General features: G+C 68.1%; 113 protein-coding genes (1 of these 113 only partly in view). 20 read left to right on the forward strand and 93 right to left on the reverse strand.

Features of this window, described 5'->3' with window-relative positions; all coding sequences use genetic code 11:
• Positions 1-394: 394 nt before the first annotated feature.
• From groL to ACIHAO_RS10930, 3 genes are all read right to left on the reverse strand, one after another.
• On the reverse strand, positions 395-2,008 hold the full coding sequence (gene groL / locus ACIHAO_RS10920; protein WP_396556742.1) for a chaperonin GroEL: 1,614 nt from the start codon (positions 2,006-2,008) through the stop codon (positions 395-397).
• Between the two features lie 100 nt (positions 2,009-2,108).
• Positions 2,109-2,402, reverse strand: a complete 294-nt coding sequence (gene groES / locus ACIHAO_RS10925; RefSeq protein WP_007031106.1) for a co-chaperone GroES — start codon at positions 2,400-2,402, stop codon at positions 2,109-2,111.
• Between the two features lie 206 nt (positions 2,403-2,608).
• The gene (locus ACIHAO_RS10930; protein ID WP_396556744.1) at positions 2,609-3,271 is read right to left on the reverse strand and encodes an HAD family hydrolase; all 663 of its coding nucleotides are present in this window, start codon (positions 3,269-3,271) and stop codon (positions 2,609-2,611) included.
• A 140-nt stretch (positions 3,272-3,411) separates the two neighbouring features.
• On the opposite strand from ACIHAO_RS10930, the gene ACIHAO_RS10935 reads away from it, so the two are divergent.
• Complete coding sequence (locus ACIHAO_RS10935; protein WP_396556746.1) at positions 3,412-5,307, forward strand: N-acetylmuramoyl-L-alanine amidase; 1,896 nt, start codon at positions 3,412-3,414, stop codon at positions 5,305-5,307.
• A 51-nt stretch (positions 5,308-5,358) separates the two neighbouring features.
• Here ACIHAO_RS10935 and ACIHAO_RS10940 read toward each other — a convergent pair whose 3' ends face one another.
• Together ACIHAO_RS10940 and xrtP are read right to left on the reverse strand one after the other, a co-directional pair.
• Positions 5,359-6,747 (reverse strand): glycosyltransferase, encoded by a 1,389-nt coding sequence (locus ACIHAO_RS10940; protein ID WP_396556748.1) that lies wholly within the window; start codon positions 6,745-6,747, stop codon positions 5,359-5,361.
• Positions 6,747-7,250: an exosortase P gene (gene xrtP, locus ACIHAO_RS10945; protein WP_396557170.1), complete on the reverse strand. Its 504-nt coding sequence runs from the start codon at positions 7,248-7,250 to the stop codon at positions 6,747-6,749. Before xrtP ends, ACIHAO_RS10940 begins: the two co-directional genes overlap by 1 nt.
• A 427-nt stretch (positions 7,251-7,677) precedes the next feature.
• Between xrtP and ACIHAO_RS10950 the strand changes: the two genes are divergently transcribed.
• The 3 genes from ACIHAO_RS10950 (at position 7,678) to wecB (ending at position 9,912) form a co-directional block, all read left to right on the forward strand.
• A complete protein-coding gene (locus tag ACIHAO_RS10950) occupies positions 7,678-8,454 on the forward strand; it encodes a choice-of-anchor P family protein (protein ID WP_396556750.1) in 777 nt (258 codons plus the stop codon).
• Positions 8,455-8,475: 21 nt separating this feature from the next.
• Complete coding sequence (locus ACIHAO_RS10955) at positions 8,476-8,655, forward strand: LPXTG cell wall anchor domain-containing protein (RefSeq protein ID WP_396556752.1); 180 nt, start codon at positions 8,476-8,478, stop codon at positions 8,653-8,655.
• A gap of 105 nt (positions 8,656-8,760) precedes the next feature.
• Positions 8,761-9,912: a non-hydrolyzing UDP-N-acetylglucosamine 2-epimerase gene (wecB, locus tag ACIHAO_RS10960; protein WP_396557172.1), complete on the forward strand. Its 1,152-nt coding sequence runs from the start codon at positions 8,761-8,763 to the stop codon at positions 9,910-9,912.
• On the opposite strand, the gene tsaD is transcribed toward wecB, so the two are convergent.
• Genes tsaD through tsaB form a run of 3 tightly spaced genes read right to left on the reverse strand, consistent with a single transcriptional unit; the run spans position 9,909 to position 12,084 of the window.
• Positions 9,909-10,955: a tRNA (adenosine(37)-N6)-threonylcarbamoyltransferase complex transferase subunit TsaD gene (tsaD, locus tag ACIHAO_RS10965; RefSeq protein ID WP_396556754.1), complete on the reverse strand. Its 1,047-nt coding sequence runs from the start codon at positions 10,953-10,955 to the stop codon at positions 9,909-9,911. The genes wecB and tsaD overlap by 4 nt on opposite strands.
• Complete coding sequence (gene rimI / locus ACIHAO_RS10970; RefSeq protein ID WP_396556756.1) at positions 10,955-11,434, reverse strand: ribosomal protein S18-alanine N-acetyltransferase; 480 nt, start codon at positions 11,432-11,434, stop codon at positions 10,955-10,957. Before rimI ends, tsaD begins: the two co-directional genes overlap by 1 nt.
• A complete protein-coding gene (tsaB, locus tag ACIHAO_RS10975) occupies positions 11,431-12,084 on the reverse strand; it encodes a tRNA (adenosine(37)-N6)-threonylcarbamoyltransferase complex dimerization subunit type 1 TsaB (RefSeq protein ID WP_396556758.1) in 654 nt (217 codons plus the stop codon). Before tsaB ends, rimI begins: the two co-directional genes overlap by 4 nt.
• A gap of 308 nt (positions 12,085-12,392) precedes the next feature.
• Here tsaB and ACIHAO_RS10980 point away from each other — a divergent pair, with 308 nt between their 5' ends.
• Both ACIHAO_RS10980 and ACIHAO_RS10985 read left to right on the forward strand, forming a co-directional pair.
• The gene (locus ACIHAO_RS10980) at positions 12,393-13,814 is read left to right on the forward strand and encodes an acyl-CoA synthetase (RefSeq protein ID WP_396556760.1); all 1,422 of its coding nucleotides are present in this window, start codon (positions 12,393-12,395) and stop codon (positions 13,812-13,814) included.
• Positions 13,811-15,142, forward strand: a complete 1,332-nt coding sequence (locus ACIHAO_RS10985) for a carboxyl transferase domain-containing protein (protein WP_396556762.1) — start codon at positions 13,811-13,813, stop codon at positions 15,140-15,142. The genes ACIHAO_RS10980 and ACIHAO_RS10985 overlap by 4 nt, the downstream gene beginning before the upstream one ends.
• A gap of 86 nt (positions 15,143-15,228) precedes the next feature.
• On the opposite strand, the gene tsaE is transcribed toward ACIHAO_RS10985, so the two are convergent.
• From tsaE to glmS, 8 genes are all read right to left on the reverse strand, one after another.
• Positions 15,229-15,693 carry a tRNA (adenosine(37)-N6)-threonylcarbamoyltransferase complex ATPase subunit type 1 TsaE gene (gene tsaE / locus ACIHAO_RS10990; RefSeq protein ID WP_396556764.1) on the reverse strand — a complete coding sequence of 155 codons (465 nt, stop codon included), beginning with the start codon at positions 15,691-15,693 and terminating at the stop codon, positions 15,229-15,231.
• Positions 15,693-16,790, reverse strand: coding sequence for an alpha/beta fold hydrolase (locus ACIHAO_RS10995; RefSeq protein ID WP_396556766.1), 1,098 nt, complete (start codon positions 16,788-16,790; stop codon positions 15,693-15,695). The genes tsaE and ACIHAO_RS10995 overlap by 1 nt, the downstream gene beginning before the upstream one ends.
• Positions 16,787-17,926: an alanine racemase gene (gene alr, locus ACIHAO_RS11000; protein ID WP_396556768.1), complete on the reverse strand. Its 1,140-nt coding sequence runs from the start codon at positions 17,924-17,926 to the stop codon at positions 16,787-16,789. Before alr ends, ACIHAO_RS10995 begins: the two co-directional genes overlap by 4 nt.
• 28 nt (positions 17,927-17,954) lie before the next feature.
• A complete protein-coding gene (locus ACIHAO_RS11005; RefSeq protein ID WP_125788856.1) occupies positions 17,955-19,046 on the reverse strand; it encodes an ABC transporter ATP-binding protein in 1,092 nt (363 codons plus the stop codon).
• 4 nt (positions 19,047-19,050) lie between these two features.
• Positions 19,051-20,478: a xylulokinase gene (xylB, locus tag ACIHAO_RS11010; protein WP_396556770.1), complete on the reverse strand. Its 1,428-nt coding sequence runs from the start codon at positions 20,476-20,478 to the stop codon at positions 19,051-19,053.
• A complete protein-coding gene (locus tag ACIHAO_RS11015; RefSeq protein WP_396556772.1) occupies positions 20,468-21,283 on the reverse strand; it encodes a DeoR/GlpR family DNA-binding transcription regulator in 816 nt (271 codons plus the stop codon). The genes xylB and ACIHAO_RS11015 overlap by 11 nt, the downstream gene beginning before the upstream one ends.
• A gap of 234 nt (positions 21,284-21,517) precedes the next feature.
• The gene (locus tag ACIHAO_RS11020) at positions 21,518-22,948 is read right to left on the reverse strand and encodes an NAD(P)H-hydrate dehydratase (RefSeq protein WP_396556774.1); all 1,431 of its coding nucleotides are present in this window, start codon (positions 22,946-22,948) and stop codon (positions 21,518-21,520) included.
• Positions 22,949-22,962: 14 nt separating this feature from the next.
• Positions 22,963-24,825, reverse strand: coding sequence for a glutamine--fructose-6-phosphate transaminase (isomerizing) (gene glmS / locus ACIHAO_RS11025; RefSeq protein WP_396556776.1), 1,863 nt, complete (start codon positions 24,823-24,825; stop codon positions 22,963-22,965).
• A gap of 129 nt (positions 24,826-24,954) precedes the next feature.
• Between glmS and ACIHAO_RS11030 the strand changes: the two genes are divergently transcribed.
• Positions 24,955-25,779, forward strand: coding sequence for a dienelactone hydrolase family protein (locus ACIHAO_RS11030; protein ID WP_396556778.1), 825 nt, complete (start codon positions 24,955-24,957; stop codon positions 25,777-25,779).
• A 226-nt stretch (positions 25,780-26,005) separates the two neighbouring features.
• On the opposite strand, the gene ACIHAO_RS11035 is transcribed toward ACIHAO_RS11030, so the two are convergent.
• From ACIHAO_RS11035 to ACIHAO_RS11055, 5 genes are all read right to left on the reverse strand, one after another.
• The gene (locus tag ACIHAO_RS11035; RefSeq protein WP_396556780.1) at positions 26,006-26,551 is read right to left on the reverse strand and encodes a hypothetical protein; all 546 of its coding nucleotides are present in this window, start codon (positions 26,549-26,551) and stop codon (positions 26,006-26,008) included.
• Positions 26,552-26,578: 27 nt separating this feature from the next.
• Positions 26,579-28,978 carry a hypothetical protein gene (locus tag ACIHAO_RS11040; protein ID WP_396556782.1) on the reverse strand — a complete coding sequence of 800 codons (2,400 nt, stop codon included), beginning with the start codon at positions 28,976-28,978 and terminating at the stop codon, positions 26,579-26,581.
• On the reverse strand, positions 28,978-29,292 hold the full coding sequence (locus ACIHAO_RS11045) for a hypothetical protein (protein ID WP_007031081.1): 315 nt from the start codon (positions 29,290-29,292) through the stop codon (positions 28,978-28,980). Before ACIHAO_RS11045 ends, ACIHAO_RS11040 begins: the two co-directional genes overlap by 1 nt.
• A 138-nt stretch (positions 29,293-29,430) precedes the next feature.
• On the reverse strand, positions 29,431-29,736 hold the full coding sequence (locus tag ACIHAO_RS11050; protein ID WP_396556784.1) for an acyl carrier protein: 306 nt from the start codon (positions 29,734-29,736) through the stop codon (positions 29,431-29,433).
• Positions 29,726-31,444, reverse strand: coding sequence for a fatty acyl-AMP ligase (locus ACIHAO_RS11055; protein ID WP_396557174.1), 1,719 nt, complete (start codon positions 31,442-31,444; stop codon positions 29,726-29,728). Before ACIHAO_RS11055 ends, ACIHAO_RS11050 begins: the two co-directional genes overlap by 11 nt.
• Positions 31,445-31,459: 15 nt before the next feature.
• Between ACIHAO_RS11055 and ACIHAO_RS11060 the strand changes: the two genes are divergently transcribed.
• Positions 31,460-32,392, forward strand: coding sequence for a cytochrome P450 (locus ACIHAO_RS11060; protein ID WP_396556786.1), 933 nt, complete (start codon positions 31,460-31,462; stop codon positions 32,390-32,392).
• 4 nt (positions 32,393-32,396) lie between these two features.
• On the opposite strand, the gene ACIHAO_RS11065 is transcribed toward ACIHAO_RS11060, so the two are convergent.
• From ACIHAO_RS11065 to rplM, 6 genes are all read right to left on the reverse strand, one after another.
• On the reverse strand, positions 32,397-32,876 hold the full coding sequence (locus ACIHAO_RS11065) for a hypothetical protein (RefSeq protein ID WP_396556788.1): 480 nt from the start codon (positions 32,874-32,876) through the stop codon (positions 32,397-32,399).
• Between the two features lie 18 nt (positions 32,877-32,894).
• Positions 32,895-35,285: a hypothetical protein gene (locus ACIHAO_RS11070; RefSeq protein WP_396556790.1), complete on the reverse strand. Its 2,391-nt coding sequence runs from the start codon at positions 35,283-35,285 to the stop codon at positions 32,895-32,897.
• On the reverse strand, positions 35,285-35,599 hold the full coding sequence (locus ACIHAO_RS11075; protein ID WP_233620412.1) for a type VII secretion target: 315 nt from the start codon (positions 35,597-35,599) through the stop codon (positions 35,285-35,287). Before ACIHAO_RS11075 ends, ACIHAO_RS11070 begins: the two co-directional genes overlap by 1 nt.
• A 78-nt stretch (positions 35,600-35,677) precedes the next feature.
• Positions 35,678-37,012 carry a phosphoglucosamine mutase gene (gene glmM, locus ACIHAO_RS11080; RefSeq protein WP_396556792.1) on the reverse strand — a complete coding sequence of 445 codons (1,335 nt, stop codon included), beginning with the start codon at positions 37,010-37,012 and terminating at the stop codon, positions 35,678-35,680.
• A gap of 231 nt (positions 37,013-37,243) precedes the next feature.
• Positions 37,244-37,747 (reverse strand): 30S ribosomal protein S9, encoded by a 504-nt coding sequence (gene rpsI, locus ACIHAO_RS11085; RefSeq protein ID WP_125788842.1) that lies wholly within the window; start codon positions 37,745-37,747, stop codon positions 37,244-37,246.
• Positions 37,748-37,761: 14 nt separating this feature from the next.
• Entirely contained in the window at positions 37,762-38,214 is a 453-nt protein-coding gene (gene rplM, locus ACIHAO_RS11090; protein ID WP_005166833.1) for a 50S ribosomal protein L13, read from the reverse strand.
• A 277-nt stretch (positions 38,215-38,491) separates the two neighbouring features.
• Between rplM and ACIHAO_RS11095 the strand changes: the two genes are divergently transcribed.
• Together ACIHAO_RS11095 and ACIHAO_RS11100 are read left to right on the forward strand one after the other, a co-directional pair.
• Complete coding sequence (locus ACIHAO_RS11095; protein WP_396556795.1) at positions 38,492-39,382, forward strand: hypothetical protein; 891 nt, start codon at positions 38,492-38,494, stop codon at positions 39,380-39,382.
• 3 nt (positions 39,383-39,385) lie between these two features.
• Positions 39,386-40,114, forward strand: coding sequence for a DUF4333 domain-containing protein (locus tag ACIHAO_RS11100; protein ID WP_396556797.1), 729 nt, complete (start codon positions 39,386-39,388; stop codon positions 40,112-40,114).
• Between the two features lie 122 nt (positions 40,115-40,236).
• On the opposite strand, the gene ACIHAO_RS11105 is transcribed toward ACIHAO_RS11100, so the two are convergent.
• The 5 genes from ACIHAO_RS11105 to eccCa all read right to left on the reverse strand — a co-directional run bounded on the left by ACIHAO_RS11105 (position 40,237) and on the right by eccCa (position 47,540).
• Entirely contained in the window at positions 40,237-40,521 is a 285-nt protein-coding gene (locus tag ACIHAO_RS11105) for a WXG100 family type VII secretion target (RefSeq protein WP_396556799.1), read from the reverse strand.
• A gap of 55 nt (positions 40,522-40,576) precedes the next feature.
• On the reverse strand, positions 40,577-40,897 hold the full coding sequence (locus ACIHAO_RS11110) for a WXG100 family type VII secretion target (protein ID WP_125790059.1): 321 nt from the start codon (positions 40,895-40,897) through the stop codon (positions 40,577-40,579).
• A gap of 233 nt (positions 40,898-41,130) precedes the next feature.
• Complete coding sequence (locus ACIHAO_RS11115; protein WP_396556801.1) at positions 41,131-41,493, reverse strand: hypothetical protein; 363 nt, start codon at positions 41,491-41,493, stop codon at positions 41,131-41,133.
• Between the two features lie 12 nt (positions 41,494-41,505).
• Positions 41,506-43,464: a type VII secretion-associated protein gene (locus tag ACIHAO_RS11120; protein WP_396556803.1), complete on the reverse strand. Its 1,959-nt coding sequence runs from the start codon at positions 43,462-43,464 to the stop codon at positions 41,506-41,508.
• 68 nt (positions 43,465-43,532) lie between these two features.
• Positions 43,533-47,540: a type VII secretion protein EccCa gene (gene eccCa / locus ACIHAO_RS11125; protein WP_396556805.1), complete on the reverse strand. Its 4,008-nt coding sequence runs from the start codon at positions 47,538-47,540 to the stop codon at positions 43,533-43,535.
• A gap of 469 nt (positions 47,541-48,009) precedes the next feature.
• Between eccCa and eccD the strand changes: the two genes are divergently transcribed.
• Positions 48,010-49,374, forward strand: a complete 1,365-nt coding sequence (eccD, locus tag ACIHAO_RS11130) for a type VII secretion integral membrane protein EccD (RefSeq protein WP_396556807.1) — start codon at positions 48,010-48,012, stop codon at positions 49,372-49,374.
• Between the two features lie 23 nt (positions 49,375-49,397).
• Positions 49,398-51,029 (forward strand): type VII secretion-associated serine protease mycosin, encoded by a 1,632-nt coding sequence (gene mycP / locus ACIHAO_RS11135; protein WP_396556809.1) that lies wholly within the window; start codon positions 49,398-49,400, stop codon positions 51,027-51,029.
• Positions 51,030-51,127: 98 nt separating this feature from the next.
• Here mycP and ACIHAO_RS11140 read toward each other — a convergent pair whose 3' ends face one another.
• The 3 genes from ACIHAO_RS11140 to eccB all read right to left on the reverse strand — a co-directional run bounded on the left by ACIHAO_RS11140 (position 51,128) and on the right by eccB (position 54,284).
• A complete protein-coding gene (locus ACIHAO_RS11140) occupies positions 51,128-52,282 on the reverse strand; it encodes a WXG100 family type VII secretion target (protein ID WP_396556811.1) in 1,155 nt (384 codons plus the stop codon).
• A gap of 5 nt (positions 52,283-52,287) precedes the next feature.
• Positions 52,288-52,602, reverse strand: a complete 315-nt coding sequence (locus tag ACIHAO_RS11145; RefSeq protein ID WP_125790065.1) for a hypothetical protein — start codon at positions 52,600-52,602, stop codon at positions 52,288-52,290.
• Positions 52,603-52,670: 68 nt separating this feature from the next.
• Positions 52,671-54,284: a type VII secretion protein EccB gene (eccB, locus tag ACIHAO_RS11150; RefSeq protein WP_396556813.1), complete on the reverse strand. Its 1,614-nt coding sequence runs from the start codon at positions 54,282-54,284 to the stop codon at positions 52,671-52,673.
• Positions 54,285-54,833: 549 nt separating this feature from the next.
• Between eccB and eccE the strand changes: the two genes are divergently transcribed.
• The 3 genes from eccE to ACIHAO_RS11165 all read left to right on the forward strand — a co-directional run bounded on the left by eccE (position 54,834) and on the right by ACIHAO_RS11165 (position 57,936).
• Positions 54,834-56,015, forward strand: coding sequence for a type VII secretion protein EccE (eccE, locus tag ACIHAO_RS11155; RefSeq protein WP_396556815.1), 1,182 nt, complete (start codon positions 54,834-54,836; stop codon positions 56,013-56,015).
• On the forward strand, positions 56,012-56,734 hold the full coding sequence (locus tag ACIHAO_RS11160) for a hypothetical protein (protein WP_125788830.1): 723 nt from the start codon (positions 56,012-56,014) through the stop codon (positions 56,732-56,734). The genes eccE and ACIHAO_RS11160 overlap by 4 nt, the downstream gene beginning before the upstream one ends.
• Positions 56,735-56,976: 242 nt before the next feature.
• Positions 56,977-57,936 carry an endonuclease domain-containing protein gene (locus ACIHAO_RS11165; protein WP_396556817.1) on the forward strand — a complete coding sequence of 320 codons (960 nt, stop codon included), beginning with the start codon at positions 56,977-56,979 and terminating at the stop codon, positions 57,934-57,936.
• On the opposite strand, the gene truA is transcribed toward ACIHAO_RS11165, so the two are convergent.
• The 40 genes from truA to ACIHAO_RS11365 all read right to left on the reverse strand — a co-directional run bounded on the left by truA (position 57,906) and on the right by ACIHAO_RS11365 (position 83,060).
• Positions 57,906-58,739 (reverse strand): tRNA pseudouridine(38-40) synthase TruA, encoded by an 834-nt coding sequence (gene truA / locus ACIHAO_RS11170; RefSeq protein WP_396557176.1) that lies wholly within the window; start codon positions 58,737-58,739, stop codon positions 57,906-57,908. The two genes, ACIHAO_RS11165 and truA, sit on opposite strands and share 31 nt — an antisense overlap.
• A gap of 73 nt (positions 58,740-58,812) precedes the next feature.
• Positions 58,813-59,376 carry a 50S ribosomal protein L17 gene (gene rplQ, locus ACIHAO_RS11175; RefSeq protein WP_020633327.1) on the reverse strand — a complete coding sequence of 188 codons (564 nt, stop codon included), beginning with the start codon at positions 59,374-59,376 and terminating at the stop codon, positions 58,813-58,815.
• A gap of 75 nt (positions 59,377-59,451) precedes the next feature.
• The gene (locus ACIHAO_RS11180; RefSeq protein ID WP_005166811.1) at positions 59,452-60,525 is read right to left on the reverse strand and encodes a DNA-directed RNA polymerase subunit alpha; all 1,074 of its coding nucleotides are present in this window, start codon (positions 60,523-60,525) and stop codon (positions 59,452-59,454) included.
• A 127-nt stretch (positions 60,526-60,652) separates the two neighbouring features.
• Positions 60,653-61,258: a 30S ribosomal protein S4 gene (rpsD, locus tag ACIHAO_RS11185; protein ID WP_037314696.1), complete on the reverse strand. Its 606-nt coding sequence runs from the start codon at positions 61,256-61,258 to the stop codon at positions 60,653-60,655.
• Positions 61,259-61,281: 23 nt separating this feature from the next.
• Positions 61,282-61,689 carry a 30S ribosomal protein S11 gene (gene rpsK, locus ACIHAO_RS11190; protein WP_020643222.1) on the reverse strand — a complete coding sequence of 136 codons (408 nt, stop codon included), beginning with the start codon at positions 61,687-61,689 and terminating at the stop codon, positions 61,282-61,284.
• An 18-nt stretch (positions 61,690-61,707) separates the two neighbouring features.
• A complete protein-coding gene (locus ACIHAO_RS11195) occupies positions 61,708-61,893 on the reverse strand; it encodes a hypothetical protein (RefSeq protein WP_034304268.1) in 186 nt (61 codons plus the stop codon).
• On the reverse strand, positions 61,890-62,270 hold the full coding sequence (gene rpsM / locus ACIHAO_RS11200) for a 30S ribosomal protein S13 (protein WP_005166805.1): 381 nt from the start codon (positions 62,268-62,270) through the stop codon (positions 61,890-61,892). The genes ACIHAO_RS11195 and rpsM overlap by 4 nt, the downstream gene beginning before the upstream one ends.
• 205 nt (positions 62,271-62,475) lie before the next feature.
• Positions 62,476-62,589: a 50S ribosomal protein L36 gene (rpmJ, locus tag ACIHAO_RS11205; protein WP_004558882.1), complete on the reverse strand. Its 114-nt coding sequence runs from the start codon at positions 62,587-62,589 to the stop codon at positions 62,476-62,478.
• Positions 62,590-62,625: 36 nt separating this feature from the next.
• Positions 62,626-62,847: a translation initiation factor IF-1 gene (infA, locus tag ACIHAO_RS11210; RefSeq protein ID WP_005166804.1), complete on the reverse strand. Its 222-nt coding sequence runs from the start codon at positions 62,845-62,847 to the stop codon at positions 62,626-62,628.
• A gap of 542 nt (positions 62,848-63,389) precedes the next feature.
• Positions 63,390-64,166: a type I methionyl aminopeptidase gene (gene map / locus ACIHAO_RS11215; protein ID WP_396556822.1), complete on the reverse strand. Its 777-nt coding sequence runs from the start codon at positions 64,164-64,166 to the stop codon at positions 63,390-63,392.
• 44 nt (positions 64,167-64,210) lie between these two features.
• A complete protein-coding gene (locus ACIHAO_RS11220) occupies positions 64,211-64,765 on the reverse strand; it encodes an adenylate kinase (protein WP_396556824.1) in 555 nt (184 codons plus the stop codon).
• The gene (gene secY / locus ACIHAO_RS11225) at positions 64,762-66,069 is read right to left on the reverse strand and encodes a preprotein translocase subunit SecY (protein WP_396556826.1); all 1,308 of its coding nucleotides are present in this window, start codon (positions 66,067-66,069) and stop codon (positions 64,762-64,764) included. Before secY ends, ACIHAO_RS11220 begins: the two co-directional genes overlap by 4 nt.
• A gap of 322 nt (positions 66,070-66,391) precedes the next feature.
• Positions 66,392-67,024: a LysE family translocator gene (locus ACIHAO_RS11230; protein WP_396556828.1), complete on the reverse strand. Its 633-nt coding sequence runs from the start codon at positions 67,022-67,024 to the stop codon at positions 66,392-66,394.
• A 50-nt stretch (positions 67,025-67,074) separates the two neighbouring features.
• Positions 67,075-67,842, reverse strand: a complete 768-nt coding sequence (locus ACIHAO_RS11235; RefSeq protein ID WP_396556830.1) for a hypothetical protein — start codon at positions 67,840-67,842, stop codon at positions 67,075-67,077.
• 321 nt (positions 67,843-68,163) lie between these two features.
• A complete protein-coding gene (gene rplO / locus ACIHAO_RS11240; protein ID WP_125790071.1) occupies positions 68,164-68,610 on the reverse strand; it encodes a 50S ribosomal protein L15 in 447 nt (148 codons plus the stop codon).
• Complete coding sequence (rpmD, locus tag ACIHAO_RS11245; RefSeq protein ID WP_076163011.1) at positions 68,607-68,792, reverse strand: 50S ribosomal protein L30; 186 nt, start codon at positions 68,790-68,792, stop codon at positions 68,607-68,609. The genes rplO and rpmD overlap by 4 nt, the downstream gene beginning before the upstream one ends.
• A gap of 1 nt (position 68,793) precedes the next feature.
• On the reverse strand, positions 68,794-69,441 hold the full coding sequence (gene rpsE / locus ACIHAO_RS11250) for a 30S ribosomal protein S5 (protein WP_076163010.1): 648 nt from the start codon (positions 69,439-69,441) through the stop codon (positions 68,794-68,796).
• 31 nt (positions 69,442-69,472) lie between these two features.
• Positions 69,473-69,871, reverse strand: coding sequence for a 50S ribosomal protein L18 (gene rplR, locus ACIHAO_RS11255; RefSeq protein WP_037314970.1), 399 nt, complete (start codon positions 69,869-69,871; stop codon positions 69,473-69,475).
• A gap of 2 nt (positions 69,872-69,873) precedes the next feature.
• Complete coding sequence (rplF, locus tag ACIHAO_RS11260) at positions 69,874-70,413, reverse strand: 50S ribosomal protein L6 (protein ID WP_125788824.1); 540 nt, start codon at positions 70,411-70,413, stop codon at positions 69,874-69,876.
• Between the two features lie 16 nt (positions 70,414-70,429).
• Complete coding sequence (gene rpsH / locus ACIHAO_RS11265) at positions 70,430-70,828, reverse strand: 30S ribosomal protein S8 (protein WP_005166791.1); 399 nt, start codon at positions 70,826-70,828, stop codon at positions 70,430-70,432.
• Between the two features lie 80 nt (positions 70,829-70,908).
• Positions 70,909-71,094 (reverse strand): type Z 30S ribosomal protein S14, encoded by a 186-nt coding sequence (locus tag ACIHAO_RS11270; protein ID WP_005166789.1) that lies wholly within the window; start codon positions 71,092-71,094, stop codon positions 70,909-70,911.
• Between the two features lie 4 nt (positions 71,095-71,098).
• The gene (gene rplE / locus ACIHAO_RS11275) at positions 71,099-71,662 is read right to left on the reverse strand and encodes a 50S ribosomal protein L5 (RefSeq protein WP_061979954.1); all 564 of its coding nucleotides are present in this window, start codon (positions 71,660-71,662) and stop codon (positions 71,099-71,101) included.
• Positions 71,663-71,664: 2 nt separating this feature from the next.
• A complete protein-coding gene (gene rplX / locus ACIHAO_RS11280; protein ID WP_125788822.1) occupies positions 71,665-71,979 on the reverse strand; it encodes a 50S ribosomal protein L24 in 315 nt (104 codons plus the stop codon).
• A 3-nt stretch (positions 71,980-71,982) separates the two neighbouring features.
• Positions 71,983-72,351, reverse strand: a complete 369-nt coding sequence (gene rplN, locus ACIHAO_RS11285; RefSeq protein WP_125788821.1) for a 50S ribosomal protein L14 — start codon at positions 72,349-72,351, stop codon at positions 71,983-71,985.
• Positions 72,352-72,430: 79 nt separating this feature from the next.
• Entirely contained in the window at positions 72,431-72,712 is a 282-nt protein-coding gene (gene rpsQ / locus ACIHAO_RS11290) for a 30S ribosomal protein S17 (RefSeq protein WP_007031041.1), read from the reverse strand.
• The gene (gene rpmC / locus ACIHAO_RS11295; protein WP_007031040.1) at positions 72,709-72,957 is read right to left on the reverse strand and encodes a 50S ribosomal protein L29; all 249 of its coding nucleotides are present in this window, start codon (positions 72,955-72,957) and stop codon (positions 72,709-72,711) included. The genes rpsQ and rpmC overlap by 4 nt, the downstream gene beginning before the upstream one ends.
• Entirely contained in the window at positions 72,957-73,376 is a 420-nt protein-coding gene (rplP, locus tag ACIHAO_RS11300; RefSeq protein WP_061979956.1) for a 50S ribosomal protein L16, read from the reverse strand. Before rplP ends, rpmC begins: the two co-directional genes overlap by 1 nt.
• A gap of 3 nt (positions 73,377-73,379) precedes the next feature.
• Entirely contained in the window at positions 73,380-74,231 is an 852-nt protein-coding gene (gene rpsC, locus ACIHAO_RS11305) for a 30S ribosomal protein S3 (RefSeq protein WP_125788820.1), read from the reverse strand.
• On the reverse strand, positions 74,231-74,647 hold the full coding sequence (gene rplV / locus ACIHAO_RS11310) for a 50S ribosomal protein L22 (protein ID WP_125788819.1): 417 nt from the start codon (positions 74,645-74,647) through the stop codon (positions 74,231-74,233). The genes rpsC and rplV overlap by 1 nt, the downstream gene beginning before the upstream one ends.
• A gap of 29 nt (positions 74,648-74,676) precedes the next feature.
• Positions 74,677-74,958, reverse strand: coding sequence for a 30S ribosomal protein S19 (gene rpsS, locus ACIHAO_RS11315; RefSeq protein ID WP_026468892.1), 282 nt, complete (start codon positions 74,956-74,958; stop codon positions 74,677-74,679).
• A gap of 18 nt (positions 74,959-74,976) precedes the next feature.
• Positions 74,977-75,813 (reverse strand): 50S ribosomal protein L2, encoded by an 837-nt coding sequence (gene rplB / locus ACIHAO_RS11320; RefSeq protein ID WP_125788818.1) that lies wholly within the window; start codon positions 75,811-75,813, stop codon positions 74,977-74,979.
• A gap of 16 nt (positions 75,814-75,829) precedes the next feature.
• Entirely contained in the window at positions 75,830-76,141 is a 312-nt protein-coding gene (rplW, locus tag ACIHAO_RS11325) for a 50S ribosomal protein L23 (RefSeq protein WP_101612167.1), read from the reverse strand.
• Positions 76,138-76,824 carry a 50S ribosomal protein L4 gene (gene rplD, locus ACIHAO_RS11330; RefSeq protein WP_396556839.1) on the reverse strand — a complete coding sequence of 229 codons (687 nt, stop codon included), beginning with the start codon at positions 76,822-76,824 and terminating at the stop codon, positions 76,138-76,140. Before rplD ends, rplW begins: the two co-directional genes overlap by 4 nt.
• A 2-nt stretch (positions 76,825-76,826) precedes the next feature.
• On the reverse strand, positions 76,827-77,477 hold the full coding sequence (rplC, locus tag ACIHAO_RS11335) for a 50S ribosomal protein L3 (RefSeq protein ID WP_125788816.1): 651 nt from the start codon (positions 77,475-77,477) through the stop codon (positions 76,827-76,829).
• A 31-nt stretch (positions 77,478-77,508) separates the two neighbouring features.
• On the reverse strand, positions 77,509-77,814 hold the full coding sequence (gene rpsJ / locus ACIHAO_RS11340; protein WP_003102098.1) for a 30S ribosomal protein S10: 306 nt from the start codon (positions 77,812-77,814) through the stop codon (positions 77,509-77,511).
• A 396-nt stretch (positions 77,815-78,210) separates the two neighbouring features.
• A complete protein-coding gene (gene tuf, locus ACIHAO_RS11345; protein WP_005166772.1) occupies positions 78,211-79,404 on the reverse strand; it encodes an elongation factor Tu in 1,194 nt (397 codons plus the stop codon).
• 124 nt (positions 79,405-79,528) lie between these two features.
• A complete protein-coding gene (gene fusA / locus ACIHAO_RS11350) occupies positions 79,529-81,628 on the reverse strand; it encodes an elongation factor G (protein ID WP_125790077.1) in 2,100 nt (699 codons plus the stop codon).
• 63 nt (positions 81,629-81,691) lie between these two features.
• On the reverse strand, positions 81,692-82,162 hold the full coding sequence (gene rpsG, locus ACIHAO_RS11355; protein WP_005166770.1) for a 30S ribosomal protein S7: 471 nt from the start codon (positions 82,160-82,162) through the stop codon (positions 81,692-81,694).
• Positions 82,162-82,536 carry a 30S ribosomal protein S12 gene (gene rpsL / locus ACIHAO_RS11360; RefSeq protein WP_003102113.1) on the reverse strand — a complete coding sequence of 125 codons (375 nt, stop codon included), beginning with the start codon at positions 82,534-82,536 and terminating at the stop codon, positions 82,162-82,164. The genes rpsG and rpsL overlap by 1 nt, the downstream gene beginning before the upstream one ends.
• Before the next feature lie 377 nt (positions 82,537-82,913).
• A complete protein-coding gene (locus ACIHAO_RS11365) occupies positions 82,914-83,060 on the reverse strand; it encodes a hypothetical protein (RefSeq protein WP_199746243.1) in 147 nt (48 codons plus the stop codon).
• A 198-nt stretch (positions 83,061-83,258) separates the two neighbouring features.
• Here ACIHAO_RS11365 and ACIHAO_RS11370 point away from each other — a divergent pair, with 198 nt between their 5' ends.
• Genes ACIHAO_RS11370 through ACIHAO_RS11385 form a run of 4 tightly spaced genes read left to right on the forward strand, consistent with a single transcriptional unit; the run spans position 83,259 to position 86,789 of the window.
• Positions 83,259-83,837, forward strand: a complete 579-nt coding sequence (locus ACIHAO_RS11370) for a YbaB/EbfC family nucleoid-associated protein (protein WP_396556844.1) — start codon at positions 83,259-83,261, stop codon at positions 83,835-83,837.
• The gene (locus ACIHAO_RS11375) at positions 83,834-84,166 is read left to right on the forward strand and encodes a hypothetical protein (RefSeq protein ID WP_396556846.1); all 333 of its coding nucleotides are present in this window, start codon (positions 83,834-83,836) and stop codon (positions 84,164-84,166) included. Before ACIHAO_RS11370 ends, ACIHAO_RS11375 begins: the two co-directional genes overlap by 4 nt.
• A gap of 13 nt (positions 84,167-84,179) precedes the next feature.
• On the forward strand, positions 84,180-85,343 hold the full coding sequence (locus ACIHAO_RS11380; RefSeq protein WP_396556848.1) for a hypothetical protein: 1,164 nt from the start codon (positions 84,180-84,182) through the stop codon (positions 85,341-85,343).
• A 9-nt stretch (positions 85,344-85,352) separates the two neighbouring features.
• On the forward strand, positions 85,353-86,789 hold the full coding sequence (locus ACIHAO_RS11385; RefSeq protein ID WP_396556850.1) for a hypothetical protein: 1,437 nt from the start codon (positions 85,353-85,355) through the stop codon (positions 86,787-86,789).
• 4 nt (positions 86,790-86,793) lie between these two features.
• Here the strand turns inward: ACIHAO_RS11385 and ACIHAO_RS11390 are convergent, their stop codons facing one another.
• The 6 genes from ACIHAO_RS11390 to ACIHAO_RS11415 form a co-directional block, all read right to left on the reverse strand.
• On the reverse strand, positions 86,794-87,294 hold the full coding sequence (locus tag ACIHAO_RS11390; RefSeq protein ID WP_396556852.1) for a GNAT family N-acetyltransferase: 501 nt from the start codon (positions 87,292-87,294) through the stop codon (positions 86,794-86,796).
• A gap of 135 nt (positions 87,295-87,429) precedes the next feature.
• Complete coding sequence (locus tag ACIHAO_RS11395) at positions 87,430-87,921, reverse strand: MmpS family transport accessory protein (RefSeq protein ID WP_396556854.1); 492 nt, start codon at positions 87,919-87,921, stop codon at positions 87,430-87,432.
• A gap of 55 nt (positions 87,922-87,976) precedes the next feature.
• A complete protein-coding gene (locus ACIHAO_RS11400) occupies positions 87,977-88,210 on the reverse strand; it encodes a hypothetical protein (RefSeq protein ID WP_396556856.1) in 234 nt (77 codons plus the stop codon).
• A gap of 26 nt (positions 88,211-88,236) precedes the next feature.
• Complete coding sequence (locus ACIHAO_RS11405; protein ID WP_396556858.1) at positions 88,237-88,470, reverse strand: hypothetical protein; 234 nt, start codon at positions 88,468-88,470, stop codon at positions 88,237-88,239.
• A gap of 46 nt (positions 88,471-88,516) precedes the next feature.
• On the reverse strand, positions 88,517-90,277 hold the full coding sequence (locus tag ACIHAO_RS11410; protein WP_396556860.1) for a hypothetical protein: 1,761 nt from the start codon (positions 90,275-90,277) through the stop codon (positions 88,517-88,519).
• 81 nt (positions 90,278-90,358) lie between these two features.
• Positions 90,359-92,158: a hypothetical protein gene (locus ACIHAO_RS11415; RefSeq protein WP_125789065.1), complete on the reverse strand. Its 1,800-nt coding sequence runs from the start codon at positions 92,156-92,158 to the stop codon at positions 90,359-90,361.
• Between the two features lie 562 nt (positions 92,159-92,720).
• Between ACIHAO_RS11415 and ACIHAO_RS11420 the strand changes: the two genes are divergently transcribed.
• Positions 92,721-93,263: a M15 family metallopeptidase gene (locus ACIHAO_RS11420; RefSeq protein WP_396556862.1), complete on the forward strand. Its 543-nt coding sequence runs from the start codon at positions 92,721-92,723 to the stop codon at positions 93,261-93,263.
• Between the two features lie 98 nt (positions 93,264-93,361).
• Here ACIHAO_RS11420 and ACIHAO_RS11425 read toward each other — a convergent pair whose 3' ends face one another.
• The 12 genes from ACIHAO_RS11425 to ACIHAO_RS11480 all read right to left on the reverse strand — a co-directional run.
• The gene (locus ACIHAO_RS11425; protein ID WP_396556864.1) at positions 93,362-94,978 is read right to left on the reverse strand and encodes a hypothetical protein; all 1,617 of its coding nucleotides are present in this window, start codon (positions 94,976-94,978) and stop codon (positions 93,362-93,364) included.
• 311 nt (positions 94,979-95,289) lie between these two features.
• On the reverse strand, positions 95,290-99,201 hold the full coding sequence (locus ACIHAO_RS11430; RefSeq protein ID WP_396556866.1) for a DNA-directed RNA polymerase subunit beta': 3,912 nt from the start codon (positions 99,199-99,201) through the stop codon (positions 95,290-95,292).
• 89 nt (positions 99,202-99,290) lie between these two features.
• Positions 99,291-102,791 carry a DNA-directed RNA polymerase subunit beta gene (locus ACIHAO_RS11435; protein WP_125788804.1) on the reverse strand — a complete coding sequence of 1,167 codons (3,501 nt, stop codon included), beginning with the start codon at positions 102,789-102,791 and terminating at the stop codon, positions 99,291-99,293.
• A gap of 992 nt (positions 102,792-103,783) precedes the next feature.
• Positions 103,784-104,782, reverse strand: coding sequence for a hypothetical protein (locus tag ACIHAO_RS11440; RefSeq protein WP_396557178.1), 999 nt, complete (start codon positions 104,780-104,782; stop codon positions 103,784-103,786).
• A gap of 84 nt (positions 104,783-104,866) precedes the next feature.
• Complete coding sequence (locus tag ACIHAO_RS11445; RefSeq protein WP_396556868.1) at positions 104,867-105,388, reverse strand: hypothetical protein; 522 nt, start codon at positions 105,386-105,388, stop codon at positions 104,867-104,869.
• Between the two features lie 31 nt (positions 105,389-105,419).
• Positions 105,420-106,685 carry an MCE family protein gene (locus tag ACIHAO_RS11450; RefSeq protein ID WP_396556870.1) on the reverse strand — a complete coding sequence of 422 codons (1,266 nt, stop codon included), beginning with the start codon at positions 106,683-106,685 and terminating at the stop codon, positions 105,420-105,422.
• Entirely contained in the window at positions 106,685-107,884 is a 1,200-nt protein-coding gene (locus ACIHAO_RS11455) for an MCE family protein (RefSeq protein ID WP_396556872.1), read from the reverse strand. The genes ACIHAO_RS11450 and ACIHAO_RS11455 overlap by 1 nt, the downstream gene beginning before the upstream one ends.
• Complete coding sequence (locus tag ACIHAO_RS11460; protein ID WP_125790089.1) at positions 107,884-109,062, reverse strand: MCE family protein; 1,179 nt, start codon at positions 109,060-109,062, stop codon at positions 107,884-107,886. The genes ACIHAO_RS11455 and ACIHAO_RS11460 overlap by 1 nt, the downstream gene beginning before the upstream one ends.
• Positions 109,059-110,045, reverse strand: coding sequence for an MCE family protein (locus ACIHAO_RS11465; RefSeq protein ID WP_396556874.1), 987 nt, complete (start codon positions 110,043-110,045; stop codon positions 109,059-109,061). Before ACIHAO_RS11465 ends, ACIHAO_RS11460 begins: the two co-directional genes overlap by 4 nt.
• Positions 110,042-111,073 (reverse strand): MCE family protein, encoded by a 1,032-nt coding sequence (locus ACIHAO_RS11470; RefSeq protein WP_125788798.1) that lies wholly within the window; start codon positions 111,071-111,073, stop codon positions 110,042-110,044. Before ACIHAO_RS11470 ends, ACIHAO_RS11465 begins: the two co-directional genes overlap by 4 nt.
• Positions 111,070-112,413: an MCE family protein gene (locus tag ACIHAO_RS11475; RefSeq protein WP_396556876.1), complete on the reverse strand. Its 1,344-nt coding sequence runs from the start codon at positions 112,411-112,413 to the stop codon at positions 111,070-111,072. Before ACIHAO_RS11475 ends, ACIHAO_RS11470 begins: the two co-directional genes overlap by 4 nt.
• Positions 112,410-112,458, reverse strand: partial view of an ABC transporter permease gene (locus ACIHAO_RS11480; RefSeq protein WP_125790092.1) — the 3' portion only. It continues 788 nt past the right edge of the window; only the last 49 of its 837 coding nucleotides appear in the window; its start codon lies off the right edge, out of view — the gene reads right to left on this strand; the stop codon is at positions 112,410-112,412. Before ACIHAO_RS11480 ends, ACIHAO_RS11475 begins: the two co-directional genes overlap by 4 nt.

Raw genomic sequence — 112,458 nt, forward strand, 5'->3', positions numbered from 1 at the left:
CACCCCACCACAAACACCCCCATCACACCCCAAATTTCTTTTTCCCCAGGTGCTCCGCGGGCGGCGGGGCCGGGCGGCCGGGCGGGGGGGGGGGGGGGGCCCCCCCCCCCCGCGTCTCCGGGCACCGGAGCGCGTTTAGCCCGCGAAAGTCGCTCCGGCCGGGCCTGGGTGCCCACGTCGCCGGATCGCGTTTAGGGGGCTAAACGCGCTCTGCACGGCCGCCGCGTCTCCGGCCGGCGGATCGCGGTTAGCCCGCGAAAGTCGCTCCGGCCGGGCTCACGCTCCCGCGCCCTCGGATCGCGATTAGCCCCCTAAAGTCGCTCCGGCAAGGGGGCGGGGCAGCAAAACGGGGCGGCACTCCGGATGGAGTACCGCCCCGCTTCGAGGGGTGGAACTAGTGCGCGTGGCCGTGACCGGCCGCGGCGGGCTCCTCCTCGACCGGCTTCTCGACGATGGAGCTCTCCGTCGTGAGCACGAGCCGGGCGATGGAAGCGGCGTTCGCCACCGCGGACCGGGTCACCTTGACCGGGTCGACGATGCCGGCGGCCAGCAGGTCGGTGAGCTCACCGGTGGCGGCGTTGAAGCCGTGCCCCCAGCTCTGCTCCTGGACCTTGTTCACGATGACCGCACCCTCGTGGCCCGCGTTGGTCGCGATCCAGAACAGCGGGGCGGACAGCGCGTCGCGGACGATGCGCACACCGGTCGCTTCGTCGCCTTCGAGGCCGAGGCCGCCCTCGAGCTCCTTGACCGCGTGCACGAGCGCCGAGCCACCGCCGGGCAGGATGCCCTCTTCGACGGCCGCCTTGGTCGAAGCCACGGCGTCCTCGATGCGGTGCTTCCGCTCGTTCAGCTCGGTCTCGGTGGCCGCGCCGACCTTGATCACCGCGACACCGCCGCCGAGCTTCGCCAGCCGCTCCTGCAGCTTTTCGCGGTCCCAGTCGGAGTCGGTGTTCTCGATCTCCTTGCGGATCTGCGAAACGCGCCCGGCGATGTCGTCCTTGGTGCCGGCACCGTCGACGAGCGTGGTGTCGTCCTTGGTGACGACGATCCGGCGGGCGTTGCCCAGCTGGGCGAGCGTGGTCTCGGACAGCTTGTGCCCGATCTCGGCCGAGATGACCTCGCCACCGGTGACGACCGCGAGGTCGTCCAGGAACGCCTTGCGGCGGTCACCGAAGAACGGCGCCTTGACCGCGACGGCGGTGATCGTCTTGCGCAGCGAGTTCACCACGAGGGTCGACAGCGCTTCGCCGTCGACGTCCTCGGCGATGATCAGCAGCGGCTTCTTGGCCTCGACGACCTTCTCCAGCACCGGGAGCAGGTCGGCCAGCGCCGAGATCTTCTCGCGGACGATCAGGATGTAGGCGTCCTCGAGGATCGCCTTCTGCTCCTCCGGGTTGGTCGCGAAGTGCGCCGACAGGAAACCCTTGTCGAACTGCACACCCTCGGTGATCACGAGCTCGGTCGCCAGCGTGGACGACTCCTCGATCGTGATGACACCGTCTTCGCCGACCCGCTCGACGGCCTCGCCGAGCAGGGCGCCGATGGCCGCGTCACGCGAGGTGACGGTGCCGACCTGGGCGATGTTGTCGCGGCCCTTGACCGGGGTCGCCTTCTCCTTGAGCACCGCGATGACCTTCTCCGCGGCGGCCTCGATGCCGCGGCCGACCGCGGTCGGGTTGGCACCGGCGGCGACGTTGCGCAGGCCGACCTTCACCAGCGACTGCGCGAGCACGGTCGCGGTCGTGGTGCCGTCACCGGCGACGTCGTTGGTCTTGGTGGCGACGCTCTTGGCGAGCTGGGCGCCGAGGTTCTCGAACGGGTCGTCGAGCTCGATCTCGCGAGCGACGGTGACGCCGTCGAGGGTGATGGTCGGGCCACCGAACTTCTTGTCGAGTACGACGTGGCGACCGCGCGGGCCGAGGGTGACCTTGACCGCGTCGGCGAGCTTGTTCACCCCGCGCTCGAGCGCGCGACGAGCGTCCTCGTCGAAACTGATCTGCTTGGGCATGGCGTGTTCCGCTTACCTTCCAGTTCTAAAGCTCGGAAAACACGAACGCCCCGTTCCCCGGCAATGCGGGGCCCGGGGCGTCATGCGCTGAGAGCGGACGTCAGTTGATGACGGCCAGCACGTCGCGGGCGGAGAGGATCAAGTAGTCCTCGCCGTTGTACTTCACTTCGGTGCCGCCGTACTTGGAGTAGATGACGACGTCGCCGACGGAAACGTCGAGCGGGACACGGTTGCCCTTGTCGTCGATGCGGCCCGGGCCCACGGCCAGAACCTTGCCCTCCTGGGGCTTCTCCTTGGCGGTGTCGGGGATGACGAGGCCGGAAGCGGTCGTCTCCTCGGCCTCACTCGTCTGGACAACGATCTTGTCCTCGAGCGGCTTGATGTTCACGCTCACCGGGTTGACCTCCACGGTCGTCGAAAGCGTTGGCAGGATGAGTTACGGCTCCTACCACCCCCGCCGTCGCGGGTGCCGGGGCGTGTTCGGGCCGTGCAATTAGCACTCTAGCCATGTGAGTGCCAGCTTCGCAAGGAGGGTCCGCTCACCTTGTCCGCGAGCCCCTGACCGGCCCTTTTGTTCCGCCCGGTACCACCGGATCGCGATTAGGGGGCTAAACGCAAGTCGACCAGGTCCGTCACCAGGGCATCGGGGTCGAGAGCCGCGAGGGCCCTGCGCTTCGCCGGCGTCTTCGCGAGAGCGATCGAAGCGACTCCGGCGGCGCGAGCGGCCAGGATGTCCGCGGCCGAGTCACCGACCATGACGCACTGCCGAGGCGAAGTGCCGAGAGCCTTCACCGCGGCGTCGAGGAGCGTCGGCCGCGGCTTCAACTGCGCGGGGTCGCTCGTCGTCCGCGCGCTGATCCGGCGAACCTGCTCGGCGAGTTCGTGCAGCGAGAGGAAGGACCGGATCGCGTCGACGGAGTTGTTGCTGACGATCGTCACCGTGAACCCCTGCGCGACCCACTCGCGAAGGACCTCCGGGACGCCGGGCGCCGGCGAGATCAGCGCGACGGCCTCCCCTTCCAAGCGGTTGAGCTGCCGCTCGACGACGTGCGCGGTGTTCGGACCGCACGAGGCCGCGTATCGGAGCACGTCGAACGGATCGGCGGAGGCGTTCACGGCCGCGGGCAGATCGGGTCCGACGAGACGCTTGAGCCTGTCCGCCACCTCGCTCGACGGCAGCCTGGCGAACACGTCGCACACCGGACCGTCGAAATCGAGGAAGACGTGGTCCTTCTCCTGCAGAAGCTCCTTCACCCCAGCCATGCCCCCACCTTGCCACCGGAGCGCGTTTAGCCCCCTAATCGCGATCCGGAGGGACCTTACGGAGCAGGCCGCTTTCTGGTTAGGTTCCGACATTGGGGTCGGTCCTGTTCAGCAGACCTAGTCACTGGGGGTTTACGCCCATGCCGCGTCCCTTCCGTCCTGTCGCTCTCGAACCGCTCCGGCGCCGGTCCAAACGGACCGCCGGACTCGCGGTCCTCGCCCTCGCCGCCGGCCTTCTCGCCGCCGTCCCCGCCGAAGCCACCCCTGCGGACCAGCAGCGTCAGCGGGACTTCGCGGCCGCCGCGCAGGAGTTCGGCGTTCCCGAGAACGTCCTTCTCGGCGTCTCGTTCCTGGAGTCGCGCTGGGATTTCAACGCCGGCACTCCGAGCACGTCCGCCGGTTACGGCCCGATGCACCTGACCGACCTGCGTGAGGCGGGCACGGGCACGCATCACGACGAAGGCGAGGAGGATCCGCGCGGAGACGACGCCCGCCGCGCGAAGCTCCCGGTGACGCCTGCGCCGAAGCCTCCCCCACCCGGCCTCCAGACCATCGACGAAGCGGCCGCGCTGATCCGACAAGACGTCGCGACGCTGCGCACGAACACCACCCAGAACATCCGCGGTGGCGCCGCGCTGCTGGCGAAGTACCAGCGCGAGACCGGCGACTGGAAGGCCGCCGTCGCGCGCTACAGCGGCGCGAAGGACGCGGCGGGAGCGCAATCCTTCGCCGACGAAGTCTTCGACACCATCTCCAAGGGCGTCAGCCGGACGACCGACGACGGTCAGAACGTCACCCTCGCCGCGACACCTACGAGCCCCGTGCGCACCCAGGCCGACAACCCGAAGACGGAGTGCCCGAAGACGGTCTCCTGCCTTTCGGTGCCGGCGCCGTACCAGGAGTTGCCGGACAACGACTACGGCAACCACGACAAGGCGGACCGGCCGAAGAGCCAGAAGGTCGAATACATCATCATCCACGACACCGAGGGCTATTGGGACACGGCGATGGACCTTGTCACCGACCCGACGTATGTGAGCTGGCACTACACGATCCGCTCGTCCGACGGCCAGATCGCGCAGCACGTGCCGACCAAGGACGTCGGCTGGCACGCCGGCAACTGGTACGTGAACGCGAAGTCCGTCGGCATCGAGCACGAGGGCTTCGCCGCGAAGGGCACTTGGTACACGGAGGCGATGTACCGCACCTCCGCGAAGCTCGTCGGCTACCTCGCGCGGAAGTACGACATCCCGCTCGACCGCGCGCACATCCTCGGCCACGACAACGTCCCGGGCACGATCCCCTCGACCATCAAAGGCATGCACTGGGATCCGGGCCCGTACTGGGACTGGGCGCACTACTTCGACCTGATGGGCGCGCCGCTGTCCGGCTTCGGCCGTCCCGGTTCGCCGCTGGTGACCATCACGCCGGACTTCGCCACGAACAAGCCCGCGTTCACCGGCTGCGAGACCGCCGGGAAGCCTTGCCCGGCAAGGGGTTCCGGTTCGGTCGTGCTGCGCAGCGAGCCGACCGACTCGGCGCCGCTGCTCAAGGACATCGGCCTGCGCCCGGACGGTTCGGCGAGCACGATGGCCGTGTCCGACATCGGCAGCCGGGCGGAGACCGGCCAGCGGTACGTGGTTGCGGAGCGGCGTGACGGCTGGACGGCGATCTGGTACCTCGGCCAGAAGGGCTGGTTCCGCGACCAGCGCACGACGAGCCCGGCGTTCGGCCTGGTCGTCACGCCGAAGCCCGGACTGGCGACCGTGCCGGTCTTCGGCCGCGCGTATCCCGAAGCCGAGGCTTATCCGGCGAACGTGCCGGTACAGCAGGTCGTCCCGCTGCCGTACACGTTCTCGGCCGGGCAGCGGTACTCGCTCGGGAACATGCTCGGCTCCGAGTACTACTCGGCGACGACGTTCGACCCGGCGAACCACGTGGTCGTCAAGGGTAAGACCAGGTACATCCAGATCCAGTTCGGGCACCGGATCGCCTTCGTGAAGGCGGACGACGTCCGGATCGTCCCCGCCGCCTGACCCTCGCGCGGATCGCGTTCAGCCCCCTAAACGCGATCCGCGCGGAGCGGGTCAGGAGTCCAGCGCGACCTTCACCCCGGGGGCGTGCTCGGTGTTCCGCCGCGTCTTCGACCAGCCATTGCGGCCGCGCACCAGCCGGAACAGCGCCCGCCACGACGTGATGTAGAACGTGTAGATGTACAGCGCGTAGGCGAAGCCCAGCCCGAGCCCGCGCAGGAGATTGCGGCTCTTCAGGCATTTGAACTGATAGATCGGGCCCCACACGATGAACGGCAGCAGCCCGAACGAGCCGTAGATGGCGAACAGGATCCACGCGCCGTCGTCGGCGAACCAGGTCCACATCTGCGCCGGATCCCCCGCCGTGGTGAACAGCAGCAGGATGAACGGGATCGGGTACAGCAGCGAGCCGAGCAGCTGCATCCACGGCTGCGCGAGGTAGTACATCATCTCCGCCGCGCCCAGTGTGCTCACATGCGGCGAATCCCAGATCCGCCGGAGATACCGCGAGCACTGCATCGTGCCCTGGCCCCAGCGGGTGCGCTGCACCAGGAATCGCCGCAGGCTGTACAAGCCTTCCTGCTTCACATGGGAGTCCGGCGTGTACCCGGTCCGCCAGCCCGCGGTCAGCAGGTGCACGCCGAGTTCGAAGTCCTCCAGCAGCGAACCGCGCCACGGCTGCCCGTCCTCGCCCGCGATCGAGTCCAATGCGGACAGTCGCGTGAACTGGCCGTTGCCGCCCATGGAGATCGTGCCGGTGAACCCGCGCGAGGTCTGGATCGCCGCGATGGCCGTACGGAACTCGAGATCCTGCATCTGGGCGAGCTTCAGCCCGAAGGCGCGCGAGAACCAGTTCCTCCCCGGCGGGCGGGTGCCGGCGTTGCCCATCCAGACGTCGAGTTGCACCGCGCCGATCGTCTCGTCGCCGAAGAGATGGTCCGCTGCGCACACTTCGAGGCAGTTCTCCGCCGGACGGCCGTCGGCGTCGACGACCACGACGACCACGTCGTCACGGCTCGCGTCCGGGCCCATCCAGTCGTTGAGCGCCTGGTAGGCGGCGTTGAGCGCGTCACCCTTGCCCGTCCTCGCCTCCGGGCGGCGCCGGGGAACGAGGTGCAGGTACGGGTCGTAGCCGCCGTTGCGCCGCCAGATCGACTTGACCACGCGGGCCGTGCGGTCCTCGGAGTCGTCGTCGACGACCCAGACGTGCGCGTGCCGGAACGTCGAACGCAGGTACCGCACCGTTTCGCGGATGACGGTCTGTTCGTCCCGGCACGGGACGAAGAAGTGCCAGGTGAAGTCGGCGGCGTCACCGACGGGCGCGGGTTTGCGCCGCAGGTACGGCACGACGATCACGACCACGTACACGATGAACGCGACGCTCATGGTGAGCGCGAAAGCCTGCGTGATCGCGAGCAGGATCTTGATCGAGCCGCCGCCCATCAGACGGCCCCGCGCTCGGCCCGCGGCTTGCGCGTGCTCAGCCAGACGAACAGCACGAGGGCGACCGCGCCGCCGATGACGCTGACCATCGAGCCGAGCAGAGTATGACCCCAGTAATAGCCTTCGTCGATTCCCATCATGTTCACGAGTCCCACGATGGCCAAAACCCTCATCTGATTGACAAGAATGACGACGATCGCGGAAATCGCCAACGAGGAGAACAGTCTCTTCGCATTTTTCGGACGGAAATACAACATGACGGCGGTCACCAGCAGCAGAGGTAGCAACATGAATGCCGAAGAGCATTCCGGCGTCATTCTTAACCCGAGTGGAGTATCGCCGGACAACCCAAAGTAGACAGTCTCGCGTTCACCGGCGACGAAGACACCCGATGTGGTGATAACCCTCAGTATCAGCCCGGAAAGCTGCACTTCGAACACCCGGTACAGGCGTTCGGCCAGCACCAGGCCGACCGCGACGGCGATCACCGCCAGCACCGCCATACGCAGCGGAAACCGGCTGGAACTCGGCAAAGGAGCGCTCGCAACGGCCACGGTGACCCTCTCAGGAAAGGCGCAGCAGACGACGGATTCGGCGAAGCGGACAGGGACCTCGCCGACGAGAGTAAGTCAGCGAGAACCGGCCCTTTCGACCGGGGTTCACGTTTCGAACGTGATCATGAGCCCTTTCGGCACGATCGTGGAGAAACTGGCTAGGCCGAAAGAGTGACACCTTCGGCGACCTGCGGAAAATTGTTCACAAGATCACCCGATCCGGTGATCCTCGCAGTTTTTCGTTCAATTTGAGAAACACTCGGCGATAGACGATCCGCGAGCCGAGTCAGGCCAGTTGAGGATTCGTCCGCGACGGTTGTGCCCGAGTGCCGACCGCAGATGAGAGAAACCCCCACGAATCAATTCGGAGGACCAGTTGAAGAACACGCACCTCTTGCGACGAGGCGGATTGCTCGCCGCTGTGGTGGCGAGCGTGGCTCTCGCCGGTGCGGCGCCCGCCTCGGCGGCCCCCGGTGACGGCTCCGCGTATGGCGTCAAGGTCGATGTGAAGCTCCTCGGCCTCGACGCGGTGAAGGCCGGGCCGCTCGCCGAGGCGAAGACCTCCGGACCGACCGCCAACAGCCTCGCGAAGGCCAACCTCACCGGTGTGCTCACCGCGGGGGCCATCAACACCGAAGCCAAACGCGACGACAACTCCGGTGCGGTGACGGCGAAGGCCAGCACCGCCGATGTCGGCCTGCCGCTGCTCAAGGGCGCTCTCGGCGACGTCGGCATCAAGGTCGTCGAAGCCACCTGCACCGCGACCCAGAAGGGTGTGCAGGGCGCGACGAACCTCGTCGGGGCGAACCTCGGCAGCGCGGGGGCGGTCGACTCGACGCCCGCGCCGAACACGCAGATCAAGGTCGGTCTCGGCACCGTCAACGTCGCGACGATCATCCTGAACGAGCAGATCAAGAACAGCGACGGCAGCCTCACGGTCAACGCCATCCACGTGAAGCTGCTCGGCGACGCCCTCACGCCGCTCGGTTCCGGCGACGTGATCGTCTCGTCGGCCACCTGCGGTCCGGCCGGCCTGCCCGTGCCGCTCGCTTCGGGCGCGGGGCTGTGGATCGGTCTCGGCCTGCTCGGTGCCGTCGCCGTCCCGGTCGGTATCCGCGTCGTTCGCAACCGGCGTCCGGCGACCACCGCCTGACCAGGGTGAAGTGAGGTCGAAATGTACAAGTTGCCTGGCGCCGGAGTCGGCGTCGCCGGTGGCGGGGTGGGTGCCCTCGCCGCCACCGGGGCCGATGTCGGCTGGTGGCTGGCCGTCGGGGTGATCCTGCTGGTTCTCGGAACCATCGCGGTCATCGCCGGCTACCGCCGCACGAAACGGCTCGGCGAAACGGGGAGCTGACGCTTCCCCGGACGGACCGGCCGCCGGCGTGTGCCCCTCGTGCGCCGGCGGCCGCCACCCGCGTTCTGCGGGACAATCGAAATCGTGGATGAGGAGCGCGAACGCGTGGATGTGATGTTGCTGGCCGGGACGCGCCCGGAGGCGGTCAAGCTCGCGCCGCTGGCACTGGCTCTGGCGGAGCACCCGCGGCTACGGCCCTTCGTCGTCCACAGTGGACAGCATCAGGGCATGGTCGAACAGGCGCTGATCCCGTTCGGCCTGCCGGTCGACGCCTGGCTCGACATCCCGCCGCGAACCACCGGAACCCAGGCGGAACTCGTCTCCGGGGTGCTTCCCGCGCTCGACGAGCTGCTGCGCCGGGTCGCGCCCGCGGCGGTGGTCGTCCAGGGTGACACGACGACGGGACTGGCGGGCGCGCTCGCCGCGTTCTGGCTGGGAATCCCGGTCGTGCACCTCGAAGCGGGGCTGCGCACGCACGACCTCGCCGCGCCGTTCCCCGAAGAGGGGACGCGGCAGATGATCTCGCGCATCGCCGCCCTGCACCTCGCGCCGACGCCCGGCGCCGCGGCCGCGCTGCGCACGGAAGGTGTTCCGCGCCAACGGATCGCCGTCACCGGCAACACCGTCGTCGACGCCGTGATCGCGATCGCCGAACGTGATCTCCCGGCGAGGGACACCGCGCTCGCGTTGCTGGAGATGGAGATCGCCGAGGCGAACGAACGGCTCGTCCTCGTGACGTCACACCGGCGCGAGTCCTGGGGCGAACCGTTGAGCCGCACGCTCGCGGCCATCGAACTGATCGTCGCGGAGCACAGCGACGTCCAGGTGTTGTTCCCCGTGCACCCCAATCCGGACGTGCGGGAGCAGGTCGTGACCGCGCTCGGCGGGACACCGCGGGTGACGATCACCGAGCCGCTCGAATATCCCGATCTCGTGCGCGCGCTGCGGCTCGCCGAGCTCGTCCTGACCGATTCCGGTGGTATCCAAGAGGAAGCGCCGACCTTCGGCACGCCCGTCCTCGTGCTCCGAGATGTCACCGAAAGACGCGAAGCCATCGAGGCGGGCTGCGCCTGGCTGGTCGGGACGGACACCGGCCTCATCGCCGACACCGCGGCGAAGATCCTGCACGGCGATCTCCACCCGACGCATGCCGGAAACCCTTACGGGGACGGCAATGCCGCCGCGTTGTCGGTGGCAGCGCTGGAGGAGCTGCTCAACCTCGCCCCGGCGCCGCGCACCGCCGCCGAATCGCGCTAAATCGAAACGATCTGCACCGGCAGCGCCGGATTGGCGGAGAAATCGAGCGACGCCCGCGGACGTCCGGCCGCGACCACGTGCGCACCGAGCGCGGCGATCATCGCGCCGTTGTCCGTGCACAGCCGCGGCTGCGGAACGCGCAGGGTGATCCCGGCCTCGGCGCAGCGCTCGGCGGCGAGTTCGGACAGCCGTGAATTCGCCGCCACACCACCGGAAATCACCAGCGTGTCCACTCCGTGTTCCTTGGCCGCGCGGATCGCCTTCATGGTCAGAACGTCGGCGACGGCTTCCTGGAACGACGCGGCGACGTCGTCGACGGGAATCTCCTCGCCTCGGCGCTCGGCGCCTTCGACCCAGCGCGCGACCGCGGTTTTCAAGCCTGAGAAGGAGAAATCGAACTTGGCGTCACGCGGACCCGTCATCCCGCGGGGGAACGCGATGGCCGCGCCGTCGCCGTTCTTGGCGGCCTTGTCGATGGGCGGGCCGCCGGGATACGGCAGGCCGAGGACGCGGGCGACCTTGTCGTAGGCCTCGCCGGCGGCGTCGTCCACAGTGGACCCAAGTTCGGTGATCTCGGACGCGATGTCGTCCACCAGAAGCAATTGCGTATGACCGCCCGAAACGAGCAGGGCGAGACAGCGGTCGGGCAGCGGCCCGTGCTGGAGCGTGTCGACGGCGATGTGCCCCGCCAGATGGTTGACGCCGTAGAGCGGGATGTCGAGCGCGGCGGCATACGCCTTGGCCGCGGCGACGCCGACCAGGAGCGCACCGGCGAGACCGGGTCCGGCGGTGACCGCGATGGCGTCCACATCGGACAGTTTCAGCCCTGCCTTGTCGAACGCGCGCTCCACCGTCGGGACCATCGCCTCCAGGTGCGCGCGGCTGGCGACCTCGGGCACGACGCCACCGAAACGGGCGTGCTGCTCGACACTGGAGGCGACCTCGTCGGCGAGGAGTTCGACCGTGTCGTCGTCGTGCAGGCGGACGAGGCCGACGCCGGTCTCGTCGCACGAACTCTCGATGCCCATGATGATGCGCGGCATCAGCCCGCCACCTCGTCTCGGACCTGGGCCCGCGGGCGGGCCATCGTGTAGGCGTCGGCGCCGGAAGGCTGGTAGTAGCGCTTCCGTAGGCCGATACGTTCGAAACCGTGCCGCTCGTAGAGCGTGATCGCCGCTTCGTTGTCGGTGCGGACCTCGAGGAACACCGGCGCGGCGAGCTCGTCCGCGCGGTCGAGGAGCGCCTTCAGCAGCGTGGTGCCGATACCTTTGCGCTGGTGACCGGGGTCGACGCCGATCGTGTGAATACTCGTCTCGTAGTCGCCACGGCGGCCGACGACGGCGAGCCCGGCGTAACCGATGACCTCGTCACTTTCATCCGGACGGGCGACGAGATAGTGGCCGCCCGCGTCCAGTTCGGCGTGGAAAGCGTAGGCGGTCCACGGCGAATCGCCGGGGAAGAGGATCTTCTCTATCTCGACACAGCGGGAGATATCCTTGCGACGTAAGGGTTCCAGCCTCACGGCGTGGTCACCTTCTTGCGCGCGGCCGGTTCGACGGCGTCCGGGCGGCGGAGGTAGAGCGGGGTCAGCGGGGCAGGCTCGTGGGTGAAGTCGGCCGCCTTGACCAGTCCGATGGGTGACGGGAAGCGCGGCTCGATCGGCTGGACGCCGAGAGCTTCCGCGTACAGGAGGGCCCCGTCGCCCGCCGCGACCTTGATGGTGGTGTCGAGTTCGGCCGGGCGCTGAACGTGTGGCCCGTCGATGCGGGAACCGTCAGCCGCGTACGCGGCCCAGTAGACCTCGCGGCGCCTCGCGTCGGTCAGGACGAGGAAGGGCGCTTCGCCAGGAGCGACGTCGGCGGCGATCGCGTCGAGACTGCAAACCGGGTGGGCGGGAATGCCGAGGGCGTGGGCGAGCGACGCGGTGGTGGCCATTCCGGCGCGAAGGCCGGTGAAGGGGCCGGGGCCGACGCCGCAGACGATGGCGTCGAGGTCGCGAAGCGTGACGCCCGCGGCCTTGACGGCTTCGAGGGCGTGAGGCGTGATCAGCTCGCCGTGCGCGCGCGGGTCGACCGTGACGCGGTCGCCGCGTGACTCTAGGGCGTCGCCGTCCAGGGCGACGAGGCCCGCGGTGACCGCCGGGGTCGAGGTGTCGATGGCCAGTACCAGCACGGTTACCCAGCCTACGACCAGCGCCCCGGAGCGCGTTTAGCGGGCTAAAGGCGATCTGGCGCCGGGGCCGCTCCCCAGCCGCCGGATCGCGATTAGGGGGCTAAAGTCGCTCCGGCCATCGGCCCGGCGGATCGCGTTTAGCCCGCGAAAGTCGCTCCCGTGCTCCGACCGCCGGAGCGCGGTTAGCCCGCGAAAGTCGACCCGGCGGCACGGTGTGAAGCAGGTCGCAGGGGTGCGGGTGGGCAGCGCGGTACGGTCCTGCGAGGGCCGCGTGCCCCGGCCGGCGAAGTCGAGCAGGAGGTCACACGGTGCCCGATCGGTTGTTCCCCACGCTGGCGAGCGGCTCCGGCAAGGAGGCGCTCCGCTTCGGCGACACCTCGCTGACGTACGCCGATCTCGCGGCCGTCGCCGGCACGCTCGCACGCGAACTGCCGAGCGGCCGCGTCGCCGTCTGGGCGACACCGACGGTGCACACCAGCATCGCCGTGGTCGCCGCACTGCTCGCCGGCGTCCCCGCCATCCCGCTCAACCCGAAGATCGGCGAGCGCGAACTCGCGCACATCCTCGCCGACAGCGAGCCCGTCCTCGTACTCGCCGAACCGGGCGCCGACCTGCCCGCCGGCCTCGACGGTCTGCCGCGCCGCGACATCCCCCTCGAAGGCGCACCTGTCGATCTCCCCGCGGAACCGGCCGAAGAAGCCCCGGCGCTCATCGTCTACACCTCGGGCACCACCGGCCCGCCCAAGGGCGTCGTCCTCCCCCGCCGCGCGATTTCGACGACCCTCGACGCGCTCGAGGAGGCCTGGGCGTGGACCGCCGAAGACGTCCTGGTCCACGGTCTCCCGTTGTTCCACGTGCACGGCCTGATCCTCGGCATCCTCGGACCGCTGCGGCGCGGTGGCTCGGTCCGGCATCTCGGCCGGTTCTCCACCGAAGGCGTCGCACGCGAACTCGCCGCCGGGGCGACCATGATGTTCGGTGTCCCGACCATGTACCACCGCATCGCGGGCGAAGTCGGCGAAGACCCGTCGCTCGCCGAGGCGCTGAGCGGCGCCCGGCTGCTCGTCTCCGGATCGGCCGCGCTGCCCGTCCACGACCACCAGCGCATCACCGCGGCGACCGGACAGCGTGTGATCGAGCGCTACGGGATGACCGAGACCCTCATGAACACCAGCATCCGCGCCGACGGCGAGCACGTCCCCGGCACAGTCGGCGTCCCGCTGCGCGGCGTCGAGCTGCGGCTCGTCGACGAAGCGGGAACGCCAGTCGAGGAGATCGAGACCGTCGGCGAGATCCAGGTCCGCGGGCCGAACCTGTTCACCGAATACCTCAACCGCCCCGACGCGACCGAAGCCGCCTTCGACGACGGCTGGTTCCGCACCGGCGACGTGGCGACCCGTGACGCGGCCGGATACGTGAAGATCGTCGGCAGGAAGGCGACGGATCTGATCAAGAGCGGCGGCTACAAGATCGGCGCGGGCGAGATCGAGAACGCGCTCATGGAGCATCCCGGTGTCGCGGAGGTCGCGGTGACCGGCGAGCCCGACGACGACCTCGGCGAGCGCATCGTGGCCTGGGTGGTGCCGGACGGTGAGCGCCCGACCGAGTCGGAACTCGCCGACCACGTCTCGCGCCTGTTGTCGCCGCACAAACGACCTCGGGTCGTCCGCTATCTGGAAGCGTTACCGCGCAACGACATGGGCAAGGTCATGAAGCGGGCGCTCGGATGAGCAGGCCGTCGGCGCGGTCCGTCGTCAAGGACATCGCGACCGGTTTCGAGGATCTGGACGTTCCTCGGTCCGATGAGCCGGACGACGGGCCGATCGGCTGGCCGGGGTACCGCTCGGCACGCGAGGCCGCCGAGGAGCGGACCGGCGAGGACGAGTCCGTGCTCTGCGGGACCGCCGAGATCGGTGACGTCAAGGCGGTCGTGATCGCCTTCGAGTTCGGCTTCCTGGGTGGGTCGATCGGTCAGCGGACCGGTGATCGCGTCGAGGCGGCGTTCGCGCGGGCCGTGGAGTCGCGGTTGCCGGTGGTGTCGCTGATCGCGACCGGCGGAAGCCGCATGCAGCAAGGCATGCGCGCGCTCACGCAGTTGCAGCGCATCGCGCGGGCGGCGGCGGGCGCCCGCGCGGTACCGCAGATCTCGGTGCTGCGTGATCCGACCACCGGCGGTGGCTGGGCGACACTCGGCGCGAGCGCCGACGTCGTTCTCGCGCTGCCTGAGGCCCAGGTCGGTTTCGCGGGCTCTCGAGTGCGGCCTGCCGGCGCCTCCGCTGAGGCGTACACGGCCGAAGCGAAGCTCGCGTGGGGCCAGGTCGACCGGATCGTGGCCCCCGCAGACCTTCCAGCGGTGCTTGAACGGTGGCTGCGCTTGCTGACATCGCCGACGACGGAAGCCGTCGAGCCTCCCCGCGCACTCGGGACGACGGACTTGCCCGACAGCGGCTGGTCCGCGGTCCAGGCGGCGCGCTCCGCTGACCGACCGAGGGCCGCGGAGTACCTCGACGCGTACTTCGACTGGCGTGAGGACGTCTCGGGCGACAGGTGCGGCGGAGCCGACTCCGGCGTCCTGTGCGGCTTCGGCTGGCGAGACGGCCGCGCGATCGCGTACGCGGCGCAGTGCGGGACGCCGACGCTGCCCGCGGGCTTCCGGACTGCGGCGCGTCTGGTGCGGCTCGCGTCGCGACTCGGGATCCCGGTCCTCACGCTCGTCGACACCCCGGGCGCGGCGAACGACGAGGCTGCCGAACAGGCCGGGGCAGGCGCGGCGATCGCGGAGTTGTTCGAGGCGGTCGCGAGCGCGGCCGTGCCGATCACGACGCTGGTCATCGGGGAAGGCGGCTCCGGTGGCGCACTCGCGTTCGCGGCGCCGGGGTCAACCTGGGTGACGCCCGACGCGTACTTCTCGGTCACCTCGCCGGAGGCGGCCGCGGCGATCCTCAAGCTGCCCGCCGACGAAGTCCCCGCTCTCGCGGACCGCCTGCGATTACGCCCCCAGGACCTGGTCGACCTGGGAATCGCGCGCTCCATAGTGAGCCCGGCGGATCGCGTTTAGGGGGCTAAACGCAAGTCGCCCGCCACGGCCCAGATCGCGGTTAGCCCGCGAAAGTCGCTCCGGCGGTCCCGGAGCTCAGATCGCGGTTAGCCCGCTAAACGCAGGTCGGGCGTGCGGGACGTCCAGGTGCCGTGCGGCTCCAGGGTGACCATGCGGACGTCGTCCTCCCGGCGCTCCAGCCGCACGACGAGGTAGTCGTCCGAGAGGCGCTCGGCGGCCCCCTCGCCCCATTCGACGACCAGGGCGGACCGCTCCAGTTCGATATCGAGGTCCAGATCGTCCAGCTGCGAGAGATCCCCGCCGAGCCGGTACGCGTCGACGTGCACCAGCGCGACCCCCGCCTCGCCCGCCGGATGCACCCTGGCGAGCACGAACGTCGGAGAACTGACCCGCCCGCCGACGCCGAGACCGTCCGCGATCCCGCGGGTCAGCGTCGTCTTGCCCGCCCCGAGCGGCCCGGCGAGCAGCACCAGATCGCCCGCGCGCAGCGAACGTCCGAGCTCACGCCCGAAATCCATCGTCGACTCGGGAGTCGGGAAAGCGAAATTCATCAGCGTTGCCACCACCAGGTCCGCCGTTCGGAAGTCTCACCATCGGTGCCCGTGCACCGTTGCATCAGGTCGATCAGATGGCTGTTCACCAGTTCGGGTTGTTCCAGCTGCACCATGTGTCCCGCGCCGCGCACGCGCACCAGCTCCGCGTCCGGCAGTTCCGCCGCGATCCGCTCGGCGTGCGCGATGGGCGTGAACCGGTCGGAATCCCCGCCGACGACCAGCACGTGCGCGTGCTTCAACCCGGCGAGCGCGGCGTACCGGTTGTGGCTGCCGAGCGTGTCGACGAAGTTCACGAGTCCGCGCACCGGCGTCACTTCGAGCATTTCCAGCATGAAGTCGACAAGTCGCGGAGAAACGTCACGGCTGCCGAAAGCCAGCCTCCGCACGGCTTGCCGGGTCAGCTGCCCGCCTGCCGCGCGCACGAACTCGACGAGTCCCGGCTGCCAGCCGGCCAGCCCGCCGACGCCGCGCGTCAGCGGGTTGTACTTCGAGAGCAGTGATCTCGGCAGGCCCCGAGCGCCGACTTCGCCCGCCGCGGTCGCGATGAACGCGACACCGCAGACGCGGTCGTCGAACAGCTCTGGATGCTCCGCGGCGAGCTCCATGATCACCATGCCGCCCATCGAGTGCCCCATGAGCACGATGGGTCCCTCCGGCACCACCGAACGCAGGACCATGTCGAGGTCGCGCGCCAATTGTTCGATGGTGCTGGTTTCGGCGGTCGCGGCGCCGGATTGCCCGTGCCCGCGATGGTCGAAGTAGACCTGCCGCACCCGCGGCAGCTTCAGCGACGCGAGGTCTCGCCGCTGGAAGTGCCAGCAGCGCTTCGACAACGCGAAACCGTGCACGCCGACGACGGTCAGCTCCGGTTCTCCCCCATCGGCCTGATCGATCTCCTCGACCGCGAGCGGCGTGCCGTCCTCCGCCGCCACTGTCGAGGTCCGATCCGGTGCGAGGTCCCCCAACGGCTCGTCCACGAACGGATCCTCACTCTGCCGCCGCTGCTGTGCGGCGACGGCGATCGCCGCGGCGGTGCCGGTGGCCACCGCCCCGACTCCGCCGACTATGGCCAGCAGTCTTCGTGAAGGTGTCACGAGCCTGCCTCCAGATACGTCCGGTGGATGCGCGGGCGGTACATCGAAGTCACGATCTCGTAGTCGATCGTCCCCAGCTTGTCGGCCCATTCCCGGGCCGTCGGCTCGCCGGAAGCGCCTGCGCCGAAGAGGATCACTTCGCTGCCGACGGCCGGTTCGTCGTCTCCGCAATCGACGATCAGCTGGTCCATGCAGACGCGGCCGACGACCGGCCGTCGCTTCCCGGCGAGCAGGACGTCCATCCGTCCGGACAGTGACCGCGGTACGCCGTCGGCGTATCCGACGGGGACCAGCGCGAGGGTGGTGTCGCGTTCGGCCGTCCAGCTGTGGCCGTACGAGACCGATTCGCCGGCCGGGATCCTCTTCGTGAGCACGACGGACGATTTGAAGGTCATCGCCGGGCGCAGACCGTCGGCGGTGGGCACCGGGTTCAGCCCGTAGATCGCGATCCCGGGGCGCACGAGGTCAAAGTGCAGGTCGGGCCTGGTCAGCACGGCGGCGGAGTTCGCGATGTGCCTCATGGGGTCCAGGCCAGCGGCACGGGCGATGTCGTAGGCCTCGTCGAACCGCTTCGCCTGCGCGTCGATGGAGGGGTGGCCGGGCTCGTCGGCGCACGCGAGGTGCGACCAGATGGCGACGACCTCGATGAGCGGCTTCGCGGCCGCTGCGGCCTGGACCAACGCCGGCCATTCCGCAGGTGGGCAGCCGTTTCGGGACAACCCGGTGTCGATCTTGAGGTGCACCCGGCAGATCGCGGTTAGCCCGCTAAAGTCGCTCGCCCGGCGCGCGCCGTCGGCCACGCGGGCGAGCTCGTCGAGGGAGCTCACGGCGACGTCGATGTCTTCGGCGACCGCGGGTGCGAAGTCGGCTTCGGGGGTGTCGAGCCAGCTGAAGAGCCGGGCCCCGATCCCCGCCCGGCGCAGCGCGAGCGCCTCGCCGAGGGAGCAGGTGCCCAGCCAGGTGGCCCCGCCCTCGATGGCGGCACGGGCGACCTCGAGGGCTCCGTGCCCGTAGCCGTCGGCCTTGACGATGGCCATCGTCTGGGCGCCGGCGGCGCGGGATGCGAGCAGGGCGACGTTGTGCCGGATGGCGGACAGGTCGATGACGACCTCGGCACGCGGGAAACTGGCGGTCATAACGACCACCAGTTTCCCACGAACCGGCTCAGGACAGGCGCGCCCCGTCGGTGGCGGAGAACACGTGCAGCTCGTCCGGACGGATCCGCAGGTGCAGGGTGTCGCCCATGACCGGCGGCTTGCGCGGGTCGACGCGGGTGACGACGTTCGACTTCGAGCCCTCGGCGTCGGTCTCGGCGAGCTTGCCGTAGACATACGCGTCCGAGCCGAGTTCCTCGACGAGGTCGACCTTGATCGGCAGCGTGCCGTCTTCGCTGGTGGTCACCTCGAGCGATTCCGGGCGGAAGCCGAGGGTGACCGTGTCGCCGTCGGCCTTGGCCAGGATCTCGCGGGGCAGCGGCACCCGCGCGCCACCCAGCTCGGCACCGTCTTCGGTGAGCTTCGCGGTGACGAGGTTCATCGCGGGCGAGCCGATGAATCCGGCGACGAAAGCGTTCGCGGGCCGGTCGTACAGGGCGCGCGGGGTGTCGCACTGCTGCAGGAGACCGTCCGAGAGGACCGCGACCCGGTCGCCCATCGTCATGGCTTCGACCTGGTCGTGCGTGACGTAAACGGTGGTGACGCCGAGGCGGCGCTGCAGCGCGGCGATCTGCGTACGGGTGGAGACACGCAGCTTCGCGTCGAGGTTCGACAGCGGCTCGTCCATCAGGAAGACCTGCGGCTCACGGACGATGGCGCGGCCCATCGCGACACGCTGGCGCTGACCGCCGGAGAGCGCCTTCGGCTTACGGTCGAGGTAGTCCTCGATGTCGAGCAGCTTGGCCGCGTCGAGCACCTTCTGCTTGATCTCCGAAGCCGGGCGGCCCGCGATCTTCAGCGCGAAGCCCATGTTCTGGCCCACGGTCATGTGCGGGTACAGCGCGTAGTTCTGGAACACCATCGCGATGTCGCGGGCACGCGGCGGCAGCTGCGTGACGTCGCGGTCGCCGATCCACACGGCGCCTTCGTCGATGTCCTCGAGGCCGGCGAGCATCCGCAGGCTGGTGGACTTGCCACAGCCGGAGGGCCCGACCAGCACGAGGAACTCGCCGTCGGCGATCTCGAGGTCGAGTGCGTCCACGGCGGGCCGCTCGGAGCCCGCGTAGCGCCGGGTCGCCTTGTCGTAGGTGATCGTGGCCATCGGTTCAGTCCTCTTTCGGTTTCGCGGAAATGCCGTGCCCGAGTTCGCGGGCTTCGAGATGCCGTCGCCGGATCCGGCGCCCCTCGGCGCTGTCCGCCTCGGTCGGCTCGAGTGGGGTGTAGCCGTGCTGTTCCTGCCAGCGGGGAGGTTCCGTGCTGGAAGCGAGGGCCCAGGCCGCCTGCCGCGCGGCACCGACCGCGACGTACTCGGCGACTTCGGGGATGACGACGGGCACGCCGAACACGATCGGCGCGACCGCGCGGACGGCGGCCGACTGCGCGCCGCCACCGATCAGGAGGACGCGGCGGACTTCGAGCCCCTGCTCGCGCAGGGCGTCGAGACCGGCGGCCAGGCCGCACAGCATGCCTTCGACGGCGGCGCGGGCGAGGTTCTCGGGCGTCATGTTCGCGCGGGTCAGGCCGAAGAGCGTGCCGTTGGCGTCCGGGAGGTTCGGCGTCCGCTCGCCATCGAGGTACGGCAGGAAGGTGAGGCCGCCGGCACCGGGTGCGGCCGCGAGCGCCAGTTTGTCGAACTCGGCGAGTTCGACGCCGAGCATCGCGGAAGTGGCGGTCAGTACGCGGGCGGCGTTGAGAGTGCAGGCCAGCGGAAGGAAGCGGCCGGTGGCGTCGGCGAATCCCGCGACGATGCCGGAGGGGTCGGCGCTCGCGGTTTCGGAGACGCCGAAGACGGTGCCGCTGGTGCCCAGCGAGACCACGACGTCGCCGGGGGCAAGTTCGAGACCGAGCGCGGCGGCCATGTTGTCGCCGGTGCCCGCCGAGACCAGGATCCCGTCCGGGGTGTGGCCAGCGGCTTCCGCGGGGCCGATGACCTTGGGCAGTTCGGGCGTGCGGCCACCGAAGGCGTGCGCGAGGAGATCCTTGCGGTATTCGCCGGTGGCGGGCGAGAAGTAGCCGGTGCCGGAGGCGTCACCGCGGTCGGTGACCGGCTCGGCGCCGTCGCCCAGGAGCCGCCAGGTCAGCCAGTCGTGCGGGAGCAGGACGCGGGCGACGCGATCCGCCAGTTCGGGCTCGTTCTCCGCCATCCAACGCAGCTTCGTGACGGTGAAACTGGCGACCGGCAGCGAGCCGACGGACTTCGCCCAGTTCTCGGGACCGAGTTCGACTCCGAGGTCCTCGGCCGCCTTTGCGGACCGGGTGTCGTTCCACAGCAACGCGGGCCGCACGACCTCACCGGCCTCGTCGAGGGTGACCATGCCGTGCTGCTGGCCGCCGATGCCGATGGCACCGACGCCGTCGAGCAGGCCGTCCGTGGCCTCGCGGAACGCGTCCCACCACACGGCGGGGGCGACCTCGGTGCCGTCGGGATGCGAGGCGCGGCCGGTGCGGACGATCTCGCCGGTGTTCGCGTCGCAGACGACGACCTTCGTCGACTGGGTCGACGAGTCGATTCCGGCGACCAGCTCAGAACTCATATTCCGGGCCCTCCGGTGCGCATTCGACCTGCTCGATGGCGGTTCCCGCGGTCAGCGCCGCCTCGATCTCCTCGGTCGGCGCCTCTTCGTCGGTGATCAGGAGGTCGTAGTCGCCGATGTCGCCGTACGCGTAGGTGGCGGTGCGGCCGAACTTGGAGTTGTCGACGACCAGGACACTCCGGTCCGCGGTGCGCAATGCGGACTTCTTGAGCTCGGCGTAGTCCTGGACCGGGTGGAACAGGCGGCCGACCGCGACCGCGGCGGCCGAGACGAACGCGATGTCGGCGTGCGTGCGGTCGAGGAACCCGATGACGTCCGGGCCGGCGCACGAGTCGAACTCGTGGTGGTAGCGGCCGCCCGCCAGCACGACCTCGACACTCTTGGCCGGGCCGAGGATGCGGGCGGCTTCGAGCGAGTTGGTGATGACGGTGAGGTCTTCGATCCGGCCGAGGCGGCGGACCAGCGGGAAAAGCGTCGTCGAGTCGTCGACGAAGACAGTCTGGCCGGAGTGGACATGCGCCGCGGCGGCCTCGCCCAGCGCGTCCTTCGTGGCCTGGTTGAAGGTGTCGCGGAAGCGTGCCGCCGACTCCATGGTTGTCGCGGGGTATGCCTCGACCTTGCCGCGGAGTTTGCGGAGGAGCCGGCGCTCGGCGAGGTCGTCGAGGTCGCGGTGCATCGTCATCAGGCTGACGCCGAAGCGGGTGGTGAGGTCGTCGATGCGGACCTCGCCGGTGGCGATGACGTGATCGAGGATCTCCTGGCGTCGCTGCTCGACGGCGGCATCCGAAGGCCTGGTCTTAGACATGGGCGACACCGTTCACGACCCGGACCTTCGCGGTCTCGGCGGGGTAGGTGTCGGCGCTCACACCTGCTTCTTACCAGATTATTCGCCCGGAGTTAACACGTAACTCGATAACTCCCGTATTTTTCTCACCTTGCCCTCTGGCCCCCTCGTGTCGCCTTTAGCCCCCTAAGTGCGCTCTGAGGGCACCCGCCCGCAGAGCGCGATTAGGGGGCTAAAGTCGCGTCGGCGCCCTGGTCAGGGGGCGAGGGACCGGATGGCGTCCGGGACCGCGGCGAGGATGCCGGACGCCGAGGTGGGGGCGCCGTCGGCGGCCAGCGAACCGGCGAGCGAGTGGACGTGCGCGGCGGCCCCGGCCGCGAGCCACGGGTCGAGCCCGGCGGCGAGCAGCGCGCCGACCAGACCGGACAGCACGTCCCCCGAGCCGGCCGTCGCGAGCCACGATCCCCGCGGCGTGTTCACCAGCGCGCGCCCGTCCGGCGCCGCGACCACCGTGCAGTGCCCCTTCAAGAGCACGACCGCGTCGTACTTCCGCGCGGCCGAACGCGCCGCCGCGACCCGGTCGGCCTCCGGCGGCGAACCCATCAGCCGCTCGAACTCGCCCGCGTGCGGGGTCAGCACGAGCGGCGTGTCGGGATCGCGCGCGTCGAGGACGTCGGGCGAACGCGCGATGATCGTCGTCGCGTCGGCGTCCGCGCACACCGGCACGCCGCGGCCGAGCACGAACCGCAGCACGTCCCGGCCCTCATGCCCGGTGCCGATCCCCGGGCCGACCACCCACGCCTGCACCCGGCCCGCGTCGGTCACCGAACCCGTCGCGATGACCTCGGGCCAATGGCCACGCACCACGTCGGCGGCATGACCGGCGTACCGCACCAGCCCGGACGTCGCCCGCACCGCCGCACCGGCCGCGAGCACGGCCGCCCCCGGATACGTCGCCGAACCGGCGGCCACCCCGACCACGCCCTGGCTGTACTTGTCATCACTCGGACCGGGCATCGGCCACGCGGCGGCGACGTCCGCCGTGTCGAGTCGCTGCAGGTCGGGCTCGCTGAGCCGCAGTCCGATGTCCACCAGCGACACCTCGCCACAGGACGCGGGCGCGAGGGCGTGTACCGGTTTGAGCGCGCCGAAGGTGACCGTCCGGTCGGCCACGACCGCCGGACCGTCGACGGCGCCGGTGTCCGGATCGACCCCGCTCGGCAGATCCACGGCCAGCACCGGCGAACTCACGTGCTCCAGCAGCGCGGCGGCGTCCGGCCGTAACGGCCCCCGCGCCGAAATGCCGACGATCCCATCGATGACGAGGTCCGCCCGGTTGATCCACTGTGGACCGTCCTCAAGGGACACGATCTTGCCACCGGATCGCTTCAAAGCGGCCAAACCCGGGCCGTGCGCGCGTTCAGGCTTCAGCAGGATCGCCGAGACGGCCACATTGCGGCGACGCAGGAACGCACCCGCCCACAAGGCGTCACCGCCGTTGTTGCCCGATCCGACGAGCAGCGTCACCCGCCGCCCGGACACCGAACCCGTGTGCTCGGCCAGCATTTCGGCGGCGTGCACCGCGAGACCGAAAGCCGCACGCCGCATGAGCTCGCCGTCGGGAGTGACGGCGAGCAACCGGTCCTCCGCCGCGCGAATCCGTTTCGTGGTCCAGATTCCCTGCACGACGCCTCCGGTCTCTATTCGACGGTGACCGACTTCGCCAGGTTACGCGGCTTGTCCACGTCGTACCCCCGCGTGCGGGCGATCTCGGCGGCCAGCACCTGCAGCGGCACCGTGGAAACCAGCGGCTGCAGCAAGGTCGGGACGGCCGGGATCTCGATCAGTTCGTCGGCGAACGGGCGGACGGTCTCGTCGCCCTCCTCCGCGATCACGATCGTGCGAGCACCGCGCGCCTGGATCTCGCTGATGTTCGACACCAGCTTCGAGTGCAGCACCGCGCGCCCCTTCGGCGACGGCATCACCACGACGACGGGCAGGCCTTCTTCGATCAGCGCGATCGGGCCGTGCTTGAGCTCGCCCGCGGCGAAACCCTCGGCGTGCATGTACGCCAGTTCCTTGAGCTTCAGCGCGCCTTCGAGAGCGACCGGGAAACCGACGTGACGGCCGAGGAACAGCACTGCCTTCGAGTCGGCGATCCGGCGGCCGAGGTCGCGGACCTGGTCCACAGTGGACAGGACCTTCTGCACCGCGGCGGGCATGGCCTCGAGTTCGGCGAACTCGCGGGCGACCTCGTCCGGGTACTTGGTGCCGCGGGCCTGCGCGAGCGCCAGGCCGACCAGGTAGTTGGCCGCGATCTGCGCCAGGAACGCCTTGGTAGAGGCGACGCCGATCTCCGGACCGGCGTGCGTGTAGAGGACGGCGTCGGACTCACGCGGGATCTGCGCGCCGTTGGTGTTGCAGACGGCCAGGACGCGGGCCTTCTGCTCGCGCGCGTGGCGGACGGCTTCGAGGGTGTCCGCGGTTTCGCCCGACTGGGAGACGGCGACGACCAGCGTCGCGCGGTCCAGCACCGGGTCGCGGTAGCGGAACTCGCTGGCCAGTTCGACCTCGACCGGGAGGCGGCACCAGTGCTCGATGGCGTACTTGGCGACGAGGCCCGAGTGGTACGCGGAACCGCAGGCGACGACGAAGACCTTGTCGACGTCACGCAGGTCCTGGTCGGAGATGCGCTGCTCGTCGAGGATGATCCGGCCGCCGTCGAAGTGACCGCGCAGCGTGTTCGCCAGCGCTTCCGGCTGCTCCTCGATCTCCTTGAGCATGAAGTACTCGTGGCCGCCCTTTTCCGCGGCCGACAGGTCCCAGTCGACGGTGAACGGCTTGGCCTGGGCGGCGTCACCGTGGAAGTCGGTGACCTCGTAACCCTCGCGGGTGATCACGACGAGCTGGTCCTGGCCGAGCTCGACCGCCTCGCGGGTGTGCTCGATGAACGCGGCGACGTCTGAAGCGACGAAGTGCTCCCCCTCGCCGACGCCGACGACCAGCGGCGACGAACGGCGGGCGGCGACGACGGTGTCCGGCTGGTCGGCGATGGTCACGACCAGGGTGAACGCGCCCTCGAGACGACGGCAGACCGCGGCGACGCTGGCCGGGAAGTCGCCCTTCGTGTCGCCCTCGGTGTAGGCGCGGGAGATCAGGTGCGCGGCGGTCTCGGAGTCGGTGTCGCTCGCCATCTCGACGCCGTCGGCCTCGAGCTCGGAGCGCAGGGCGGCGAAGTTCTCGATGATGCCGTTGTGCACGACGGCGACGCGCTGGGAAGCGTCGCGGTGCGGGTGCGAGTTGCGGTCGACCGGGGCGCCGTGGGTGGCCCAGCGGGTGTGACCCATCCCGGCGGTGCCGGTGAAGGTGTCCCTGCCGACCGTGTCGAGCTGGGTCTCCAGGTTGGCCAATCGTCCCGCCTTGCGCTCGACGTTCAGCGCTCCCGCGCCGTCGAGGACGGCGACGCCTGCCGAGTCATAGCCGCGGTACTCCATCCGGCGAAGCCCGCCGATGACGACGTCCAGAGCCGGGCGGTGTCCGACGTATCCCACGATTCCACACACGGCCACCAGCCTAACGACGGAAATCCGGCCCCTTCGCCCGGGCGCCCACGCGTCGCCTTTAGCGGGCTAAACGCGATGCGCGGGGCGGCGCGCGGGCCGGACGGGGGTGCGGGCAGTAAGGTCACGAGCATGGCCAGCAAGCCCAAGCAGCTGCTCGCGGAGCTGTCCCACCCAGGTCCGCACGAGGTTCTGCGCGGCAACCTCGCCCTGGTCGGGCTCCCCGGTGTCGTGTTCACGCCCCGTTCCGGGCTCGGTCTGCCCGCGATCGCGTTCGGGCACGGCTGGTTGCAGCCGACCGGGAGCTACCGGCACCTGCTCCGGCACCTCGCGAGCTGGGGCATCGTCGCGGCGGCCCCGGCCACCCAGCGCGGGCCACTGCCTTCGCACCGGCTGCTGGCCGGCGACCTCCTCACCACGCTCGACTTGATCACGACGGTCCGACTCGGGCCGGACGGCATCAGCGTCGACCCGGCGAAGCTCGGCTTGGCGGGGCACTCGACGGGCGGCGGTTCGGCGGTGCTCGCCGCCGCGCAGGCCGCCGAGAACGACGGGCGGCCCGAGATCCGCGCCGTCGCGACCATCACCCCCGCGCAGACACTGCCGCCCGCGAGCGTGTCGGCCCGGTCGGTGACCGCGCCCGGCCTGCACCTCGCGGCGGGCGAAGACCTGGTCGCGCCGCCGGTCGGGCACGCCGAGGCCATCGCGGACGCGTGGGGTGGGCCGGTGCAGCTGCGGACGCTCGGGAAGTCGTCGCACCTCGGTGTCACCGAGGGCAGGCACTGGAGCCAGCTGCTGCTGCACGGGAAGCCGCATCGCGGGACCCAGCAGCTGACGAGGGCGCTGTTCACCGCGTTCTTCCTCACCCACCTGACGGGGACGACGAAGTACCAGCCCCTGCTGGACGCCGACGTCAAACGCGCCCCGATCGAAGCCCAGGACGAACCCGCCGCCTGACCGCTCCGGAGCGCGTTTAGCCCCCTAAACGCGATCCCGCCCCGGACGCGTGCACCGGCCTACGCGTCGCGTTTAGCCCGCTAAAGGCGACACGTCCCGAGCGAGAGCACCCGCGGCACCGGATCGCGTTTAGCCCGCTAAAGGCGACGCGGAGCCGCGGGGCGAAGTGGGCGAAAAGAATGGGCCCGGCTCTGGCGAGCCGGGCCCTGAAGTGCGATGAAGCCGATCAGTCGACCATCCACGAGTTGTTCGAGAAGTCGTCGTCGTCGAATCCCTTGTCGTCGCGCGCGTGCCGACCTCGACGCCGCGCGGGCGCCCCAGGCGCTTCCGGCGGCGCGGCACTCGGTGCGGGCGCCGGCGTCGGCGCCGCGGGAGGGACGTCCACCGTCGCCGGGATCCCGGGCACCCCTGGCGCGACCGGAGGAGGCGGCGGAGGCAGCGGCGCCGGACGCGGAGCGTCGGGCCGCGCGCCGAACTCGGCGAACCGGGCGTCCGGCTTGTCGTCGTCCTCGATGTCGAAGCCGATCGTGTGGCTGCGGTCGGCGGTCGTCTTGCCGGTCAGCCAGCCACCCGCCTCCTTGCTCCGCTTCCCCAGCTCCTGCATGTGGGCGGCGTACTTGTCGTGGACGGCGGCGTCCTTCTGCATGGTTTCCATCGCCTGGGCCTTGGCATCGGCGAGATGCCGTTCCCGCAGCCCGCGCTGCTCCAACTGCTCCGTGATGGCGGCGTCCTGCCTGGACATGGCGGCCGCCAGCCGGTCAACAGCGCTCATCGGTCCTCCCTCGTTCCCGGCTACCGATCATCGCTCGTAACTGATCGAACGGTCGCCACCATCGTCGTCGAGCGAGCCGCTGATCCGGCCGCCCGCGCCACTGGTCTCGAAAATGCCACCCTCGACGCGGTACTGGCTCGACCCGCGTTGCGTGTCACCCCCGCCACCGCCGGCCGCGCCGCCCATGGCACCCATTCCACCCATCATGCCGCCCATTCCGGCGGGCGAGCTTCCGGCACCCGCACCGGCGGCCGCGGGCGCCGGGTCCATCCCGCCGGGAGCCACGCCGAGACCGGCGTCGGCCCCGGCAGGCTGCGCGCCGCCCCCGGTCTGAATGCCCGCTTCGAGGGAACCGGCTTCGTTCAGCGAAGCCGCCGCACCGCCGTCGATGGCGCCGCCGAGCGCGCCTTCGAAGCTGCCGCCGCCTCCGCCGCCACTGGCGGCAGGCACGGTGCCGTCGCCACCAGCACCCGAAGCGGCACCACCGGTCTCCGCGGAGCCCGCGGCAGTCCCTTCCGCACCAACACTGACCTCGACGCCGCCCGGAGCGCTGAAGCCACCACCGGGAGGCGCGATGCCATCGGCCGGGGCGGGCATCGCCTGGACGTCTTCGACCTTGCCGGGCTGCGGGTTGCCGGGATTCCGGTCGTCGAGACCGTTCTTGAGGTCATCGGTCTCGAGGACGTCGCCGGGCTTGAGTTCCTTCTTCTCACCCTTTTCGTCGAGGGTGTAGGTGGTCGGCTCGCCCTTGCCGTCGTCGACGGTCACCACGGTCGGACCGTTCGGGCCGTCAGGCTGCTCGGCGGTGATCTTGAGGTTGCCGTCCTGGATGTGGATCTTGCCGTCCGGGCCGGGCCGGTAGACGCCGTCGGCGCCGGGCTCGCCTTCCTTGACCGCGCCCTTCGGTCCGAAGTCGCCGTCCTTGCCCTCTTCGCCGGGCTTGGCGTCCTTGCCCTCTTCGCCCTTCGGGTCGTCGAAGTCGAGCTTGTAGTCCTTCTCGTTGCCCTTGCCGTCGTCGACCTTGATGTCCATTTTGCCGTCTTTATCCGGCTCGGTCATCTCGATCTTGTTGTCGCCCTTTTGGACGGTCATGGTGTCCTGACCGTCGATGCCGTCCTTGATCGCCTCACCCGTCGCCGGGTCGATCGGGTACGGCTTGCCGGTCTCGGGGTCCAGTTCGAGCGGCTTGCCGGTCACCGGGTTCGTGCCCTCGGCGGGTTTGTCCTCCGGCTTCGGCGCCTCGGGGACCGTCGCGGCGGGCGGCGTGCTGGCACCGCCCCCGCTGCCGCTGCCACCGCCGCTCCCGCTTCCACTTCCGCCGCCGTTGCCCCCGCCGTTTCCGCCACCATTGCCGCCGTTGTCATTGCCCTTGCCCTTGCCGTCGTCGGCGGGCGGCTTCTCGGCCCCTGGCGCGGGGAACGGGTTCGTGTAGTCCTCCATGAACCGCGAAAGCTCGTGATACTGCGTGTTGATCGTGTCGGTCGCGTTCTTGCAGAGCTTCTTGAAGTTCTCGTACCGCTCGCCGAATTCGGTGGCGAACGAACCCTTCAGCCACTGTTTCGCGGCGCCGATCGCGTATTCCTTGTTCCCGTCGTTCAGGTCGCAGTCATCGTGACGGAGCCGTTCGGCGAGGTTGTTGCCAGGACACGCGGCATCGAGCCAGTACGCGACGTCCATGAGCTTTTCTTTGGAATCGACCTTGCCGTTCGCGATATCGACAACCTGCTTCGCGATGTACAAAGGTGCCGTGGCGACCTTGTCGACGCGGAGCTTCAGCGTTTCATCGACCTTCAGCTTGAGCGCGCTGTAGATCTTGTCGATGGTCGACGGCACCAGTTTGATGACACCGTCCATCTGCGCGACGAGTTCTTGCGCGTCAGGCTGGATCCGCTGTTCGTATTTGACCTTCGCGGCCGTCGCGCCCTGCCCCTTCCAATCGTGGAAGAGCGTGGTCAGCGCCGAAGTCGCGTCCGTCCTGGTCTGCTCGACGGCCTTCTTGGCGTCGCCGAGATCCTCGACCTCGTCGAACATCTTCTGGAAATTGATCTCGCGGTTCTCGTGGAACCGGTCCCAGATGTCGGTCTTGTAATTGATGTCGGACGGCTTGTCCGGCATCTTGTTCCAGACCTGGTCGCACCATTCGGAAAAGAAGTCCAGCGCCGGGTTCCCGAGGTCGAGCACCTGGTCGGATTTGGTCGTGGAACCACCCGCGGCCGGGCGGGCCAAGGAGTCGAGGTCCTTGTCCGCCTTTTCGGCGGCGGCCTTCTGCTTCTTGTCTCCGGCCGCGTTCGCGTCACGCTCGGCGACGGCCTTTTTGTACGCTTCTTCCTGGTTCGCGAAGGGGTTCAGCAAAGCATCCTTGGTGCCCTGCGTGATGTACGGGTCGTTCAGGATTTCCTTGACCTGGGCGGCCGTCGGTTTACTCATTACTGGGTCCCCGCCTTGTTGGCAGCCGCGGCGTTCGCCTGGTCGGATGAGGTGTAGCGGGTCGACGCGGTACTGACCCCTCCGGCGAGCTGGGTGAGCTGGCCCGCGTAGCCCTTCATCGCGTCGGAAATGGCGAGGATCCCGGTGGCGTAGCCCTTTTGGTAGTCCTTGTGCACCCGGCCGAAGTCCGCAGGTTGAACCTGGGTCGGCCCCACCTTCCCTGCCTCGGACGTCGTGTTCTCAGCTGCGCGCTCCAACGACGTCGACGCCGTGAGCATCGCCTCTGAATCGGCTTTGTAGCCCCCGTCCGGCATGACCGGTGCCCCCTTCGTCCCGCTGTATCCGCCTCGTTGTCCTACCTACGACGCACGCCGGTGGCCTCAGGTGCCGTCGCATATGCACACAGAATGTACCCACCGGTCATCGAGACCGCAGGAACATTCACACCTTTGCTAACTCAAACGATTTCGGCGCAAGAAGCCTGGTAGGCCGCGTTTTCGCGGTTTCGCGCCCGCTTCGATGGCCTCGGCGAGAACGGTCGCCGCACCCCGGATGTCGACAAGGCGATCCAGCTCGTCGAGGTCGAGGTCGATGCCGAACTCCACCTCGACCGTCGCGAGGAGCCGGACGCGACGCCGCGAGTCGACGCCCATCTCGGCGAAGGGCGTGTTCTCGTCGATGGTGTCCGGATCGACGTCGAAGGTCTCGCAGACGAGGGCCTTGATCTCGTCGACGTACTCGCTCGCGTCAGCTGCCATGGGGGAATTCTGTCCCATCCGGCGTCCAGTACCGCGTTCTGGCCGCGGAACGCGCGACCTTGCCGCTGGATGTTCGCGGCAGGCCGCCGGGTTTCACCAGGAAGAAGGCCCGGAGACGCACGTCGTGCCGCTCGGCGACGGCGCGGGTGGCGGCCCGTGCGATCTCGGATTCGTCGAAGTCGGGGGCCTTCCGCGCACGCTCGGCGACCACGACGACGCCCTCGCCTTCGTCGCCGTCGACCGAGAACGCGGCGACCCGCTCCGGCCCGAGAACGGGGTGGGCGGCGGCCACGGTCTCTTCGATGTCGTGCGGGCTGTGGTTGCGGCCGTCGATGATGATCAGATCCTTCAGGCGGCCGGTCACGGAGAGCCTGCCGTTCCGGATCGCGCCGAGGTCGCCGGTGCGGAGCCAGCCGCCTTCCCCGTCGAGTTCGGCGTCGAACACCTCGGCGGTCAGCTCAGGACGCCGCCAGTACCCGGCCGCCACGTTGGGCCCCTTGACCCAGATCTCCCCCGTCCCGCCCAGGTCGACTTTAGCGGGCAAAACGCGATCCGACGGGGCGACGACGCGGACCCGTTGGCCCCGTGGCCAGCCGATCTCGACGACCTCGCGGCCGTCCACTTCGGTCACCACCGGGCCGCTGGAATCGCCGCTGGCGACGTAGACCGTCGCCTCGGCCAACCCGTAGGACGGCCGGAACGCGCCTCTCGGGAAGCCGTGGGGCTCGTACGCCGCGAGGAAATCCCGGACGGTCGCCGCGCGGACCGGTTCGCTGCCGCTGAGCGCGATCGCCACGGTCGAGAGGTCGTACTCGGCGCGCTTCGCCTCGGGCACGGCCTCGGTCACCAGGTCGTACGCGAAGTTCGGGGCCGCGGTGAGCGTGTTCGGGTACGCCGACATCAGCAGCAGCCAGCGCTCCGGGCGCCGGATGAACTCCAGCGGCGCGATGAACACCGTCCGGCCGCCGGCGTGCATCGTCCCCGCGAGCAGTTGCGCCAGCCCCATGTCGTGGAAGAAAGGGATCCAGCCGACGCACGTGGTGCGCTCGTCGACGTCGTAGGCGTCGCAGATCTGCCGGCAAGCGGCCGACAACGCCCGATGTGTGATGACCACGCCGGCGGGTGATCGCGTCGTGCCGGAGGTGTACTGCAAGTAGGCGGGGTCTTCGGGGCTGACCGGCGACGGCAGGGATCGGTCCACCGGATCCAGCGGCAAGGTGTCAACGGCGATGATCTCGCGTGGCGCCGGAACCGGTTCGGCCTCGGCGAACTCCGTCAGCCGTTCGACCAGCGCTTCCGACGTGAGCCAGATGTCGGCGTCGCAGTCGTTGAGGATCCCGACGAGCCGCTCGCGATGAGCGCGGACGTCCGGAGCGGACAGCGGAACCGCGACGGCGCCGGCGTACAGCGCGCCGAAGAACGCGACGACGTAAGAGAGGTCCTGCCGCGCCGTGATCGCGACGCGGTCTCCCGGCTGGATCAGCTCGCGCAGCTTCGCCGCGACAGCTCGGACGTGGACGAGGAGCTCGGCCCAGGTCAGCGTGTCCTCGACGGGTTCGTACCGGTTCGAGCAATCGAGGTGCGTGTACGCCGGACGCTCGACCTCGGCGCGCTCGAGCAGACGGTGCACGAGCGGGGTCCGCAACACTTCGTCGGGCACTTCTGATGACGGTTTCGAGGGCACTGGCACATCCTCCGGCCGCGGCATGGGCATCATACGAGCGTGGACGACTTCTTCGTGCTGGACGATCCGGCGGACCGCGTCAAGGCGCTGCGTGACCGCGAGCTCAGCTCGAACCCGGGTGGCGCCGCCGCCGAGACCCCGAACCTCCTGCTGATGGACGGCGCGGACCACCGGCGGCTGCGCGCCGTCGTCAAGGAGGTCATCGTCCTGGTGGAGCCCCTGCCGGACGCCGTGCTCGCCGACCTCCGGATCGCGATTAGGGGGCTAAAGTCGCTCCCGCGGTTCGATCTGGTGGCCGATTTCGCCAGGCCGGTGGCGGCCAGGGTGACGGAGGCGATGCTCGGCACGGTCGAGCCACTCGGCGAGAAGCTGCTGACGAACCTCTCGGAGACCGCCGCGAACCTGGACGTCTGGTCGGGCGAGCCGGCCGGGGCCGACACCGCCGCGCTCAGGGTCGCGATGTTCTTCCTCAAGGCGACGGCCGTCGAAGGCGGCGGGCTGGCGCTGCTCCGTGAAGCGCACGAAGCAGGCCGGATCACCGAAGACGAGCTGATGATCACGCCCGTGATGCTCGCCCACGCGGCGTACGAGAACTCCATGAACTTCCTCGCCCTCGCCGGCCTCGAACTCCTACGCCGCCCAGACATCCTCGACGACGTACGCGGCCTGATCCACGAAATCGCCCCGACCCGCTTCGCCGCCCGCCGCGTGATCGCGCCGTTCACCTTGGCGGGCAAGGACTTCGCCGCCGGGGACAAACTGGCCATCCCGCTGGGCCCCGACGCGGAGCTCGCGTTCGGCCTCGGACGGCACACCTGTCCCGGCTCGCGAGTCGCGGTCACCGAGGGCGAAGTGGCGCTTCGCGCCCTTGCCGAGATCCTGACTCCCGACCATGTCGCCGAAGACGTGCGATACAAGACGCACGCCGTCTTCCACGGTGTCGAGCGGGCCATCGTCGCGTTGCGGGCCTGAGCGCTCAGGTCGCCAGCCAGTCGGTGTCGGCGAAATCGTCGTCGTCACCGCGTGCGGCCGCCCGCCGATGCCGCCCGGCCGGACGCTCTTCGGCGACCGGGGCCGGGGCAGGAGGCGGCGGAGAAGGAGACGGCACGGGAGGAGCGGGCCGGTACGCGATCGGCGGCTCGTCGGCCGCCCGGTACCCGGCGCGGCGCTCGTTCTCGGCCTCGTCCTCCTCGAACCCGAAGTCGCCGTCGTCCTCGACCTTTTCGCTGAGAGTCGACTCGGTCGCCCAGCCGCCCGCGGCCTCCGCTCGCTTCTTCTGCTCGAGCCGTGCCGTCAACGCCGCGCTCGTCTCCTGCTTGAGCTTGTCGCCGGCGGCCCGGGTCTCCTCGATCGCCTTGGTCGCCCGGTTGTCGACCAGGTACATCCGGTCGCCGTTCTCGCGCTCCAACCCGGCCAGCTTGTGCCGGAGTCTGGCGAGATCCTCCTCAGGATTCACTGATCCCTCCCCTGACCGCTAGCGGAAACCGATGACGCCGTCGTCGTCGAGCGAGCCGCTGATCCGGCTGCCCGTCGTCGTCGCGGTGTCGAACAGGCCGCCGTCGACCCGGTATCCGCTGGACGTGCGCTGCTGGTCTTCGCCGGACCCTTGTCCGCCTCCGGCCGCGCCGCCGCCCATCATGCCCATGCCGCCCATCATCCCCGCACCGGCCGCGGCCGGATCCTGGGCGCCCCCGCCAGGGGCGGAACCGAGTCCGGACGGCGCCGACGGACCGGACGCGCCGCCGCCGGATCCGGCCGGATCCGACGTGTCGCCGAGACCGTTGTCCCCACCGGCGAACGGGTCGTTCAACGACTGCGCCGTCGTCGATTCGGAGCCATCGTCCGCGGCCACCGCCACCGGTTCGGCCGGCTGACCTGGCACCGGCGCGGGCGCTCCGCCGCCGGTCCCGCCGGACGTGAAGTCGTGCGGGCGGACACCCTGTTCGGCCTGCTGACGCGCGGCCTCCTCGACCGGCCGGGCCGCGGCGGCGCCTTCCGCGGCGTGCCTTCCGGCGGGCTGCGGCGCGGCGTCCGGGCTCCGGCCGTCTTCACCCAAGGTGTACTTCGACGGCTGCCCCGATCCGTCGTCGACGGTCACCAGCGTCGGCCCGTCGGGACCGTTCGGCCGTTCCGCGGTGATCTTGAGACCGCCGTCTTCGATGTGGATCTTGCCGTCAGGGCCCGGCTGATGGACCTGCCGCGGGTCGGCCGCCTGCTCGGCGTCCGGAGCGGCCTTGCCGTCACCGAAGTCGAGGTCGTAGTCCTTGGCCTGGCCGGTGCCGTCCTGGACCGAGATGCCCATCTTCCCGTCGGCGCCGGGCTCGGCCATGGAAATCTTGCGGTCGCCCTGTTCGACCGTCACCGGCTCGGGCCGGGTGTCCTCGGTGCCGTTCTTGATCGCCTCACCCGTACGAGGGTCGATCGGATACGGCTCGCCGGTGGCCGGGTCGACGTCGAGCGGCTTGTCCGTGACCGGGTTCTTCTCCTGGCCCGGCACTTCGGGCTTCTCCGGCTGGATGTTCTCGTGATTACTCGGCGTCATGCGGCCCGCCCCGCCCCCGCCGGAAGACGGGGCACCACCAGTACCCGACGACGGACCGCCACCACCACCGGTGTCCTTGCCGCCACCGCCCTTCTCGACGGGCTTCTCGCCACCCGTCTCAGGAGTCTTGCCCAAATCCGCGAACGGGTTCTCGACCACCTGGCCGAGTGAGTCGAAGTACGCCTTCCACGCGCCGTTGATCGCGTCGCGCGTGTTCTTGCACACCAGCTGGAAATTCTCGATGTGCTTGCCGAACCAGGCGAGGAAGACGTTCTTCAGCCAGGCCACCGCCTGAGGTTTGAGTACCTCGTCGATGGTGCTCTGGTCGATGTCGCCGGCGTCGTCGTTGAACGCGTCCTTGGCTTCGATGCTCAGGAACTTGATGCAGTGGATGATGTCGTTCTGACTGCACGAGCCGTCCGCGATGCGGATGATCCGCTCGATGTCCTGCGCCGTCGCGCCGTCGATGTTGTCGGTGTACCACTTCTGCAGCCACTCGACCTTTTCGCGGCAGAACTTGCCCACCGAGGCGTTGGTCCGCAGAAGTCCGTCGCCCGCGGCTTTGAAGGCCTCGGCGACCAGACCGGTCTTGTCCGAATAGGCCTTCTGGTAGGCACGTGCCTGCTCGGCCGCGACGCCTTCCCAGGTGCCGAGCGAGTTCCCCAGCTTCCCGGAGACGTCCTGCGCCGACCCGGCGACGGCCGTGCCGACCGCGGTCAACTCGTCGGCGCTCGCCTTGAACAGGGTGAACGGGATGTTGTCCTGTTCGTGGTACAGCCGCTGGAGTTCGCCGAGGGAGACGGCCGCTCCGCCGCCCGCCAGGCTCAGCGCGCGGAGGTAGGCCGGGTGGAAGATCTCGTAGACCTTGAACCCCGACAGACCGGGGACCATGATGTCGTTCGAATTCGCGCAGCCCGGGTCGGTCTCGGTGGCGCGACCGGCGATCTCCTGGGTCTTCGCCGCGTCCGTGTTCAGTGCGTCGCGATCGCTCTGCCGCCCGGCGGCCTGGCTCGCGTCGTACTTCTCTTGCGCGGTCTTGTACGCCGCCTGGACGTCTTCGAGGTAACCGCTGTTGTCGCCGATGTCGCTTTCGGTGATCCAGTCACCGTTCATCGACTTGATGTAGTCCCGGAAGCCGTTTCGCTCGGCTTCGCTGGCGAACCCACAGCTTTCCGGGGTCTCGTCCTCGATGTAGTCGATGTAGTTGAGGGCGAGTTCGCGTTTGGTGTCGCGATCGATGTTCGGGTCGTTGAGGATCTTCTCGACTTCGGCCCGGCTGGGAATGTCGTGCCCGGTGTCGCCGCCGACGTCCGCGAGAGGCATCAGTGCTTCCTCATCTCGGCCGCGTTGGAGTCCTCATTGGACTGGTAAAGGTCCTTGGACGCCGCGAGTTTGCGGCCGAACTCGTCCGAGGCCGCGAGGTAACTGCGCGCACACTTCGCCAAGCGCTGGATGCTCGCCGAATAGCCGGTGAAGCAGTCCCCGTGCGCGGGCCCGAAACTCCCGGCGTTCAGGTTGATCTGCTCGACCGCCCCGATCGGCCCCTCACAAGCCTGCTTGGGCAGGTCCTGCAGGACCTTGGCCGCCTCGTTCAGCTGCGCCGGATCGACCTTGTGCCCGTTCCCCGTCACCGTCACCCTCCCCTAGGTATACGCACACGGAATGTACCGGGCCGGTAACCCGGGCGCAGCGACTTGGGAAGATCGTGAGAGGGCTTACGAGGCGGACGAGACGACACCCGCGAGCCGGTCGGCGGCCGCCTGTGCGGTGTCGTGGGCGGGGGCCTCGACCATGACGCGGACCAGCTGTTCGGTGCCCGACGGGCGCAGCAGGACACGGCCTTCTTCGCCGAGTTCGGCCTCGACGGCGCCGACGGCGTCGCGGACCGCGGCCGAGACGGCGACCGCCGCCTTGTCCGCCACCGGGACGTTCACCAGCACCTGCGGCAGGCGGTTCATGACCGCGGCGAGCTCGGCGAGCGACTTGCCGGTGGACGCCATGCGGCTCATCACCCGCAGCGCGGTGAGGAGACCGTCGCCGGTGGTCGCGTAGGCGGGAAGGACGACGTGGCCGGACTGCTCGCCGCCGAGCGCGAACCCGCTCGCGCGGAGCTCCTCGAGGACGTAGCGGTCACCGACGGCGGTGGTGACGAGGTTGATGTCGTGCGCGCGCATCGCCAGGTGCAGGCCGAGGTTGCTCATCACGGTCGCGACCAGGGTGTTCTTGGTCAGTTCGCCGGTCTCGGCGAGAGCGAGCGCGAGGACGGCCATGATCTGGTCGCCGTCGATGAGTTCACCCGCGGCGTCGACCGCGACACAGCGGTCGGCGTCACCGTCGTGCGCGATCCCGAGGTCCGCGCTGTGCTCGACGACGGCCGCACGCAACGCGTCCGGGTGATTCGACCCACAGTGCTCGTTGATGTTCACGCCATCGGGGTCGGCGTGGATCGCGATGACCTCGGCGCCGGCCTTGCGGTAGACCTCGGGGGCGGCGAAGGACGACGCGCCGTTGGCGCAGTCGACGACGACACGCAGGCCCGCGAGCGGGTGCGGGGTGGCCGAAAGCAGGTGCTGGATGTAGCGGTCACCCGCGTCCGCGACGTCCTTGACGCGGCCGACGCCGATGCCGGTCGGACGGGCGACGGGAGCGGCGAGACCGGCTTCGATCTCGTCCTCGATCCCGTCGGGGAGCTTGTGCCCGCCCGCCGCGAAGAGCTTGATGCCGTTGTCGGGCATGGGGTTGTGGGAGGCGGAGATCATCACGCCGAGATCCGCTTCGAGCGCGCCGACCAGGTACGCGACGGCGGGCGTCGGAAGGACGCCGAGGCGAAGCACATCGGCACCGGCGGAGGTGAGGCCCGCCACGACGGCGGCCTCGAGCATCTCGCCGCTGGCGCGCGGGTCACGGCCGACGACCGCGACCGGACGGTGCGAACGGTCGTGGGCCGCGAGGACGCGGGCGGCGCTGGCGGCGAGCGAGAGCGCCAGCTCCGGGGTCAGCTCCTCGTTGGCGAGGCCACGTACGCCGTCGGTACCGAATAGACGAGCCATCTGTCGACCTCCTTGAAAAACCACCACGACAACCTAGCCAGTACCCCCGGTTTCGCCTTTAGCGGGCTAAACGCGACGCGCGGAGCGCGTTTAGCCCGCTAAAGGCGAACGCGTGGGGCACGTGGGACTGCTGTGACAACGGGGCCCTCGGGCATGCCGAGACCCCGGAAACACGGAAGCGCCCATCCGAGAGACGGATGGGCGCTTCCGCGGGTTGCGCCAGAGGCGCGATCAGCGCTTGCTGTACTGCGGAGCCTTACGGGCCTTCTTGAGGCCGTACTTCTTCCGCTCCGTGGCGCGAGCGTCACGGGTGAGGAAGCCGGCCTTCTTCAGGGCCGGGCGGTCGTCGGCGTCGACCTCGACGAGCGCACGGGCGATCGCGAGACGGAGCGCACCGGCCTGGCCCGAGATCCCGCCACCGTGCAGGTTGGCGAAGATGTCGAACGAGTCGGGCTTGTCGACCGTCACCAGCGGCTCACGGATGAGCTGCTGGTGCACCTTGTTCGGGAAGTACTCTTCGAGCGTGCGGCCGTTGAGCTTGAACTCACCGGTACCGGGGACGACGCGCACCCGGACGACGGCCTCCTTGCGGCGGCCGACGGTCTGGGCGTTGCCGCCGGCGGCACGCGACGGGCGCGCGGTGCCGGGGGTCTCGCTCGTCGCGACGGCCTCGCCGACGGCGGGGGTCTCCGTGGTCGCGACGGCTTCGGTCGCGGTCTCCTCGGTGCTGGTCACAGACTGTTCCTCACTCACTGCGCGACCTGCGCGATCTTGGTGATCTCGCGCGCCTGCGGCTGCTGCGCGGCGTGCGGGTGCTCGGCGCCGGCGTAGACCTTGAGCTTCTTCGCCTGGGCGCGGCCGAGCTTGTTCTTCGGGAGCATGCCCTTGACGACCTTCTCGAGCAGGTGCTCGGGCTTGGTGTCGAGCAGTTCACCGAAGGAGCGCTTACGCAGACCACCGGGGTAACCGCTGTGCCGGTACGCGAACTTCTGCTCGCGCTTGTTACCGGTGAGCGCGACCTTCTCGGCGTTGACGATGATGACGAAGTCACCGGTGTCCACGTGCGGAGCGTAGGTCGGCTTGTGCTTGCCGCGCAGCAGCGTGGCGACCTCGGTCGCGAGCCGGCCGAGCACGACATCCTCGGCGTCGATCACGTGCCAGGCACGAGTGACGTCGCCGGGCTTGGGGCTGTACGTGGGCAAGGGTCTACCTCGTCGTCAACATTGCGTGTGGGTTCTGTGCGGGCCTAGCGCTTACGCGCCGCAGCGCACAACGACATATGAAGATACCCCCACGCCCGACCCTACTGCGAAGCGGGGGTCGGTCCGGGGTCCCATACTAGGACCGGCGCCCGGCGGGCGCCCCGCAACTGTACCTCGCCGGTGTGGCGGAACCGCCCACGGCATCGTCCTTCGCGGGAGAGGATGAGACGATCCGGACGCGCACCGCGCGCGGGGGACTCGATTCAGGGGAACGGCGATGAAGAAACGTCCAACGACCATCTTGTGCGTGCTGAGCGCCGTGCTGGTGCTCACCACCGCCTGCGGCCAGGGGCGCGCGGGCACGGCCGTGCCGAAGGGCGACGACGCGGCGACCTACGTCGGCACGAAGTTCGAGACGGCGATGAACAAGCTGCAGGACACCATCGGCGACCAGCGCGACGTCACCAGCGAGTCGGGCGCCTACTTCCGCTTCGACGAGAAGTACATCCGCAGCACGCTCTCGTCGGCCCGCACCGGTTCCCCGGAAGGCCGGGTCAGCCGTCAACGCTCGCAGAAGAACCCGGACGACAGCATCGACTGGTACACCCCGGCCGACGGCACCGTCGAATACGTGTACCTCGGCCCCGTCTACAAGAGCCTCGCCCCGACGCCGTGGGTTTCGATGCCGAAGTCGGAGACCGGGCTGACCATCCCCTGCGCCTGGGTCGGGATCATCACCGCCTGCAAGATGGCCGACGCGATCGCCGTGGCCTACAACGCGGACAAGAAGATCGTGAAGGGCGCGAAAAGCCTTCCGGAGAACCGGATCGAGCTGACCGCCGACGTCCCCTTCGGGAAGTTCATGGAACGCCGGGTGGAGATCCTGCCGCCGTCGATCAGCGGGGCGATCACCGGTGACATGAAGAAGGCCCCGGTCCGGACCACCGTCTCCCTCAACTCGGACGGGACGCTGAACCAGATCGTGATGGACGCCAAGATCGAGGGCGGCGGGCACAAGATCGAGCTGCGCTACGACTTCCGCTTCACCGGCAAAGCGAGCACGCAGGACCTGCCGAGGCTGCCGGACGCCTCGCAGATCACCGTGCTGCCGGACAAGGCGGCCAAGGACGATTTCAACCGCCGGTTCAACGAGTTGAAAGGCGTCTGAGGCATGACCGAACAGCAGCCGCAACAGCCGCAGCAGTGGTGGCAGCCGCCGGCGAACCCCGGAAACCAGCAGCAGGGTTGGCAGCAGGACGGCCAGGCGACCGGGCCGCATCCCGGGCAGTGGCAGCAGAACGACCCCAACGCCGCGACCACCGGTTCCTACACCGGGCAATGGCAGCAGCAGCCCGGCGTCACCGGCTCGTTTTCCGGGCCATGGCAACAGAACGCCGCACCCGCGCCGGGCACGGCATGGCAGCAACCGCAGCAGCAGCCCGCGCCGCAGCAGCAGGATTGGCAAGCCCCGCAACAGGTTCCGGGCACTCCCCCGCAGGGACAGTACGGCGGAGGCTTCCAGCAGGCACAGTCGTCGCAGTACGGCGGGCTCGGCGCTTTCGGCACGGAGCCCCCGAAGAAGCCCAAGGTTTCCAAGAAGACCTTGCTGATCGGCGGGATCGCGGCGGCCGTCGTGATCGCGGGCGGCGTCTCGGCTTGGCTGCTCGGCGCGTTCGCGGGTGACACTCTCGACGAGAAGTCGGTCCAGGACGGTGTCGTCCGCGTGCTCAACGAGCACTACGGGGAGCCGGACGTGAAGAACGTGACGTGTCCTTCCGGCCAACAGGTGGAGAACGGGACCACGTTCGATTGCTCGATCGATCTTTCGGGGCAGCAGAAGAAGGTCACCGTCCGGGTACTGAACACCACCCCGGAATTCGAGGTCGGCGCGCCGCACTGATCTCCGCCGGACACGGAAAAGCCGCGACGAACCCGTCGCGGCTTTTTCTTTCACACAAACGAAACGGCGGGCTCGGCATCCGAAGATGCCTGCCCGCCGTTGCTCGTTCGGAGCCGGAAGACTCAGAACAGGCCGGTGACGCCCTGTTCCGTGGCCTGGTAGCCGTCGGCCAGCTGCGGCAGCACGCCGGCGACCTGCGCGAGCAGCTGCTTGAGCTCCTCGAAGCTGTTGTCCCACTCCTGCTGAGCGGCCATGTACGCGACCTTCGCGTCACCGTCCCAGGTGTTGACCAGCGGCGACAGGTCGCTCTTCAGCTGCCCGAAGAGGGACTCCAGCTCGCCACCGGTGCTCTTGCAGTCGTCGGCCGCCGCGTGGATCGTGGCGTAATCGACCTTCATCTCGCCCATAAGTTCCTCCAGTCAGAAAGTAAGAAAGTCTTGGATTTGGTGCGGTGCGGCCGAATCAGCCGAGGACGCCGAAGCCCTGGTTGACCGACTTGATGAGCTCCTGCTGCTGCTGCTCGGTCGCGTTGTACTTCGAACCGGCCTGCTCGAGCAGGTCACCGATGTTCTGGAGGGACTGGTTGAGCTTACGGCCAGCACCGTCGAAGCGGGTCATGACGTTGTTGAACGCGAGCGCCGCGTCGCCGGTCCAGCCCGCGCGGGTGGCCTCGATGTTGTCGCGAAGCTTGCTCAGGTTCTGGTCCATCGAAACGCGGACCTCGGTCACGCGCTTCTCGGCCTCGGTGAACTGCTCAACTGTCCCGGTAAATCCGCCAGCCATGGGAGCTACCCCCTTCGTTCGTGGTTTATCCGTACTTGGTGAAGTTCGTTTGGTACGGACCTACGACGGAGACACTGCCACGTCTGGTTCCCTCTTGTCGCTCGTTGGTTTCAAGTAGTTGCTTGCGTTAACGCTCCGGGCGGGAACCGAACGCGGGAACCCGGTCAGCGCGCTGCGAATCGCGTGCCGAAAAGGGCTTTCACCACGCGATTTAGCAAACGCACAGTGGCCGGTCAATCGCCTCGGCTCATGATTCGCGACTGCGAAAAGTCCTCGTCGTCGTCACCCACACGTGGCCTTCTGGCCACCGGTTCTGGCCGAAGGGGAACCAAGTCTGCCGCTGCGGGCAAAGCGGGAACCGGAAGACCGGCGCCCGTGCGGAACCGTTTCGCCGCGTTCCGGACGGCGGCGGGGGTCGGCGCCGTCTCGCCGCCCGCGAGCCGTCCCTTGCCGAATTGCTTCGCCAGTTCCGCGTTCTCGCCACGGCGGCGTTCGTACCGTGCCTTGGCCGTTCGGGCGACCTGCCGGGCATAAGTGACCGCGTCCCGCCCCGTGCGGGCGAAGTGTTCGGCGGCGGTCTCGGGTTCGGGTGGCATTCGCCTCCCCCTTCAGTTGACGACCACCATCGTTTTGACGACCTGCTCGCAGGCCGCGCTCACGCGTTGTTCGAGCGGCGAGCCGGTGCCGTATTGGCAACCGATGTGGACGCGGGTTTTTCCCTGCGCGACGACGTACCAGTCGACACGCGCGCTCGGCTTGGTCTCTCGGTAGTAGATGACGGTCCGGCCGGCGTAGTTCGCGGAACCGTTGAAGCCACTGTACTTATGCGGTTTCTCCCGTGCCCCGGCGCTGAGTTCGTCGACGAGTTTCTGTCTGTCGGCCGTCGCGTCGTAGGCCATCACGTACTCCTGGGCGACCACCAGGTCGTCGCCGGTGAGGGAGTCGCTCGGGTGGATCACCACCTGACGGTTGGCGACGCGGTCGTCGGTTTGCGTCCAGTCCATCGGCGCGATGAAGCGATAGTCGTACTGGGCGAGCGTCCGGCCTTCCGGCTCGGCCTCCCCGCTGTTGACGGCGAAGAGGACGCCACCGACGACCGCCGCGACGGCGACCACGGCCGCGGCGATGATCCAGGGCGTCTTCTTGCCCTTCCCGCCGCGCTCGGCGGGTTTGGTCTCACGGGAAGGCTCACCCGGCCGCCACGGCGGCGGGGCCGCTATCCCCTGCTGTCCCATCGGAGGCGACGGCGGCCCCTGCTGCCGCGTCGCGTTTAGGGGGCTAAACGCGCTCTGCGGGTGCGGGGCGGGCTGGTGGGGGCCGGGCGGGAACTGGGGGCGCGGGTTTTCGGGGCGCCGATCGGCGGGGGCGGGCGCGGGGGCGCTACCGACGCGCGAGACCGCGGAACCCGCGAGCGACCCCGTCCGGTCCGGGTCGATCAGCACAGCGCGCAGGGCACCTCGGGCGACCACGGTCTCCGGCTGGTCCAGCGTGGTGGGCACGACACCGGTCCGCTCGTGCACCAGCCGGGACACCATCGGGATCCGGCTCGACCCGCCCACGAGGAAGATCGCCGTCAGCTGCTTCGGCCGCAGCCCGGAATCGCCGATCGCGGCCACGGTCAACTCGACCGCGCGTCCGAGCGGGCCCGCGATGATCCGCTCGAGGTCCTCCCTGGTCACGTGGGCGTCGGCGAACGGCGGCGGCATCGGAACGTCGGTGTACGCGTGCCGGGACAGCGTCTCCTTCGCGCCGCGCACGTCCTGCCGCAGCACCCGGCGGCGCCGCCGATCGGTGAGTTCGCGGCCTTCGACCAGCTTCCGCCATTCCGGCGGATCGACGGACGACACCAGCGAACCCACGTGCTCCAGGAGCGCCTGATCGACGTCCGCTCCCCCGAAGCTCGGATCCCCCCGGGTGGCCAGCACCTGGAACCCGGCGCGTTTAGCGGGCGAACTGCGATCCGCCGGGCTGCCGGGCATGCGCTGGACCACGGAGACGTCGACGGTGCCACCGCCGAGGTCGAGCACCGCCAGCGCGTCGCCGGGGCGGCCGCTGAACTCGACGGTGCGCTCGGAGTTGAGGTCGGCCGGAGCGAACGTCGCCGCGTGATAGACCGCCGCGGCGACCGGCTCCGGCACGAGCGCGACCTGACGTGCGAGCCCGCCCGCCGCCTGCCGGAGCAGACGGGTCCGGGTCGCGCCCCAATCGGCGGGGTGGGTCAGGACGAGCAGCTCGACCTCGGCGTCACCGGCGAGCCGGCGCGCCTCGGTCACCGCGCGTTTCAGCACGGCGTGGACGACGTCGGTCACGCGGAGGACGTTGTCGCCCAGCAGCAGGTCGCCTTCGTCGATCCGGCGCTTCGGATTCGGCTCGTAGCGCGACGGATCCACCGCCGCCTGCCGTTCCGCCTCCTGGCCGACGAACAGCGTCCCGTCCGGCGCGGCGTAGACCGCCGACGACATCAGGGGCTGCCCGTCCACCACGACGACCTGCGGCTCGCGGCCGTTGATCGAGGCGACTACGCAGGTGCTCGATGTCCCGAAGTCCACCGCTACCCGCACAGTCACTAGCCACTCCCGCAGATCGTCGTCGTCACCCCTCGCCCAGCCGGGACCTCACCTGGTTCCGCGGGAGGTCAGTCCGGCTGGATCCACGAGACCTGCATGAGCTGCTTGCCGTGCTTCCGGGTCACGAGGTTGCCTCGGCCCGGCGGCATCTGGCTCGGCTTCACGTTCGCGACGAGGTTGCCCTCGTCACGCGAGCCGTTCATGACCATACCGGGCGCCGCGATCTCCCTGAGCTTGCCGAGGATCGGGTCGAACATCGCCCGGCTCGCGCCACCGCTGCGGCGCACGACGATGACGTGCAGACCGACGTCCTTCGCCTGCGCGAGGAACTCGGCGAGCGGCTTCAGCGGGTTGCTCGTCTGCGTGGCGACCAGGTCGTAGTCGTCGACGATGATGAACAGTTCCGGACCGGTCCACCAGGACCGGGTCTTGAGCTGCTCCTGCGTGACGTCCGGACCGGGGAGCCGCCGGGTCATCGACCCGTGGACGTCCTTGACCATGCTGTCGAGCTGCGCGGCGGACACCGCGTAGCCGAGCAGCTGGTCCCCGCCGACGAAGCCGAGCATCGTGCGCCGGTAGTCGACGAGGATGATGACCGCTTCCTGCGTCGTATACCGCTCGGTGATGCCCCGGGTGATCTGGCGCAGCAGGTTCGTCTTGCCCGACTCGCCGTCCGCGAACGCGTAGAAGTGCGAATCGGAGGCGAAGTCGAGGTAGATCGGCTGGAGGTCTTCCTCGTTGACGCCGATCGGCACCAGCTTCGTGTTGCGCTTGGTGTCGATGGACAGGACCTCGTCGTAGGTGACCATCTCCGGCAGCAGGCGGACCTGCGGTGCCGGACGGCCCTTCCACGCCGCCTTGATCTTCGCCACCGCGTCGGCGACACCGGCCGCGACGTCGTCCGCGTTGCTCGAACCGTCGATGCGCGGAAGACCGGTCAGCAGGTGCAGCTTGTCCCTGGTGAGACCGCGGCCGGGACGGCCGGCCGGGACGTTCACCGCGACCCGGCGGTCGATGTCCGACTCGCTCGGGTCACCGAGACGCAGCTCGAACCGGGTGCCGATCATGTCCTTGATCGCCGGGCGGATGTCCGCCCACCGGTTCGCCGCGATGATGACGTGCACACCGTAGGAAAGACCCTGGGTGGCGAGCTTGGTGATCGAGGTCTCCAGCTCGTCGAAGTCGTCCCGCAGCGCCTTCCAGTTGTCGACGATCAGGAAGGCGTCACCGAAGGCGTCTTCCTCGGGCTTGATCTCGCCGCGCCGCTTGCGGTTGCGGAACTCGTTCATCGAGTCGATGCCCATGGCACCGAACCGGCCTTCCCGCTCGGTGAGCAGGGTGGTCAGCTCGGCCACGATCCGGCGGGCCTTGTCCGGCTCGCGGCGGGCGACGGCGACGCCACCGACGTGCGGCAGGCCCTGGAGACCGGCCAACGTACCGCCACCGAGGTCGAGCGCGTAGAACTGCGCTTCCTCGGGGGTGTGGGTCAGCGCCATGGACATGATCAGCGTCCGGAGCATGGTCGACTTGCCCGACTGCGGACCGCCGACGATCACACCGTGCCCGGCGCCACCGGAGAAGTCGGCCCACAGCAGGTCACGGCGCTGCTCGTACGGGCGGTCGACGATGCCCATCGGCACCTGCAGCCGTCCGTTGCCGAAGAACCCGACCGGGGAAAGACCGCGGTCGTCGGTGGGGTTCAGGTTCGGCAGCAGGGTGTCGAGCGAGTTCGGCTCCTTGAGCGGCGGCAGCCAGACCTCGTGCGCGGGCGGGCCCTGGCCGATCAGCCGGGACACGATCACGTCGAGCTCACTGGGCTCGACGGCCTCCTCCTGCTTGGCCTCTTCCACCGGCGCGGCCTCGATCTGCTGCGGCTCCGGCTCCTTCGGCAGTTCGACGAAGTCCGGGACGAACAGCTGCGGGCGCTTGTCCGCGCGAACCACCGTCGCGGCCGGGCCCGCCGCCTTGATCCCCGCGGGCCGGTACGGGCCCGAGACGTACGAGGCCTTGAAGCGGACCAGCGTCGAGGTGTCGTACTTGAGGTAACCGCCACCGGGCACGGACGGCAGCTCGAACGCGTCGGGCACGCCGATCGCGGCACGGGATTCCGCGGCGGAGAAGGTCTTCAGACCGATGCGGTAGGAAAGGTGCGAGTCGAGACCACGCAGCTTGCCCTCTTCCAGCCGCTGCGACGCGAGAAGCATGTGCATCTGCAGCGACCGGCCCAGACGGCCGATGGCGACGAACAGGTCGATGAAGTCCGGCTTCGCGGCCAGCAGCTCGGAGAACTCGTCACAGACGATGAAGAGCGCGGGCAGCGGGTCGAGGTCGGCGCCGTTCTCGCGGGCTTTCTCGTACTCCCAGACGTTCTTGAAGTTACCGCCGTTCTTCAGCGCCTCCTGGCGCCTGTTCATCTCGCCGGCCAGCGCGTCCTTCATCCGGTCGACCAGCGTGACCTCGTCCGCGAGGTTGGTGATGACCGCGGAGACGTGCGGCGCCGCGTCCAGACCGAGGAACGTCGCACCACCCTTGAAGTCGACGAGGACGAAGTTCAGCGTGCTCGACGAGTGCGTGGCGAGCATGCCCAGCACCAGGGTGCGGAGGAACTCCGACTTACCGGAACCGGTCGCCCCGATGCACAGGCCGTGCGGGCCCATGCCCTCCATCGCGGCTTCCTTGATGTCCAGCTCGACCGGCTGGCCGTACTCGCCGACACCGAACGGGACGCGGTAGCGGTCTCGCACCGGGCGCGGGCGCCAGGACTGCTGGACGTCGAAGGTCATCGGGTCGCCGGGGATGCCCAGCAGTTCGAGCAGACCGGGGTTGGACAGCAGCGGCTCTTCCTCGGCGGCGTCCTGCGCGGCGGTGCCGACGCGGTACGGGGCGAGGAGCCTCGCGAGGGCTTCGGCCTCGACCACGCTGAGCGTGTCCGGGCGGCCGAACCATTCGACGCCGCCGGCGCTGCGCGCGCCGAGACGGTCTTCTTCGACGACCAGCCGCAGACCGCGGCGGGCCGCGAGGTTGCCGATGGAGTCGGAAAGATCGATCAGGGTGACGCCGACCAGACCCTCTTCGAGGATGATCTGCTCCTCGCGGGTGACCTCGGCGTCGTCGACGATGATGACGATGTGCGGCTGGTCCGGGGCTGGCGTCGCGTTGCGGGAGAACCGCTGACGGTCACGGAGTTCCTCGTCGAGCCACTGCTCGATCTGCGCGAGGGAGCCTGCCATCATCCGCAGCTGGCCGATACCGTCGGCGAGCGCCGGATGCTGGGCGTGCGGCAGCCACTTCGCCCACTCCCACTCCTCCTTGGCGCGGCCCGCCGTCGCGACCGCGATGAGGACGTCGTCGGGGCTGTGGAAGGTGACCAGCTGCGCCAGCATCGCCCGGGTGAGACCGCGGGTGAGGCCGCGATCGCCCTGCATGCTGACCGCGGCGAACCCGCGGAGGGTGATCTGGGTCGGCAGGTCCGGGACGATCGAGTGCGCGCGGACGAACCGGCGCAGGGCGAGCGTGGCGATCGGCTCCAGCTCGTCGACCGGGCCGGTCTGCGGCGGCACCAGCCGCGTCGCGAGCCGGTGCGAACTGCGGCCGACACGGAGATGGAGGAAGTCCTGGTCGTTCTGGCGTCGCTCCCACATGCGGCGGCTCGCGGCCAGCGACCACATCGTCTGCGGGTCGGGGTGAACCCACTCGAGCGCGGCACGCTGGTCGACCATGGCCTCGCGGGCCCTGTCGCGCATCTGGCCGAGGTAGCGCAGGTAGTCCTTGCGGTCCTCGTCCATCTCGGCCTTTTTGGCGCCACCGCCCTTGCCCGCGCCGCCGGCCATCATGCCGACGGTGCTGAGCACCATCATGCCGCCCATCATCATCATCATGGGATTGCGTCCACCCGTGGTGAACATGAAGACCATCATCCCGATGGAGGCGACGATCATCACCGCGGGAAGCAACTTCATGACGATGTTGCCCGGGATGGTGCGCGGCACCTCAGGCGGCGGTTCGAGATGCACCTCGCCACCCGGCGGCCGAGGTGCCGCCAGGCGCGGTGACTTCTTGAACTGCAGCGTGCTCATCGAAGGACCCCTCTTCAAACTCGACGATGGCGGCCACCGTTGGTGCGCGTACTGGTGCGCGAGACAACCTATCGAACGTGGCCGGTGAAATCCGGACAACGCCGAGAACGACCCCGGACGAGGCCGTACGCCTGCCGGGAGTGTAGGACGCGGGCTCCGCCGACTTGCGTTTAGCGGCCTAAGTGCGATCCGGCGCCCCCGGGGCCCGACGTGCGTTTAGCCCCCTAATCGCGATCCGGCGGTCGGGGTCCGCTCAGGTGCCCACAGCTCCGGCGCGTCACGATCAGCCCGCTAAAGTCGACGCGCCGGCAGCTGATCTGAGGGGCTCGGAGGTCGCCTCTCCTACTTTTGCCGGTCTTTTTCCGACAGTCGATGATGTGGGCACCCGGGTTCGGTATAGGTTCCCCCGGGAGCAGACTCTCAGGGCAGGGGGAAGGCAGTGGCAACGGGCACGACGGTATTCAGCAGGGTGACGGTGGTCGCGCCACGCACCCGGATCGACGTGGCTTTGCCGGCTGACGTCGCGGTGGCGGACCTGCTGCCCATGCTGTTGGAGATGGCGAAGGAGGCGACGCCGGACGGCGGCGCCCGCCACGGCGGCTGGGCACTCGCGAAGCTGGGCGACGCGCCGCTCGACCCGAGCCGGACCCTCGCGTCCCTCGGTGTCGTCGACGGCGAGCTCCTCCAGCTGCGCAAGCGCAACGAAAACCCGCCGCCTCCGCTGTACGACGACGTCGTCGACGCGATCGCCGAGTCGTCCCCGGACAGCTTCCGTCCGTGGACCAAGGAGACGGCGCGCCGCTTCGGGCACATCGCGGGCGGGCTGGCGCTGTTCTTCGCGGCCCTCGCGCTCTTCACCAGCGGGTCGTTCTACGGCGGCAACGCACTCGCCGCCGCGATCGCGGGCGGCGTCGGCGCGATCGCGTGCGTCGCGATCGGCGCGACACTGGCCAAGGCCTACCAGGCCGAGGCGACCGGCGTGCTGATCGCCGCGGCGGGCGGGCTTCCGCTGGCCTTCGTCAGCGGCTTCTACATCGTGCCGGGGTTGTCCCTGTGGGCGAACCTGCTGCTCGCGAGCACTCTCGTGATCATCGTGGCGGCGGTCTGCATCCTCGTCATCGGGCACGGCATCACCACGTTCATCGCGGCCGCGACGACGGCCACGATCTCGGCGCTGACGTTCCTGGCCGCGACGCTCATCGACACTCCGATCGCCGGCATCGCGGCCGGCGCCACCGCGTTCTCGCTGGCGTGCATCTCGCTGCTGCCGCGCGCGACGATCAAACTCGCGGCCCTTCCGACGCCGCACGTTCCCGGTAGCGCCGAAGAGCTCAAGGAAGACTCGGGCTTCCCTGACTACCGCGCCATCGAACGCCGCACCGCGGTCGCGCACGAGTACATGACCGGCCTGCTGACCGGCTGCGGCGCGGCCACCGCGCTGTTCGCGATCATCGCCTCGACGTCTCCTTCGATCTTCGGCCCGATCCTCGGCGTGATCGCCACGCTGGTCCTGCTCCTGAGGGCGCGGGCGTACGCGAACGGCGCGCAGGCCATCGCCCTCTTGACCACCGGCATGGTGTCCGGCGCGGGCATCCTGCTCGGCTGGATGTGGTCGGCGAGCCCGTTGAACCGCGTCCTGTTCGTGTTCGGCGCGCTGCTGCTGATCGGCGCCGGCGCGCTCGTGGTCGGCGTGATCTTCCCGAACCAGCGCTTCTCGCCGCCGCTGCGGCGGACCGTGGAGATCTTCGAGGCCGTCTTCATCGCGACGGTGCTCCCGCTGGCGCTCGGCGTCATGGATCTCTACACGACGCTGCGCCACCTCAACTTCAAGTGACGACCCGATCGGATGATGCTCTGATGGCCGTAGCGCGGAAGTCCAGGGGGACGCGCGTCCGCCACCTCGGCCTCGCCGGACGTACCGGAACGGTGCTGCTGGCGGCCGGTATCGGTGTTCTCTCTCCGGCGTCGGTGGCACTTCCCGCCTGGGCGCAGCAAAGCAGCGTCGCGGCGGACTCCGACGGCTACTTCGCGACCCCGCCTCCGGTGGACAAGTCGAAGAAGCCGGCGGACGAGGGCAAGCCGGACAAGACCTACGAGAAGAAGACCGAGTGCGTGCAGCGCAGCAAGCTCGGCGGCGACCAGGTCGACATCAAGAACCGCCCGTGGGGCCAGGAGTACCTGCAGATCGAAAAGGTGCACCAGCTGATGCGCGGCGCCACCCAGTCGGTCGGCGGGGGCGTCAAGGTCGCCGTGATCGACACCGGCGTCACCGCGCACCCGTACTTCGGAGGCCGTGTCGAATCGGGTGGTGACTACGTCGCGACCCCCGGCGGCGGCAAGGCACCGGGACTCGAGGACTGTGACGGCCACGGCACCGAGGTCGCGGGGATCATCGCCGCGAATCCGCCCGACGCGAGCATCGGGTTCCGAGGAGTGGCACCCGACGCCACGATCCTGTCGATCCGTCAGTCCAGCCAGAACTACGAGGAAGCGGAGAAGAAGCCCGAGCCGCCGGCGTCCAGCGCCGCTCCGCCGTCTTCGTCGAACAATCCGGGATCGCAGCTTCCGCCGTCCTCACAGGGAAACGGTGCCGTCGGCGGCACCGCACCGGGTCAGGACAAGGGCGGGCGGCAGCAGGAACAGGGCAAGACCGCGGGCACGCTGAAGACGCTCGCGCAGGCCGTGGTCCGGTCCGTCGACAAGGGCGCCCAGGTGATCAACATGTCGGTCGACAACTGTCGTCAGGCGGACGGGAACATCACCCTCGGCGAGCAGCAGCTTCAGGCCGCGGTGAACTACGCCGTCGAGAACAACGTGGTCGTCGTCGCGGCGGCGGGCAACGTCGGCGAGAAATGCCCGCAGAACGATCAGCCGGACCCCAAGTCCCCCAAGATGATCGTCACGCCGCCGTGGTTCTCCGACGACGTCCTGTCGGTCGCGGCGATCGACGACACCGGCGGTGTCGCGGATTTCAGCGTCAACGGGCCGTGGGTCAGTGTGGCCGCTCCGGGCACCAAGATCATCTCGCTGGACCCGGCCGAGGGGTCGAGCAGCCTCGCCAACCTGACGATCGAGGGCAACGGGAAGCCCGGGGCCATCCAGGGCACCAGCTTCGCCGCGCCGTACGTCGCCGGACTCGCCGCTCTCGTGCGGGCGAAGTTCCCGGGACTGCCGGCTCGTGACGTGATGAACCGGATCAAGGCGACGGCGCAGCATCCGGCGGCACCAGGCGGACGGGACAACTTCGTCGGCTTCGGCGTCGTCGACCCGATCGCGGCGCTGACGGCGATCGTGCCGTCGGAGGCGGACAAGGCCAAGCCGGTCCCGCTGCCCGCGAATCTGCCGCCCGCGAACGACCGTGACCCCGCCCCGATGATCGTCGCGCTCGCCGGAACCGGCGGGGGCCTGGTGGCGCTGCTCGTCACGCTGTTCGTGGTCCACTCGGTCCGCCGCAACCGGCCTGCCACCCCTGCCCGCAAAACCCCGTAGGCGTCGACTTTAGCGGGCTAACCGTGATCCGAGCGGGACTCGCCTCGGAGCCGCCCAGATCGCGGTTAGCCCGCTAAAGTCGCTCCGCCGCTGGCGGCCTACTTGGTGGGCTTGGGCTTCGGAGCGGGCTTCGCCGGGGTGTCGTCCTCGCCGATAACAGGCGGGACGACCTGGCCGGGCTTGCCGACCACGTCGGACGGTTTCGAAGCGGGCCGCGTCTTCGACTGGTGGGCCGTCTGGCCTCCCCCGCCCATGCCGCCCATCATGGGCGCCATCCCCATCGGCATCATCGCCGATCCCGCCCCGGCGACACCATGCCCATGGGCCGGAGCGGTCTGAACGGGCGCGACCTCCGGGATCGGCGCCTGACCTTGCTCGATCAGAGGTTCCTGCGACCCGGTCTTCCTGCCGTCGGCCGAGGACGGCGACGTCGACTGTTCGTCGGACGTGGCAGACGTGGCAACGGAGTCCGCCTCAGCGGCGGCCTTCTCCGGCGCTGGCGCACCCGGCGCCTCGGAATCGTCGTGGAGTTTGAACTCGTCCTGCGGGTACCGGTGAGCGATCTCGATACTCCGCGAGCCGGCATCAGGATCGTCGACGCCGTCGCAAAACCGCACGAAGCCCTCGAGGACGTCGCGCGCGGCTTCGTAGAGGGCTTTGGCCGACTCCTGCGCCTCTTCCAGCTGAGTTCGCGCGCGCCGGACGCCACCGACCGGAAGCATCGCGGTCTCGGAGGTCAGCTCCGCGGTGTCCACCAGGATCTCGACGAGGTCGGTCAGGATGCGGCGGATCGACAACACCAGCTCGTCGAGCGAACCCGCCAAGGTGGTGAGGGCGTCTTCGACGTCGGAGCCCGCGGCGTTGATGTCCACGATGTAGGTGACGAAGGCGTCAGCGTCCTTGCCTGCCCACCCGGCGTCGAGGCGCCCGAGGTCCTCGGCCAGTTCTTTCGAAACGGTGCCCGCGGCCTTCGCCGCTTTCCGGAGCCGGTCCGCCTCGTCCTTCAACTCCTCCCAGCGCCCCGCCAGCGGGGTCAGGTAGGCCTCGACCGGATCGATCAGCCCCAGATGGCCGGACAGCTCCGAAACGAAGGCGAGATGCGGTGCCGCGGCCTCGACCAGCTCCTCACCACCCGAGCCGGTCGCGTTTAGGGGGCTAAACGCGCTCTGGGGCGCCACGGGAGCGGTGGCCGGACGAGCGGCGGCCATCGGGTGCGGGAGGGAATCCGTCGGGTTCTCCGATTCGGCGATCATGCGGTTCAGAGCTCCACGGCGCGCTTGATCATCTGCGCGGCCTCGTCGTCGTGCCCGGCATGCCGCGCGGTCACGGTGTGCAGTGCCTCGGACGCCGACCTCAGCGCGGCCGCGCCTTCCACCAGCTGACGTCGGATGGCTTCCGCCGCGCGCCCGTAGGACGCGCCGAGGCCCAGCTCCTCCCCCAACGTTCCGTGGGACTCGACGGTGACACCGTCCCCGGTCACCTCCGCGGCCGCCAGTTCGAGCTCTCCGGCGGCCGCGTCCACCCGCTTCGCATAGTCACCGACGACGACGCCGTCGATCTTCAGGCCGGCCACTGCACCCTCCACTCACCCGATACCGCTTGGGCGTTGAGACGCTCGCGCCGTCCGGCGGGTTCCCGCGATCAGTTACCCGCCGGAGCCTGCTGCGATTGCGTGGCGACCGAACCGGCCCGGTCGTCGATCGGCACGGTGTCGAACGTCCGGAGCACGTCCTGCGTGTTCAGCGAAGCGCCGTTGGGCAGGATCCTGATGATGGACTCCGGCGCGGGCACCCGCTTGTTGAGCCCGATCGAATCCGCCGTCACCGCGTCGGGGACGCCGTAACGGATCCCGCGATCGGAGATCAGCTGGATCGGTCCCTTGTCGAAGGTCTCCTTGCCGGTCGCCGACTGGACGACGGCAGCGAAACCGGGCTCCATGAAGAAACTGTTGATCGGGGCGCCCACCGGGCCGGGGGTGCCGATCTTGACGCCGGGCGCGGATCCGTCGGCGTTCCTGCCCTTCGGCAGCTTGTCGTCGACGAACACCGCCGTGTGCCCGTCCCGGTTGGTGCCCTCGCCCGCGATGGACCAGCCCAGGCACGAGACCCGTGAACCCTGGGTCGCGTTCAGCACCGTCGGCACCGTCTGGGGGTAGGCGTCGAGTTCGACGACCTGGGAGACGCGCGTGAGGTTGCGGATCTTGCCCAGCGGCACGGACATGACCGAAGTGCTGCCGTCGTTCTTCCCGGTCTGCACGATGTCCGCGACGGCCGGGGAAATGGGCTGGATCCCTTCCTTCGTGATGAGGTAGAAGTCCTTCCGCCCTTCGGCCTGCTCGGTGGAGAAGACGTCGCCGACCTTCATGTTTTCGATTTCGAAGTTGGGGGTCTCGCCGTCACCGGGGACGGACGGGAGCTTCAGCTCCGGCACCTCGGGAATCGCGTCGAGCAGCCCCTGGGAGATACCGCGGGGCTGGTCGGACAGCTTCAGCGCGGAACGGACGGCGCTCGCGTCCGGCTTGATCTCGGCCTTGACCGCGTTCGCGTTCCGGAGGTTGGGGTCCGGCCGCTGCCGGTAGATCAGGTACTCCCTGCCGTTGGCGCCCTTGGCGAGCAACGCCTCGTTCTGGCCGAGTTCGCGGTTCCCGAGCTGTTTCACACCCGCGTAGACGGTCGTCTCCGTCTTCGACAGATCCGGTTGGGGCACCGACGGGTCGTACATGACCTCGTCGCACACGCCCCAGTCCGCGGAGACACGCTGGCTTTCCGTCGGCATCAGCTGCGGGCCGTTCGGAATGCCCATGAGCTGACCGCGGGGAATGTTCTTCAGCTGTTCGTCCGAGACGACTGTGGGGTTCTTCACTTCGGATGCCTGCGTCGGCCCGGAAGGCTTGGCCCCCGCCTGCTGCGCCCCTTGTTTCGACTGCGCGATGATCAGCAGCCGCGCGGAGGCGAGGTTGAAGGTCGGAATCAGTTTCTTCGGATTCCCGGCCACGACGTACACCGTTCCGGACTGCTCGCCGATGACGATGTTGCCCGCGTCCGGCACGGACGGCTTCGGGCTCAGCAGGCCCCAGATGACGAAGACCAGGACGCCCAGCGCGGCCAGCACGACACCCACGATGGTGGCCCGCGTGTGCGTGCGCATCGGGTCGTGGAGCATGACGGCGTCGCGACGGACCAGCGCGGATTGCATCCGTCGCAGAACGAACTGGTAGGCCTGAACTTGAGACTTGGTAGTCGGTGTTGATGGCATTCTCGACCTACAGTCCTCCCCGTCGCGGTACGGTTCCGCAGGATAGCCGTACGGGGACCGTCTGGTGTGGGGTTTCTACCAACTCCAGCTAGTGTCAAGTTCCTCGGGACCGGCTTTCCGGGTACGCAGCACGCACGAGGGGAAGAGAAAGCGCGGATGTCCGTCACCACTCCTCCACGTCCGCCCGGCCCTCCGGGGCCGCAACCTCCTGGTCGTCCGCCGGGGCCGCCGCCAAGGCCCGGCAGACCGGGTGGTCCGGGCGGCCCGGCCGGAGGCCCGGGAGGTCCCGGAGTTCCTCGCGGTCCCGGTGGCCCAGGCGGCCCTGGAGGGCCTGGCGGACCGCAGGGTCCTGGCGGCCCCGGTGGTCCGGGAGGGCCCAAGGGTCCCGGCGGACCTGGTGGCCCAGGGGGTCCTGGTGGGCCAGGTGGCCCGGGCGGTCCCCCGTCCGGCGGCCCCGGCCCGCAGTCCGGCCCTCCGCCCGCTCCGGCGGCGCGGATCGCCGCGCCCACGCGGCGCCGGACCGGTGGGATCAACCTCGGCCCGCTCCCGGTGGCGAACCTGGTCGTGCTCGAACTCGGGCTCGCGATCGGCCTCGTCCTGCTCGCGATCAACATGAAGCTCAAGTACGTCGCGATCGGCGTACTCGGGGTCGCGATCGTCATCGCGTTCCTCCGCTGGGGCGGCCGCTGGTTCACCCAATGGGCCGGCCTCACCATGCGGTACATGTTCCGTTCACACGATCGTGTGGCGAATCCGCTTCCGCCGAGCAGCATCGAGTCGCTCGCCGCCGAAGAGGACGCCGTCACCGGCCCTGACGACGCCCGGGTGAACCTGCTCCGCCTCGCCGTTCCCGACCTCGTCGTCGCGCACGGCGTGGACCACGAACGTCAGCAGGTCGGCCTCGCCTGGAACGACGGGACGTGGACCGCCGTCCTGCTCGTCGAACCCGCGCCCGCGCTGATCACCCAGGCGGGTGGCGCGCCGAGCCTGCCGCTGTCCGCGCTCGCGCCGTGCCTCGAAGACCGCGGTGTGGTCCTCGACTCGATCCAGATGATCTGGCACTGCTACCCGGGCAGCGCCGCGCTTCCGTCGGACTCGCCGGCCCTCAGCTCCTACATGGAGGTGCTCGGCCCGCTGCCCGCTGCCGCGCGGCGGACGACCTGGGTCGCCATCCGGCTCGACCCGCGCCGATGCCCGGCCGCCATCCGCGAACGTGGCGGCGGCGTCGTCGGTGCGCATCGCGCGCTGATCGGCGCGCTGTCGCGGGTGCGCAACGCCTTGGAGTCGCAAGGCGTGCCGACCCGGCCGCTCGATCCGGACGAGCTGCTGCGGTCCAGCATTTCGGCCGCGGAGCTGACCGCGGTCGCCGGCTCGCAGGGGAAGGTCGGTCTGCAGGAGCGCTGGACCGGCGTCACCGCGGCGGGCATCGGGCACGCGAGTTACGCGATCACCAGCTGGCCGAAGGGCAAGATCAGCGGCAGCCTGAACGCGCTGACCAGTGTCCGCGCGTTGTCGGCGACGGTGGCGATGTCGATCTCGCCGTCCGCGGACGAAGGCAAGATCGGCCTGCGGGGAATCGTTCGGCTGAGCGCGCGGAACCCCCGTGAACTGGACGCCGCCGACCAGCGGCTGCAGGGCATCTCGGACCGGCTGGGAGTGGCGTTGACGCCGCTGCGCGGCCTGCAGATCTCCGGGTTCTCCGCGACATTGCCGATCGGAGGCACCGCATGAGCACCCGCATGCGCGACGCCGGCCAGAGCGCCGGTGTCGCCCCGGAATTCACCGTCGACCCGGCGATGCTCGACGCGATCAGTCCGTCCGGTGACCGAGGCGGCATCGTCCTCGGCTCCGGGCTCAAGGGTGAGCCGCTGACGATTTCCGCGCTGCGCTCGGCGCCGACCCGGATCGTGCTCGTCGGTGGCCTGTACCTGGCTCGTCAGGTGGCGCTGCGGGCGATGGCGGTGGGGGCGTGGGTCGTCGTGGCGACCGGGCGTCCCGCCGCCTGGCAGGTTCTCCCGCAGGCCGCGGGAAATCAGCCCAACGGCAGGCCTTCGCCGCTGGTGCAGATCCGGCGGCTGTCGCCGGTGGACCTCCCGCGCCCGTCCGAGGACGCGCCGCTGCTGGTCGTGACCGACGGCGGGCCGACCCCGCAGGACCTGTTCCCGCCGCGTTCGCCGTGGCAGACGACGGTCTACGTGCTGCCGTATCTGCATCCGCAGGCCGGGGCGACCGCGAACGCGGCCGACCTCGTGCTGATGCAGCGGCTCCCGCCCGGCCAGGCCGAACTCGCCGCGCGGATCTGGCGGCTCCCGCCCCAGATGATGAAACAGCTCACGACGTTGAAGGACGACCAGGTCGTCGCTCTGGGCCGGAACCTCTGGCGCCCTCTTCGCCTGGTCACCACGGCGAAAGAGCAGCAGATCCTGGGCCCCGTACGCCGCGGCGACTGACCCGACGCGGCGACTTTAGCGGGCTAACCGCGCTCCGCGGGGGCACTGTCCATATCGGACGGTGCCCCCGTTTTGCGTCCGCCGCGCGTCGCGTTTAGGCCGCTAAAGTCGACCTGGGACGCGGGCTTTGGGCGTCAAGAGGGAATCGCGCAGGCTGTGGATAAGCCGGGGGTTGTGGATAGATCGACCCAGAAAGGCAGTGGCGGCCGCGCCTTGTCGGTCTTGCCGATCACCGTATCGGCATGACCAAACCTTTCGATTCATCTCACCTTCCCGAAGTCTTCCGTGGCTCAGACGCACGCAAGGCAGGCCTGATCACGGCCAGCCGCCTGCGTGGCCCGAGCGTCCGGCGTCTGTTCCAGGACGTCTACACGCGCGCTGACGTCGAGGTCACGCACGAACTACGTTGCCGCGGGGCCGCGTTACTGGCACCGCCGGAAGCCGTGCTGACCGGGCGATCGGCCGCGACCGTCCAGGGCGTCCAGCTGGCCAAGCCCCATGATCCGGTCGAGATGGTCGTACCGGAGAAACAACGCTTCGGCCCGATCGTCGGTATCAAGATTCGGCGGACCGAGATAAAACCCGAAGAATCGAGGCCGTGGAACGGAATCCGCATCGCACGGAGAAGTCGGATCGCGCTGGACCTGCTCCTCCGGCTTTCTCCTCGTAAATCCGGGTGGGTACGGCGGCTCCGCATCGGCGTCCCCGATCTGGACCAGTTCATGAGGGCCGAGAAACTGACCGACCTGCACCTCAACGGAGAGTTCTACGGTCGCCGTAATCGAGGCATCCGCTTGGCCAGGCACGCTTTACGCCTGTCCGACCCTCGCGCGGAGTCACCACCGGAATCGGAACTGCGGATCGTGTTGGCCGCCGGCGGCATTACCGCGACACCTCAGCTCGAGGTCTTCTCCCGAACGGGTCATTTCGTCGCTCGTCTCGACCTCGGCGACGAGACGTACCGGGTCGCCATCGAATACGACGGCCGATGGCACAACACGCCAAAGCAACGAGCCCACGACCGCAAACGGCGAAGACGGGCGGAGGCCGAGGGCTGGCGTTTCGTCATCGTCACCGCGGATGACCTGGCGAACGACTTCAAAGGCATCGTCGAGGCCGTGTGGCAGGCCCGCCGCGGCGCGTTTAGCCCGCTAACTGCACCGGCCCCGGATCAGGAGGAGGTACGTATGGCCCGCGTTTGATCCGCGCGGGCGGCGAGTTCGGTGTCCTGCGGGTAGTCGACGGCCATCAGCGTCAGGCCGTGTGCGGGAGCGACAGCGCTGTCACGCGTCCGGCTCTCCAGAACAGCGCCGGGCCAATCGAGCGGGCGACGGCCGTCGCCGACCAAGAGCAGTGCCCCCACGAGGCTACGCACCATCGAATGACAGAACGCGTCAGCGGAGACCGCGACCTCGACCGCGTGCGGTCCGGTGCGCCGCCATTCGAGCCGCTGCAGCTCGCGAATGGTCGTCCCGCCTTCACGCTGCTTACAGAAGGCAGCGAAGTCCTGAAGTCCCAAGAGAGCCGACGACGCCTCGTTCATCGCATCGACCGAGAGCGGGCGGGGCCAGGCCAGAGTGTCGTGACGCCGCAACGGATCCACGCCCCATGGCGCATCCGAAACACGGTAAAGGTAGTGACGCCGCACGGCCGAGAACCGCGCGTCGAACCCAGGCGCCGCGACCCGTGCGTCCAACACCCGCACGTCCCCCGGCAGGTACCGATTCCAGCGGTGACGCATCCGCCCCAGGTCAGGAATGCCCTGCTCGTCCAGTTCCAGGCGGCCGGAGCGCGTTTTGCCCGCTAAAGGCGACACATCGACGTGGACCACCTGGCCGGACGCGTGCACACCGGCATCGGTGCGGCCGGCGACGACGACGGACTTCGGGACCGATGCTCCTGGGGGCTGCTTCGCGAGCGCCTCTTCGAGAATGCCCTGCACCGTGCGCCGCCCGGGCTGCCGCGCCCAGCCGGAGAAATCGGTGCCGTCGTAGGAAACATCCAGACGCAGACGAACGAGCCCGCCCTCCGCAGTGGGAGTGGCGGGCTCGTCCGGGGTGTTCGGTGCCGTCAGGACGTCAGTCCTTCTTGCTGTCCGCGTCCGCGGCGGGGGCCTCAGCGGCCTCGTCGGCGGCGGGAGCCTCGGTGGCCTCCGGAGCCTCGGTGGCGGCCGTGTCGGCAACCTCAGGGGCCTCGGTGGTCTCCTCGGCGGCCGGGGCGGCAGCCTTCGGCTCGTCCTTGGCGAACTTCGTCTTGCGCGCGGCCTCGGCCTCGGCGGTGACGGTCTTCTCGGCAACCAGCTCGATGACGGCCATGGGGGCGTTGTCGCCCTTGCGTGCCATCGTCTTGGTGATCCGGGTGTAGCCACCCGGACGCTCCGCGAAGAACGGACCGATCTCGGCGATCAGCTTGTGCACGACATCCTTGTCGCGCACGATGCGCTGGATCTGACGACGGTTGTGCAGGTCGCCCCGCTTCGCCTTCGTGATCAGCTTCTCGGCCAGCGGGCGCACCCGCCGGGCCTTCGCCTCGGTCGTCGTGATCTTTCCGTGCTCGAACAGCTGGGTGGCCAGGTTGGCCAGGATCAGCCGTTCGTGCGCGGGCGACCCGCCGAGACGGGGTCCCTTTGTGGGGGTGGGCATCGGTTCTCCTCGTTCAGCTCACAGCTGGAGGCCGGGGCTCCCCCACCCCTACCGGTGAGGGAGCCGAAGCTGGCCTTACAGCTGCTCCGTCTCTGCGTAGTCCTGGCCATCGTCGTGGCCGTTGTCCGAAATTCCGTCCGTGATGCTGTCGACGCCCTCGGACCAGCCTTCACCGTCGTAGCTGGCCGCGGCCGCGGTCGGGTCGAACCCGGGCGGGCTGTCCTTCAGCGCGAGGCCGAGACCGACGAGCTTGAGCTTGACCTCGTCGATCGACTTCGCACCGAAGTTGCGGATGTCCAGCAGGTCGGCCTCGCTGCGCGAGACCAGTTCGCCGACGGTGTGGATGCCCTCGCGCTTGAGGCAGTTGTACGACCGGACGGTGAGGTCCAGGTCCTCGATCGGCATCGCGTAGGCGGCGATGGTGTCCGCCTCCTGCGGCGACGGGCCGATCTCGATGCCTTCGGCGTCGACGTTCAGCTCGCGCGCGAGACCGAACAGCTCCACCAGCGTCTTACCGGCCGACGCGACAGCGTCCCGCGGCGTGATCGACGGCTTCGTCTCCACGTCCAGGATCAGCTTGTCGAAGTCGGTGCGCTGCTCGACACGGGTCGCCTCGACCTTGTACGTCACCTTCAGCACCGGGGAGTAGATGGAGTCGACCGGGATCCGGCCGATCTCCGCGCCCGCCTGCTTGTTCTGCAGGGCCGGAACGTAACCGCGGCCGCGCTCGACGACGAGCTCGATCTCGAGCTTGCCCTTGCCGTTCAGCGACGCGATGTGCAGATCCGGGTTGTGCACGGTGACACCGGCCGGGGGCACGATGTCGGCAGCGGTGACCTCACCGGGGCCCTGCTTGCGCAGGTACATGGTGACCGGCTCGTCCTCTTCCGAGGAGACCACGAGCTCCTTGAGGTTCAGGATGATGTCGGTGACGTCTTCCTTCACCCCGGGAACGGTGGTGAACTCGTGCAGCACGCCGTCGATGCGGATGCTCGTCACGGCCGCGCCCGGAATGGACGACAGCAGCGTGCGACGCAGCGAGTTGCCGAGCGTGTAGCCGAAGCCGGGCTCCAGCGGTTCGATGGTGAACCGGGAGCGGGTCTCGTTGACCGTCTCTTCGCCGAGAGCCGGCCGCTGGGAAATCAGCATCTTTCCTAATTCCTTTCCAAACGGCGCCCGCCATATGACACCGAAAGGGATGGCGAAACGGCGGCGCACTCCGGGCGCCGCCGCCCGTGCCCACACCGGGCCGGGGTTTCCCCGGCCCGGTGATGGATCACTTCGAGTAGAGCTCGACGATCAGCTGTTCCTGGACCGGAACGTCGATCTGAGCGCGCTCCGGGAGCTGGTGGACCAGCACACGGAGGTTGGACGGAACAACCTGGAGCCACGCGGGAACGGGACGCTCGCCGAACGACTCCTTGGCAGCGACGAAGGGCAGCATCGCGAACGACTTCGGCCGCACGTCGATGATGTCCCACTTGCTGACCTGGTACGAGGGCACGTTGACCTTGACGCCGTTGACCACGAAGTGACCGTGGCTCACCAGCTGACGCGCCTGACGGCGGGTGCGGGCGATGCCGGCGCGGTAGATCACGTTGTCCAGACGGGACTCGAGGATCTGCAGCAGGTTCTCACCGGTCTTACCCGGACGCCGGACGGCTTCCTTGTAGTACCGGACGAACTGACGCTCGAGAACGCCGTAGGTGTAGCGAGCCTTCTGCTTCTCCTGCGACTGCAGGAGGTACTCGGACTCCTTGATGCGCCCGCGGCCGTGCTGGCCCGGCGGGTAGGGGCGACGCTCGAAAGCCTGGTCGCCGCCGATGAGGTCAACCTTGAGGCGACGCGAAATACGCGTCGCGGGGCCGGTGTAACGAGCCATTTCTTCTTACTCCTCCCCGTTCCTCAGACCCGGCGCCGCTTGGGCGGGCGGCAGCCGTTGTGAGGCTGCGGGGTCACGTCCTGGATGGTGCCGACCTCGAGGCCGGCGGCCTGCAGCGAGCGGATCGCCGTCTCGCGACCCGAACCCGGGCCCTTCACGAAGACGTCGACCTTCTTCATGCCGTGCTCGGCAGCCTTGCGGGCGGCGCTCTCGGCGGCCATCTGCGCGGCGAACGGGGTGGACTTACGCGAGCCCTTGAAGCCCACGTGACCACTCGACGCCCACGCGATCACGGCACCGGTCGGGTCCGTGATCGAGACGATGGTGTTGTTGAAGGTGCTCTTGATGTGCGCGTGACCGTGCGCGACATTCTTCTTTTCCTTACGGCGGACCTTCTTGGCCCCCGCCGCAGTACGAGACTTCGGTGGCATGTTTTGAGGGTTCTCCTGTTAGCGCGCGTTCTCTTGGTGAGCGGCGACCGCTTCGGCCTGGCCGCGCCGGATGATCGAACCGGCGTCGGTGTACAGGTTGCGGAGCGCCATCGGGCGGGCGTAAAGCGCCTTGGGCGAGACACAAGCCGAGCCACGACGGCGGACGCCGCCCATCTGCACGACCTTCTTGCCCTGGACGCTCACTTCTTGCCAGCCTTCTTCTTGCCGGCGACCGTCTTCTTCGGACCCTTACGGGTGCGGGCGTTCGTCTTGGTGCGCTGACCACGGACGGGAAGTCCGCGACGCCAGCGAAGGCCCTCGTAGCACCCGATCTCGATCTTCCGACGGATGTCGGCGTTCACCTCGCGGCGAAGGTCACCCTCGACCTTGAAGTTCTCCTCGATGTAGACCCGCAGCTTGGCGAGGTCGTCATCGCTCAGATCCTTGACGCGAGTGTCCGCGTTGAGCTCGGCAGCCGCGATGAGCTGCTTCGAGCGGGTACGGCCGATGCCGTAGATGTAAGTCAGCGCGATCTCCAACCGCTTTTCGCGGGGGAGGTCTACGCCAGCGAGTCGTGCCATTGGCGTTGATGCTCCTTCATAGAATTCATCTTCAGGTCTGCTCCCCGTCCGGTTCCGGGACCGACTCGCCTGTCGTGCCCTTGGCTTGCGCTTCGGGTGTCCCGGCCTCGGCCTGAAGTCCGAGGGTGAACCGGGCCGTTCGCACGGCCCGGCAGGTGCGGGGAGATTGTGTAGCCGTCAATCCACTCTGTACGAGTGCGAGTGATCAGCCCTGCCGCTGCTTGTGCCGCAGGTTCTCGCAGATCACCATGATCCGGCCGTGACGGCGGATCACCTTGCACTTGTCGCAGATCTTCTTGACGCTCGGCTGGACCTTCACGTCTCCTGCTCTCCTGCTTGTGCTAACTCGTCGTGATCACTTGTAGCGGTAGACGATGCGACCACGAGACAAGTCGTAGGGCGAGAGCTCCACGACAACCCTGTCCTCGGGCAGAATGCGGATGTAGTGCTGCCGCATCTTGCCGCTGATGTGTGCAAGGACCTTGTGGCCGTTCTCCAACTCGACGCGGAACATCGCGTTGGGGAGCGGCTCGACTACGCGGCCTTCGACCTCGATGGCCCCGTCTTTCTTGCCCATGTCCTCCGCATTTCCTGTCGCTACGCTGTGTTATCAGTCAGAGCTTGAGTGCTTGGCTGGGTGGTGCATCGGCACACTCCATCCCGGGTCCAATGTCCGTTCGCGAGAATTCACGAGCGCGCAGGATCCGGGCGCGATGAGTACACCGACTTGACAGTGTACGCAACCCGTGTCGTGAGCCCCAAACGGGGGGTGACTGTGTTAGATGACCCCTGAGTCCGCCTGCTGCGACCTCTACCATCGTACGCCCTCGCCGACCTGCGTTTAGCGGGCTAAACGCGATCCGGCCGGCCTGAGACCTGGCGCGCTCCGCGGGCGAGGTGCACCCGATGGGGGTAGCGGGCTACGGCCCCGGCCGCGCGGCCTGAGGCACTGCGCCGACCTGCGGGCGGACTTGCGTTTCGCGGGCTAACTGCGATCCGGGCGCGTTCGACTTTAGCCCCCTAAACGCGCTCCGGTGATCGCGTTTAGGGGGCTAAACGCAGGTCGGGGCGACTTGCGTTCAGCGGGCTAAACGCGATCCGAGAGCGGGGAGGCCGAGGTCAGGCGTCTTCGGGGGCGGTCAGCACCCACGGGCCGTCGTCGGTGATCGCGACGGTGTGCTCCCAGTGCGCGGCCCGCGAGCCGTCCGCGGTCACGACGGTCCACCCGTCGTCGAGCTCGACGGTCTCACCGCCGCCACCGGTCAGCATGGGCTCGATCGCGAGCGCCATGCCGGTCTTGAGCCGCGGGCCCTTGCCCGGTTTGCCCAGGTTCGGCAGGAACGGGTCCATGTGCATCTGGCGCCCGATGCCGTGACCGCCGTACTCGACGATCATCCCGTACTCGATGCCGTCTTCCTGGCTCGCCTTCTCGGCCGCGGTCTGCACCGCGTGCGAGATGTCCGTGAGCCGTCCGCCGGACGACACCGCGGCGATTCCCGCCCACATCGCAGCCTCGGTGGCGGCCGAAAGCGCCAGATCCGCCTTCGACACCTCACCGATCGCGAGGGTGACCGCGGAGTCGCCATGCCAGCCGTCGAGGATGGCGCCGCAATCCACCGAGATGATGTCGCCGTCGTTCAGGGCCTGCGTCTTCGACGGGATGCCGTGGACGATCTGCTCGTTCACCGAAGCGCAGATCGACGCCGGAAAGCCGTGGTACCCCTTGAACGAGGGCACCGCGCCGGCGTCGCGGATCGTCTGCTCGGCGAGTTCGTCGAGATCGGCCGTGGTCGCCCCCGGCTTGGCGATCTCGCGCACCGCGGTGAGGGTGCGCCAGACGACCAGTCCGGCGGCCCGCATCGCCTGGAGCTCGCCAGGGGTCTTGATTTCGATCATGCGCCCACGACGAAGCCGTTGCAGTACACGCAGTCCTCCGAGGTTCACGTGCGGTCGCGCAGCGCTTCCAGCACGCGGGCGGAGATCTCGTCGACCGTGCCGACACCGTCGACGGTGACCAGGATGTCCGCGTAGTACTCGAGCAGCGGAGCCGTCTCGGACACGTAGATCTGCTGACGACGACGGATGACCTCTTCGGTGTCGTCCGAGCGGCCGCGGGACAGCAGCCGCTCGACGACGACGTCTTCCGAGACCTGGAGCTGGATGACCGCGTTCAGCTTGGTGTCGACCTCGCCGAGGATCTCGCCGAGAACGTCGGCCTGCTTGGTGTTCCGAGGGAACCCGTCCAGCAGGAAACCGACCTTGGCGTCAGGTTCGGCAAGGCGCTCGCGCACCATCTCGTTCGTGACCGCGTCGGGCACGAGTTCGCCGGAATCCAGGTAGCGCTTGGCCTCCTGGCCCAGCGGCGTCTGCTCCCCCACGTGGGCGCGGAACAGATCGCCGGTCGAGATGTGCGGGATCCGGAGCTTCTCCGACAGTGCTACCGCCTGAGTACCTTTGCCCGCGCCAGGAGGGCCAACGAGAACCAGGCGCGTCACTTCAAGAACCCTTCGTAGTTACGTTGCATCAGCTGGCTTTCGATCTGCTTCACGGTGTCGAGACCGACACCGACCATGATCAGCACAGCCGTGCCACCGAACGGGAAGTTCTGGTTGTTCCCGCTACCGGTAACGGACAGGAAGAAGTTCGGAAGGATCGCGATGATGCCCAGGTACAGCGAGCCCGGCAGGGTGATGCGGCCGAGGACGTAGCTGAGGTACTCCGCGGTGGGTCGGCCCGGGCGGATACCCGGGATGAAGCCACCGAACTTCTTCATTTCTTCCGCACGCTCGTCCACGTTGAACGTGATCGTGATGTAGAAGTACGTGAAGAAGATGATCAACGCGAAGTACAGCAGGACGTGCGCCCAGCTGGACTGGTTGACGATGTAGTTCTGGATGAAGACCTGCCAGCCCGCGTTGCTGTTGGGGTCGGCGACGAGGCGGCTGATCAGGTCCGGCAGGTAGAGCAGCGACGAGGCGAAGATGACCGGGATGACACCGGCCTGGTTCACCTTGATCGGCAGGTACGTCGAGGTACCGCCGTACATGCGGCGGCCGATCATGCGCTTGGCGTACTGCACCGGGATCCGGCGCTGGCCCTGCTCGACGAAGATGACGCTGGCGATGATCACCAGGCCGAACACACAGATCAGGGTGAAGACCACCGGGCCGGCGCTGCTGAGGATGTTGCCACCCTCGATCGGGATCCGGGCCGCGATGTTCAGGAAGATGAGGACGGACATGCCGTTGCCGACGCCGCGCTCGGTGATCAGCTCACCCAGCCACATCATGACGGCGGTACCGGCGGTCATCGTGATGACGATGATGGCCAGCGTGTAGACGCTGTTGTCCGGGATGATCGCGGTGTCGCACTGCGGGAAGAGCTGCTTGCGGTCGGCGAGCGCCACCACACCGGTGGCCTGCAGGATCGCGAGGGCGATCGTCAGGTACCGGGTGTACTGGGTCAGCTTGCCCTGGCCGGCCTGGCCTTCCTTCTTCAGTTCCTCGAACCGCGGGATGACCACGGTGAGGAGCTGGACGATGATGCTCGCCGTGATGTACGGCATGATGCCGGTCGAGAACAGCGACAGCTGCAGCAGTGCACCGCCACTGAACAGGTTCAGCAGCTGATAGACGCCCTCCTGCGACCCGGTCTCCGTACATTGCTGCACGGCGGAATACGAGATACCCGGGGCCGGAATGGTGGCACCGATTCGGTAGACCGCGACGATGGCTAGCGTGAACAGGATCTTCTTACGTAGATCCGGCGTCGCTAGAGCCGAGCGGAAGGCGCTGAGCACGCGGGGAACCTCCTCGGCGTCGTCGGCTGTCTTACCGACGATCGGCTTGGCCGGCCTGGGGCCGGCGGGAACACACAGCTTTCTGGCACAAGCCAGGAACGCTTCGGGGCACACTCGTCCCGAAGCGTGTCGCCGACTCTAACAGCTTCACAGGGCGTGTCCGCAGTGCGTGTGGGTTTTCCGGACGAAGGTTGGTCCGAGGGGTTGATCGACTTGTGCTTCTCGCTCCGGGACCTTGACAGAACGCCTTGTCGTTACTCACTTTCCTGGCCCCACCGGATCGCACTTAGCCCGCTAAACGCGCTGTGATCAGGGGCGGGGATCAGGAGTTCGAAGCGGCGAGGGCGCCCGCCATCCCGAGGAGCACGACGCCGGTTCCGCGGTCGACGTTGCGAGTCGCGCGGCGGGACAGCCGGAGCGACTTCACGAGCGCTCCTGCCCCGACATAGGTCGCGCCCGCGATGAACTCAGCGAGCAGGTAGACGGCGCCGAGGATCGCGATCTGGTTGGAAAAGGAGCCGTGAGCTGCGTCGATGAACTGGGGTACGAACGCGGTGAAGATGAGGATCGCCTTCGGGTTCGTGATCGCGACGACGAATTCCTTCCTCGCGATCCGTAGCGCCGGTACGGATTCAGCACCCTGCGGCGTCTGGACCAGCGCGGTTCGCCCGGCCCGGAACGTCGACCACAGCAGGCGCCCGCCGATCCAGACCAGGTAGGCGACGCCCGCCCACTTGATCACCGTGAGTGCAAGTTCGGAAGCCGCGAGGAGCTGTCCGAGCCCGGCCGCGACAGCCGCGATCAACACCGTGAATGCGGCCAATCGGCCTAACAGGCCTGCGAGCCCTTTCCACGCCCCCTGTGTCATGCCGTGGTGCAGGCCGAGCAGATTGTTCGCCCCTGGCGTAAAAGCCACGAGCACCGCCGCTCCGAAAAAGACCGCCACCCAAGTCATCGGACACCTCCTCCCCCACCGTATCGGCGGCCGCGAGCGCGTTTAGCGGGCTAATCGCGCTCTTTTGGGCCGGATTCCGGCGGAGGCGCGAAGGCCGAATAGTCCGGTGTCGCCGGCTGTGCCTCCGGCGGAAGCACCGTGACGGAGATGCCGTCTTTCGGTGTGGGCATGTCCGCGAGGCTCGGGTCGCCGCTCATCGGGAACTCGTCGTCCTGGACGCGGTGGCTCATCACAGCCGCTCCCGCCGCGCTCACGACCGCGGCGAAGAGTGCCCACAAGCCCGCCTCCAGCGTCAGCGTCACCTCGGTGCCCTCTCCCATCGGGCGTCCGAGCCCCAACGTGTCGGTGGTGACGACGACTCCCGCGAGGAATACCGCCGCGATGGTGGTGAGCCATCGGTCCAAAGTGCCCGGTCGTCGGAGGCTGGCGGCGCGGACGCCGACGACTGTGGCCACCAGAAGGAACGCCGCGGCGATCAGGAGCGGGATGCCGACGGGCGACGTCGATGTCGTCTGTGGAGGGTGGTCGGGCTGGATGATCTTCAGGTCCCACGCACTGTGCACGACCTCGATCAAGAGCTCGGCTTTGGGATCGAAGCTGAGTCGATGCTCGGCGCTGAAGAACGGAAAGAGACAGCCCATGAGGGTCAGCACCAGGGCCAGGGTCGCCAGTCCCGCCGCGACGAGCCTGCGGGGCTCGGGCCGGCCGGACCGCACTGGCCTTTCCGCGGGATCCATGGGCCCCGAGACCGATACGACCATCGGCGGGGCGTCCGGCTGCTGAGGGGGCTGCGGATCCTGCCCTGGAGGTATGGCCACCCCACGATCCTTCCAGCTCAGGCACCCCTTCGCCATGCTCCGGCCTCTTCGGCCAGAGCGACTTTAGCCCCCTAATCGCGATCTGGACGGCGGGCACCTGGGCGACCGGCGGAGCGCGTTTAGCCCCCTAAACGCGCTCCGGGGGCCGGAGGGGCTGCCCGCGCCGGGATCGCGATTAGGGGGCTAAACGCAAGTCGGCGCGAGCGCCGCACGGAGGGGCCGGATCGCGATTAGGGGGCTAAAGTCGCCCGGGTCGGCGCAAGCGAAAGGCCCGCCGTGGCGGAGCCAGGCGGGCCTTTCGGTGAAGCGAGCGAAGAAAGCTCAGAGCGTGGTGGCGGAGCCACCGGCGGCGGAGAGCTTCTCCTTGGCGGAGCCGGAGAAAGCGTCGGCGGTGACGTCCAGCTTGACGCCGTTCAGGTCACCGTTGCCGAGCACCTTCACGAGCTTGTTCTTGCGAACAAGACCCTTCGCGACGAGCTCCTCGTTGCCGACCTTGCCACCCTCCGGGAAGACGCGGGCGATGTCGCCCAGGTTCACCGGCTGGTACTCGGTACGGAAGCGGTTCTTGAAGCCGCGAAGCTTCGGGAGCCGCATGTGGATGGGCATCTGCCCACCCTCGAAACCGGCGGGCACGTTCTTCCGGGCCTTGGTGCCCTTGGTACCGCGACCGGCGGTCTTGCCCTTCGAGCCCTCACCACGGCCGACGCGCATCTTCTCGCGCTTCGAGCCCGGAGCGGGACGAAGGTGGTGGATCTTGATGGCAGTCATGCCTTGACCTCCTCGACCTCCACCAGGTGGCGGACCGTGTGGATGAGGCCGCGAACCTGGGGGGTGTCTTCACGCACCACAGACTGCCGGATCTTGCGCAGCCCGAGGGTACGCAGCGATTCACGGTGGTTGTGCTTGGTGCCGATCTTGCTCTTGACCTGGGTCACCTTGAGCTGAGTCATGTCAGACCCCCTGACCCGCACGCTGGCGCAGCATCCGAGCGGGGGCGACGTCCTCGAGCGGGAGACCGCGGCGGGCCGCGACCTCTTCGGGACGCTGCAGACCCTTCAGGGCCGCCACGGTCGCGTGCACGATGTTGATCGCGTTGTCGGAGCCGAGCGACTTCGACAGCACGTCGTGGACACCCGCGCACTCCAGCACCGCGCGGACCGGACCGCCGGCGATGACACCGGTACCGGCGGAAGCCGGACGCAGCAGCACGACACCGGCGGCTTCCTCACCCTGGATCGGGTGGGGAATGGTGCCGCCGACGCGGGGAACGCGGAAGAAGTTCTTCTTCGCTTCCTCGACGCCCTTGGCGATGGCCGCGGGAACTTCCTTGGCCTTGCCGTAGCCGACGCCGACCTGACCGTCGCCGTCACCGACGACCACCAGGGCGGTGAAGCTGAAGCGACGACCACCCTTGACGACCTTGGCGACGCGGTTGATCGTCACGACCTTCTCGAGGTGCGGGGTCTTGTCCTGGCCGGCCCCGCCACGACCGCTGTCGCGACGATCCCGGCCGCCACCACGGCGTTCATTGCGGTCGTTGCCGCCCTGCCCGCCGGGTCCGCCCTGTCCGCCGCCGAATTGCCGTGTACGTCCCGGCATCAGGCTTTCCTTCCATTCACGAGCATCTGCATCAGAATTCCAACCCCGCTTCACGGGCGGCGTCAGCGAGAGCGGCGATGCGGCCGTGGTAAGCGTTACCGCCACGGTCGAACACCACGGTCGAGACACCGGCGTTCTTGGCGCGGTTGGCGACAAGCTCCCCGACCTTCGCGGCCTTGGCCTTCTTGTCGCCGTCGAGCGCGCGGACGTCCGCCTCGAGGGTGGACGCCGACGCCAGGGTCTTGCCGGCGAGGTCGTCGATCAGCTGCACGGCGATGTGCCGCGACGAACGCTTGACGACCAGGCGCGGGCGCTGGTCCGTGCCGTTGATCTTCTTGCGAAGGCGGAAGTGCCGACGGGCCTTCGCGACGCGGCGGCGGGTCGAGATGTCCTTGCCGACCGGCTTGCGCTTCGTAGTCGTGTCGCTCATGATCACTTACCCGTCTTTCCGACCTTGCGGCGGATCTTCTCACCCTCGTAGCGCAGGCCCTTGCCCTTGTACGGGTCCGGGCGGCGCAGCTTGCGGATGACCGCGGCGATCTGGCCGACCTTCTGCTTGTCGATGCCCGAGACCGAGAACCGGGTGGGGGTCTCGACCTTGAAGGTGATGCCTTCCGGGGCCTCGATCTTCACCGGGTGGCTGTAGCCGAGGGCGAACTCGAGGTCCGAACCCTTGGCCTGCACGCGGTAACCGACACCGTGGATTTCGAGCTTCTTCTCGTAACCTTCGGTCACACCGACGACGAGGTTGTTGACCAGCGTCCGGGTGAGACCGTGCAGGGCACGGCTGGTGCGCTCCTCGTCGGGCCGCTTCACCTGCAGCGTGCCGTCTTCGGCGCGCTCCACGGTGATCGGCTCGGCGATGGTGTGCTCAAGGGTGCCCTTGGGCCCCTTGACCTTGATCTGCTGACCATCGATGGTCACCTCGACCCCGGAGGGGACGGCGACCGGCAGCTTTCCAATGCGTGACATGTCTGTGCCCCCTTCCTTACCAGACGTAGGCGAGGACTTCGCCGCCCACGCTGTTTCGCTTGGCCTGACGGTCGGTCTGGAGGCCGGACGACGTCGAGATGATCGCGACGCCGAGGCCACCGAGAACCGACGGCAGTTCGGTCGATTTTGCGTAGACCCGCAGGCCGGGCTTGGACACGCGGCGAAGGCCGGCGATGCTGCGCTCACGGTTGGGGCCGTACTTCAGCTCCACGATGAGGTTCTTGTGCTTCTCGCCCGGCTCGTCGCGGTAGCCCGAGATGTAGCCCTCGCGCTTGAGGATCTCGGCGATGTTCGCCTTGATCTTCGAGTGGGGAAGCACGACCTCGTCGTGGTAAGCCGAGTTCGCGTTACGCAGACGGGTCAAGAAGTCTGCGATGGGGTCGGTCATCGTCATGGTGACCTGTCAACCTTTCTCGCCCTGGTTCCCTGCATCGACTGCAAGGCCTGTGGCGAAGTGGGAGTTAAAAAAGACTCTTACCAGCTGGACTTGCGGACGCCGGGCAGCTCGCCCGCGTGTGCCATCTCGCGAAGGCAGATCCGGCAGAGCCCGAACTTGCGGAACACCGAGTGCGGGCGACCGCATCGCTGGCAACGCGTGTAACCGCGAACCTTGAACTTCGGCGTCTTCGCGGCCTTGTGGACCAGTGCTTTCTTGGCCATCGACTCAGTTCTCCTTGAACGGGAAGCCGAGCTTGCGAAGCAGCGCGCGGCCCTCGTCGTCGGTGTTGGCGGTGGTGACGACAGTGACGTCCATACCGCGCGGGCGGTCGATGGCGTCCGGGTCGATCTCGTGGAACATGGACTGCTCGTTGAGACCGAACGTGTAGTTGCCGTTGCCGTCGAACTGCTTCGGCGAAAGCCCGCGGAAGTCACGGATACGCGGAAGCGCGATGGTCAGCAGCCGGTCGAGGAACTCCCACATCCGGTCGCCGCGCAGCGTGACGCGCGCACCGATCGGCTGGCCCTCGCGCAGCTTGAACTGCGCGATGGACTTGCGGGCCTTGCGAACCTCGGGCTTCTGCCCGGTGATCGCGGCCAGGTCGCGGATGGCGCCTTCGATCAGCTTGCTGTCACGGGCGGCGTCACCGACACCCATGTTCACGACGACCTTGACGACGCCCGGGATCTGGTGGACGTTCTCGAAGGAGAACTCCTCCTGGAGCTGTCCCTTGATCTCCTCGCGGTACCGCACCTTGAGGCGCGGGGCGATCTTCTCTGCGGTGGTCATGATCAGATGTCCTTACCGTTCCGGCGCGAGACCCGGACCTTCTTGCCGTCCTCGCCGATGCGGTAGCCGATACGAGCCGGCTTGCCGTCGGAGTCGACGACCATCACGTTCGAGACGTGGATGGGCGCCTCCTGGGTGACGATGCCGCCGGACTGCGCACCGCGCTGGGTCTGGGAGATCCGCGTGTGCTTCTTGATCCGGTTCACGCCTTCGACCAGCACGCGCTCACGCTCGGGGTAGGCCTGGATGACCTTGCCCTTGGCACCCTTGTCCTTGCCGGCGATGACGACGACCGTGTCGCCCTTCTTCACCTTCATGCTCTACAACACCTCCGGCGCGAGCGAAATGATCTTCATGAACTTTCGGTCGCGCAGCTCGCGGCCCACCGGGCCGAAGATGCGGGTGCCGCGGGGCTCATTGTCGTTCTTGATGAGCACAGCAGCGTTTTCGTCGAAGCGGATGTAAGAACCGTCCGGACGACGGCGCTCCTTGCGCGTGCGAACGATGACGGCCTTGACGACGTCACCCTTCTTCACGCCGGCAGCCGGCATGGCGTCCTTCACGGTGGCGACGATGACGTCGCCGATGCCCGCGTAGCGCCGCCCCGAGCCGCCGAGAACGCGGATGCAAAGGATTTCCTTCGCGCCCGTGTTGTCGGCAACCCGAAGCCGCGACTCCTGCTGGATCACGTCTACTCCTGTATGTCGCGCTGGTTCTCGCGCTGAAGCGCGAGCCTTGCGGAACTAAGGGACTCAAAAAGAGCCCTACTTACTTGGCCTTCTCCACGATCTGCACCAGGCGCCAGCGCTTGGTCGCCGACAGCGGACGGGTCTCCATCAGGGTGACCCGGTCGCCGACGCCGGCTTCGTTGTTCTCGTCGTGCACCTTGACCTTGCTGGTGCTGCGGAGAACCTTGGCGTAACGACGGTGCTTCTTGCGGTCTTCGAGCTCGACCACGATCGTCTTGTTCATCTTGTCCGAGACGACGTAACCCTCACGGACCTTGCGGTCGTTACGGGGGGCCGCCTCAGCGTTGGGCTGCTCGCTCATGCGGCACCTTCACTCTCGGCGTCAGGGGAAACGGACAGGCCGAGTTCACGCTCGCGCATGACCGTGTAGATCCGCGCGATGTCCGTGCGGACGGTGCGCAGACGGCGGTTGTTGTCGAGCTGTCCGGTCGCCATCTGGAAGCGGAGGTTGAAGAGCTCCTCCTTGTATTCCTTCAGACGCAGAACGAGCTCTTCCGCGGTGAGCTCACGCAGCTCCGATGCCTGGGCAGCACCTGCCTTCGCCATCAGAACTCACCACCTTCACGGGTCACGATGCGGCACTTCATGGGCAGCTTGTGGATCGCGCGACGGAGCGCCTCGCGGGCGGTCTCCTCGTTCGGGAACGAGATCTCGAACATCACGCGGCCCGGCTTCACGTTGGCGATCCACCACTCGGGCGAACCCTTACCGGAACCCATGCGGGTTTCCGCCGGCTTCTTGGTCAGCGGGCGGTCCGGGTAGATGGTCGTCCACACCTTGCCGCCACGCTTGATGTGACGCGTCATGGCGATACGAGCGGACTCGATCTGCCGGTTGGTCACGTAGCTGTGCTCAAGCGCCTGGATGCCGTACTCGCCGAAGCTCACATTCGTACCGCCCTTGGCGGCACCGTGGCGCTTCGGGGAGTGCTGCTTCCGGTGCTTGACCCTGCGCGGGATGAGCACGTGTCAGCCCTCCGTCTTTTCTGCAGTCTCAGCAGCCGGGGCCTCAACGGCCGCAGGGGCGGTGTCGTCGCTCTTCGCGGCGGCAGCCGCCCGACCGGCTTCGGTCGAGGTCGGCGTCGTGCCCGACGCGCCGGAACGGCGCGGGCGGGACGGACGGTCACCACGGTCACGGCGCGGGGCACGCTCGGCGGCCGCGGCGGCGTCACGCGCCTCCCTGGCCTTGAGGCCGCCCACGAGCTCGCCCTTGTAGATCCACACCTTCACGCCGATGCGACCGAACGTCGTCTTGGCCTCGAAGAAGCCGTAGTCGATGTCGGCACGCAGCGTGTGCAGCGGGACGCGGCCATCGCGGTAGTGCTCGGAGCGGGACATCTCGGCACCGCCGAGACGACCGCCGCACTGCACGCGGATGCCCTTGACCTGCGGCGAACGCATGGAGGTCTGGATCGCCTTGCGCATCGCGCGGCGGAACGCCACACGGTTGCTCAGCTGCTCCGCGACACCCTGAGCGACGAGCTGGGCGTCGGCCTCGGGGTTCTTGACCTCGAGGATGTTCAGCTGGACCTGCTTGGCGGTCAGCTTCTCCAGCGCGCCGCGGATGCGGTCGGCCTCCGCGCCGCGACGGCCGATGACGATGCCCGGCCGGGCGGTGTGGATGTCGACGCGGACCCGGTCACGGGTGCGCTCGATCTCGACCTTGGAGATCCCGGCGCGCTCCATGCCCGTGGACAGCAGCTTCCGGATCTTGACGTCCTCGGCCACGTACTCCGCGTACTGCTTGTCGGCGTACCAACGCGACTTCCAGTCCGTGGTGATCCCCAGGCGGAAGCCGTGCGGGTTGATCTTCTGGCCCACTACCGGCCACCTGCCTTCTTCTTGCCCTGTGCCTTCTTGGCCTCGGCCTTCGGACGCGACTCCACCTCGACGGTGATGTGGCTGGTCCGCTTACGGATCCGGTACGCGCGGCCCTGGGCCCGCGGACGGATGCGCTTGAGGGTCGGGCCCTCGTCGGCGTAGGCGTTCTTGATCCAGAGGGTGTCCGGATCGAGATCGAGGTTGTTCTCGGCGTTGGCCATGGCGCTGGCGAGCACCTTCGCGACCGGCTCGCTTGCCGCCTGCGGGGCGAACTGGAGCACGGCCAAGGCGTCGGCGGCGCTACGTCCCTTGATCAGCTCGATCACCCGGCGCACCTTGGTAGGCGAGTCCCGGACGAAGCGAGCCCGCGCGTAAGCCGTCGGCAATGCCTCGGCCACGTCGTTCTGGGCGTTCATCGCTAGCTTCCTTGTTCTCTCGTGCCCGCTCAGCGGCGGCGCGACTTGCGGTCGTCCTTGATGTGGCCCTTGAAGGTCCTAGTCGGGGCGAACTCGCCCAACTTGTGACCCACCATCGCCTCGGTGACGAACACCGGGACGTGCTTGCGTCCGTCGTGCACCGCGATCGTGTGTCCCAGGAAATCCGGGATGATCGTGGACCGACGCGACCAAGTCTTGATCACGGTCTTCTTGCCCGACTCGTTGAGAACGTCCACCTTCTTGAGCAGGTGGTCGTCCACGAAGGGGCCCTTTTTAAGGCTACGTGGCATGTGCTTCTACCTCCCTGCTCAGCGCTTGTTCTTGCCGGTACGGCGACGTCGGACGATCATCGAGTCCGAAGCCTTGCGGCGACGGGTACGACCCTCGGGCTTGCCGTTCGGGTTCACCGGGTGACGACCACCGGAGGTCTTACCCTCACCACCACCGTGCGGGTGGTCGACCGGGTTCATGACGACACCACGGACGGTGGGACGCTTGCCGCGCCAGCGGTTACGGCCCGCCTTGCCCCAGTTGATGTTGGAGTGGTCGGAGTTGCCGACCTCGCCGATGGTGGCGCGGTTGCGCACGTCGACGTTCCGGATCTCGCCCGACGGGAGACGAAGCTGGGCGTAAGGCCCGTCCTTCGCCACCAGCTGCACCTTGGCACCGGCGGACCGCGCCATCTTCGCGCCGCCACCGGGGCGGAGCTCGATCGCGTGGATCACGGTGCCGACCGGGATGTTGCGCAGCGGCAGGTTGTTACCCGGCTTGATGTCGGCGCGGGGGCCGTTCTCGACCGTGTCACCCTGCTTGAGCTTCTCCGGCGCGATGATGTAGCGCTTCTCGCCGTCGGCGTAGTGCAGGAGCGCGATACGAGCGGACCGGTTGGGGTCGTACTCGATGTGCGCGACCTTGGCGGGAACGCCGTCCTTGTCGTTCCGGCGGAAGTCGATCAGCCGGTACGCACGCTTGTGGCCACCACCCTTGTGGCGGGTGGTGATCTTGCCGCTGGAGTTACGGCCGCCGGTCTTGCTCAGCGGACGCAGCAGCGACTTCTCCGGGGTGGACCGAGTGATCTCGGCGAAGTCGGAGACGCTGGAACCGCGACGACCCGGGGTCGTCGGCTTGTACTTGCGGATGCCCATGTGTCAGCTCAGTCCTTTACGCGGTGGGTCCGCCGAAGATCTCGATCGGCTTGCTCTCAGCCGAAAGAGTCACGATGGCGCGCTTGGTGTCCTTGCGCTTGCCGAAGCCGGCGCGAGTCCGCTTACGCTTGCCCTGGCGGTTGAGGGTGTTGACACTGACCACCTTGACGCCGAACACCTTCTCGACCGCGATCTTGATCTGGGTCTTGTTGGCGTCCGGGCGAACCACGAACGTGTACTTGTGGTCTTCAAGCAGTCCGTAGGACTTCTCGGAGATCACCGGCGCGAGCAAGATGTCGCGGGGATCGGGGATGGCGATCGCACTCACTGCTCGTCACTCCCTTCAACCTCGCTCGACCGCGCGCTGGCCTTCGCGCCCTTGCCCCTGACGGGACCGGCGACGAACACGTCGTAAGCGGCCTTGGTGAACACCACGTCGTCGTTGACCAACACGTCGTAGGTGTTGAGCTGATCGGGCGTGATGATGTGGACCTCGGCCAGGTTCCGCAGCGAGTTCCAGCTCAGCTCGTCGTCGCGGTGCAGCACCACGAGAACGCGCTTGGCCTGGGTCACCGCGGCGATGACGGCCTTGGCGGACTTGGTGGACGGCTTCTCGCCGGTCACCAGTTCGGTGACGACGTGCAGCTGTCCGGCACGGGCCCGGTCGGAGAGGGCGCCACGGAGAGCGGCGGCCTTCATCTTCTTCGGGGTCCGCTGGGTGTAGTCACGCGGCGTGGGGCCGTGGACGACGCCACCACCGGTGAACTGCGGCGCACGGGTCGAACCCTGGCGGGCGCGGCCGGTGCCCTTCTGGCGGTACGGCTTCTTGCCACCACCGCGGACTTCACCGCGGGTCTTGGTGTCATGCGTGCCCTGGCGCGCGGCGGCCAGCTGGCCCACCACGACCTGGTGCATGAGGGGCACGTTGGCCTGCACGTCGAAGATCTCCGAGGGGAGCTCGACCGTGCCGTCGGCTTTACCGGCCGGGGTCTTCAGCTCGACGCTGCTCATGTTCAGTTACCACCCTTCGCGGCGCTGCGAACGAACAGCAGGCCGCCCTTGGGACCGGGCACGGCGCCCTTGATCAGCAGCAGGCCGTCCTCGGCACGCACCGCGTGCACGGTCAGGTTCTGCGTGGTGACCCGGTCGTTGCCCATCCGGCCCGCCATGCGCAGGCCCTTGAAGACGCGACCCGGGGTGGCGCAGCCACCGATCGAGCCCGGCTTGCGGTGCACGGCCTGCGCGCCGTGGCTGGCGCCCTGGCCCTTGAAGCCGTGACGCTTCATGACACCGGCGTAGCCCTTGCCCTTGCTGGTACCGGTCACGTCGACCTCGATACCGGCCTCGAACACCTCAGCGGTGATCTCCTGGCCGACCTCGTAGGTCTCGGCGTCGGTGGTACGCAGCTCGGCAAGGAAACGACGCGGGGTCACGCTCGCCTTGTCGAAGTGGCCGGTGCGCGGCTTGTTGACCCGGCGCGGGTCGACCGCGCCGAAAGCCAGCTGCACGGCCTTGTAGCCGTCGGTTTCCTGGGTCCGAACCTGGGTGACCACGTTCGGGCCGGCCTGCACGACGGTCACCGGGACGACCCGGTTGTTCTCGTCGAAGACCTGGGTCATTCCGAGCTTGGTGCCCAGAATGCCCTTCATTTGCCTGTCAGACATGAGTCTCTTACTCTCCGCCGCTCGCCAGCCGCTACTGGATGTTGACGTCGACGCTCGCCGGCAGGTCGATGCGCATGAGCGCGTCGACCGTCTTCGGCGTCGGGTCGAGGATGTCGATCAGACGCTTGTGCGTGCGCATCTCGAAGTGCTCGCGCGAGTCCTTGTACTTGTGCGGCGAGCGGATGACGCAGTAAACGTTCTTCTCGGTGGGCAGCGGCACCGGCCCGACAACACGGGCGCCGGTGCGCGTGACCGTCTCGACGATCTTGCGCGCCGAGGTGTCGATCGCCTCGTGGTCGTAGGCCTTGAGCCGGATGCGGATCTTCTGTCCCGCCATGGTGGCTGCTCGTTCCTTGTCGTCTCGTGCCGCTTTTGTCTTTTCAAACCTCAGTCTGACTGAGGTTTTCCCAGTTCAACGGCCCTGTCCCCGGTCCACGCGGTCGGGCGTGTCGAGCCCGACGCACAGACGGATCCCGCGGGATCTTCGTCTTGCCTGGTCTTCCTCAACGTGAGGAGGCATCGAGCCGGCGGAAATGCTCGACCGCCGTCTCAAACGCCCTTGCCCGCTAGCCTCACCCGAAGGAAGTGCTCCGCGGACCGTGGCCGCTCATACCAGGGCGGCCGGAACCTCGAAAGGTTCGGCCGCCCCAGGACGAGCAACCTGAATAGTGTCGCACACGTGATTTGACGCCTTGAACCCGGGGGTGTATCAGACCCCCGGGTCGGCGTTAAATCACTTGTTGATCTTGGTGACCTGGCCGGCGCCCACGGTCCGTCCACCCTCACGGATGGCGAAACGCAGACCCTCGTCCATGGCGACCGGCTGGATCAGCACAACGCTGATGTCCGTGTTGTCGCCCGGCATGACCATCTCGACACCCTCCTTGAGGGTGACGACGCCGGTCACGTCCGTGGTACGGAAGTAGAACTGCGGGCGGTAGTTGTTGAAGAACGGGGTGTGACGGCCACCCTCGTCCTTCGACAGGATGTAGACCGAGCCCTCGAACTCCGTGTGCGGGGTGGTGGTGCCCGGCTTCACGACGACCTGGCCGCGCTCGACGTCCTCGCGCTTGATACCGCGGACCAGCAGACCGACGTTGTCGCCGGCCTCACCCTGGTCGAGCAGCTTGCGGAACATCTCGACACCGGTGACGGTGGTCTTGGTCGACTTCTCCTTGATGCCGACGATCTCGACCTCTTCGTTCACGTTGACGCGGCCACGCTCGATACGGCCGGTCACGACCGTGCCACGGCCGGTGATCGTGAAGACGTCTTCGATCGGCATCAGGAACGGCTTGTCGAGCTCGCGCACCGGGTCCGGCACGTTCTCGTCGACGGCCGCCATGAGCTCGAGCACGCTCTCGCCCCACTTGGCGTCGCCCTCGAGGGCCTTCAGGCCGGAGACCTTGACGACCGGAGCGTCGTCACCAGGGAAGTCCTGGGAGGACAGCAGCTCGCGGACCTCGAGCTCGACGAGCTCCAGGATCTCCTCGTCGTCGACCATGTCGGCCTTGTTCAGCGCGACCACGATGTAGGGCACGCCGACCTGCTTCGCGAGCAGCACGTGCTCACGGGTCTGCGGCATCGGGCCGTCGGTCGCCGCGACCACGAGGATCGCGCCGTCCATCTGCGCCGCACCGGTGATCATGTTCTTGATGTAGTCCGCGTGACCGGGGGCGTCCACGTGAGCGTAGTGACGCTTCTCGGTCTGGTACTCGACGTGCGAGATGTTGATCGTGATGCCGCGCTGCTTCTCTTCCGGCGCGTTGTCGATCTGGTCGAACGCCGACGCCGTGTTCAGCTCGGGGTACTTGTCGTGCAGAACCTTGGTGATCGCCGCGGTCAGAGTGGTCTTACCGTGGTCGACGTGACCGATGGTCCCGATGTTGACGTGCGGCTTGGTCCGCTCGAATTTCGCCTTCGCCACTGGAATGTCCTCCTGGACTGTTTTGCTTACTCACCGGCCAACGTGGCTGTCGGACGGGGATTCGTTTCTTGACGGATGCTGCGGACGTTCAGGAGTGTTCCTTATGCCCGCGAGCGGACGGGAACTACTCCCCCGTCGCCTTCGCGATGATTTCCTTCGCGACGTTCGCGGGAACCTCGGCGTAGGAGTCGAACACCATGGAGTAGTTGGCACGTCCCTGCGTACGCGAACGCAGGTCGCCGACGTAACCGAACATCTCCGACAGCGGGACCAGTGCCTTGACGACACGGGTACCGGCGCGCTCCTCCATGGCCTGGATCTGGCCACGGCGGGAGTTGAGGTCGCCGATCACATCGCCCATGTAGTCCTCGGGCGTGGTGACCTCGACGGCCATCAGCGGCTCGAGGATGACCGGACCGGCCTTCTTCGCGGCTTCCTTCATCGCCATGGAACCGGCGATCTTGAAGGCCATTTCCGAAGAGTCGACCTCGTGGTACGCGCCGTCCAACAAGGTGAACTTCAACCCGACGAGCGGGTAGCCGGCCAGCACGCCGTACTGCATGGCGTCCTGCGCGCCCGCGTCGACCGACGGGATGTACTCCCGCGGCACGCGACCACCGGTGACCTTGTTGTCGAACTCGTAGAGGGCACCGTCGGTGGACTCGAGCGGCTCGAGCTTGACGATGACCTTCGCGAACTGGCCGGAACCACCGGTCTGCTTCTTGTGCACGTAGTCGAGCTTCTCGACCGTCTTGCGCACCGTCTCGCGGTAGGCGACCTGCGGCTTACCGATGTTCGCCTCGACCTTGTAGTCGGACTTCATGCGGTTGACCAGCACCTCGAGGTGCAGCTCGCCCATACCGGCGATGATCGTCTGGCCGGTGTCCTCGTCCAGGTTGACCTGGAACGTCGGGTCCTCTTCGGCCAGCTTCTGGATCGCCAGGGACAGCTTTTCCTGGTCGGCCTTGGTCTTCGGCTCGATCGCGACGCGGATGACCGGCGCCGGGAACGTCATCGACTCGAGGACGACCGGGTTCTGCGGGTCGGCGAGGGTGTCACCGGTGGTGGTGTCCTTCAGGCCGATGACCGCGTAGATGTGGCCCGCCTGGGCCTCATCGACCGGGTTCTCCTTGTTGGAGTGCATCTGGAATAGCTTCCCGATGCGCTCCTTGCGCTCCTTGGTGGCGTTGATCAGCTGCGCGCCGGCGGAGACCTTGCCCGAGTACACCCGGATGTAGGTCAGCTTGCCGAAGAACGGGTGCGCGGCGATCTTGAACGCCAGAGCGGAGAAGGGCTCTTCGGTCGACGGCTTGCGCGACACGACGGTCTCACCGTCGGGCAGCGTGCCCTCGACGGCGGGGACGTCCAGCGGCGACGGAAGGTAGTCGATGACCGCGTCGAGCATGGGCTGAACGCCCTTGTTCTTGAAGGCGGAACCGGTGAGCACCGGGTACGCCTCGCGGTTCACGGTGAGCTTCCGGATACCGGCCTTGAGCTCGGCCTCGGTCGGCTCCTCGCCCTCGAGGAACTTCTCCATCAGGGAGTCGTCGGTCTCGGCGATGGCCTCGACCAGCTTCTCCCGGTACTCGGCCGCCTTGTCGGCGAGCTCGGCCGGGATCTCCTCGACGGCGTAGTCCTCACCCTTCTGGACCTCGCCGCGCCAGGTCAGCGCCTTCATGCGGACCAGGTCGACGACGCCTTCGAATTCGCTCTCGGCGCCGATCGGCAGCTGGATGACCAGCGGGCGGGCGCCGAGGCGCTCCTCGATGGTGCGGACGGTGAAGTAGAAGTCCGCGCCGAGCTTGTCCATCTTGTTGACGAAGCAGATACGAGGAACCTCGTACTTGTCCGCCTGACGCCAGACCTGCTCGGACTGCGGCTCGACACCTTCCTTGCCGTCGAAGACGGCGACGGCACCATCGAGCACGCGGAGCGAACGCTCCACCTCGACGGTGAAGTCGACGTGCCCCGGGGTGTCGATGATGTTGATCTGGTGATCGGCCCAGAAAGTGGTGGTCGCAGCCGAGGTGATGGTGATACCCCGCTTCTGCTCCTCCTCCATCCAGTCCATGGTGGCGGCGCCATCGTGGACTTCACCGATCTTGTAGTTGACCCCGGTGTAGAACAGGATCCGCTCGGTGGTGGTGGTCTTACCGGCGTCGATGTGGGCCATGATGCCGATGTTGCGGACCTGGTTCAGGTCGGTCAGCACGTCACGTGCCACGAGAGTGTTCCCCTGTCTCAAAATTGGGGCCCGGCAAGGCTTGGATCGGCAGCCGGGCGGTCATCACCAGCGGTAGTGCGCGAAGGCCTTGTTGGACTCGGCCATCTTGTGCGTGTCCTCGCGCCGCTTCACGCTGGCGCCGAGGCCGTTGCTCGCGTCGAGCAGCTCGTTCTGCAGGCGCTCGATCATGGTCTTCTCGCGGCGGGCCGCGGAGAAGGAAACCAGCCAGCGAAGCGCGAGCGTGGTGGAACGTCCCGGCTTGACCTCGATCGGCACCTGGTAGGTGGCACCACCGACACGGCGGCTCTTCACCTCGATGGTGGGCTTCACGTTGTCAAGGGCGCGCTTCAGCGTGACGACCGGGTCAGTGCCGGTCTTCTCGCGAGCGCCTTCGAGGGCGCCGTAGACGATGCGCTCGGCCAGAGACCGCTTGCCGTCCTTCAGCACCTTGTTCACCAGCTGGGTGACCAGCGGGGATGCGTAGACGGGGTCAGAGATCAGCGGCCGCTTCGGGGCCGGACCCTTGCGGGGCATTAGCTCTTCTCCTTCTTCGCGCCATACCGGCTGCGCGCCTGCTTACGGTTCTTGACACCCTGGGTGTCGAGCGAACCGCGGATGATCTTGTAGCGGACACCCGGCAGGTCCTTCACACGACCACCGCGCACGAGCACCATCGAGTGCTCCTGCAGGTTGTGGCCTTCACCGGGAATGTAGGCGGTGACCTCGATGCCGCTGGTCAGCTTCACACGAGCGACCTTGCGAAGCGCCGAGTTCGGCTTCTTGGGGGTTGTGGTGTACACGCGAGTGCACACACCACGCCGCTGCGGGCTCCCCTTGAGGGCCGCGGTCTTCTGCTTGGCAGCCTTGTCCTGGCGGCCCTTACGGACCAGCTGCTGGATCGTGGGCAATGGACCAGCTTTCTGTTCGCGATCTTGCTACTACGTGTTGTCTCCGGCCCCCGCGGTCGGGCGTGTCGGCCCGCGTCACGGTCTTGCGACCGGTAACTTCCCGTAGGGATTTTCCGTCGGATCCCGTGTGGGCGAAGCCGGTGGACCGGATGCCTGAGCACCCCGTCCATGCCGCACGGCACACGGGACGGCCCGACGCCTGCCGGGCACGGTCTCCAAAGATACCCGGCCTCTTCCGGACCGGCCAAATCGGGGGGTCTATAACTATATCGTGCCGGGCGTCACGCCGCGGCGACCCTGATGGAACGGCGTTTCGGGGCGGTCTCCCCGCCATACCCCCGCCACCGCCCGCAACGGACGCGCCACGCGCCCGGCCGTCATTCCTCGTCGGGCTTCGCGTGGTCCGCCCGGCCCGGATGCGGGTCCCTCGAGAGATCGATCAACGGATGCACGGGAGCCCCCTCCGGCGCCGCGTGACTCCCCCGCCGGGGTTCTTCGATGCTTTCCTGCTGCTCGGCGTCCACGACGCCCTCCCCTCACTGTACTGATCCGTACTGATTCCGCCCTGCTCGGCGAACCACGCTACCTATTCCCCCATCGGGTGAGCCGGATGGATCCGGAAAGGACACCATCGCGTCAAAGCGGTGAATGGGTCACGATGACACCGGTCACAGTGCCGCCGCTGATGGCCGGACGACGCACCGCAAGCACGGGGAGGCTCCATGTCGGCCGAGTTCGAACAACTCGTCGCGGAATTCGAGAAATTCCAGTCCAAGATCAAACAGGCCGAGACGCAGTTCGCGAAGGTCGGCGAGATGCAGAGTGAACTGGCCGAACTGGAGTCGGTGGCGACGTCACCGGACCGTTCGGTCACCGTCGTCGCGGGCCCCGGCGGGTCCGTGAAGGACATCCGCCTCAGCCCGGAAGCCCTTCGGCAGCAACCACAACAGCTCGGCGCCGCCATTCTGTCCACTTTGCACACCGCGGTGGCCGACGCGGCGCGGAAGCAGGCGGGGATCGTCGACGCGCAGTTCGGCGGGACGTTCCATACGAACGTCGAAGAACAGGTTCTCGAAGCCCAAGCGGAAGCCTGGGGAACCACAACGGACGATCTGCGGTCTCAGATGTCGGAGGAGCCACCACCGGGCACCGCCCGCCGCCCTCGGAACGAAGACGACTTCAGCGAGGAAACGGTGCTCCGGCGGTCGGACGAACCGGCTCCCGGACGACCGCCGTCGGCCGGGGACTCGCCCGGTGACCAGTTCCTCAAGAACCTGTTCGACGAGGAGGATCACCGATGACCGGACCAGGCGGGCACGCGGTCAAAACGCAGGCCTTGACCGACTACGCGAACAAACTCGGTTACTACAAGGACGAGGCGGGGAAGTTCGGCGACCTCGTCGACCAGGCCGACGTCACGGACAAGTCGTGGGGCCTGATCGGGCTCGCGGTGAAGCAGACCTACACCGGCAAGCTCGCCGATCTGCGCGAACTGCTCGAACTGATGAAGACCGGGGTCGACGCGTTCTCCGGGAAGATGACCCAGGCGGCGTCGATCTACAACGGCTTCGAAAACGACGCGACGATCACCCTGGGGAAGTACGAAGCCAAGATCGACGGACCGAAGTGAGCTGGGGGACGGCATGACCGACGAGAAGGCGAGTATCGCCGGCGGCGTCAAGATCACGGGTGACGACAGCTTCGGCAAGAACGCGCTCGACGCGGCGAAGAAGGTGCCGATCGCGGGCAAGGGCGTCACCACCGTCGCCAACGCCTACGAGAAGTTCGGCGCCGCGCAGGGCCCCGGCGACGTCGTGGCCGCGGGCGGGCAGCTGATCCAGGACGGCGCCGGGTTCATCGCGGGGGCGGGCGCGGACCTCGCGAGCTTCGTGCTCGACCCGGTCGGCTGGCTGGTCAGCAACGGCCTGAACATCCTGATCGAGCTGATCCAGCCGCTGCAGGACGCGCTGCACTTCGTCACGGGCGACGGTCCGGCGCTCAAGACCGCGGCCGGCAACTTCGGCAACATCGCCAAGGGCTTCGTCACGCTGGCCGACGACTTCGTCAAGACCGGCGACGAGTCACTGAAGGACTGGGTGGGCGACGCGGGCGACGCGGCCCGGAACGCGCTCGGCGACTTCGCCGTCGGCATCAAGGGCATCGGCAACAGCGCCGGGACGGTGGCCGAGACGCTGCAGATGTGGTCGATGGTGATGACCGTCATCGAAGAGGTCGTCAAATCGATCATCTCCGAGCTGGTCACCTGGGCGATCTACATCTGGCTGCCCGCGCTGGCCGCGTCCGTCGTCAGCCTCGGCTCGTCGGTGGCCGCCGCGATGACCGCGACGATCGCCAAGGCCGCGAGCGCGATGGGCAAGATCACCAAGCACCTCGGCAAACTCGGCAAGCTGCTCGACAAGTTCATGGGCTTCCTGCTCAAGTGGACGGACGACCTGGTCAAACAGGGTTCGAAGCTGACGAAGGCGGGCAAGGTCGGGATGACCCCCGGCCAGGAGAAGGCGATCGTCGGCGCGTTCGCCAAGGACTCCGGAACCCAGCTCGGCACGTTCGGCGACGCCGCGAAGGACGTCCTCAAGAGTGTGCCGAACCAGGCGATCAAGCAGGTGGTCGGGGTCAATCCCACCGATCTGTCGAAGGGATCGGCGTACCAGGGCAAGGCGGCCTTCGACTTCGCGAACAAGGCCATCGACAACACCAGGGCCACCACGACCGGGCAGGAATACGGCCGCACCGGCGGTCGCCACAGCGAAGAGGAGACCCGCGAGAACCTCGACATGGACCAGTAGGGTCGCCCGATGGACGATCAGCTGGCCGGGCCGTGGCTCATCGCCGGTGGGTACACCCTGGCCCTGGGGCTGTTGCTGCTCGGCGGGCGCTTCGACGGCCGTCGGCCCACGGCGGCGGCCGTCAGCTACGCGCTCTGCGGGATCCTCGTCTCCGAAACGTCGCTGTACTGGCTCTCGGCGGGGTCCGGCAGCGCGGTGCCCGGCTGGCTCTGGTTCGCCTTCCCGGTGGTGATCGCGGCTTCGGCGGCGTGGCGGGGGCATCGGCAGCGGACGTGGACCGGCAGGCTCGACGGGACCGGTGAGCCGAGCTTCGGCGTGCTCCCCCAGCGCGGGATCGCCGTCACCCACGCCTCTCCCGAGTCGGTGGCGACGGCCGTCGAATTCGAGCACAACGGGCATCGGCTGCTCGGCGTCGAGTACGGGCTCGGCGGCTCGGCGGACTTCCCGGACCTCGCCAGGACAGCTGACCTGATCGATGGGACATACGCCCTGATCCAGCTTCGGACGCCTGAGGTGCCGTCGGTCGTCATCACCCCGGTCACGGGCGCCTTCGAGCCGGAGCGGTTCACGCCGTTGGAGGACGCGCGCATCACGCGGAACACCATCGGGGCACCGAAGCCGGACGCGCTGCTCCAGCGGTTCGAGACCGGCACGGAGTTCGACCGCCGGTTCACCGTGACGACGTCCGATCCGAAGTTCGCCGAGACACTGCTCTCCCCCGGCGTTCGCGCACTGCTGGAAAGCGACTCGTGGTTCCGGGTCCGCGAAGTCGCCTTCCACGCCGGCTCGCTGTGGACCTCCGAAGCCGGGACGCTGACCGAAGAGATGATGTTCGCCGACTCCCGGCGGCTGGCCATACTGGCGTCCACAGTGGACTGGGAAGACGCGGATTTCCGCGCTGTCACAGCGGCTTCCGACACCAGCGACGCCGGATGGCTCGGCGGACGGCGAGGCCCGCTCGCCGGGCTCCGCGGCCCGCTCAACCGGCGCCGGGAGGCGGCGGGCCGTCAGCCGCTGTCGTCGCTTTCACTGGTGGCGCGCACGGTCGTCGCGCTCGCGCTGGTGCTGCCGGGGCTGGCTCTCGCGGTGAATTCGCTGACCGCGCTGACCGGGCTCGCCCCCGAGGCGCGGCTCACCGTGACCGCGACCCTGCGCGCGGAGGCGGGCACGTCGAACTGCACCAGCTGCGGCAACGGCAACCTCGTGGACGGCACCTACGAACTCGACGGCGAGACGCACGAGGTCAAGGACCTGCGATGGATGTCGTTCGGGACGTTCCCGGAGCGGGGTGACGTCGTCGACATCGCCGTGACCCCGCTGTGGTGGCATCCGCTGATCGAAGGCAAGGACACCGGCGTCATCCTGCTGCTGATCGGACTGGCCCCCGTCCTCGCCGGTGCCCTCCTCGGCAAGGCGACCTTCACCCCGCGGCCGCGTCGCCTTTAGCGGGCTAAACGCGATCCGGCACCGTCTGGGCCAGGGACTTCGCGAAGTAGTGATGTGCGAAAGGCTCGTTGTTGAAGGGCTCGACCGTCTCGTAGCCGAGGCGGGCGTACAGGGCCCTCGCCTCGACGAGGTCGTCGCGCGTGTCGAGGCGGATGGTCTTGGCGCCGAGTCCCCTGGCGACGTCCTCGGCGGCGGCCACGAGCAGCGCCGCGCCGCCCTTGCCGCGTTCGGACTTCCGCAGGAAGACGCGGGTGAGCTCGGTGATGTCCGGCGCGGCGACCCGCAGCCCCGCGCAACCGGCGAGCACCCCGTCGCGCCAAGCCAGCAGGAAGGCGCCGGTCGGCGGGATCAGGTTCCGGCTGTGGTGCTCCTCGAGCAGGGCGTCGAGCTCCTCCTCGGTGACCTGGCGCCCGTTGTAGCGGGACGCGATCTCGTCGAGGTACTCACGCAGCAGCTGGGCGGCGTCCGGGTGATCGACGGGGGTGACTTCGAAGCTCCAGGTCATGGCTACATTCTGCCTACCCCGGCCAGCGAATTTCGCGCGCCACCGGATCGCGATTAGGGGGCTAAAGTCGACACGGGGGCCGGAGAGCGCGCCCGGACCCGGATCGCGATCAGGGGGCTAAAGTCGACACGGTGGTCAGGAGGGGGCGAGGCGGCCGGCGCAGGTCGCGACCTCGCCGGGAGCGGACTTCTCCGACGTGACCACGGCACCGCCGACGGCCACCCGGCATTCGACCGCGCCCTCGCCCTGCCCCATCAGCTGGACGGTCGGCGGGGTGCCGGTGTTCTTCCAGGTGAGCTCCTTGCGCCACGGCAGCGTCACCTGCGTCTCCTGATGCACGAGCCCCAGCCCGTTCGAGTCGTAGACCACGGTCGCGGTCCCCGTCCCGGCGAGCTCGTAGGCGATCCGCCAGTCGTTCGACACCGGCCGCGGCTGTGACTGGCTGAGCGTCCGCGTGATCGTGCGGTCCGGCTCCCGCGACGGTGCGGCGCCGGTCGGCTCGCCGACGACGGCCACGGTCTCGGCCTGCGGCTCTTCACCACCGTTGAGCAGCACCACACAGGTCGAGAGCGCGGCCACCACGATCCCCGCGATGGCGATGCGCCCGATCAGTTGTCTGTCGGCCATCGGTTCTCCTCACCGAAAGCGGCGGCGCGGCCCGCGAGCCGCGCCGCCGCGGAAGTCAGGACGGCAGCAGCCGGCCGGGGACACCGTTGAGGGACTGGACGAGGCCGAGCACCGGGACGCCGAGCGGCGCGAACGTCCAGATGTTGTGGAGGTCGCTCGTGTCGGGTTCGTCGACGACCACGACATCGTTCGGGGCGTCCTGCGCGGCGAGCGCCGGAGCGGCCGAGCCGAGCACGACGAGACCGGCGAGCGCGGCACCGGTGACCGCGCGGACGAAGGTCTTCTTCATGAGATTCTCCTTTGCTGGTAACGGTTTTACGAAATCGGCGTGATGATCCCGTAGATTGGGGCGAGGATGTCGGTCGGCACGGGGGCGGTCGGGCCGAGCAGTCCGCCGAGGTCGACGCCGGGGATCAGCCAGAGCGCCGGGCCGCCGCCACCGGTCGGCAGTCCCGGCAGCGGGCCGGCCGAGGCGGCCCCGCCGGCGAGTCCGGACAGCGCGCCCGCGATGGCGAGCGGCAGCAGCACACGGGCCGCGATTCGCTTCATCTCTTCTCCCTTTTCCTTTCACCGCTGCTGGATCGAGCGGAATCCTTCACCGCAGAACCGAGCTGACCGGCACGATCGTGCCGTCGGGGATCCACTGCCCCGCGTAGTTCCGGTCGGCGATCATCCCGACGGCGTGCGGTTCGCCCGGGTACATCGGCATGGCGTTGACCTGTGCGGCCGCGAAGATCTGGACGTCGCCGTTCATCGACCTCCACTGGTCGCCGAGCCAGTTCCGGAAGCCGCCGAGCGTGGGGCTTTCGCCGCCGAAGGCGTTGCTCGCGGCGACAGCGAAGCTCACGGCGACCTGTTCGCGCGGGTCGAACCTCAGCGGCAGCGAGGAACTCGCGACGGAGTTGACGATCGGCCCGTTGAGCAGCCAGGGCGCCAGGTACAGGCCGTACTGGTGGGTCGGCTTGAGCCGCTGGGACTCGGCCGCGCGGGTCATCGCCGTGTAGCCGCCCGCCCAGCCGGACACGACGACCAGCGCGGTGTTCGCGCCCGCCTCGGCCTGCACCGCGAGTCCGGAGCGCGCCGCGGTCTCGCGGACCAGTTTCGCGGCGGCCACACTGCGCGGGGAGGTGTCCTCGACAAGGGTGAGCGCGGAAGGCTTGCGTTCGGCGAGGAACTCGACGAGTTTGACGAGAGAACCGCTGTCCTCACTCGAAAGCGCGTCGGCGGGGCAGGAGGTGAGAACGTCGCGGCGGTCGGCGATCAGGCCGCCCAGCGCGGCCGAAGCACACTCGGGCGCGTCCGTGTCGGCGATGGGGTGCCCCTGTTCGTCGCCCGCGTCGACCTCGATGGTCGTCTTCTCCCCGCCACGGCTGATGATCAGGTCGCTGCGGCCCTTCGGCAGGTCGATCTCGGCCCAGGTGCCTTCGGCTCCGGGGCGCACGATGGCCTTGCCGATCAGGCCGCCTTCGATCCCGGCGGACAGGTCTTCTCCCGCGCTGGTGGGAAAGTGGACGAGGTTCTTGCCGGGCCGCTGCGGGCTCACGAGTACCGGGAACCGCTGGTCGCCGATGGCGGCGTCCGCGAGCAGCGCGACACCGGGAATCGGCGATTCGGGCGGCTTGGGAATGGCCGCGAGGGCGCTCCAGGCAAGGAAACCGACGGCCACGGCGGCCGCGCCGAACCGGTAAGCCCGCGTCGAATCGGTTCCTGTGAAGAAGAATCCCGCGGCCACGGTGGCGACGAGCGGCAGCAAAGCGATCACGAGCAGCGTGAGGCCGAAGAGCGTGCCGTAGATCCGGCGGTCGAACCCCAGACCGGAGGAGAACAGCTGGACCGCGCCCGCGACGACGAGCAGTCCGCCCAGGGTCAGCGAAAGCGGGCCGAGCCGGAAGTTCGTCTGACGCCACTGCCCGGCGGGCACCCAGACGGACAGAACGGTGACGCCGAACCACAGGGCAGCCGCGGCGACGTAGACGGTGTCGATGGCGAATTCGACGCCCGTCCGCCCGAGCGAGGTTTCGAGCACCACCAGCGCGGCGAGCGCGAGGGAGGCCCAGCGGCCTGCCGACGGCCATCGGATCAGGACGGGAATCGCCAGCGCGAGCACGAGATGCACGATCAGCGCGATGACGTTGACGTCGGTCGCGAAGGCGGAGATCGCGGCCAGCGCGGCGGAAACCCCGCCCAGTCCGGCGATGGTGAGGTGGAGGCGCCGGGGCAGCTCGCCCACGAGCGGGCGAAGGATTCCCGTGCCGGCGAGGAAAGCGGTCGCCAGCAGGAGGCCGAGCCGAAGCACGACCAGCGCGATGTCGACTCCGGCCGAACCCGAGCTCGCCGGTATGACGTGGTGATCCATGGGGGCCTTCTCCGAGCAGATCGGCGGAGCCGTGGGTGGCGGGGTGCGCCCGCCACCCACGGCCTTCCGCGCCGAACAGGGTTACTTGAGATCCGCGTCCGCCACGACGAACAGTTCGGAGTGCGGTTTGGCGTTGCCGAAGGACCCGTGCGGCCAGGTCTTTCGGTTGAAGTTGATCCCGACCTGTCCGGTGAACTCGTCCCGGAAGTTCTGGTCGACGCCGACCTTCCCGTCTTCGCCGAGGTTCAACAGGTTGACCTTGTGGTCACCGTCCAAACCGGACCGTGCGACGAAGTAGTTCGACACCGCGAGATGCCGCGGCTTGTCGGTTTCGTGGTAGTACCCGTCTTCGCCGAGCACGAAGTTGTCGTACGCGCCCCAGTGCGGGCCACCGCCGGACGTGCCAGGGTTGATCGGCGCCGCGCCGACGACGGTCGGCAGGTCGCCGCCACCGCCCTGCTGTGACTTCTCCTTCGTGTCGATCCGGCCCTTGATGTTCTCGACCTTGTCGCCCGCGGCGACGAGTTTCCTGATGTCGAGGACGTAGACGCCGCCGGTGGTGCCGGGGTCGTCGGGACCGAGCGCGCCCTTCTGACGGCCGGTGATCGCGCGGTAGAGGTACTTGTCGTCGGGGCTGGTCTGGATCCAGCCACCGTTCGAGCCGCCACCGTTGGAGTCGTTGTTCGGGTGGATCGCCTTGTTCGCCGCGCCGTCGTCGAACACCTGGATCCAGTGCGGCTCCTTGGCGGTGATGTCCGGCGTGTAGAACACCGCGCCGCCCTGCATGGTCTGGGCGAACGCGCCCTTGTGACCGGGCAGGTTCGTCACCGTGGTCTCCATGACCGCGCGGCTTTCGGCGTGCAACGGGTCCGCGGGATCGGCGCGAGGGCCGTCCGGCAGATACGAGACCGCCTTGAGCTTCGGCTTGTTGCGGTCGGAGATGTCCCAGGTGCGAACGGTCGGCCGCCGCAGATACGGCGACGGCTGCTTCACCGGGTCGAGGATGATGTTGCGCGGCTCGGCATAGTCACTGGTGACCAAGGTGTCGAGGTCCTCACGGGCCTGGATGCCGTGCGGGTTGGCGCAGGTCGGCTTGTCCAGCTGCGGGAGGTTGTCGCACAGCTTCTTGTTGTCGCCCTGCGGGGTGGCCGCGGGGGACTCGGAAAGCACCTGCGCGTTCTGGTCGAAGCGGACGACCTCGCCGGGGCTGCCGGCGAAACCGTTGCCCACCACCGTGGAACCGTTGGCGTAGGTGTGCGGGCCGGGAACGACCGGGCCACCCATGTACGTGCCGTACGCGGTGCCGTCCTTGAGCACCCAGTACGCGTCGGGCACGGAACCGCCGAGGGTCTGGGTCGGGAGGCTGACGCCCTTGAGCTTCAGTTGCGGCAACGCGGAGACGTCGAAGGCATACGTCGCGGCGGCGAACAGCGCACCGGCGTAGATCGTGTCTCCCTTGTGCCACACGTATTGCATGTGGTGCGGCTCGTTCTCGACGAGCGGTCCGACGGTGGCGGTGTTGACGACCTTGCCGTAGGTCGGCGAACCCTGCGTCGCGTCGATCACGGCGAGGAAGTCCGGACCGGGCAACGCGTTCTTGATCTTGTTCAGGCCCCCGCCGAGCGAACCCGGCAGGTTCTTGACGTCCTTGACCAGGGTGTCGGCGATGTTCTCGTCACCAGCCCAGACCAGCAGCCACTTCTTGCGCTTGCCGTCCGCACTCCGGGACGCCGCGATGTCCTTGGACACCAGGTGGTTCTGGACCCAGTACTCCTTGCCGTCGGCCGCCTTCTTCGCGTCCTTGACGACCTGGACGTCGGCGTAGGCACTGGTCGTGGAGCCGGTGTAGGTCACCGTGCCCACGGCCAGGGCCGCCGCCATGGCGCCGATCACCACTTTTCGCCACTTTGGCGAGTTGGATAGCATTCTTTCTCCCTGTTTTCGCTACCGAAGCGCCGGACATTCGGCACATCTCTCCCCTATTCCGCGCAGGCGGCACCGGCGCGAATCAAAGGGAAAGCAATCAACCGCAGGCTCACACAGGGAACCGTTGCGGCACAGTGGAAAGCGTCAGCGCACGAGGAACGGACGCATCCGTGTCGGATACGCTGATTCAGTACGGCGCGACAAACCCGGAATAGGTCAGGAATCCATACACAGCGCGCTTGCCTGCTGCCGCAGATCAACGTGCCGGCGCCACACCAAGGCGACTGGGGATTGCATGGGCGAAATACTCGTGTGAAGCCGTCAGAGTGTCAATCTCGTGATCAAAGAATGGGACACGCCACGGCCGAGTGAATTTCCCACGATGCGGATGGACCATTGGGCCGAACGGGTGGCGGTTTTCCGAGCACTGGGAATTAGGCCACCTGGCGGTACTACGGCAGGTCACAACGGACCAGTAACCCGAATCCGGCGACCACTGTCTCGTTACGTTTTCGTTATGCAATCCCGGGAACTCTGGCCACGCTGGCGCGGGAGGACAGGGCCATGCCGAAGACGTTCAGACGGACAGCACGACTTCGTCGGCCGGAAGATCGACGGATACGTGCAGCCGCTGTGCCTCCTGACCAGGCAGGCCGCTGAGGGATTGCGGGTGGCCCAGCGGCGACTGCTGCGGCAGGGCTACACGCTCAAGGTGTACGACTGCTACCGGCCGCAGCGCGCCGTCGACCACTTCGGCCGATGGGCCAAGAACCTCTCGGACGAGAAGATGAAGGCGGAGTACATCGCGGAGAGGTCCGGGCACAGCCGCGGGAGCACGGTGGACCTGACGCTCGTTGACCTGCCGCCCCGGCCGCAGTTCCCCTATCGACCGGGCGAGACGCTCGTGCCCTGCTTCGCGCCGGACCGGTTCCCGGACACCTACTTCGACTTCCCCGTCTCCCGATCCTCGCTGACTGCGCTTCCGCCCTGCCGGATCGCGATTAGGGGGCTAAACGCAAGTCGCCCTCGCCGCGGCGCCGGAGCGCGTTTTGCCCGCTGAACGCAAGTCCCGCCGGGTCGCGTTTAGCGGGCTAAACGCGATCCGGCGGGACCGGGCGCGGGCAGGTGGCAGATCGCGATTAGCGGGCTAAACGCACGTCAGTCGGCCTGGCGGCGACGGCGGCGGGAGGTGAAGACCAGACCCGCGCCGAGTACCAGGGTGGCCAGGGCGAGTGCGCCGAGGCCGAGTACGTCGGCACCGGTGCTGGCCAGACCCGTTCCACCGCCGGAACCCTGCTGACCCGGTGTGCCGGGAGCGGGCGTGGTGGTCCCGGAAGCGTCACAGCCAGGACGCCGGGTCGGCATGGTGAGCGGCGGTTCCTCGCCCTTCTCCGCTACGACGTGCAGGCGGGAAGGGTTGTCCGCCGGGCCGACGACGTAGATCGAGACCGGGTTGTCGTACTTGATCCGCCAACCCTTCGGGGGCGCGTAGAACAGGCGGTACTTCGGCCCCGGCACCACGTTGGCGATCTTGAAGTGCCCCTCCGCGTCGGTCGTCGTCTCGGCGATGGTCGGACAGTCACCGTCGGAGGTGAGTACGAGCTTGACGCCGGCGAGGCCCTCCAGAGGCTTGCCCGGTTCGGCGTTGCGGACCACCTGGCCCGCGAGGGTGGCGATCCCGCCCGGCACCGCGGCTTCGTCGTTCGCGACCGGGTTGCCGTCGATGCCGACGTCGGCGAAGCCGAAGTCGCAACCCACCGCGACCCGGCCATGGTTCAGTGCGGCGTCCGGAACCTTCTCGGTCACGTCGAAGATGCGGGTCTGACCAGGCGTGATCGTCGCTCCACCCGCGGAGTACGAGAGCTCGCCCCAACCGGGACCGCTGCTCTTCAGGGCGAAGTCCACTCCGGCACGGTTACACCCGGCCACGATGCCGACGAGCGGAATGGAGCCGGAATTCGACAGCTTCACGGTGACATGCGCGAGCTCACCGGGTTTGTAGCTCTCCTTGGTGAAGGCCACCGTCGCTTTGAGTGCGCCGTTCAACGGCTGCACACCACGGATGGACAGGTCCTTGGTGTCCGCGCCGATCTTGATGACCTTGAACGGGAACAGCCAGCCCTTGATCGCGTCGCCGCCGCCGAGGAAATACTGGGCAGCCGGGACGTCCTCGAAATCGATCTTCCCGTCGGCGCCACTCGTGGCCTTGTACTCCTGGGAACCGATGGCGTGCCGCAACGTGAGCGGGATATCGGCCAGTTGTTCGCCGTCGTCGAGTTTGCCGTCGCCGTTCTTGTCGCCGAATACGACACCCGCCGCACGGCCGATGACCTTCGTGACGGAGACGGACTCGCCGAACGTGCCGGCGCTGACGCCGGTGTGGTCGTAGACAAAGCCCCGGACGGTCGCGGTGTCCTTGTCGAGGTCTCCGATCTGCCCGGTGACGGTCACCTCCGTGGCCTGCCCCGGCTCAAGGTTCACGCCCGGCGCGCGACCCAGCGCTCCCCAGCCCGGCTCATAGGGAATCGACAGGGCACCCGGCTCGCTGAAGAACTGGTTGACCCGAAGACCGACCGCCCGGGTTTTTCCGGTGTTCTTGACCTTGAAGGTGAATCGGACCTCTTCGTCGGTCTTGTAAGACGCTTTTTCGAAAGCGACCGTGGCATCGACTTCCGCTCGCTCAGCCTGCTGCTTCGGCGCCGCGGGCGGCGAACTCTCGGCAGGTGGCGCGCCGGGTTCAGGAGCCGGAGAAGTCGCCGGCGCTTCGGACGTCACCGGCACGCTGGAGGTCGGGGCCGGAGGCTCCGGATCAGCTCCGGCGGGCGTGGCGAATACGCCGGTCAGTGCCGCTACCGCGGCGAATGTGGCGAGAGCACGCGAGATGGATCTACCACTTGGAGATTTATTCACACAAGTCACCCCAGATTGCGAACAGGAAATGCGCAGAGCCCCCGAACCGCGTATAACCGGATCACCTTAACCGGATTCGCCTGGAGTCAGAAGTCGTTTCGAGTGACCGAGTCACCCGGAAACGGGAATGGCCCCCGCCGGATCGGCGAGGGCCATTCTCGTGGATTGCGCTTCGGTCAGCGGAAGTCGCGGCCGAAGTCGTAGTCGTCCAGCGGAACCGCGGCACCCGGGGTGGAGCCGAAGACATCCGGCGTGTAGTAGCCGTCGTCGTAGGACGGGATCGCGTAAGCGGCGACCCGCGCCTCCTCGGTCGGCTGCACCTGGATGTTGCGGTACTTGTTGATCCCGGTACCGGCCGGGATCAGCTTACCGATGATCACGTTCTCCTTGAGGCCCACGAGCTTGTCCGAACGGCCGTTGATGGCCGCGTCGGTCAGGACACGCGTGGTCTCCTGGAACGAGGCCGCCGACAGCCACGAGTCCGTGGTCAGCGAGGCCTTCGTGATCCCCATCAGCACCGGGCGACCCGAGGCGGGCTCGCCGCCTTCGGCGACCGACGCCCGGTTCTTCGCCTCGAACTTGGTCCGCTCGGGCAGCTCGCCCGGCAGGAAGTCCGTGGCACCGGAGTCGATGATCGTCACGCGGCGCAGCATCTGCCGCACGATGACCTCGATGTGCTTGTCGTGGATCGACACACCCTGCGCCCGGTACACCTTCTGGACCTCGTCCACCAGGTGCATCTGCGCCTCGCGCGGCCCCATGACCCGCAGGACCTCGTGCGGGTCCGGCGTACCTTCGAGCAGCTGCTGACCGACGTTGACGCGGTCACCGTCGCCCAGCGGGCCGTTCGGGGTGTTCGCGAGCCGCTGACGCTTGGACAACTTGTCGAAGACGATCTCTTCGCTGCCGTCGTCCGGGATCAGCGTGATCTTCCAGAACCGCTCGCTCTCTTCGATGCGCACACGGCCATCGACATCGGCGATCGGCGCCTTGCCCTTCGGGACCCGGGCCTCGAACAGCTCCTGGACACGGGGCAGACCGGTCGTGATGTCGTCACCGGCGACACCACCCTGGTGGAACGTACGCATCGTCAGCTGCGTACCCGGCTCACCGATCGACTGGGCCGCGACGATACCCACGGCCTCGCCGACGTCGACGAGCTGACCGGTCGCCATGGAACGGCCGTAGCAGGTGGCGCAGATACCGACGGCCGACTCGCAGGTCAGCACCGAACGCACCTTGACCTTGGCGATCCCGCTCGAGATGAGCTTGTCGATCGCCGGGTCACCGATGTCGTCACCGGCGTTGAGCACGACGTTGCCCTTGGCGTCGACCGCGTCGGTCGCCAGGTTCCGCGCGTACACGCTGGTCTCGACGTGCTGGTCGCGGAGGACCTTGCCGTCGCCGATGTCCTCACCGATCGGCATGTTGATGCCTCGGGTGGTGCCACAGTCGACCTCGCGGACGATGACGTCCTGCGACACGTCCACCAGACGACGGGTCAGGTAACCCGAGTCGGCGGTACGGAGCGCCGTGTCCGCCAGACCCTTACGGGCACCGTGCGTCGCGATGAAGTACTCCGCCACCGACAGGCCTTCACGGAAGTTGGCCTTGATCGGACGCGGGATGTACTCACCCTTCGGGTTCGACACCAGACCACGCATACCGGCCAGCGACCGGACCTGCGTCATGTTGCCCGCCGCGCCCGACTTCACGATCATCGCGATCGGGTTGTCGTCCGGCAGCGCCGTCTCCATGATCTTGTGGACCTCTTCGGTGGCCTGCGTCCACACCTTGACGAGCTCGTTGTTGCGCTCGGCGTGCGACAGCTGACCACGCTGGTACCGCTTCTCGACCTGGTCGGCCTTGCCTTCGTACTCGTCCAGAATGGCCTTCTTGCCGGTCGGGACGAGGACGTCGGAGATCGCGACCGTGACACCCGAACGGGTCGCCCAGTAGAAACCGGCGTCCTTCAGGCGGTCCAGGGTCTGCGCGACCTGGGTCATCGAGTAGCGCTCGGCGAGGTCGTTCACGATCGCGGCCTGACGCTTCTTCGGCATCGGCTCGTTGATGAACGGGTAGTCCGCCGGGAGCAGCTCGTTGAACAGCACGCGGCCCAGGGTGGTCTCGGCCAGCCAAGCCTTGCCCGGCTCCCAGCCCTTCTCCGCGAGCGCCGCTTCGTCGGCCTTGGCGGGCTGACGGTCGGTGATGCGGATCTTGACCGGGGCGTGCAGGCTCAGCGCCTTGCGGTCGTACGCCATGATCGCTTCGGCAGGCGAGGAGTAAGCGAAGCCCGCGCCGTCGGCCTTTTCGTTCAGGCGGGTCAGGTGGAACAGACCTGTCACCATGTCCAGACGCGGCATGGCGAGCGGGCGGCCCGACGCCGGCGAAAGGATGTTGTTCGCCGACAGCATCAGGATGCGGGCCTCGGCCTGCGCCTCCGCGGAAAGCGGGAGGTGCACGGCCATCTGGTCACCGTCGAAGTCCGCGTTGAACGCTTCACAGACCAGCGGGTGCAGCTGGATGGCCTTGCCTTCGACCAGCTGCGGCTCGAAGGCCTGGATACCGAGACGGTGCAGGGTCGGCGCACGGTTCAGCATCACCGGGTGGCCGGTGATGACCTCTTCGAGCACGTCCCACACCTGCGGCCGCGAGCGCTCCACCATCCGCTTGGCGGACTTGATGTTCTGCGCGTGGTTCAGGTCGACCAGCCGCTTCATGACGAACGGCTTGAACAGCTCGAGCGCCATGTCCTTCGGCAGACCGCACTGGTGCAGCTTCAGCTGCGGGCCGACGATGATGACCGAACGGCCCGAGTAGTCGACACGCTTGCCGAGCAGGTTCTGACGGAACCGGCCCTGCTTGCCCTTGAGCAGGTCGGACAGCGACTTCAGCGGGCGGTTACCGGGACCGGTGACCGGGCGGCCGCGGCGGCCGTTGTCGAACAGCGCGTCGACGGCCTCCTGCAGCATCCGCTTCTCGTTGTTGACGATGATCTCGGGCGCGCCGAGGTCGATCAGCCGCTTCAACCGGTTGTTCCGGTTGATGACCCGGCGGTAGAGGTCGTTCAGGTCGGAGGTGGCGAACCGGCCACCGTCGAGCTGGACCATCGGGCGCAGGTCCGGCGGGATCACCGGGACGGCGTCGAGCACCATGCCGCGCGGGTCGTTGCCGGTGGCCTGGAAGGCCGCGACGACCTTGAGCCGCTTCAGCGCGCGGAGCTTCTTCTGCCCCTTGCCGTTGCGGATGGTGTCGCGCAGGTTGTCGGCCTCGGCCGCGACGTCGAACTCGGTGGCCAGCTTCTGGATGGCCTCCGCGCCCATGCCGCCGGTGAAGTACTCGCCGTAGCGGTCGACGAGCTCGCGGTAGAGCAGCTCGTCGGCGATCAGCTGACGGACGTCGAGCTTGGTGAAGGTCGTCCAGACCTCCTCGAGACGGTCCAGCTCGCGACCGGCGCGGTCACGCAGCTGACGCATCTCGCGCTCGCCGCCTTCCTTGACCTTGCGGCGGACGTCGGACTTGGCGCCCTCCGCCTCCAGCTCGGCCAGGTCGGCTTCCAGCTTCTGCGCCCGTGCCTCGATGTCCGCGTCACGCTTGGTCTCGAGGTTCTTGCGCTCGACGCCGATCTCGTTCTCGAGGGTCGGCAGGTCGTTGTGCCGCAGCTCGGTGTTCACACCGGTGATCACGTAGGCCGCGAAGTAGATGATCTTCTCGAGGTCCTTCGGCGCCAGGTCCAGCAGGTAGCCCAGGCGGGAGGGAACACCCTTGAAGTACCAGATATGGGTGACGGGGGCGGCCAGCTCGATGTGGCCCATCCGCTCACGGCGCACCTTGGCGCGGGTGACCTCGACGCCACAGCGCTCGCAGATGATGCCCTTGAAGCGGACCCGCTTGTACTTACCGCAGTAGCACTCCCAGTCCCGGGTCGGGCCGAAGATCTTCTCGCAGAAGAGGCCGTCCTTCTCGGGCTTGAGCGTCCGGTAGTTGATGGTCTCCGGCTTCTTGACCTCACCGAAGGACCACTGACGGATGTCGTCTGCGGTCGCGAGGCCGATGCGGAGCTCATCGAAGAAGTTGACGTCCAGCACGTCTTTGCATCCCCTTGGGGTTGAGTCGACTAGAGGGGTTGGCGGTCGAGGCGGGGCCCACGGGAGGCAGGCCCCGCCTCGGACAGCCGTCAGTGCACGACGTCGTCCACCGAGGGCGACTCGTTGCGGGACAGGTTGATGCCGAGGTTCGCCGCGGCGCGCTCGAGGTCCTCGTCGTCGGAGTCGCGCATCTCGATCGCGGCGCCGTCGCTCGACAGCACCTCGACGTTGAGGCAGAGCGACTGGAGCTCCTTCAGGAGCACCTTGAACGACTCGGGGATACCCGGCTCGGGGATGTTCTCCCCCTTGACGATGGCCTCGTACACCTTGACGCGGCCGACCACGTCGTCCGACTTGATCGTCAGGAGCTCCTGCAGGGTGTATGCGGCGCCGTACGCCTGCATCGCCCAGCACTCCATCTCGCCGAACCGCTGGCCACCGAACTGCGCCTTACCACCCAGCGGCTGCTGCGTGATCATCGAGTACGGACCGGTGGACCGGGCGTGGATCTTGTCGTCGACAAGGTGGTGCAGCTTCAGGATGTACATGTAGCCGACGGCGACCGGGTACGGGTACGGCTCGCCGGAGCGGCCGTCCAGCAGCGTGGCCTTGCCGTTCTGCTTGACCATGCGCTCACCGTCGCGGTTCGGCTTGGTGGCGCCGAGCAGACCGGTCAGCTCGTCTTCCTTGGCACCGTCGAACACCGGGGTGGCGGTGTTCGTGCCGGGGTCGACGTCGTAGAGCTCCTCGTTGAGGTTCTTCGCCCAGTCCGGGTTGCCTTCGATCTTCCAACCCTGCGAAGCCAGCCAGCCCAGGTGAAGCTCCAGGACCTGGCCGATGTTCATACGACGCGGGACACCGTGGGTGTTCAGGATGATGTCGACGGGCGTGCCGTCCTCCATGAACGGCATGTCCTCGGCGGGGAGGATCTTGCCGATGACACCCTTGTTCCCGTGGCGGCCGGCGAGCTTGTCGCCCGGCTGGATCTTCCGCTTCTGGGCCACGTAGACGCGGACCAGTTCGTTGACGCCCGGGGGCAGCTCGTCGTCGTCCTCGCGCGAGAACACGCGGATGCCGATGACCTTGCCGGTCTCGCCGTGCGGCACCTTCAGCGAGGTGTCGCGGACCTCACGGGCCTTCTCGCCGAAGATCGCGCGGAGCAGACGCTCTTCCGGGGTCAGCTCGGTCTCACCCTTGGGCGTGACCTTGCCGACCAGGATGTCGCCGTCGCGGACCTCGGCACCGATGCGGATGATGCCGCGCTCGTCGAGGTCGGCCAGGACCTCTTCGGAGACGTTCGGGATGTCCCGCGTGATCTCCTCGGCGCCCAGCTTGGTGTCGCGGGCGTCGATCTCGTGCTCCTCGATGTGGATCGACGTGAGCACGTCGTCCTGCACCAGGCGCTCCGAGAGGATGATCGCGTCCTCGTAGTTGTGGCCCTCCCACGGCATGACCGCGACGAGCAGGTTCTTGCCGAGCGCCATCTCACCGTTCTCGGTGGACGGGCCGTCGGCGATGACCTGACCCTGCTCGACCCGGTCACCCTCGTTGACGATCGGGCGGTGGTTGAAGCAGGTGCCGTGGTTCGAGCGGCGGAACTTGTACAGTCCGTAGCTCTTCCGCGTGCCGTCGTCGTGCATGATCGTGATCAGGTCGGCCGAGAGCTCCTCGACGACACCGGACTGCTCGGCGACGAGCACGTCACCGGCGTCCACCGCGGCGCGCAGCTCCACACCGGTGCCCACGTACGGCGCCTGGTTGCGGAGCAACGGCACGGCCTGACGCTGCATGTTCGCGCCCATCAGCGCGCGGTTCGCGTCGTCGTGCTCCAGGAACGGGATCATCGCCGTCGCGACCGAGACCATCTGCCGCGGCGAGACGTCCATGTAGTCCACGTCCAGCGGGTCGATCAGCTCGACCTCGCCGCCCTTCTTACGGACCAGGACGCGATCCTCGACGAAGGTGCCGTCTTCCGAGATCGGCGCGTTCGCCTGCGCCTTCACGAAGCGGTCTTCCTCGTCCGCGGTGAGGTAGTCGACCTGGTCGGTGACGCGGCCCTCGACGACCTTGCGGTACGGGGTCTCGATGAAACCGAACGGGTTGACCCGCGCGTACGAGCAGAGCGAACCGATCAGGCCGATGTTCGGGCCTTCCGGCGTCTCGATCGGGCACATGCGGCCGTAGTGCGACGGGTGGACGTCACGGACCTCCATGCCGGCGCGCTCACGCGACAGACCACCCGGGCCGAGGGCGGACAGACGACGCTTGTGCGTCAGCCCCGACAGCGGGTTGTTCTGGTCCATGAACTGCGACAGCTGCGAAGTACCGAAGAACTCCTTGATCGCCGCCACGACGGGACGGATGTTGATCAGGGTCTGCGGCGTGATCGCCTCGACGTCCTGGGTCGTCATCCGCTCGCGGACGACGCGCTCCATCCGGGACAGACCCACGCGGATCTGGTTCTGGATGAGCTCGCCGACGGTGCGGAGACGACGGTTGCCGAAGTGGTCGATGTCGTCGGTCTCGACCGGGATGACCTGGTCGCCGACGGTCGCCTTGTCCTCGCCCGCGTGCAGGCGGACCAGGTACTCGATCGTCGAGACGATGTCCTCTTCGGTCAGCGTCCCGGTGTCGTACGGCGTGGTCAGGCCGAGCTTCTTGTTGACCTTGTACCGGCCGACCTTGGCCAGGTCGTAGCGCTTCGGCTTGAAGAACAGGTTCTCCAGCAGCGTCTGCGCGCTCTCCTTGGTGGGGGGCTCGCCCGGGCGCAGCTTGCGGTAGATGTCGAGGAGGGCCTCGTCGGTGCCGGCGGTGTGGTCCTTCTCGAGGGTGGCGAGCAGCGTCTCGGAGAACGAGAAGCGCTCACGGATCGCCTCGGTGGTCCAGCCCAGCGCCTTCAGCAGCACGGTCACCGGCTGGCGGCGCTTGCGGTCGATGCGGACGCCGACGGTGTCGCGCTTGTCGACGTCGAACTCGAGCCAGGCACCCCGGCTCGGGATGACGCGGACGTTGAAGACGTCCTTGTCGGTGGTCTTGTCGACGCTGGTGTCGAAGTACACACCCGGCGAACGGACCAGCTGGGACACGACGACACGCTCGGTGCCGTTGATGACGAAGGTGCCCTTGTCGGTCATCACCGGGAAGTCGCCCATGAAGACCGTCTGGCTCTTGATCTCGCCGGTGTTGTTGTTCACGAACTCGGCGGTCACGAACAGCGGGGCCGCGTACGTCATGTCCTTGTCCTTGCACTCCTCGACGGAGGCCTTGACCTCGTCGAAGCGCGGGTCGGAGAAGGACAGCGACATGGATCCGGAGAAGTCTTCGATCGGCGAGATCTCGTTGAGGACCTCTTCCAGGCCACCGACCGGGTTTTCTTCACCTTCTTCGACGCGGCGTTCGAACCACGCCTCGTCGCCGGTGAACCATTCAAAGGACCTGATCTGCACGTCGAGCAGGTTCGGGGTGCTGAGCGGCTCGCGAATCTTTGCGAAGGAGACCCGCTTGGGGGCTCCCGGGATTCCCGTGGACTCCGAGCGAGATACAGCCGAGGTGGTCGCAGCAGTGGCCTGGTTCGCGGGAGAGACTGCCAAGATGCGTCCTTCCGGGGACAATGAGCGGTGAGCAGCCGCGTCAGCAACAGCTGATGCGGTCTGTCAAGGGTGCCGTGTGCCCACTATCCTAACTACCGGCTCCGGGCAGCCTGAAAGAGGGCAGCGCAAAGAAGCAGTCTAGCCCGAACGTCACGGTCTGTCCAGGGGGCGCTCCCGATGGGGCCCAGCCTGCTTCGCAACGTCTTCAGGTATGCCTCTCCTCGGCCTCCCCGGACCGTCCCTCCCGCAAGGGCACCGCCGGTTCTCACCGTTGCCAGTAAGCGTGACCCCACAGGGGCTCTGAGTCAAGATGCCGCGCGGTGGTCCCGCCGGTTGGCGCAGCGTCGAAGAAGCTCCGCGACGGGTGCCTCACAGGACGATCATCTTGGTTACCGCCCGGTACACGCAGGTGACGGCGTTGGGGCGTCGACCTGCGTTTAGCGGGCTAAACGCGTTCCCGCGCGGGCGGCGTTTCGGAGGGTCACCGGGTCGGGGCGGGGGTGGTTCGGCGCGCCTCAGGGCGTTTCGGGGCGTGTGGCGGTTGTGGCCGGTGGGTCGGCTGGTGCGGCGCACAGGAAGGGCGCGAGGATCGCGTTTAGGGGGCTAAACGCGACGCGTCTCGGGCGGCGGCGGAGGTGAGGGGGCGTGAGTGGCGATTCGGGCTCTGGGGAGCCTTCTCTTTGGTACCTGCGGCGCTTCTTCATGTACTCGGGGAGGGGTGAAGGGCGAGTCTCCTCGGCTGAGCCGAGGGAAGGGGGCCTTCACGCGCGGGTCTGCCTCGGCTCGGGCCGAGCTCAGTCCGGCATGACGTGAGGGGCTCCTTCCCTACTCTCAGGGTAGGGAAGGCGACCCACCCGCAGGTAGCTCCAGAGAGGCGCAGGCCGAAAGCCGTGAAGGCCTCCTTGAGGGACTCTGGGTCCCTCAAGGAGGCCTTCACGGACAGGCGGGCGCCGGGGGCGGCGGATCGCGTTTAGCGGGCTAAACGCGACGCGCTACTTGGACGGGGCCGGGGAGGCGGGGGGTGAGGCGGGCGCCGAGGAAGCGGCCGGGTTGGGCGGAGCGGCGTAGGTGTTCATCGCCGTGATCTTCCACTTGTCGCCCTGCAGTTCCGCGTTCAAGTGCAGCTGCGCGCTTCCCGCGGTGGTCTTGTTCGTGTCGGCCCGCGTCGAGCTCTGGTCGACGAACACCATCACGTCGGCCCGGTCGCCTTCCAGCCGGATGACGGCGCTACGGGTGACCTTGCAGGTCACGACCATCTTCTGCTGCGGGGCCAGCCGTTTGACCTCGCCCATCAGCAGGTTGTACTTCGCCCGCACCTCGTCGTTGACCAGCAGATCGCCGGCCGCGGTCTCGGTCTTCGCGATGTTGTTGTAGTCGTACGAGAACAGCGCCTCGGTCGCCTTCGCGACCTGGTCCTTGACCTGCGCGGTCTTCGCGACGTCCAGCAGCGCCGTGTTGTTCGTCGAGCTGGACACCTCGTCGGCTTGGATCTTGAACAGCACGGCGGTCGCGGCCAGCAGCAGTCCGACGACGACCAGCGCGCCCGCCAGAATCAGCTGACGAGAGCCTGACTTCTTCTCGCTCTCGGCGGACTCCGAAGACTCCTCAGTCTCCGACGCTTCATCGGCTTCGGTAGCGACCTCGGCCTCGGCCTCGGCCTCTTCGATGTCGTCAGGCTTCGTCTGGGCGGCCGCGCGGACCTTCGCACGCGGGCTCGGCTTCGCGACAACCTCGTCTTCGGAAGCTTCAGGCTCTTCAGGGGCCTCGACAGCGGCCACCTCAGGCTCAGCCACTTCAGGCTCAGCCACCTCAACGGCCTCAGGCATGGGCTCAGGCTCAGGTGCGGGCCTAGGCGCAGGCCGCGGCGACGGGCGGCGGACCGGTGCCGGCGCAGGCGCCGGCGTTTCGTCGACCTCGACCTCGACCTCTGAAGCAGAGCCTTCCGGAGAGGCGGGAGCAGGGGACGCTGCTGGCCGTCGCAGACCGGCCACCCGGGGGCGGCGCACCGGCGGAGTGCTGCGAGGGGGCTGGCGACGGGAGGGGGGCACTACGAGGCTCCGTTCTAGGTGACGCTCTTACTGACCGGCCGCGACGAGGGGCACGTTGTCGATCCCGGACAGCTTCCACTCATCGCCGACCCGGGTCATCGAGACCTCCAGGCGCAGCGCCTTGGAGCTCGCCTTGTCGCCCTGGGTGACCTGGGTGGAGATGGCGGCGAGGAAGCTCGCCTTGCCTTCGTGGTCGTCGAGTTCCTCGACCGCGATGTCCTGGATGGTGGTCACGACCTTGGTCTTCGCGTCGCCGAGTGCCTTGCGATAGGTCGGTTCCAGCTGCTTCAGCTGCTCCGCCATCTTGTCGTCGGAGACGGCTTTCTGGCGGTTGAAGAACTCGTCGAGGTTCTCGAAGTCGACCTCGGTGTATGCCTTGATCGCGGTGCCGCCGGCCTTGGCCACTTCGTCGCGCGAGCGCGCCAGGTCGGCGTTGTCGTCCGACGCGGCCACGGCCCACATGACACCGAAGATCGCCGCGGCGATGAAGGCGGCCAGCGCGAACGCCGCCGCCCCCAGGACGAGGGTCCGCGATCGAGAAGAACTCATGACGCTCCAGGGTAGGTATACGGTCTCGGGCTCAGCCGGGCAGGCCCAGCAGCGTGCCGAGGGTGGGCAGGCTGACCCCCGGGCTCTGCAGGACGCTCGGCATGCCCTGCGCCGCGCGCAGGCTGGCCAGTTCCTCGGCCGAGCGGCCGGCGTTCGCCGCGACGTCGCCCTGCGACGGGATCTGCGGGACCCCGTTGTACGGCACGTTCTGCGAACCGCGCACGTTGATCGGGCTGCCCTTCGGCTCGGCGCAGTACGCGTCGTCCTTCGGCGGGCGAGGCGTCGTGTCGGTGCCTTCGCGGTACTTGTCGAGGCCGATGTAGCCCTTGGTGCACGAAGGCGGGTTGAACAGGTTGAGCGCCAGGCCCAGGTGCGCGGTGCCGTCGTTGGCGACGCTGTTCGCGCCCGCGGCCAGCATCGGGTACGTCACCAGTCCCTGTTCGAGCCCGTCGAGCCGGGTCACCAGGAGGTTCGACGTCGTGAGCAGGTTCGCCGTCAGGGCGCCGAGGCCAGGGCCGGATTCGGCGAGTACCGAGCTGATCTGGTTCGCCACCTGCGGGGTGATCCCGATCAGTTTCCGGATGTCGGCGTCGGAGTTCTTCAGCGTGCCGGAGAGCTTGTCGAGGTCCGCGCTGAACGACTTCATCGAGCTCGCCATGTCGTTCTGCGTCTCGAGGACCTGCCCGCCCTTTTCCAGCAGCTGGATGGTCTGCGGCAGGTACTCCTGCGCGGTCGCGGTGAAGCTCCGCGCGGTGTCGAGCAGCCGCTGCAGGTCCGGGCCGGTGCCGTTGAAGGCGTTGTACGACTCGTCGACGACCTTGCGCAGCGAGTCGGTCGGCACCGAAGCCGCGAGGCTGTCGAGGTCGCCGATGAGCTGCTCGGTGGGCACCGGCGTCTTGACCTTGTCGGCCGGGATGACCGAACCCGAGTTCAGGAACGGTCCCTTGTCGCTCTTCGGTTTCAGGTCGACGAACTGTTCGCCGACCGCCGACCGGTTCGCGACCACGGCGTCCAGATCGGCGGGCACCTGCGGGGCGTCCGGCGCGATGTTGAGGTCGGCTTCCAGCCCGGTCTTGGTGAGCCGCAGCTCCCCGACCCTGCCGATGTTGAAGCCGCGGTAGGTGACCTCGGCGTTCTGGAAGATGCCACCGGACTGCTTGAGTTGCAGCTTCACCGTGTAGCCCTCGTCGCCGAAGACCTGGCCGAGTCCGGCGAACCGGATCAGCGCGTACACGATGGCGACCACGGAGATGATCGCGAACGCGACCAGCTGGATCTTCGTCCTACGGACCAGCATCAGCCGGCACCTCCCGACAGCACGCCGAAGATCCCGGCGGGTCCGGTCTGTTGCGGTTGCCCGCCACCCTGCGGCGCGCTCGCCTGACCACCGGCGACACCGCCGACGCTGTCCGGGATCGGCAGCGGCGGATTCGCCCCGGGACCCTCCGTCCCGCCGGTCAGCCCCGGCACCGGGATGACGTCCTGGAGCGGGTTCTGACGGCTGCGGCCGAGGTTCTTGAGGATCTCGTTCAGGTTGAGGTCGATCTTGGCGAACAGGTTGAAGTAGTCGCCCTTGACCCCGTCGTAGGCGGCGTCGCTGAACGGGAAGGTCAACAGGATCTCCAGCGCCTTGGGCAGATCCGCGCCCGCCTCGCCGAGCTTCTGCAGCGTCGGCTGCAACGCCTTGAGGTCGGCGACGAGGTCTTCCTTGCTCTTGTTCACCGTGTCGACGGCGACCCCGGAGAGGTGGTTGAGCGCGTTCAGCATGGTCACCAGCTGGCCGCGCTGCTGCTCCAGCACGCCGAGGCCGGGGCCGAGGTTGTCGACCGCGCCGACCAGCTTGTCCTTCTGGCCGTTCAGCGTGAGCGAGAGCCGGTTCAGCCCGTCGAGCGCCCGCGTGATGTTCGCGGACTGCTTGTCCAGGTTCGTGACCAGCTCGTTGGCGTTGTTCAGCAGCGCCTTGAGCTCCGGCGAGCGGCCGGCGGTGGCGTTGTTGAGTTCCTTGGTGATGGTGTTGAGCTGTTCCACCCCGCCGCCGTTGAGCAGCAGCGAGAGCGCGCCGAGCAGTTCCTCGACCTCGACGCTGCGGTTCGTGCGGGCCAGCGGGATCACGGCGTTGTCGGCGAGTTCGCCCTGTCCGTCGGCGGGTGCGGCCAGCTCGACGTACTTCTCACCGAGGAGGCTCGACTGTTTGACGTTGGCCAGCGCGTTCGCCGGCAGCTTCACGTCGCCGTTGACCCGGAGGGTGACTTCGGCGTTCCAGCCGTCCTGGGTCAGCCCGATCGCTTCGACGCGGCCGATGGCGACCTCGTTGACCTTCACCCCGGCTTGCGGCGTCAGGTCGAGAACGTCCCGGAACTGCACCTTGACCGTGTACGGGTGGTCGCCGAGTTCGGCGCCACCGGGCAGCGGGACGTCGTAGATCCCGTTGAACCCGCAGCCGCTCAACGTCAATGCCGCGATCGTGCCGACAGCCGCGAAAGCAAGTTTCTTCATCACTTCGCCGCCGTTCCGTAGAGCTGACCGGCGATGGGCAGCGGGAGCGGCGGCAGCTGGCCCGCCTGCGAGGACTGGATCACCTGCGCGATCGACGGCAACGGCACCAGCCCGTCGACCAGTCCGGCGATCCCCTTGCACGCGTCGCCCAGCGCGTCGAGCGCGTCCGGCGTCTGCTTGAGCAGGTTGCACACCATCACCAGCGGCGGCTGGGTGAGCTCGTTGAGGTTGGCCCGCGCGTCGAGCGTGCCCGACGAGGCGTTGTAGGTGTTGACCAGGTTACCGAGGCCGACCGGGGCGACGTCGAGGATCTCGGCGAGCGCGCCGCGCTGGTCCACGAGCACCTTGGTCACACTGGCCAGCTTGTCCACATTGGACTTGAGCCGGTCGCGGTTCTTCTCGATGAACCCCTGCACCGCGGTGAGCGTGTCGGACAGCTGCTTCACCGTGGCCGAGAGGTTTTCCCGCTCCCCCGCGAGGAATCCGCTGACGTCGGCGAGCTGCCGCTCGAAGTCGCGGACCTGTTTGTCGCTGTTCACCAGCGTCTGAGAGAAAGAGCCGAGGTTTTCGACCGTCTTGAACAGGTCGTCCTTGTTGCCGGACAACGTGCCCGCGGCCTGGCCGAGTTTCGTGATCGTGTCGTGCAGTGCCTGCCCGTTGCCGTCGAAGTTCTTGGCGGCGGTGTCGAGCAGGTTCGACAGCGAACCGTTCTTGTTGGCGCCGTTGGGCCCGAGCGACTTGCTGACCCGGGAGAGGCTGGCGGCGAGTTCGTCGACCTCGAGGGGGACCTCGGTGCGGTCGAGCCCGATCACGGCGCCGTCGGCGATCCGCGGGCCGCCCTTGTAGGCCGGGGCAAGCTGCACGTAGCGGTCGCTGACCAGCGACGGCGACACGATGATCGCCTTCGCGTCGGCGGGCACCGCCACCGAACGGTCGTATTCGAGTTCGACGCGGACCTGGTTGCCCATCGGCTGGATCTTGGTGACCGTGCCCATGTCGACGCCGAGCATGCGGACACTGTTGCCTTCGTAGAGGCCGACGGTGCCGGCGAAGTAGGCGGTCACGTGGTTGCGACCGGCGTCCTTGAGCGTCCACCACAGCGCGCCGGCGACGACCAGCGCGAGCACGATCGCGATGGTGAAGCCCCGCGCGAGACCGGCTGAAAGACGGGTACTCATTTCTCGTAGCACCCCTTATCGTTGATCGGGCCGAACGACGGCAGGACCAGTCCGCAGATGTAGTTGTCGAACCAGCGGCCGTTGCCGATCGTGTTCGTGAACACCCGGATGAACGGCGCGAACCGCGCGATGCCCTGGCCGAGGGCGTCCTGGTTGCGCTGCAGCATCGAGGTCAGCTGGTCGAGCTGGGTGAGCACCGGGTCGAGCTGCGCGTCGTTGTCGTCGACCAGGCCCTTGAGCTGGGTGGCGAGGGCGCGCGAGCCGTCCAGGAGGGCGGAGATCGCCTCCTTGCGGCGGGACACCTCGCCGAGCAGCTTGTTGCCGTCGGCCAGGAGCTTCTGGAACTCGGCGTCACGGTCGACGAGCGTCTGCGAGACCTGCCGCGTGTTCGCGAGCAGGCTCGACAGCTGCGAGTCACGCTTGGCGATGGTGTCCGAGAGGCGGGAAAGGCCGTTCAGGGCGCCTTTCACGTCGGCCGGGGTGTCGGCGAAGGTCTCCGTGATGACGTCGAAGCTCTTCGCGAGCTGCGTCGTGTCGATGTCGTCGACGGTCTGCGAAAGCCCGCGGAAAGCGTCGAGGACGTCGAACGGCGACGCCGTGCGCTCGCGCGGGATGGTCGAGCTCGGGTCGAGCGTGCGCTGCCCCTGCGGGTCGAGCGCCAGGTACTTCTGGCCGAGCACGGTCTTGATCTTGATCGCCGCGCTGGTCCTGTCGCCGAGCCAGGCGTCCTTGACCTTGAACGAGATCCGGACCTTGTCCCCGTCGAGCTTGATCTCGGAGACCTTGCCGACCTTCACCCCGGCGACCCGGACGTCGTTGTCCTCCTGCAGGCCCGAAGTCTCGTTGAAGTCCGCGCTGTAGGTCGTCCCGCCACCGATGACCGGCAGGTCTTCGGAGTTGAGGGCGGCGAGGAAACCGAGCAGCAGCACCGAGATGCCGACCAGCGCGATCGGGATCGGATTGCGTTTCTGGAACGACTTCATGCCGTGCACCTCGCCCGGTTCACCGGCAGCAGCGGCAGGTTGATCGGTTCGTTGATCAGCGGAGGCAGGGCGACGGCTCCCGTCATCTCACAAGCGAAGAAGTTGAACCAGGAGCCGTAGTCGGCCGTGCGGGTCAGCGCCGTCACCTTCTGCGGCAGGAACTGGATGAAGTGCTCGACGATCGGCTGGCTGTCGTTGAGGTTCTTCGTCAGCGTGCCGAGCGCGGCGATGTCCTGCTTCAGCGGCTCACGGGCTTCCCCGAGCAAGCCGGACGTCGTCTGGGCGAGGGTGCCGAGCGATTCGATGGCGTCGCCGATCGGCTCGCGGTCCGCGGCCAGCCCGGAGACCAGCTGCTGCAGTTTGACGATCAGGTCGTTCAGCTGCGGGGTGTGCGCGTTGACAGTGTCGAGCACCGAGTTCAGATTGTCGATGACCTCGCCGATCACCTTGTCCTTGTCGGAGATCGTGGTGGCCAGCGACGCGGTGTGCTTCAGCAGGCTTTCGATCGTGCCGCCCTCACCCTGCAGGACCTGGATGACCTCGTAGGACAGCTTGTTGATGTCGTCCGGGTTGAGCGCGGTGAACAGCGGTTTGAACCCGTTGAACAGCTGTGTCAGGTCGAGTGCCGGCGTGGTCCGCTCCAGCGGGATGTTGCCACCGGGCTCCAGGTTCTTCCCGGACGAGTCGGTGCCCTGCCCGAGCGAGACGTAGCGCTGGCCGACCAGGTTCCGGAACTTGATCTGCGCGGTGACCCCGGCCGGCAGCTTGCGGCCGGCGTCGACCTCGAACTCGACCTCGGCCTGGCGCCGGTCGACGATGCGGACGTCCTTGACCTGCCCCACCCTGACGCCGGCGATGCGGACGTCGTCGTTGGGCAGCAACAGGGTCGCGTCGCTGAACCGTGCCTTGTAGGCGTTGGTGCTGGTGGTGTTCACGTTGGCGATGCTGATCCCGAGGATCGTCGTGAACAGCACGGTGACGACGATGAAGGCGCAGAGCTTGATCAGCGGCGCGAGCAGACCCCTCACTGGACGTGCACCTCCGCTCCGCGATAGAGCGGACCGACGAGCAGCGAGCCCCAGCCGGGCACGTCCGAAGCGGACATGCCGACCTGCGGGGCGACCAGCTGCGCGAGGAAGTCCGATTCGGACGCGCTGTAGGACGGGCTACCGCCGGGCGCTCCGCCGCCGTTGCCGTTGTAACCGCCGTAGTTCGCGAAGCCGTTCGACGGCGAGAGACCGTCGTTCGCCGACCGCGCCGGCGGTTTGGCCGTGCTGCCGTCCTTGATCGGGCCGTCCGGCGGGTACTGCGGGAACGGGTCCGGGAACTGCTTCAGGTCGTAGCAGCGCGGGCCGCGTTTGTCCTCGAACCGCGGCTCGTCCTTGCCCGGCAGGTACGGCCCTCGGTTGACGGTGACCTCGATGGTGGCGTGCAGACCCGGCCGGTCGGTGCCCTTGCCGAGGGCCTTGTCGATCTTCGGCAGGTTCGCCGCCATCTGCCCGATCACGCACGGGTACTCCGGCGCGTACTTCGCCAGCAGCTCCGCCGTCGGGCGGGCCGTGTCGGCGAGCCGGATCAGGTTGTCGGCGTTGTTCCGCAGGAAGGTCTGGAGATCGACCGAAGCCTGGGTGACGCTGCCGTAGAGGTTCGCGAGGTTCATCTTCTGGTCCACCACGGTGCGGGTGGTGGTGCTCAGGTTGTCCAAGGTCTGCACCAGATCCGGGGCGACGGCGTTGAGGTTGTCCGAGAACTTCGCGAGTTCCTTGAGGTTCTGCTGGAGCTTGGGCTCGTGCGGGTTCAGCTCCCCGACGTAGCTGCCGAGCTGCGCGAGGGTGTCGCCGAGCTGGTCGCCGCGGCCGTTGAGCGCGGTGGAGATCGCCGAAAGCGTGCTCGACAGTTTCTGCGGCTGGACGGCCTGCAAGACCGGCATCAGATGCGCGAACGCCTGCTCCAGCTCGACAGCACTGGACGTGCGGTCCTGGGTGATCACGTCGCCCTCGGCGATCGTCTTCGACGAAGGCGCGTCCGGGATCTCCAAGGAAACGAAACGCTCACCGAACAACGTCTTCGGCAGGAATCGCGCGGAAACGTTCTGCGGGATCAGTTTCGCCGACTCCGGATTCAGCGCGAGCGTGAGTTCGGCGCCGCTCGGCGTCGCGGCGATCTCCTTCACCGAACCGACGATCAGACCGCGGACCTTCACGTCGGACTGCTTCAGCAGCTGGTTCCCGATGTTGCCCGACTGGAGCTTCACGCTCACCACGGGCGTGAACGCCCGTTGGTACAGCGCGATGCTCAGCGCCACTCCGCCGATGAGCACGGCGACAAGCAACAGACCGAGAAGCCTGCGCCGGACTGTCGCGATCATCCTGCGATCCTCACCGTGACGTCGGTTCCCCAGATCGCGAAACCG

It is taken from the genome of Amycolatopsis sp. NPDC052450 (genome assembly GCF_044547565.1).
Classification (GTDB): Bacteria; Actinomycetota; Actinomycetes; order Mycobacteriales; family Pseudonocardiaceae; genus Amycolatopsis.

Bases quoted from the DNA above. Each gene is read 5' to 3' on its own strand.
- ACIHAO_RS10935 (WP_396556746.1), top strand. From the start codon at position 3,412: ATGCCGCGTCCCTTCCGTCCTGTCGCTCTCGAACCGCTCCGGCGCCGG.
- eccCa (WP_396556805.1), bottom strand. From the start codon at position 47,540: ATGAGCACGCTGCAGTTCAAGAAGTCACCGCGCCTGGCGGCACCTCGG.
- ACIHAO_RS11445 (WP_396556868.1), bottom strand. From the start codon at position 105,388: ATGAGTTCTTCTCGATCGCGGACCCTCGTCCTGGGGGCGGCGGCGTTC.
- ACIHAO_RS11040 (WP_396556782.1), bottom strand. From the start codon at position 28,978: ATGAGTAAACCGACGGCCGCCCAGGTCAAGGAAATCCTGAACGACCCG.
- rpsM (WP_005166805.1), bottom strand. From the start codon at position 62,270: ATGGCACGACTCGCTGGCGTAGACCTCCCCCGCGAAAAGCGGTTGGAG.
- rplC (WP_125788816.1), bottom strand. From the start codon at position 77,477: ATGTCTGACAGGCAAATGAAGGGCATTCTGGGCACCAAGCTCGGAATG.
- rplB (WP_125788818.1), bottom strand. From the start codon at position 75,813: ATGGGCATCCGCAAGTACAAGCCGACGACCCCGGGTCGTCGCGGTTCC.
- ACIHAO_RS10930 (WP_396556744.1), bottom strand. From the start codon at position 3,271: ATGGCTGGGGTGAAGGAGCTTCTGCAGGAGAAGGACCACGTCTTCCTC.
- xrtP (WP_396557170.1), bottom strand. From the start codon at position 7,250: ATGGCGGTGCTGGCGGTGATCGCCGTCGCGGTCGGCCTGGTGCTGGCC.
- ACIHAO_RS11105 (WP_396556799.1), bottom strand. From the start codon at position 40,521: ATGGGCGAGATGAAGGTCGATTACGCCACGATCCACGCGGCGGCCGAC.
- ACIHAO_RS11375 (WP_396556846.1), top strand. From the start codon at position 83,834: ATGACCGGACCAGGCGGGCACGCGGTCAAAACGCAGGCCTTGACCGAC.
- ACIHAO_RS11400 (WP_396556856.1), bottom strand. From the start codon at position 88,210: ATGAAGAAGACCTTCGTCCGCGCGGTCACCGGTGCCGCGCTCGCCGGT.
- mycP (WP_396556809.1), top strand. From the start codon at position 49,398: ATGGCCGTAGCGCGGAAGTCCAGGGGGACGCGCGTCCGCCACCTCGGC.
- ACIHAO_RS11465 (WP_396556874.1), bottom strand. From the start codon at position 110,045: ATGAAGTCGTTCCAGAAACGCAATCCGATCCCGATCGCGCTGGTCGGC.
- ACIHAO_RS11015 (WP_396556772.1), bottom strand. From the start codon at position 21,283: ATGTCTAAGACCAGGCCTTCGGATGCCGCCGTCGAGCAGCGACGCCAG.
- rplQ (WP_020633327.1), bottom strand. From the start codon at position 59,376: ATGCCCACCCCCACAAAGGGACCCCGTCTCGGCGGGTCGCCCGCGCAC.
- ACIHAO_RS11380 (WP_396556848.1), top strand. From the start codon at position 84,180: ATGACCGACGAGAAGGCGAGTATCGCCGGCGGCGTCAAGATCACGGGT.
- ACIHAO_RS11405 (WP_396556858.1), bottom strand. From the start codon at position 88,470: ATGAAGCGAATCGCGGCCCGTGTGCTGCTGCCGCTCGCCATCGCGGGC.
- ACIHAO_RS11165 (WP_396556817.1), top strand. From the start codon at position 56,977: ATGACCAAACCTTTCGATTCATCTCACCTTCCCGAAGTCTTCCGTGGC.
- ACIHAO_RS11270 (WP_005166789.1), bottom strand. From the start codon at position 71,094: ATGGCCAAGAAAGCACTGGTCCACAAGGCCGCGAAGACGCCGAAGTTC.
- ACIHAO_RS11385 (WP_396556850.1), top strand. From the start codon at position 85,353: ATGGACGATCAGCTGGCCGGGCCGTGGCTCATCGCCGGTGGGTACACC.
- ACIHAO_RS10940 (WP_396556748.1), bottom strand. From the start codon at position 6,747: ATGGGCGGCGGCTCGATCAAGATCCTGCTCGCGATCACGCAGGCTTTC.
- rplR (WP_037314970.1), bottom strand. From the start codon at position 69,871: ATGAGCGACACGACTACGAAGCGCAAGCCGGTCGGCAAGGACATCTCG.
- ACIHAO_RS11455 (WP_396556872.1), bottom strand. From the start codon at position 107,884: ATGAAGAAACTTGCTTTCGCGGCTGTCGGCACGATCGCGGCATTGACG.
- rpsG (WP_005166770.1), bottom strand. From the start codon at position 82,162: ATGCCCCGCAAGGGTCCGGCCCCGAAGCGGCCGCTGATCTCTGACCCC.
- ACIHAO_RS11140 (WP_396556811.1), bottom strand. From the start codon at position 52,282: ATGATCGCCGAATCGGAGAACCCGACGGATTCCCTCCCGCACCCGATG.
- ACIHAO_RS11070 (WP_396556790.1), bottom strand. From the start codon at position 35,285: ATGCCTCTCGCGGACGTCGGCGGCGACACCGGGCACGACATTCCCAGC.
- rpsS (WP_026468892.1), bottom strand. From the start codon at position 74,958: ATGCCACGTAGCCTTAAAAAGGGCCCCTTCGTGGACGACCACCTGCTC.
- ACIHAO_RS11415 (WP_125789065.1), bottom strand. From the start codon at position 92,158: ATGGCGGCGGCCCTGGCCGTGGGCACGGTGACCTACACCGGCTCCACG.
- ACIHAO_RS11110 (WP_125790059.1), bottom strand. From the start codon at position 40,897: ATGGCTGGCGGATTTACCGGGACAGTTGAGCAGTTCACCGAGGCCGAG.
- rplE (WP_061979954.1), bottom strand. From the start codon at position 71,662: ATGACCACCGCAGAGAAGATCGCCCCGCGCCTCAAGGTGCGGTACCGC.
- rplF (WP_125788824.1), bottom strand. From the start codon at position 70,413: ATGTCACGCATTGGAAAGCTGCCGGTCGCCGTCCCCTCCGGGGTCGAG.
- ACIHAO_RS11045 (WP_007031081.1), bottom strand. From the start codon at position 29,292: ATGCCGGACGGGGGCTACAAAGCCGATTCAGAGGCGATGCTCACGGCG.
- ACIHAO_RS10985 (WP_396556762.1), top strand. From the start codon at position 13,811: ATGAGCAGGCCGTCGGCGCGGTCCGTCGTCAAGGACATCGCGACCGGT.
- rplO (WP_125790071.1), bottom strand. From the start codon at position 68,610: ATGACTGCCATCAAGATCCACCACCTTCGTCCCGCTCCGGGCTCGAAG.
- ACIHAO_RS11160 (WP_125788830.1), top strand. From the start codon at position 56,012: ATGAGCACCCGCATGCGCGACGCCGGCCAGAGCGCCGGTGTCGCCCCG.
- ACIHAO_RS11035 (WP_396556780.1), bottom strand. From the start codon at position 26,551: ATGAGCGCTGTTGACCGGCTGGCGGCCGCCATGTCCAGGCAGGACGCC.
- rpsH (WP_005166791.1), bottom strand. From the start codon at position 70,828: ATGACGATGACCGACCCCATCGCAGACTTCTTGACCCGTCTGCGTAAC.
- xylB (WP_396556770.1), bottom strand. From the start codon at position 20,478: ATGAGTTCTGAGCTGGTCGCCGGAATCGACTCGTCGACCCAGTCGACG.
- ACIHAO_RS11410 (WP_396556860.1), bottom strand. From the start codon at position 90,277: ATGGATCACCACGTCATACCGGCGAGCTCGGGTTCGGCCGGAGTCGAC.
- groL (WP_396556742.1), bottom strand. From the start codon at position 2,008: ATGCCCAAGCAGATCAGTTTCGACGAGGACGCTCGTCGCGCGCTCGAG.
- rplX (WP_125788822.1), bottom strand. From the start codon at position 71,979: ATGAAGGTGAAGAAGGGCGACACGGTCGTCGTCATCGCCGGCAAGGAC.
- ACIHAO_RS11475 (WP_396556876.1), bottom strand. From the start codon at position 112,413: ATGATCGCGACAGTCCGGCGCAGGCTTCTCGGTCTGTTGCTTGTCGCC.
- alr (WP_396556768.1), bottom strand. From the start codon at position 17,926: ATGACCGCCAGTTTCCCGCGTGCCGAGGTCGTCATCGACCTGTCCGCC.
- ACIHAO_RS11180 (WP_005166811.1), bottom strand. From the start codon at position 60,525: ATGCTGATTTCCCAGCGGCCGGCTCTCGGCGAAGAGACGGTCAACGAG.
- rpmD (WP_076163011.1), bottom strand. From the start codon at position 68,792: ATGACTCAGCTCAAGGTGACCCAGGTCAAGAGCAAGATCGGCACCAAG.
- tsaD (WP_396556754.1), bottom strand. From the start codon at position 10,955: ATGCCGCGCATCATCATGGGCATCGAGAGTTCGTGCGACGAGACCGGC.
- ACIHAO_RS11420 (WP_396556862.1), top strand. From the start codon at position 92,721: ATGCAATCCCGGGAACTCTGGCCACGCTGGCGCGGGAGGACAGGGCCA.
- rpsK (WP_020643222.1), bottom strand. From the start codon at position 61,689: ATGCCACCGAAGTCTCGTACTGCGGCGGGGGCCAAGAAGGTCCGCCGT.
- rplV (WP_125788819.1), bottom strand. From the start codon at position 74,647: ATGAACGCCCAGAACGACGTGGCCGAGGCATTGCCGACGGCTTACGCG.
- rpmC (WP_007031040.1), bottom strand. From the start codon at position 72,957: ATGGCGAAGGCAGGTGCTGCCCAGGCATCGGAGCTGCGTGAGCTCACC.
- ACIHAO_RS11450 (WP_396556870.1), bottom strand. From the start codon at position 106,685: ATGCTGGTCCGTAGGACGAAGATCCAGCTGGTCGCGTTCGCGATCATC.
- rpsD (WP_037314696.1), bottom strand. From the start codon at position 61,258: ATGGCTCGTTACACCGGCCCCGCGACGCGTATTTCGCGTCGCCTCAAG.
- ACIHAO_RS11115 (WP_396556801.1), bottom strand. From the start codon at position 41,493: ATGCCACCCGAACCCGAGACCGCCGCCGAACACTTCGCCCGCACGGGG.
- ACIHAO_RS11055 (WP_396557174.1), bottom strand. From the start codon at position 31,444: ATGCCGCGGCCGGAGGATGTGCCAGTGCCCTCGAAACCGTCATCAGAA.
- ACIHAO_RS11005 (WP_125788856.1), bottom strand. From the start codon at position 19,046: ATGGCCACGATCACCTACGACAAGGCGACCCGGCGCTACGCGGGCTCC.
- ACIHAO_RS11100 (WP_396556797.1), top strand. From the start codon at position 39,386: ATGACCGAACAGCAGCCGCAACAGCCGCAGCAGTGGTGGCAGCCGCCG.
- ACIHAO_RS11390 (WP_396556852.1), bottom strand. From the start codon at position 87,294: ATGACCTGGAGCTTCGAAGTCACCCCCGTCGATCACCCGGACGCCGCC.
- map (WP_396556822.1), bottom strand. From the start codon at position 64,166: ATGATCGAAATCAAGACCCCTGGCGAGCTCCAGGCGATGCGGGCCGCC.
- rpsJ (WP_003102098.1), bottom strand. From the start codon at position 77,814: ATGGCGGGACAGAAGATCCGCATCCGGCTCAAGGCCTACGACCACGAG.
- ACIHAO_RS11395 (WP_396556854.1), bottom strand. From the start codon at position 87,921: ATGGCCGACAGACAACTGATCGGGCGCATCGCCATCGCGGGGATCGTG.
- tsaE (WP_396556764.1), bottom strand. From the start codon at position 15,693: ATGAATTTCGCTTTCCCGACTCCCGAGTCGACGATGGATTTCGGGCGT.
- infA (WP_005166804.1), bottom strand. From the start codon at position 62,847: ATGGGCAAGAAAGACGGGGCCATCGAGGTCGAAGGCCGCGTAGTCGAG.
- ACIHAO_RS11095 (WP_396556795.1), top strand. From the start codon at position 38,492: ATGAAGAAACGTCCAACGACCATCTTGTGCGTGCTGAGCGCCGTGCTG.
- rpsE (WP_076163010.1), bottom strand. From the start codon at position 69,441: ATGCCGGGACGTACACGGCAATTCGGCGGCGGACAGGGCGGACCCGGC.
- ACIHAO_RS11050 (WP_396556784.1), bottom strand. From the start codon at position 29,736: ATGGCAGCTGACGCGAGCGAGTACGTCGACGAGATCAAGGCCCTCGTC.
- ACIHAO_RS11030 (WP_396556778.1), top strand. From the start codon at position 24,955: ATGGCCAGCAAGCCCAAGCAGCTGCTCGCGGAGCTGTCCCACCCAGGT.
- ACIHAO_RS11230 (WP_396556828.1), bottom strand. From the start codon at position 67,024: ATGACTTGGGTGGCGGTCTTTTTCGGAGCGGCGGTGCTCGTGGCTTTT.
- glmM (WP_396556792.1), bottom strand. From the start codon at position 37,012: ATGGCTCGTCTATTCGGTACCGACGGCGTACGTGGCCTCGCCAACGAG.
- eccB (WP_396556813.1), bottom strand. From the start codon at position 54,284: ATGCCATCAACACCGACTACCAAGTCTCAAGTTCAGGCCTACCAGTTC.
- ACIHAO_RS11370 (WP_396556844.1), top strand. From the start codon at position 83,259: ATGTCGGCCGAGTTCGAACAACTCGTCGCGGAATTCGAGAAATTCCAG.
- ACIHAO_RS10955 (WP_396556752.1), top strand. From the start codon at position 8,476: ATGTACAAGTTGCCTGGCGCCGGAGTCGGCGTCGCCGGTGGCGGGGTG.
- rpsQ (WP_007031041.1), bottom strand. From the start codon at position 72,712: ATGAGCGAGCAGCCCAACGCTGAGGCGGCCCCCCGTAACGACCGCAAG.
- ACIHAO_RS11460 (WP_125790089.1), bottom strand. From the start codon at position 109,062: ATGAGTACCCGTCTTTCAGCCGGTCTCGCGCGGGGCTTCACCATCGCG.
- rplD (WP_396556839.1), bottom strand. From the start codon at position 76,824: ATGAGCAGCGTCGAGCTGAAGACCCCGGCCGGTAAAGCCGACGGCACG.